Raw genomic sequence first — 115,343 nt, 5'->3', positions numbered from 1 at the left:
AGTGGTAAGCTATATATATCGAATGTATCGAATTCGGCGAAACGATCGGTCTCTGGCTCAATCCGTTCATCGAATACTTCTAAATCACAAGAACGTAATGTTTTCCCAGCATCTACTTCTACCACGTTGTGAAACATGATTCGATACTGTGTATAAATGTTATATTTCATACGGCTATGTTGTAGACCATAGGTCGAGAAACTACATGTAACGTCTTGTTCATGTAAAAAGACAAAGCCATATGCACTTCCTTCTAATGTAACTTCTTTCAAGAATTTTTGGATTTTAATTGCCACCGTCAAATTCTCCCTTCCCCTGACAAATTTCTCTTTGTCTATCATAATCGATAACGATATGTTTTGAAAGGGTAAAAAGTTATAAGGATAGAACAATTTTTTGAACGAATGAAAAAATGCATATGTTGAAATTTTGGGAAGAATGGTATAGTAAGAACAAATAAGTAGCAAAGCTTATATTCTTTCCTTTAAAGAAAAATGGTAAAGTTAAGCGAGGAAAGATCTAATAGTGGAGGACATAATCGATGAAAAAGAAAAAAGAATTCGCAGTTATTGGTTTAGGTCGCTTCGGTGGAAGTATTTGTCGTGAACTTAGTAACTTGGGAATGGAAGTAATGGCAATTGATACAGATGAGGATCGTGTGAATGAATTTGCAAATATTGCTTCTCATGCTGTAATTGCTGATTCTACAGATGAAATGGTACTAAAAAGCCTCGGAATACGTAATTTTGATCATGTTATTGTTGCGATTGGCGATAACTTACAAGCGAGTATTTTGACGACGCTTATTCTAAAAGAACTAGGTGTAAAAAATATTACCGTAAAAGCGCAAAATGATCACCATGAGAAAGTATTACGCAAAATTGGTGCGGATCAAATCGTTCATCCAGAACGTGATATGGGGGTACGTATTGCGAACAATATCGCATCAAATAGTGTACTTGATTATCTGGAATTATCAGATGAACATAGTATCGTTGAAATTATAGCGAATGATAAGTTAATAGGACATACTATTATTGATTTAGATATTCGTGCAAAATATGGCATTAACATCGTTGCGATTAAACGTGGGAAAGAAATTATTGTGTCGCCTCGTGCCAATGAAATTATTAAAGAAGAAGATATATTGATTGTAATCGGAGCGGATGTAGATCTTGACCGTTACGAAAATTACTTATCGAGATAAGATGAAGGGGGCCCACCTATTGAAGTAGGTGGGCCCCCTTGTAAGCACGATTGTTCGATATAATGTATAATATGTAAGGGCTGGAAAAATATAAATAAGAGGAGAGAAGATAGACAAGCATGAATCAACAAGAACTTTTAGCGATACTTGAACAATATAGTCAATATGCACTCTTTATTAGTATTCTTTTAAACATAGCTGTAGCGTTAGTGGGTGTCTTGCCGAGCGTGTTCATTACGGCTGCGAATCTCGTGTTCTTTGGCCCTGTCGTTGGATTTATCATATCGATTATTGGAGAAGTAGTCGGTGCAATCATCGCTTTTGGATTATACCGTAAAGGATTGCAAAAAGCATCCCGTAAGCAATTAGAAAAGTATCCGAAAATTTTAAAGTTGCTTGATGCGAAAGGAAAAGATGCATTTAACCTTATTGTTGTATTACGAACGTTACCATTTATGCCATCTGGCCTTGTAACATTAGCAGCATCAATTGGACAAGTATCTATGCCAATCTATGCATCTGCAACACTTATCGGGAAAATTCCCGGTCTATTAATTGAAGCGGTTTCAGTATACCAAGTTGTTCAATTCAATTGGATTGGGAAAGCTATTTTGATAGTTATTGGGATATATTGGCTGTATCTTGTGCTACACTTTTTATATAAAAAGAGGAGGAAAAAGTGTGACGAGACGAAGGGGAATTCCACCACATAGACGAAAAATTGTTCTAATAAAGCGTACGATAGTAGTATGTATAGGGTTATTTTTATTATTTGGAATAGGGAAGTTTATGAGTGGCTTATTTTCTCAGTCTGACAGCCCAGAAGCAGTTGCAACAAAAGAAGAACAGACAGAGACATCAAAAGAAGAAACAAAAGAAAAAGCAGTAACACCTGGAGAAGAACCGGAAATTACGTTAACATTCTCCGGTGATACAATGTTTGATTGGGGATTACGTCCTGTTATTGCGAAGCACGGGGCAGATTATCCATTTCAACATGTGAAGAGCGAAGTTGAGAAGGCGGATTATTCGTTTGTTAATTTAGAGTCTACTTTTACAACAAGATCCGAAAAATTCAACGGGCAATTATTTTGGATTAAGAGCGATCCATCTACATTGCAAGCGGTGAAGAATACCGGGTTTGATTTAGTAAATCTAGGGCATAATCATTCGCTGGATTATTTGGAAGAAGGATTAGTAGATTCGATAACACATGTAGAGGAAGCAGGATTTGATTACATAGGTGCAGGTCGTAATGAAGAAGAGGCATATAAGCCGAAGGAAGTGGAGATAAAAGGGAAGAAGTTTAAGTTCTTCACATTTGTCCGCTTCTATCCAGATTACCGCTGGGTCGCAACAAAAGATAAGCCAGGTGTACCAAACGGTTACGATTTAGATTTACTTATTGAGAAAATTAATGAACAAAAAGGCGATGCCGATTATGTTATTGTTTACATGCACTGGGGGATTGAGAAAACGAATACACCAGCTCCGTATCAAAAAGAGTATGTAAAACGAATGGTCGAAGAAGCAGGAGTAGATGCAATTGTCGGTAGCCATCCGCACTGGTTACAAGGATTTGAGTATTATAATGGCGTTCCAGTTGCCTACTCGTTAGGGAATTTCTTATTCCCTGATTATGTAAAAGGACATTCGGCAGAAACAGGTGTATTAACGTTAAAGGCCAAGGGTGACAAAATTGACATGTCCTTTAATCCATATATGATTCGAAACAATCAAATTTCACCTGTAGAAGGAAAAGAGCGAACAAAGATGTTGAAGTATTTACAATCTGTCTCTCCGAAAGTAACAATTGATGAGGACGGGAATGTTACAGCGAAAGAAGGTACTTAACGCATTACTGGAAGTATAGAAAAAGGAGTTATCTTATCTGTCAGATATGACAATAAGATAACTCCTTTTTTTGTTATGATGCGTGAGATTTTCGATTGTTTCTTATTTCAAGGAAGATACAGATAGCTGTTAAGAGGTGCATAATCATTCCGACAATGGGAATCCATGCGATGGACGACGTAATAATGCCAATCGTATTCGCTCCATTTGGTAGTTTCTCTTGTCTGCATAATATAACAATTACAATATGAAGTACTAACATGAAAAGTAACGGTGTCCAAATTAGGCTAAGGACGATAGATCCGCCTATAACGGGTATACCAAGAAAGGCTTCTAACCCCATCGAAATCCATTTCAGCAAATGAACCTTATCTTTCATCTTCTCACCTCTACTGATATATAGGTATGTCAACATAGACAACCTTTTATTTCATCGTATGTTCCCCTTGGTAGAGATATTCTTTTATTAGATGAAAGAGAGTGTCTTTCGTCTTTTGGTCTGCAAATGGATAAAAAGCCCCCTCATATAAAATACCACTGTCACTTACTTTTACTTTATGCTCCTTGAAATTACCTTCTAGATGGTGAAAAGTGAGAACATATTTCCAACTTTGAATGCCTTTAAATGATACGTTCTTGTAATGTCCTTCAAAAATAGTGTCTATCATCTTTAACGCAGCCGTCTTGTCATGGAGGTGGATAGAATGTTTATGTTTGAAAATAGGGCCGAAGAAGTCTCGTTCATACAATTCGATGATATGAATATCATCTATTTTTATTTCTTCTGTCTTTGGCTTGAAGTAGTCTACTACATCATGATGTGGCAAATAGTGTGTACATCCTGTAAAAAAGAAAATACAAATTAATAATAATCGTTTCATTATTTATCCCTCATTTGCACAATTCATTTTGTAGTTTGTGACATATTCTTTAAGAAATACACTTTTTTGATTTGAAAATATTCAGAAAAATGATATTCTATATGAATATAAAGAATGTAGAGATTCTTTAGTTTGTTCAGAAAACTTTTCTGAACAAGAATAATTAATGGGAGAAGGAATGTGTAGATGAAGTTATTAAAACGGCTAGAAAGTGGCATTGTGATAGCAGATGGTGCAATGGGGACACTATTGTATTCACACGGCTTACAAAGTAGTTTTGAAGAGTTAAACATGACCGACGGGGGATTAATTACGGATATTCACCGAGCGTATATTGAAGCTGGTGCAGAAGTGATTCAGACGAACACGTACGGGGCGAATGAAGCGAAGCTACGTCTTCACGGTCTTGAAGATGATGTTGTAGCAATTAATAAGGCAGCGGTACAACATGCGAAACGCGCTGCAAATAATGACACAATTATTCTCGGTACAATTGGTGGAATGAAGCATATCGGTTCTGTCCATGTAACAAATATGGAACGAGAATATATGCTGCTTCAACAATCAACAGCATTATTAGAAGAAGGTGTTGATGGCCTTCTATTAGAAACGTTTTATGATGAGGAAGAATTATATGAAGCAGTGAAAATACTTCGTAATCATACGAAATTGCCAATCGTCGCACAACTTGCGCTTCATGAGGTTGGAGTTATGCAAAGCGGGCGACCAGTAGAAGAGGCATTAAAGCAGTTACAGTTATTAGGTGCGGATGTTATTGGACTGAACTGTCATTTAGGACCACTTCATATGATTGAATCATTGAAAACAGTTCCATTACCAAACGATACATTCTTATCTGCTTTCCCAAATGCAGGATTACCGAAGTATGCGGATGGACGTTACATGTATGAAGGAACGGATGCATACTTTGAACAAATGGCAACATTGTTTGTTGAGCAAGGCGTGCGTTTATTAGGTGGGTGTTGTGGAACGACACCAGCACATATTAAAGCAATGAAACGTGCTCTTACAAATGTACAGCCTGTCACAAAGAAAGATGTTGCAGTACGAACAATGAAAATTGAAGTAAAGCCAGCAGCTCCAAGAAAAACACAATCACTTGCAGAGAAAGCAAAGCGTGAAACAACAATTGTTGTGGAGTTAGATCCACCGAAAACTCTTGATACACGACGTTTCTTTGAAGGAGCAAAAGCATTGTCGAAAGCAGGAGCAGATGCGATTACACTTGCGGATAATTCATTGGCATCACCACGTGTTTGCAATACAGCACTGGCATCGATGCTCCTTAATAGTGGCATTAATGTACTTGCGCATTTAACGTGTCGTGACCGCAATATTATTGGCTTACAGTCACACTTATTAGGGTTAGAAACGCTTCGTATTCATGAAGTGTTAGCGTTAACCGGTGATCCAGCACGAGTTGGTGATTTTCCAGGAGCAACGTCTGTGTATGATTTATCCTCATTTGAATTAATTCGTCTTATGAAGGAGATGAATGAAGGACGTTCTTATGTCGGCAAAACAATTGGTCAAAAAACGAACTTCTCTGTCGGAGCAGCGTTTAATCCGAATGTGCGTAAGTTAGATGCGGCAGTTAAAAGGTTAGAGAAGAAAATTGACGCAGGAGCAGATTACTTCTTAACGCAACCTGTCTATGATATTAACCTCATTCGTAATATGTATGAGGCAACAAAGCATATTGAACAGCCAATTTTCCTTGGTATTATGCCGTTAATTAGTAAGCGAAATGCTGATTTCTTACATTTTGAAGTACCTGGTATTACGGTTCCGGATGCGGTACGCGAAGCAATGGGGGCGGCAGAGTCACCAGAGGCAGCGGTACAAGAAGGATTACGCTTCGCAAAAGAGCTACTTGATGAGGCGTTAACATACTTTAACGGTATTTATCTTGTGACACCATTTTTACGATATGAAGTAACTGAAGAACTAGTAACATATGTCGTTAATCATCCGAAACGAAAAGCAGAAATATATGTATAGAGGTGTCATGATATGAGAATAGAAGAAGCGTTAAGAGAGAGAATTCTTATTTTAGACGGTGCGATGGGAACAATGATTCAAGCACTGGATTTAACAGCAGAAGACTTCGGTGGGGAAGAGTATGAAGGGTGTAATGAATATTTAGTTCATACACGCCCAGATGCAATCAAGGATATTCATCGTAAATATGTTGATGCAGGAGCGGATATTATCGAGACGAATACATTCGGGGCAACGAATATCGTACTTGCAGATTACAACCTTCAACATTTAGATGAAGAACTGAATGAACGAGCGGCACAATTAGCGAATGACGCAATCAAGGAATCTGGCAAACTAGCGTACGTTGCGGGTGCGATGGGGCCGACAACGAAAGCGATTAGTGTAACGGGCGGTGTAACCTTCGAAGAATTAATTGAGGCATATCATCGTCAAGCAAGAGGGCTACTACGTGGTGGTGTAGACGTCTTACTTGTGGAGACATGTCAAGATATGCGTAACGTAAAAGCTGCATCAATCGGTATTGAGCAGGCATTTGAAGAACTGAGTATACGTGTTCCAATTATGATTTCTGGTACGATTGAGCCGATGGGTACGACATTAGCTGGACAAACGATTGATGCGTTTTACGTTTCAATTGGGCATGCGAAACCATTATCTATTGGGTTGAATTGTGCAACTGGACCTGAATTCATGCGTGATCATATCCGTACATTGTCTGATTTAGCTGAAACGTATGTCACATGTTATCCGAATGCTGGTTTACCAGATGAAGATGGTCATTATCATGAATCACCAGAGTCGTTAGCGAAGAAGTTACAAGAGTTCGCGGAACAAGGCTGGTTAAATGTTGTTGGTGGATGTTGTGGTACAACGCCTGCACATATTACGGCAATGAGAGAAGCAGTTGATGGCATGCAGCCACGTCAAGTGAAGCAAGTGACGAATCATATGGTAAGTGGATTAGAATCGCTTCATTATGACGACTCTATGAGACCATTATTTGTTGGAGAACGTACAAATGTTATCGGTTCACGTGCGTTCAAACGTTTAATTGCAGATGGAAAGTTTGAAGAGGCTTCTGAGATTGCAAGAGCGCAAGTGAAACGAAATGCACACGTCATTGATGTTTGTCTTGCCGACCCAGACCGTGATGAAATCGAAGATATGGAACGATTTTTGGAGAAAGCAACGAAAGTATTGAAAGTACCATTAATGATTGATTCGACAGATGAAGAAGTAATCGCAAGAGCCTTAACCTATTCACAAGGGAAAGCAATCATTAACTCGATTAACTTAGAAGACGGCGAAGAACGATTTGAAAAAGTTGTTCCACTTGCGAAAAAATTCGGTGCAGCATTAGTTGTTGGAACGATTGACGAAGACGGAATGGCGGTATCGGCAGATCGGAAAATTGAAGTTGCAAAACGAAGCTATGACTTACTAACGAAAAAATACGGTATTCGTGCATCTGATATTATTTTTGACGCGCTCGTATTCCCTGTTGGTACAGGGGATGAGCAGTATATCGGTTCGGCATATGAAACAATTGAAGGTATTCGTCGTATTAAAGAAGAATTACCGGAATGTTTAACAATACTTGGTGTAAGTAATATTTCTTTCGGATTGCCACCTGCTGGTCGAGAAGTATTAAACTCCGTTTTCTTATATCATGCGACAAAAGCAGGTCTTGACTATGCAATTGTTAATACAGAGAAGCTAGAGCGTTATGCATCGATTCCACAAGATGAAATTGATTTAACGGATAAGCTCCTATTTGAAACGAATGACGACACGCTTGCAGCTTTTACTGCGTATTTCCGTGGGGTGAAGAAAGAAGAAAAAGTAGTTGTCGAGAATTTAAGTTTAGAGGAGAGGCTTGCTCGTTATATCGTGGAAGGAACGAAAAATGGTTTGCATAATGATTTAGCGGAGGCGCTTGAGCGTGGGGATATCCCACTTGATATTATTAACGGTCCATTGATGAATGGAATGGATGAAGTCGGTCGTCTTTTCAACGATAATCAATTAATCGTTGCAGAAGTACTACAGAGCGCAGAATCGATGAAAGCGGCAGTAGGATATTTAGAGCCGCATATGGAAACGACAGAAGCAACGAAAAAAGGAAAGGTTATGCTTGCAACGGTAAAAGGCGATGTGCACGATATCGGGAAGAACTTAGTTGAAATTATTTTAACGAATAATGGCTTTGAAATTGTGAACTTAGGAATTAACATTCGTCCAGATGAACTCGTTCAACAAGTGAAGAAACATAAGCCAGATATTATCGGACTATCAGGATTACTCGTGAAGTCAGCACAACAGATGGTATTAACAGCACAGGATTTACGTGCTGCAAATATTTCAACACCAATTATGGTGGGGGGAGCAGCATTAACACGTAAATTTACAGATAACCGTATTACTCCTGCATATGATGGAATGGTCTTATATGCAAAAGATGCGATGAATGGTCTTGATTTAGCGAACCGCCTTGCGAATATGGAAGAGCGTAAGAAATTAGAAGAAGAGCAAGAGCGTAAAAAAGAAGTTGCAGCAGACGTACAAGTAGAGAAGGTAGAAGTAGCTAATATCCCAGCCCGTTCAGATATTGGGACAGCTCCTGTATTCGTACCGTCAACATTGAAGCGAACAGTATTAAGGAATATTCCGATTGCTCATTTAGCGCCGTTCATGAACCGTCAAATGTTAATTGGACATCATTTAGGGTTAAAAGGAAGGCTTGATCGCCTTCTAGAAGAAGGAGATAGCCGTGCACATGAATTGAATGACTTAGTAGACAGTTTACTGCAAGAAGCGGGGGAGATTTTAAAGCCACGTGCGGTGTATCAATTTTTCCCTGCACAGTCAGATGGAGAGGATATTATCATCTATGACCCGAACGATCACAGTAAGGTCATTGAGCGCTTTACATTCCCGCGCCAAAAGAAAGCACCGTATTTATCATTAGGTGACTTCTTACGCCCTGTAGGTGATGAAATGGATTACGTAGGCTTCTTTGCGGTAACAGCTGGTCACGGTGTCCGTGAAGTCGCAGAGGAGTATAAAGAGCAAGGAGAGTATTTAAAGAGTCATGCAATCCAGTCAATTGCATTAGAGTTAGCAGAAGGATTAGCAGAGCGTACACATATGCTTATGCGTGATGTCTGGGGATTCCCAGATCCAGTAACAACAACGATGCACGACCGTTTCCGAGCGGCGTATCAAGGTATTCGTGTATCGTATGGATATCCAGCTTGTCCAGAATTAAGCGATCAAGCGAAGCTATTTAGCTTAATTCAACCAGAAGAACTTGGCATTCAGTTAACAACAGGATTTATGATGGAGCCAGAAGCGTCTGTTACAGCCATGGTATTTGCACATCCAGGGGCGCGTTATTTTAACGTTTTGTAAGGGGGAGAAGGAATGGAGAGAGCATATCTCGAAAGTACTATCCAATGCTATAAAGGGTTAAAGCGTCAAGGAGAACGAGTACTTGCTCAATTAACAAACGAACAACTTCATTGGCGATACAACGAGGAATCAAATAGTATTGCCATCATCGCCAAGCATTTACATGGCAACATGTTATCACGTTGGACAGATTTTCTCACGACAGATGGAGAAAAGGAATGGCGTGACCGTGACAGGGAATTCGAAGGTGATTATTCTTCTAAAGAAGCGCTGTTAGAAGCGTGGGAAGAAGGATGGAAGGTGTGCTTTGATGCGTTAAATACAGTAAACAAGGACAATTTGTTTCAAATCGTCTATATACGAGAAGAGCCACAAAGTGTATTAGACGCCATCCAGAGACAATTAGTACATTACAGTACACATATTGGTCAAATTATCTATATCGGCAAAATGGTGAAAAATAAAGAGTGGCAGTGCTTATCGATTCCTAGGGGGAAATCAAGGGAATTCAATGAGCAGATGAAAAAGAAGTAGTATTTAATTAAATATGAGGATAAAAAATAGGTAACTTCCAAGTAATAAAGGAAGTTACCTATTTGCCATGGTGTATATTAAAGAAGCACATAAATTAACAAAATTGCTGAACCAATTTGAATAAGGCCAATACACAATCCGTATAGAGAGGCTTTCATACCATATGCGATAAGTTGATCAATTTTAATATGCATTCCTATACCGGCAAGGGCAATCAGTTCAAATGCACCACTAATAGACTTAGAAATATGAGATAGTGTTGGAGAGAGAACTCCTAAGCTAAAGAGCGTGCACATAAGAAAGAATCCAATAATATACCACGGAATATTCGTTTTTTTCTGTTTGACAGCTTGTTCGTGCGAGCCAGAACGCTGTTTCCAATAAGAGAAGCTAAGCACAACAACTACTAAGAAAAGAATGCGTATAACTTTGAACAGTAATGCCAGTTCTTTAATTGATTCGTCCATTAAGCTCCCACTTGCAACTACTTGCCCAACTGATTGAAGAATCCCGCCAAGTAATGCAGCTGATTGATTCGTTTCTCCGTTGTAAAGAACGGTTGCAACAAGGGGAAGAAGAAGCATTAATACTGTTCCAAGTAAATTTACAATCGTTATGGAGATACCCTTTTCTGTGTCATTTGCGCCAATAACAGGCGCAGTAGAAGCGATGGCAGACGAACCACATACACCATTGCCGCTAGCCATGAGAAGCTGAAAGTTCTCTGAGAATCCTAGTTTCTTTCCAATCCAAATAGCACTTACAATTGTCAGGAGAAGCTGCATGAGGATAAAGCCCACTCCATATACACCGAGCAAGAAGAGGGCTTGAATATGAATTGTTGTACCTAATAGAACGATTGAACAAGATAATAATGTTCCTTCTGCAAATTTCGTCCCGGCTGTAAATCGTTCATTTTTACAACATGTGTTCCCAGCAATAATACCAAGAAGAATGGCGATTGTTGCACTGCCAATACTCTGTATATACGTTCCTAAAAAGGTACTAAGAAGCGCAATGCATATACATATGGCAAGTCCAGGTAGGATATTAGTGATTTGTTGTTTGTTCATTGCCATTGGCTCCTTTCCTACCATTTTTTCTCTCTTTTTAGTATAATGACAGTAGAATAATAAGGAAAATGAATATATTTAATAAAAACGATTAGAAAAATTAATGGTTAGGGGGAGTATCGTGTTAGACGAGTTGAGAACATTTCTTGCGGTAGTAGAGCATAAAAATTTCACGAAAGCAGCCGAGAGCGTGAATTTATCACAGCCGAGTGTTAGTTTGCATGTAAAGCGATTAGAAGAATATTTTCATACGACGCTTATTGGACGTTCGCATAAGCAGAAGAAAATCGTTGTGACACCAACTGGCCAACTCGTTTATGAACGAGCAAAACACATCCTCCATCTTGTAGAAGAGTTGAAAAGCGATGTGAATAGTTATCATCATGTTGTAGAAGGTAGTTTACGAATTGGTGCTAGTTTTACCATCGGAGAATATTGTTTGCCTGCTTTTTTAGGAGAGTTTTCGAAGAAATATCCAGAGCTTACATTACATATTACAATTGATAATACGACTGGAATTTGTGAGCGGATGAAGAAGTATGAGCTAGACGTTGGTCTAGTAGAGGGGTTAGTTACGTCGTCACATTTCTCATATGAGCAGTTTGCGAAGGATGAGATGGTATTGGCAGTGCCGAATCATCACTCGTTAGCAGGGAGAACGTTTTCACTTGATCATGTGCAGAACGAAACGTGGATTAGTCGGGAAGATGGATCTGGTACACAAGAATATTTGAAGCTATTTTTAGCATCGAACTACATTGCACCGAAGAACATCATTACGTTTGGAAGTAATTACGCGGTGAAAGAAGCGGTTGCGAATGGACTCGGGATTACGCTTATTTCATCCGATGTGACGGAACGAGCAGAAGTAAATGGGGAATTAGCGACGATTTCGTTACCACAGCCGTATATCCGTCGTCTGTCTATGATTCTTTTAAAAGAAAGTTTGCCATCAAAAGCAACGGAAGTATTCATGGAAGAATTAAAAGCATATATGAAACAAAAAGAAGGTTAACGATATGTTAGAATAACGTTAACCTTCTTTAATCTTTATATTGGAATATTAAATAGTTGAAATAACTTCTTTCGTCCTAGTATAAAGCTGTTCGTTCGTTACGTGTGCACTGTATAATGCAACGTCTTCGGCATATTGTGCGAGTAATTGATACGTAGGTGTTCCGTGTGTTTTGTATAAGAGCGCTGACCCATACGGAGAGGATGCACGTTGTAAAATAGCTCCGTTTTCTTGTAATATATCAACCAATTTCTCACAACAATCTTCTCTTGTGAAGAGAAGGGTATATGTTGATGTTGGGCGTTCTGCATTTTCTGGGACACGAGTTTGTTTTGGTACCTCTGGAACGACTTTCTCCTTCGTATAGAACGAAACAAGGTCTTCAATAATTGCGCTAGATGTTGCATTTGCTCCTGCACCAGGACCTTGTAATGTTAAGAAGCCAAGTGTTTTTGCTTTAAAGCGAATGGCATTGTCTACGCCTTCTACACCGTAAAGAGGATGTGTATTATCTACGAAATGTAGTCCAACGCTTACTTGTAGGGCATCGTTAATAGACACAAACTGTTTTAAGCGGAAGCCGAGTGTTTCTGCAAGTAATAATTCATCTGTTTTCACTTTTGAGATGCCCTCGACAAATACATCTTCCCAGTGAGGTTGTGCACCGTACATTAAGTTACTTAATACCATTGCTTTGTAGAATGGATCGTATCCTTCTACATCATTCGTTGGATCTGGCTCTGCATAACCTTTTGCTTTTGCAATTTCCAAAGCATCTTCAAATGACGCTTTCTCTGAGCGCATGTAGCTTAAAATAAAGTTACTTGTTCCGTTTAAGATAGCTTCAATTTGTTCAATGTGGTTGAACTGAAGTAATTCTTTAATTGTGCGAATAAGTGGAATGCCCCCACCTACACTTGCTTCATAAGCAAAGAAAACGTTGTTTGCTTTCGCTATTTCTTCGATGTCTTTTCCATGTCTTGCAATTAAATCTTTGTTTGCAGAAATAACGTGGCAACCTGCGTTTAGTGCATCTTTAATATACGTTAATGTCGGTTCGATGCCGCCCATTGCTTCAATGACAACATCTGGTTTTTCTTTTGCGAGTAATTCATGAAAGTCTGTTGTTAACAATATATCCTTTGCAATACTTCGCTCTTTGTGAGGATCACGAATAAGAGCACCTGTAATTTTTACTGTTTGCTTTACCACATTTTGAATTGTATTTTGCTCGTTTGTAATGTTTGTGTATACCCCATATCCAATTGTTCCAAACCCTAATAACGCCACTTTAACTTCGCTCATTCTTGAACCTCCCACATACTTTGTTTGTTGTTTGCACATATGAAAAATGAATAGATAACTAGACGTATAATGCCATATTCAACCAGTTGGAAAAGATTGAAACTTGCAACTTTTTAGAAAAATAAAATTTTGATTATTACCATATCACGGCATTTTTTTATTTGTCAATTATTATTTTGAAGTGTTTTGTTTGCATTTAGTGGAAAGAAGTTGATGAAAAGGTGGAATTTTCTTTGTTTTTTATAAAATTAGAAAATTTTTGTTGCCAAGTTTCATTTTGTTATTGTATGATGTGTGTAATTGTAAAAATATTTTCTTATCCAGAGAGGTGTAGGGACTGGCCTGTAGATACCTCAGCAACCGTCAGCATATAGAGCTGAAAAGGTGCTAATTCCAGCAGATAAGAGGAAGTGACGTTATAGGAATGTCAAAAACCTTCTTCTTATGAAGAAGGTTTTTTTATTTTATTAAAGGAGATGAAGTGAGTGTATAGAGTGGACACGAAAGTAGCACAAATTGGGAATCGAAGCGAGGAAGTAACGGGTACAGTTAGTGCACCGATATACTTATCAACAGCATATCGTCATGCGGGAATTGGGCAATCAACGGGATTTGACTATATTCGAACGACGAATCCGACACGTCAATTAGTAGAGAAGGCAATTGCTGATTTAGAAGGCGGGGATGCAGGGTTTGCCTGTAGTTCCGGGATGGGAGCAATCTTAACGCTTCTGTCTCTTTTCAAAGCAGGGGATGAATTAATTGTCTCGGATGACTTATATGGCGGAACGTATCGTTTATTTGAAGAAGTATTTGCGAAATATGGACTGAAGTGTCATTACGTAGATACAAGCTCTGTGCAAGCAGTTCACGGGGCAATTAACGAATCGACGAAGGCAGTTTTTTTAGAAACACCAACAAATCCATTAATGGTAGAGTGTGATATTGAGGCAATTGCTTCGGTGGCGAAGCGTCACGGGTTATTATGTATTGTCGACAATACATTCTTAACACCTATCTTACAACGTCCAATCGAATTAGGAGCAGATATTGTTATTCATAGTGCAACGAAATACTTAGGTGGTCATAATGATGTGCTTGCTGGCTTAATTGTGACGAAGGGAGAAGAGCTATCAACGCAAGTGGCGAAGTACCATAATGCAGGCGGTGCGGTGTTAAGTCCGTTTGATTCCTGGTTGTTAATGAGAGGGATGAAGACATTGTCACTTCGTATGAAAAAGCATGAAGAGAATGCGAAAGCGTTAGTGGAATACTTAGAGGAATGTGACGAAGTAACAGATGTCTTATACCCTGGAAAAGGTGGAATGGTTTCGTTCCGCATTCAGCATGAGTCAATGGTGAATCCATTCTTGCAATCATTATCGTTAATCTGCTTTGCGGAAAGTCTAGGTGGACTTGAAAGTTTCATCACGTATCCAACAACGCAAACACATATGGATATTCCAGAAGAGATTCGACATGCGCGTGGGGTATGTAATCGATTATTACGTTTCTCTGTTGGTATTGAAGACGTAGAAGATATTAAGCAAGACTTAGCGCAAGCATTGAAAAAAGCGAGTGAGGTGGTCGTAAGGTGAGTGAATTTACATTTCAAACGAAGGTGTTGCACGGAAAGCATAGGATTGAGCCGACATATGGTGGTGTAAGTGTACCAATTCATCATACGTCAACGCATCACCAGTATGATATTGATGCGTTTGGAAAATATGATTATAATCGTGCTGGGAATCCGACGCGTGAAGCATTAGAGGATACGATTGCAGAATTAGAAGGTGGAACGAGGGGATTTGCTTTTTCATCAGGGATGGCTGCTATCTCTACCGCATTTCTTCTTTTGTCGGCAGGAGATCATGTCATTATTACGGAAGATGTGTATGGTGGGACGTACCGTTTTGTGACGGAAGTGTTAGGAAGAATGGGTATTTCGTATACGTATGTAGATATGACAGATATTGAAAAAGTACGCGAAGCTATTCAACCAAATACGAAAGTAATTTATATGGAGACACCGTCAAATCCAACGTTAAAGATTACAGATATTAGAGCTTTGACACAGCTAGCGAAAGAAGTAGGCGCTTTAACATTTTTAGATAATACATTTATGACACCACAACTACAACGTCCTCTTGAGTTAGGGGTAGATGTTGTGTTGCATAGTGCGACGAAGTTTCTCGGTGGACATAGTGATGTGCTTGCAGGGTTAGCAGTAGTGAACGATTCACAGTTAGCGTATCGTCTTGAATTTTTGCAAAAAGCATTCGGAGCGGTATTGGGAGTACAAGATGCATGGCTCGTGATGCGTGGTATTAAGACATTACATGTACGTATGGAGCAGTCAATGAAAGCGGCACTCCAACTAGCTTCTTACTTAGAGCATCATTCGAAGGTGAAGCGTGTCTATTATCCAGGCTTAGCCTCGCATGAAGGATACGAGATTCATCAAGAACAAGCATATGGACCTGGAGCAGTACTTTCATTTGAATTATGTGATGAAGATACCTTCCGTTTGTTTGTAGAAAAAATTAAAATCCCTGTATTTGCGGTAAGTCTTGGTGGAGTAGAGTCAATTTTGTCGTATCCAGCCAAGATGTCACATGCTGCAATGCCACAAGAAGAGAGAGAGAAGCGTGGTATTTCTAATACGTTACTACGATTCTCGGTAGGGCTTGAAAATATAGAAGATATATTGCAAGATTTCGAGCAAGCATTACGATAAGTTGGAGAGATACAACGTAAGAAAGAGTTGTCTCATTCATTTTGACAAATGAGGCAACTCTTTTCTATACAACTGACATAAAGTTTGTATTTTACTATAATAGAAGAAAAAGAACATAAGGCATGTTGTTTCGTACGTTGTAGGAAAGGGTGGACTTCATGGCATTATTGTCAAAAGAGCTAGCACAACAAATTGTCAATCGAACGATGAACGTCATTCATCATAACATTAATGTGATGGATGAAAAAGGCGTTATTATCGCCTCAGGTGAAAAGTCACGTATTGGAACAGCGCATGAAGGAGCGATATTGGCACTTCGACGTAGTAGCCGTATTGATATAGATGATAAGCAGTCAAAGCAATTACAAGGTGTGAAAGTAGGTACAAATCTGTTAATTGAATTCCAAGAGAAGGTACTAGGCATTATCGGAATAACAGGTGATCCACGTGAAGTATCACAATTTGGAGAATTAATGAAAATGACAGCTGAAATGATGATTGAACAAGCGTATTTCATTCATAAAATGGAATGGACAAATCGACTGAAAGAGGAATTTATTTTCTCTCTTATTTACGACCGTAATCCTTCATATAGACAAGTAGTAGAGTATAGTAACACATTAGGTATTCGATTAGATCACCCATGGGTTGCAAGTCTAATTGAAGTCCCTATAGAACAGATATCCTCAGATGAGCAGATGAAGCGGATGAATCTCGTTATGAATGAAGTAACAAACTGTTGTCCTCACACATTAACAGCTGTAGTGGATTCGAACTATATTGTGTTATTGGATGATGTAAAGCTACATGGCAATGTTGAGGAACGCCTTCTTTCTGTACAACATAACTGTGAGCAATTGCTTAATATAAGGGTACGTATTGCAAGTGGGAAACAGTCTACACATATGAAAAACGTGCATACATCCTATAAAATTGCACAAACAACGTTACAAATTGGAAAAATATTATATCCAGAAGAGCAAGTATATACATTTGAGCAGTTGAAAGTCCAGGCTTTGTTTTATGATATGCATACGACATGGAAGGAAGAAGCGCTAGACGAATCGTATGATTATCTTGTTAAACAAGATAAAAATGGAGAACTACGCAACACATTACACGCGTTTATAGAAGAAAATGGTGAGTTGAGTCAAGTGGCAACGAAGTTATTTATCCATCGCAATACACTCCGTTATCGCTTGAATCGTATTTATGAACTAACAGGGAAAGATCCGAAGAATATTCACGACCTATTTTGGTTGTACGGGGCTATGTTACGTCATACATTCCAAGTAGCCGAGTAAAAGCAGCTTATTGGCTGCTTTTTTCTTTTATTGTTGTTGTGCAAATGAACAACTTTTTTATATAAAACAAGAGAGAATCTTGTCTTTTTGCCTAATGATGAAAACGCTTTCTTCGTTCATACTGAAAGTAACAAAAAAAGAAAGGGGACAGAGGAAATGGGAATTGAAGTAAGTGCGTTAGGTGCCATTTGTGCGCTTGTTATTGCAATTGGACTTATTTTGAAGAAAGTACCACCGGCATATGGAATGATAGCGGGTGCATTGATTGGTGGAATTATCGGAGGAGTTACGCTAGTTGAGACGGTAACACTTATGATCGAAGGTGCAAAAGGAATTATTCCAGCTGTATTACGTATTATTGCAGCAGGTGTGTTAGCAGGTGTCTTAATTGAATCAGGCGCAGCAACAACATTAGCAGAAACAATTGTCAAGAAGGTAGGGGAAGCGAAAGCATTGCTATCTCTAACATTAGCAACAGCAATTTTAACATCTGTTGGCGTATTCGTGGACGTTGCAGTAATTACAGTAGCGCCAATTGCATTAGCAATTGCGCGTCGTGCAAATTTATCAAAAATGGCAATTTTATTAGCGATGATTGGTGGAGGAAAAGCTGGTAACATTATGTCACCAAATCCAAATACAATTGCCGCATCTGACGCATTCAATGTACCATTAACATCTGTTATGGCAGCAGGAATCATTCCGGCTATTTTCGGAATTGTTGTGACGTACATATTAGCGAAGAAGCTAGTGAACAAAGGAACAGCAGTAACGAAAGAAGAAGTGCAAGCGGTGAACACAGAATCATTACCTAGTTTCGGGACAGCGATAATTGCACCGCTAACTGCAATTATTTTGTTAGCATTACGACCAATATTTAATATTAATATCGATCCAATGATCGCCTTACCAATTGGTGGTATTGTCGGTGCAATTGCGATGGGCCGTGCGAAGAAGATTAATGATTATGCGGTATCAGGCTTAAATAAAATGTCAGGTGTAGCCATTATGCTACTCGGAACGGGTACACTTGCAGGAATTATTTCGAACTCTGGATTAAAAAATGTGATTATTGACGGTTTAACAAATTCAGGATTACCAGCTTACTTATTAGCGCCAATTAGTGGTGCAGCAATGTCATTAGCAACAGCATCAACAACAGCAGGTACGGCAGTTGCAAGTTCTGTATTTAGTGGAACGATTCTAGAATTAGGTGTAGCTTCGTTAGCAGGGGCGGCAATGATTCATGCAGGTGCAACAGTAATGGATCATATGCCACACGGTAGTTTCTTCCATGCGACAGCTGGCAGCCTGAACATGGGCATGAAAGAACGCCTAAAGTTAATTCCATATGAAACAGCGGTAGGATTAACTTTAGTTACAGTTTCAACACTTCTGTTTGGTGTATTTAAATTGTTTATATAGGGGGAGAGCAACATGAAAATTGTCATCGCACCAGATTCATTTAAAGAAAGTTTAACAGCAAAAGAAGTTGCACATGCGATTGAAAAAGGCTGGAAGCATGTATTTCCAGATGCCGAGTATGTTCAAGTGCCAATGGCAGACGGAGGAGAAGGGACAGTACAATCATTAGTAGATGCAACGAATGGATATATCGTGAAGGAATTTGTAACAGGTCCACTTGGTAATAAAGTAGAAGGGTATTTCGGTATAGTAGGAGACGGTAAAACAGCTGTTATTGAAATGGCGGCAGCTTCTGGGATTCATTACGTACCAGTAGCAAAGCGAAATCCACTTGTAACGACAACAAGAGGAACGGGAGAGTTAATTAGTCGTGCGTTAGATGAAGGGGTAGAACGTATTATTTTAGGATTAGGCGGAAGTGCAACGAATGATGGCGGAGCTGGTATGGCTCAAGCATTAGGCGCGAAGTTATTAAATAGAGTTGGAGAAGAATTACCTGTTGGTGGTGGTGCACTTGCACAACTAGCTAAAATTGATGTGGGCGAAATGGATGAGCGCTTACAAAATGTTTCTTTCATCGTGGCATGTGATGTAGATAATCCACTTACAGGAAATAGAGGGGCATCAGCAATTTTCGGGCCACAAAAAGGTGCTACAAGTGAAATGGTAGCAGCACTAGATTCCAACCTTGCTCATTATGCGCATGTTATTCGAGAAGATTTAGGAAAGAATGTTGAAGTAGTACCTGGAGCAGGTGCAGCAGGAGGGCTAGGTGCAGGTGTACTTGCCTTCTTGAATGCCGAACTAAAAAGCGGTGTTGATATTGTTATTGAGGCAACGAACTTAAAAGAAAAAGTAAAAGGTGCAGATTACGTTATTACAGGCGAAGGACGCATTGATGGACAGACAATTTACGGAAAAACACCGATTGGCGTTGCAAAAACGGCGAAGTTATACGACATTCCAGTTATCGGCCTTGCAGGGTGTTTACGCGAAGATTGCGCAGTTGTATATGAGCATGGAATTGATATTGTTTTCCCAATTGTTCCAGCAGCAATTACGCTAGAAGAAGCATTGCGACAAGGCGAACAAAATTTAGAACGTACAGCACGTAATGTTGCGCAGATTATTAAAATGAGTAGTAGAGGGAAGTAATATATATAGGAAAAAGCAAATTGCTGAGCGATTTGCTTTTTCTGTATTAGAATAAAGGACATTTCATACACGTAACGGAGAGTGGCGACTCCTGCGGGAAAAGCGAGGAAAGTGGGAACCCGCAAGGCTTGCCGAGGAGGCTCGCTCTCGCCCGCGGAAAGTGTCCACTCGGAGTGTAGTGTGTAGAGATTATCCCATCTTTCGAGTAAAGAACTAATTATAAGTTATTATATAGAGAAGCGAGGAGGGCTCCTATTATATATGCAAAAGAATGAAAGAAAAGGCACTAGGAATTTTTCCTAGTGCCTTTTACACATATCTTACACTTCCATAATGATTGGTAAAATCATCGGTTTGCGCTTTGTTTTTTCGTATAGGAACGGTGCTAATGTGTCTGTAATTTCATTCTTAATTTCAGACCATTGTGTCGTACGACGTTCCATTGTTTTGTTTAAGTGAACAGAAATTAACTGTTGTGCTTCGTTAATTAAATCGCCACTTTCACGCATATAGACAAATCCACGAGAGATAATGTCTGGGCCAGCAGCAATTTTGAATTCTTTCATGTCGATGCTTACCACAACGATAACAAGACCTTCTTCAGAAAGAATACGACGGTCACGCAATACGATGTTACCAATATCACCGATACCGCTACCATCAATATATACGTTACCAGAAGGAATCTTACCAACTACTTGTGCTTCGTTTGCACGTAAGCCAAGTACTTCACCATTGTCCATAATGAAGCAATCTTCTGGTAATACACCACAATCTTGAGCAAGTTGTGCGTGCATACGTTGCATACGGTATTCACCGTGGATTGGCATAAAGAACTTCGGCTTAATTAAGCGAAGCATTAACTTTTGCTCTTGTTGTCCACCGTGACCACTTGTATGAATGTCGCTTAATGAACCGTGGATAACATCTGCGCCAGCACGGTATAATTTATCAATTGTACGGCTTACGCTTAATGTGTTACCTGGGATTGGTGAAGATGAGAACACAACTGTGTCACCAGGGATAATCTGGATTTGACGGTGCGTTCCATTAGCGATACGAGATAATGCAGCCATTGGCTCACCTTGGCTACCTGTACATAAGATAACTACTTCATTAGCAGGTAAGCGGTTAATTTGTGATGGTTCGATAAACGTATCTTTCGGGCATTTAATGTATCCTAAATCATGACCGATTTCAATTGCAGCTTCCATACTACGTCCGAATACTGCAATTTTTCGATTCGTTTTCACAGCAGATTCAACAACTTGTTGTAAGCGATGAATGTTCGATGCAAACGTTGCGAAAATAATACGTCCGTCTACTTTACGGAAAATTTCGTCAATGCTTTCTCCAACACGACGCTCTGACATTGTGAAGTGAGGTACTTCACTGTTTGTGCTGTCAGATAGTAAGCATAACACGCCTTCTTTTCCGATTTCTGCCATCTTCGTTAAGTTAGCAGGCTCTCCAACCGGTGTGAAATCGAATTTAAAGTCTCCAGTATGTACAACTTGTCCTTGTGGAGTCTTTACAACAACGCCATATGAATCAGGGATACTATGTGTTGTACGGAAGAACGTAACCGACGTTTTACGGAACTTGATAACATCGTCTTCTTTAATTTCGATTAACTTTGTTTTACGTAGTAAGCCATGCTCTTCTAATTTATTCTTAATTAAACCGAGCGCTAATTTGCCACCATAAATAGGAATGTTAATTTGACGAAGTAAGTAAGGAATTCCTCCAATATGATCTTCGTGTCCATGTGTAACAAACAATCCCTTAATTTTCTCTTCGTTACGAACTAAATAAGTGTAATCTGGGATTACATAGTCGATTCCTAGAAGCTCATCTTCTGGAAACTTGATTCCGGCATCAATTAATATAATTTCATCTTGGAATTGTACTGCGTATGTATTCTTACCGATTTCACCTAGTCCACCTAGTGCGAATACAGCAGTTTGGTCATTTTTTAAAAATTTCATAGACTATTCGATCTCCGTCACTTTGAAATTTTCACTTTGTTGTTCGTATTCTAAATGAGCACCGGAAAGTTGTTGAACCAATTCAATATTGTAATTGAATTTTGATAATTTTTTACGAACGTCACGTTCAGAAATTGCTTCGATATAAAGAGTTTTTGTACATTCTCTTACCGGAGCTTCTTTTGCGTCCTGTTGATAAAACACTTTGAAAATCATTAAAATCTCTCCTTCTTAAATATAGCATCTGTTTCATATTATATAGGATATTGCTATGTATTTCATTCCTTTTCAAAAAGAAAATAGGAAATTTTATCTTTATTATAACGTAAGTCGTAGTAGACTTGTTTTATCATATCTTAAATAAAAAAATTAAGCAATTTTCTTTTTCCGCAAAAGTTCTATCCATTGCTTTTTCATGAGTCGTTTTAGCTGTTTAAACATTAGTGTATACCCCCTGACGCCCAGATTAAACCAGTTTCGGCATCTTTTTTTGTTAGTATTCGTTTTCACGATAAAAACTATGAATAGCAGAAGAAAAAGTTTTTTACGAGAACGTTTACCACATAGCGTCTATCTTTTTGGAAACTAGGTGCAAGCATAGGGCGGGTGTGTCTTTTTGACATACGCTAGTTATGAATCGTTTGTTTTCAAAGATAGGGGGAGACTAAGATGAACAAAAGACTATTGCAAATAGTGGATGAAAATAGGGAAGAAGTTATTAGAAGAAGGGCAGAAATGAAAAAAAAGAACGATATTGAGTATCATCGTAAGCTGGCAGAGTATTTACATGCGAATATGCCAGTGGAGAAAAAGAAAATTAAATAAAAAAGAAGCTGAATTTCTCAAGGGAAATTCAGCTTCTTTTTTATCTCTCTAAAGGAGCGGCATCTTCTGGCTGTGTGAATGGATTGTCTTTGTTGATGTGATCATAGAACATCACGCCGTTTAAATGATCAATCTCATGCTGGAAGCAAATTGCAGCTAATCCTTTTAGACGTACTTTAATTTGTTCACCTTCTAGTGTTGTACCTGTTACGGTAATGCGCGCATAACGAGGCACGTATCCTGGTACGTCGCGATCAACAGACAAGCATCCTTCTCCGCCTGATAGATATGTGCGTTCTACAGAGTGGCTAACAATTTTCGGATTGAACAGGGCATAGCTATGTAGCGAGTCATCTTGGTTTGTTAAGTGCACAGCAATCATTCGTTTTGATACATTGATCTGCGGAGCTGCTAAACCAATCCCTGGACGCAAACTATACGTTGCTGCCATTTCTGGATTTTGGCTATTTTGTACAAAGTCAATCATACTTTGTAAAGTTTCTTTGTCTTCTGCTGATGCAGGTAGCGGTACTTCTTTTGCAACATCACGAAGTGTTTGGTGTCCTTCGCGAATAACATCTTTCATTGTTAACATACAAATCCTCCTGACGAAAGGTAATGTAGAGAATATTATACCACTTTTTATAGGATAGTTGGATTGTTTTAAAAAGAAAAGCAGAGAAGATACTTCTCTGCTTTTTTTCATGAGTGTTATTTCTTACATATGCACCTTAGCAAAACTTAGATGCGCCTACAATGATAAGAAGGATGAATAACACAACGATTAATGCAAATCCACGTCCGTATCCATATCCTCCACCACAGTAGCCGTAAGATGGATAGCCACAAGAAGAACCATACCCATATCCGTGCATAGGAAAAAACCCCCTTCGTCATCTTCCGCTTTGTAGCGGTTACTTATAAAGTATGTGGAGCGCGGAAAACGGTATAGTCAGCAGCCTATATGTATAAATTTAGAAATTTAAGCGAAAGGCTACAGTATAATGATTTATTTCAAGTAGAAACATGTTATACCATTTTTGGCTTAAGTATGTGTAGACCAAGTGTGATGAAGTAGAGAAAGGAGATGAATATATGTTTCGATTCTTCGTTGTTTGTCTTGCAGTTCTCATTCAAAGTGGTTGCGGGAATATTCTTGTACAGGAAGAACAAGTGCAAAAGCAACTTGAACGATTTGAAAGCGTAGATGCAAATATGTATGAACCGCAACAAGAGCTACTAAAACTGGAGGGGGAGGAGAAGCAAGTATATGAACAACTGGTAACACTTCGTCTTGATAATCAAGCAGAGATGAAGTCATTGGCGGATGAAGCAAATGAATTATTAGAACAACGAAAGAAACTGTTGGAGAAAGAAAAACGAGCGGTGAAGGAATCGAAGGAAGCATTTCAACAAGTCGAGCCCTTGATACATGGTATGAGTGATGAAGGAATACAAAGGGAATGGGAGAAGATGAAAGAGGTGATGACTCACCGATATACATCATATGAAGAATTGTATAATGAATATGATGTTGCCTTGAAAGAAGGAGGGGAGTTGTACCGAGTATTTCTTCAATCGCCATTTAGTACGGTATCTGTTGAGAATCAAATAAAAAAAATTGATGAACAATATAAGCGAGTTGCGGAGCGTAATCATTCCTTTAATAATTGGACAGATGAATACCATAAAGAACGAGATGTGCTATACGAAAAGATAGCAGGAAATCCAAATAAAACGAAATGAAAAAATGAATAATATAGAAGCATAAGGGAAGGGAAGAATAGAAGGTTATTTCGTCAAACTTCTACTATGTTTTTCGTTATTTGTATATAATAGATAGTGCAAAACGAACAATTTTGTTATGTAACAGATTGTTCTGTTGTGTTAATACAGTTTAGGATTAGTGTTTTGTAATTATTTCCTTGAATTATGTCCTTTTTTCCATTAGAAAGAAGATATAAAAGGATTGACGAGTGAATGGGCTTAGTGTAAACTATTGCTCAGAATGAAGTTGTATTAATGATTTGTTAATAAAACATTGATACAGTTTCACAAAGTAGACATAATGTTAAACGCTAGACGCGTAGCTTGTATACACAGCGTAGAAAATTATATACAATTTTCTTATAGGAAGAACCGCTGTGTACACTGTGGATGAAAACGTTTTAAAAAAGCGACTATCATCGGCTATGTGGTGATAGCGCTATAATTTTTGTGTATTACTATTTACCAAATGAATAGTGAAAAACTTGTTAATTGACAAGATTACGAGGTGAAAGAGATGAAAGGTACAAAAGCTCTTATTGATGGCGTTCAGCAACTAAAAGCAGTTGAAGAGCAGTTCCAGACAGTACAAATTTTAAATGAAGAAGGCGAAGTTGTTAATCCTGACTTAATGCCTGACTTAACAGACGAGCAATTAAAAGAATTAATGAGCCGTATGGTTTACACTCGTGTGTTAGACCAACGTTCTATTTCATTAAACCGTCAAGGTCGCTTAGGTTTCTATGCGCCAACGGCTGGTCAAGAAGCTTCTCAGTTAGCATCTCATTATGCTTTAGAGAAAGAAGACTTCATCTTACCAGGTTACCGTGACGTTCCACAAATGATCTGGCATGGTGTGCCATTATGGCAAGCATTCTTATGGTCTCGTGGACATTTCCAAGGTGGACAAATGCCTGAAGGCGTAAACGTATTCCCACCACAAATCATCATCGGTGCACAATACATTCAATGTGCTGGTGTTGCATTAGGTATGAAGAAACGCGGCGTGAAAGCTGTAGCAATCACTTACACTGGTGACGGCGGAGCTTCTCAAGGTGACGTATACGAAGGTATGAACTTCGCAGGTGCTTACCAAGCTCCAGCAATCTTCGTAGTACAAAACAACCGTTTCGCAATCTCTACTCCAGTAGAAAAGCAATCTGCTGCTAAGACAATCGCTCAAAAAGCAGTAGCTGCTGGTATCCCTGGTATCCAAGTAGACGGTATGGATCCATTAGCAGTTTACGCTGCAACTCGCACTGCTCGTGAGCGTGCAATCAACGGTGAAGGTCCAACGTTAATCGAAACATTAACATTCCGTTACGGACCACACACAATGGCTGGAGATGATCCAACTCGTTACCGTACGAAAGATCTTGAAAACGAGTGGGAGAAGAAAGATCCAATCGTTCGCTTCCGTAAGTTCTTAGAAGCTAAAGGCATCTGGAACGAAGAAGAAGAAAACAAAGTAATCGAGCAAGCTAAAGAAGAGATCAAAGAAGGAATTAAGATCGCTGACGGCGCTCCAAAACAACAAGTAACAGACTTAATGAACATCATGTTCGAAAAAATGCCGTTCAACTTAGCTGAACAGTTCGAAATCTACAAAGAGAAGGAGTCGAAGTAAGCCATGGCTCAAATGACAATGATCCAAGCAATTAACGATGCCCTGCGCATTGAGTTAAAAAACGATCCAAACGTAGTATTATTTGGAGAAGACGTAGGTAACAACGGTGGTGTATTCCGTGCTACTGAAGGCCTTCAAGCTGAGTTTGGCGAAGATCGTGTATTTGATACACCACTTGCAGAATCAGGTATTGGTGGTTTAGCTGTAGGTTTAGGCTTACAAGGCTACCGTCCAGTTCCAGAAATCCAATTCTTCGCGTTCATCTTCGAAGCAATGGATTCAGTATGTGGTCAATTATCACGTATTCGTTACCGTTCAGGCGGACGCTTCACTGCGCCAGTAACAATCCGTTCACCATTCGGTGGTGGAGTTCATACTCCAGAAATGCACGCAGATAACATCGAAGGTTTATTTGCACAAACTCCAGGTATGAAGGTAGTAATTCCTTCAACTCCTTACGATGCAAAAGGTTTATTAATCGCTTCTATCCGCGATAACGATCCAGTTCTATTCTTAGAGCACATGAAATTATACCGTTCATTCCGTGAAGAGGTACCTGAAGGAGAATACACAATCGAATTAGGTAAAGCTGACGTGAAACGTGAAGGTACTGACCTTTCTATCGTAACTTACGGTGCAATGGTACATGCTTCATTAAAAGCTGCAGAAGAGTTAGAGAAAGAAGGACACTCTGTAGAAGTTATCGACTTACGTACTGTAAGCCCAATCGATATCGAAACAATCGTTGCATCTGTTGAGAAGACAGGCCGTGCAATCGTTGTTCAAGAAGCACAAAAACAAGCTGGTATCGCAGCAAACGTTGTAGCTGAAATCAGCGACCGTTGCATTCTTTCATTAGAAGCTCCAGTATTACGTGTAGCTGCTCCTGACACAATCTTCCCGTTCCCAGCTGCTGAGAGCGTATGGTTACCAAACCACAAAGATATTGTTGAAACAGCTAAGAAAGTAATCGAATTCTAATATATAAATAGTTCTGGTCTAAAAGAAATCGTTCGGTTGATTTCTTTTAGACTTCTTACTTACAAAAACATATCACTTCAGAGGTCATACATATAGAAACTGAAGTGTACGAAATAGGAGGCAACCACTGTGTCATTCGAATTTAAATTACCAGATATCGGTGAAGGTATTCATGAAGGTGAAATCGTAAAATGGTTTGTTAAACCAGGCGATGAAGTAGGCGAAGACGATGTACTATGTGAAGTACAAAACGATAAAGCTGTAGTAGAAATCCCATCTCCAGTTAAAGGTACTGTTTTAGAAGTACTAGTTGATGAGGGTGTAGTAGCAACTGTAGGTCAAACATTAATCAAGTTTGATGCTCCAGGTTACGAAGACTTAGTATTCAAGGGTGACGACCACGGCGACGATCACGCTGAAGAAGCGAAAGAAGAGCCTAAAGCAGAAGCTCCAGCAGCAGCGGCAGCAGTAGCAGTTGATGAGAACAAACGTGTTATCTCAATGCCATCTGTACGTAAATATGCTCGTCATAAAGGTGTAGATATCCGTGCGGTACAAGGTTCAGGTAAAAATGGACGTGTTCTTAAAGCTGATATCGATGCATTCTTAAACGGTGGTGCAGCAGTAGCAGTTGAAGCTCCAGTAGCAGCAGAAGTTGCAACAGAAGCTCCAAAAGCTGAAAAAGCAGCTCCACAACCAATCCCAGCTGGTGAGTACCCAGAAACTCGTGAGAAGATGAGCGGAATCCGTAAAGCTATCTCTAAAGCAATGGTTAACTCTAAACATACAGCTCCACACGTTACATTAATGGACGAAATCGATGTAACTGACTTAGTAGCACACCGTAAGCAATTCAAAGAGTATGCTGCAAACAAAGGTATTAAGTTAACTTACTTACCATACATCGTTAAAGCGTTAACTTCTGCATTACGTCAATACCCAGCATTAAATGCTTCTATCGACGATGCAACTGAAGAAATCATCCAAAAGCACTACTTCAACATTGGTATCGCTGCTGACACTGATAAAGGTTTATTAGTACCAGTTGTAAAAGATGCTGACCGTAAGTCTGTATTAACGATTTCTCAAGAAATTAACGAATTAGCTGGTAAAGCTCGTGAAGGTCGCTTAGCTCCTGCAGAAATGAAGGGCGGATCTTGCACAATCACTAACATCGGTTCTGTAGGTGGACAATGGTTCACTCCAGTTATCAACCACCCTGAAGTTGCTATTTTAGGCGTAGGTCGTATCGCTGATAAGCCAGTTGTGAAGAACGGCGAAATCGTAGTAGCTCCAGTTCTTGCATTATCATTAAGCTTTGACCACCGTTTAATCGATGGCGCAACAGCTCAAAATGCATTAAACCACGTGAAACGTTTATTAAACGATCCACAATTATTAGTAATGGAGGCGTAATCCAATGGTAGTAGGAGATTTTCCAATTGATTTAGATACAGTCGTTGTCGGCGCAGGTCCTGGTGGATATGTAGCAGCAATCCGTGCTGCACAATTAGGACAAAAAGTAGCAATCATCGAGAAGGGTGCTCTTGGTGGCGTATGCTTAAACGTTGGATGTATTCCTTCAAAAGCATTAATCGCTGCTGGTCACCGTTACGAAACAGCTAAACACTCAGAAGATATGGGTATTAAAGCTGATAACGTAACAGTTGACTTCTCAAAAGTTCAAGCTTGGAAAGATAGCGTAGTTAAGAAATTAACTGGCGGTGTTGGAAGCTTATTAAAAGGTAACAAAGTAGAAATCATCACAGGTGAAGCTTACTTCGTAGATGGTAACTCTATGCGTGTTATCAACGAAGATTCAGCTCAAACTTACACGTTCAAGAACGCAATTGTTGCAACTGGTTCAACTCCAATCGAGATCCCAGGCTTCAAATTTTCTAAACGCGTAATCAATTCTACTGGTGCTTTAGCATTAACAGAAATTCCTAAGAAATTAGTTGTAATCGGTGGCGGTTACATCGGTATGGAATTAGGAACTGCTTATGCTAACTTCGGTACAGAAGTAACAGTTGTAGAAGCTGGTGACGAAATCTTAGCTGGTTTCGAAAAATCAATGTCTACAGTTGTTAAAAAAGAATTGAAGAAAAAAGGTAACGTAGAAATCTTCACGAAATCATTTGCTAAAGGCGTAGAAGAAACAGAAACAGGTGTTACTGTTAAGTTCGAAACAAATGGCGAAATGAAATCAATCGAAGCTGACTATGTATTAGTAACAGTAGGCCGTCGTCCTAATACACAAGAATTAGGATTAGAGCAAGCTGGTGTTAAATTAACAGACCGTGGCTTAGTTGAAATCGACAAACAATGCCGTACTTCTGTTTCTAACATCTTTGCAATCGGTGATATCGTTGCAGGACCTCCATTAGCGCACAAAGCTTCTTATGAAGCGAAAATCGCTGCTGAAGTAATCAGCGGAGAGCCAGCAGAAATCGACTACTTAGCAATTCCTGCAGTATGCTTCACAGATCCTGAATTAGCATCTGTTGGATACTTCAAGAAAGAAGCGGAAGATAAAGGAATCGCAGTAACTGTTGCGAAATTCCCATTCGCTGCTAACGGTCGTGCGTTATCATTAAACGCAACTGAAGGATTCGTACAACTTGTATGCCGTAAAGAAGATGGCTTAATCATCGGTGCTCAAGTTGCTGGTGCTGGTGCATCTGATATCATCTCTGAGTTAGGTCTTGCTATCGAAGCAGGTATGACTGCTGAGGATATCGCTCACACAATCCATGCTCATCCAACATTAGGTGAGATTTCAATGGAAGCTGCTGAAGTAGCAATCGGAAGCCCAATCCACACAATGTAATAAAATGATAAAACCACAGAGGACTTGTTCTTCTGTGGTTTTTTATGTTTAAAAGTCATTAGTATAGGCTCGAATAACAAATAAAATTTCAGTAACTTGTACTGAAATACTTATATTGCTCGTACAATAAACTACAGACGTGCAAAAGGGGATGAAGAAAATGAAGCATCTTCTTGTTAGTAGCTTACAAGGTATTATTTGGAGTGGGTATTCAGTAATTGTTTGGCTTTCTCAAAAGGACAAGGTGTATGCAAAAGGTATGTTATTTATCATATTTCTATATGTTTCTTACCTTGTGACAAAACGCTTTTTCCCTCATAAGAGACAAGCTTTCATTGTAACGTGTATGAACATAGGAGGATATTTCCTCCTACAACTAATCGTGACGCCATTGTTTCATCTTTTTTCTTAAAGATACGCATTTCGTAGGCGTAACTTTTTACATACAACCGAGATGAGAGTAAGATGGTCCAAAAGGAGAAATCCAGCATGTACGAGACGAAGCGATTGCAGTTACGTTCACTAGTATTAAGTGATGCAGCACAGGTAGAAGCATTAGCGGGTGATTATGAAATTGCGAAGACGACATTAAATATTCCGCATCCATATCCAGAAGGTGGCGCGATAACATGGATTACTTCTATATTGGAAGATCCTAATGAAGGAAAAACAAGAAGAACATTTGCTATTACGTTAGATAATATGTTGATTGGTACAATTAGTTTATTGATTGCAGAAGTTCACAATCGTGCGGAATTAGCATATTGGCTTGGGACAGAATATTGGAGCCAAGGGTATATGACAGAAGTAGCCCAACTAATGATCCAGATTGGATTTGAAGAACATCAGCTTCATCGTATTTACGCTGCTTCGTTTACCGAAAACCCGGGTTCATGGAAAATTATGAAGAAACTCGATATGACCTATGAAGGTACGATGCGTCATCATGTTATGAAGTGGGGAAAGCCTGTTGATTTAGTGTATTACGGTATATTAAAAGAAGAATACGAAACGAAAAAACAGGGTGCATTATAATACACCCTGTTTTCCTTTTATCGCACTAAAGCACCTAAATATTCAGTCGGTAACGCTTTTTCACGTAATGTTTCGTCAAAAGAAACGCGATATGCTTTGCTAGCAGGTCGTGAGCTAATAATACGATGAATGTCTCGATCAATGAAGTGGATAGCTACACCGTCGTCGATTGCAAAACCAGCTTGAAGCCCGTTGGATGTAATAAATTGCCGATAGGCGTTTTGTCGGTAAGATTCACCATCATAATGTGGACATACACTTCCTTTTAAGAATCCTAAAGATGTAATAGGTGCGGGTCCATCTCCAAATGAATCCGTTAACCCTTCTTCGAACCAACACATCGCTCCAGCACTAATACCAGCAAGAATAATCCCTTGCTCCCATGCTTTACGTAAAATTGCATCGAGGCCCCATTCTTTCCATAGAAGCAATAAGTTCTTCGTATTACCACCACCTACGTAAATAATATCTTTGTCCAAGATGAAGCCCTCTAAATCCCTCGTTGGTGGTTTAAATAATGAGAGGTGAGATGGTATACACTTCTGTTCATTGAAGAACGTATAAAAACGGTCGATATAATTTTGTGCATCTCCGCTTGCGGTCGGGATGAAACAAATCTTTGGATTTTCTTTTTTTGACTGATTCAGTATGTACGAATCTAATAACGGATTTTCTGGTTCCATCGAGAACCCGCCACCGCCAAGAGCAATAATTTGGCGCATACAATCACCTCTTATCGTTTATAGAAATACATAATTCGTCCATTAAATAAGTGAAGTTGTCCCTGTAATTTCTTCGCAAGGAAGCGACAAAATTCATTTGCTTTTCCTTTATCACCGAACGTAGCATTTTCTGGTAGGGAAAGGAAGATGATGTGTTCGTCATTTTCTTCTTTTACCCCAACGTAGAAGTGGTTGTACCTGTCTTCGTTTGACACGAGTTCTAGTAACGTATGGTCATTGTGCGTACGTTCGTTCATAACATACGGGAAGGCCGCTTCACCGTAATTCCAATTCACTTGATCACCTGTTTTCGCTGTGATGTTTTTATAATAATGGAATAGGTCTTTAATTTCTGCGAGTGTAATGGTTTGTTGTGTCGATTTTGGCATAAGTTTGATAAATGCATGCTGTGTCATTTCGTTTTTCCCCCTATATTGACATCATATCTATTTTATTGTATCATTTATTTAAATTTTTTGACAATGACAACATACTTCTTTTGTCAAGACACCATACAATGTTGAAAAATACTCACTAAATTAAAGAGGGGGAGTGTTTGGATGTACGATAAATTGTATGACGAGACAGAGAACGTGAAAGTGAAATTTGTGGGTTTTATGACAGATGATGTTCGATATGATTTTGGAATTGTGTACACAAATGCCTTTTTCGGGAAACCGTTAGTTGTGTGTATGCAAACAGGAAGGTCAGCCGTGCTTTGCCAAGAAGATGTGGAGAATGTGGAGCACTTACAGCAACTATTCAAAATTGATTCTGATAAAGAAGCGGTAGATTTATCCGAGTATTTCAAGTATTTATTACCACATGCTGTTGGTGGGCCAGAGGCGGAGTAAGGGAAACCCGTTAGAAGATATTTCTTCTAACGGGTTTTTCTTATTTGTTTAATATTTTTGTTTCCGTACAAGTTAATAACATAGGAAATGAATCGTCGTACTTCTTTTGCACGATCGATTTTTGAATTATAGTATGACGTAGGAGCGGAGTTTGTCCGAATACGAACAGCTTCTTGGATAAGTAGTTGGAAAGCAATTTCTGTACGTTGTTCCAGATAGCTTGCGGCGTTTAGCTTTGATGCAATTGTTTGTGTATCCATCGTGTAGGCGATACGACATAAGGTGAGAACAGCAAACTCTACCCATTCATCTAATAAGAAAATAAGTTTTTTCTTTGCTTTTTCTTTCCAGTAGGTGTGAAGGTTGTATAGCATAGCCGATAGGAGTTGTTCGTCTGCCATTTCTATAGATAGGTTTTGAATTGGTAATCCGTATGCGGTGAGACCGTGATGTTGGAGTGTATACCATGTAACAAAATTTAAATCGTGGTAGCCTTTTGTATGAAGTTTTGTACCAATAAAGTAAAGATAAGGTGATATTTCCTCCTGTCCTTTTCCGATATCAGCTTGTCTAATGTACATTCCTTCTATGCGTTTTGCTAAGGAATATTTTTTACCAAGTTGTTTATGAAGAGTGGAAAGAGTATCCCAATCCTCTTCTTTGAAATCGTCACGTATGATAGCAAGAAGATCGATATCGCTTTTTTCTTCATCATATGCTCCAAGGGCGACAGAGTTATATATGTATACTCCAACAATTTTATCGCCGTAATAATAGCAAAGTTCTCGGGCGTATTCATCAAGTAATAGTTGCACAGAAGCAGGAATACGAATATGCATGTTATACACCTCTTCGATTCTGAATTTTACAACAAATAAAGTATATCATATTCAGGACTAGTATGTAGTTCAAAGGATGCTATCAAATCAAAAAGTTGCCTTAAGGAAACTTTGTTAGTTTAGTAGAAAATACTTGCATATATCAAATAAGTTTGGCATAATCCTAATTAATAAAAGATTTTTCGTTTAGGAGGGAAAGTTGTTGAAGCGAGTTAGAGTATTTTTAACAGTAGTATTATTAAGTGTAGCGGCCTTATTAGTTGGATGTACGTCAGAGAGTGCAACGGAGAGCAAAGATAAGTTAACAATTACAACGACAACTGGTATGGTTGCAGATATTGTAAAGAACATTGGTGGGGAACACGTGGATGTGGAATATTTAATGGGGCCTGGTGTAGACCCTCATTTATATAAAGCTTCACAAGGGGATATTAAAAAAATCGAAAATGCAGATGTAGTTTTTTACTCAGGATTATATTTAGAAGGTAAGATGGTCGATATTTTCGAGAAATTAGAGAAGAAAAAGCCAGTATTCTCTGTAACGGAAAAAATCTCAACGAGTAAGTTACAAAAAGACCCAGAAGCTCCAGATGCATACGATCCACACGTGTGGTTCGATGTATCACTTTGGATGGAAGCAGCGGAAGAAACGAAGAATCGTCTTATTGAAGTAGACGAAAAGAATAAAGAAACGTACGAAGCAAATGCAACGAAATATTTAAAGGAATTGGAAGAAGTGCATGCATACGCAAAAGAACAACTTGCGACAATTCCGAAAGAGCAACGTGTTCTTGTAACGGCACATGATGCATTCGGATATTTAGAGGCGGCTTACGGTGTAGAAGTACAAGGATTACAAGGAATGTCAACAGCTTCTGAATATGGATTGAAGGATGTACAAAATATTATTGATTTACTAACATCAAGAAAGATTAAGGCGGTCTTTGTTGAATCGTCTATCCCAACAAAGTCCATTGAATCTGTTGTAGAAGGTGCAAAAGCAAAAGGTCATACAGTTGAAATTGGCGGAGAATTATTCTCGGATGCGATGGGCGAGGACGGAACCCCAGCAGGAACGTATATCGGAATGGTTCGTCATAACGTAGATACAATTGTAAAGGCATTAAAATAATAGAGAGCAATAATTGGAGGTTAGTAGAATGGCAATACCATTATCGGTTCAAGATTTAACAATTGCATACCAAAAGAAACCGGTCCTTAAAAATGTATCACTGCAAATTCCAGAAGGAAAACTAATTGGAATCATTGGACCGAATGGTGCAGGGAAATCAACATTTATTAAAGGCGTACAAGGATTAATTCCAGTTGCGGCTGGTACGGTTGAAATATACGGAAAACCGTTCAAGAAACAACGTTCATTAGTTGGGTATGTACCACAGCGTGAATCGGTGGACTGGGATTTCCCGACGGACGTATTAGATGTTGTATTAATGGGTACGTATGGTCGTTTAGGATGGATTCGTCGTCCAAGTAAGAAAGAGAAAGCATGGGCATTAGAGTGCTTGGAGAAAGTTGGCATGAGAGAGTACGCAGATCGTCAAATTAGTCAACTTTCCGGTGGTCAGCAACAACGTGTGTTTTTAGCGCGTGCCTTAGCACAAGATGCAACAATTTATTTCATGGATGAGCCGTTTGCAGGTGTAGATGTGGCAACAGAGAAAGCAATTATCGCATTGTTAAATAACTTAATTGCAGAAGGAAAGACTGTGCTTGTTGTGCACCATGACTTACAAACAGTAAGTGAATACTTTGATTGGGTTGTCATGTTAAATCGTCGCCACATTGCTTCGGGTCCAACAGAGAAAGTGTTTACGCATGAGAATTTACAAAAAACGTATGGAGGAAAGCTTCAGTTCTTGCAGCAGTCTTCCATGTTAGCAGCAGGTGAAGAGTAATGACATTTCTAGATCCAAATACATTGTGGGTATTACTAGCATGTATGCTTTTAGGAATTAGTAGCGGAGTTATTGGTTGTTTTGCCTTCTTACGTAATCGCTCATTAATCGGTGATGCACTTGCTCATGCAGCTTTGCCGGGCGTATGTATAATGTTCTTACTAACGCAAATAAAGTCAATAGGGCTATTCTTAATTGGTGCTGCAATTATTGGTTTACTTGCTTCATATTGTATAACGGCCATTTCAAGGCATACACGTATTAAAGAAGATGCATCGATTGCGATTATTTTATCTGTCTTCTTCGGTGCAGGAATTATGTTATTAACATACATTCAACATTCGAACAGCGGGAACCAAAGCGGACTCGACAAGTTCTTATTTGGGCAAGCGGCATCACTCGTTTTAAGTGATGTATATACGATGATTGCAATTAGTGCTGTGTTATTGCTAACAACTACATTGTTATTTAAAGAATTTACGTTGCTTTCATTTGACAGTAATTTCGGTAGAGGACTCGGTTTCCCGATGAAGGGATTAGATGGCATCCTCATGCTCATGATTCTTCTATGTGTTGTAACAGGCTTACAAGCAGTCGGAGTTGTCTTAATGTCAGCAATGTTAATTACACCGGCAGTAACAGCCCGTTATTGGACAGATAAAATTAGTACAATGGTTATTCTGGCTGGCGTCTTCGGTGCGTTAAGTGGTGTGCTTGGAACGTATTTCAGTACACAAGTGAATAATTTACCAACTGGCCCGATGATTGTATTAGCTGCTACAACATTCTTCTTATTTTCGGTTATATTCTCACCGAAACGTGGTGTGGTGATACGTCTTGTTACACATATGAAGGTACGTAAAAAAGTATTGCAAGAAGATGTGTTGCAAGTACTATATGAGAGTATGGAATACGAATTAAAAGAAGGTTATTCAATCGACGAATTGGCGAAGCGTAGTGGAAAGTCAATAACAAAGGTTCAGCGTGCAATTGAGATGTTGAAGAGTCATTTATTCGTTCATGTTGATCAGACTGGTATACAATTTACAAAAACAGGTCTACAGAAAGCACATGAAATTGTGTTAAATGAACGCGTATGGGATGTCTATTATATGAACGAATTAGATTATCAAGGGTTTAATATCGATAAGGGTCAAGAAAATATTATCACACAGTTGAATCATACGGAGCGCCAAACAATGTTTAAGCGTCTTGAGGACTACGAGATGATGCCGAACTTGCTAGCGTTTCAAGCGAACGTCTTGTCGGATAAGAAGAGAAGTGAGGTGTCGCTATGAGTAGTACATTTTGGATTATCTTAACCGGAGCACTTGTGGCGGCTTCATGCGGTTTCCTCGGTTGTTTTCTTATCTTACGTAAGATGGCAATGCTAGGCGATGCGATTTCCCACTCTATCTTACCAGGGATCGTATTAGCATTTTTAATTAGTGGCAGTCGTGATAGTATCGTCATGTTGATTGGTGCGATGATTTTTGGATTATTAACAGTATTTATTATTCAATTGCTACACACAAACGGTGTAAAAGCCGATGCGGCAATTGGTGTTACTTTTACTGCGTTGTTCTCAGTCGGTGTTGTGCTCGTCTCCCTTTTCACTGACAAAGTGGACTTAGATTTAGATTGTGTCTTATACGGTGAAATTGCGTATGTTGCATGGGATACAGTGAATGTGTTTGGTATAAATGGTGTACCAAAGGCAGTATGGTTAGTTGGAAGTGTATTCCTCATTTCCTTAGTAGTTATTGGCTTATTCTACAAGCAATTTAAGTTATGTGCATTTGATCCAGCACTTGCAGCGGCAGTTGGTATACCGGTATTGCTGTTCCATTACTTATTAATGGGCTTAGTATCGATGACAACAGTAGCGGCGTTTGAGAGTGTAGGTGCAATTCTTGTAGTTGCGATGCTTGTTGTACCAAGTGCGACAGCATACTTATTAACGGATAAGTTATCTAGAATGTTAGTACTAAGTGTCATTATTGGGGCATTAAGCTCTGTTATGGGATATTTCATAGCAACGCTTATCGACAGTTCCATTGCAGGAGCGATGACAGTAGCAGCTGGTATACTATTCGCTTTAGCTTTCTTTTTCTCACCCAAACATGGTGTTATTGCGAAGAAGGTGGCACAGCGTAAATTACGCCAGCATGCAAATGTATAAAGAAGAGGCAAACTATCAACTAGGTAGTTTGCCTTTTTTGATGAAAAATAGTCATAAAAATTTATTTATGCCATACTATATATCAGTTGACGGATTCAATTGTATGACATAAAATGAAAATAAGAATACAACAAAAAACGGTTATGGAGGAGTTTAACAATGGGAACAATCGTATGTCAAGTATGTAATGGGATTATTGATCATTACGAAGACGAGAAAGTAACTGTACTTTACGGTAATTGTAAAGAATGTTGTAATAAGAAAAAATAAAAGCGTTTTCATTTATAAAATATAAAAAGGAGGCTTCTCAAAGCTTCCTTTTGTTTTTGTCTAATAAAAAAGACGAGTATAAAATCACAATGATTTCACACTCATCTTTCCTTCTTTTATAAGCTTATTCTATCATTTACGATTGCTTAATTACTTTGATTGTCTTAAATGTTGGATCTTCTAATCCTTGTACAGGTAATCCAGCTTTAATATTCTTTGTGATGTATGCAATGTTATCTTCTGTAATTACTTCTCCAGGGATGAAAATCGGTATTCCTGGTGGATATACCATGATGAATTCTGCACTAATTCTTCCAACAGATTCATCGAATGGAACAACTTCTGTTTCCGCATAGAATGCTTCACGTGGAGATAGTGCTAATTTTGGAATTACTGGAATGTTGACTTGAACATCTACTTTTTCTGTTACGCTTCCGCGGTGTTGCATTGCTAGTTCACGTAATGCATGTATAAGGGCATTTGCCGTTTCTTCGCTATCACCTAACGTTACAAGACAAAGGATATTATATAAATCAGATAATTCAACTTCGATGTTGTAGTTTTGGCGTAACCATAATTCTACATCATGTCCTGTAATTCCTAAGTCTTTAACAGAGATAATGAGTTTCGTAGGATCGAAGTCAAATGTTGCATCTGTACCTACTAATTCTTTCCCTGCGCAATATAAGCCGTCAATATCATTAATTTGCTTACGAACATGCTGTGCTAATTGAATTGTTTCTTCTAGCAGTCCATGTCCTTTTGTAGCAAGGTACCTTCTAGATGTATCTAATGACGCCAATAATATATAAGACGTCGAAGTCGTTGTTAACATACTAAGAATAGATTTGATTCGTTGTACATTTACGAGCCCTTCTTTCACATTTAAGATAGAGCTCTGTGTAAGAGAACCACCTAATTTGTGAACGCTTGTAGCTGCCATATCAGCGCCAGCTTGCATTGCTGATAATGGGAGATCATCGTGGAAACCGATGTGAACGCCGTGTGCCTCATCTACTAAAACAGGAATGTTATATGAATGGGCAAGCTTGACAATGCTCTTTAAGTCTGCGCAGAAGCCGAAGTATGTTGGATTAATAACAAGTAATCCCTTCGCATCTGGATGTTCTTCAATTGCTTGTTGAACATTTGCTAATGTAATCCCATGGGAAATACCAAGCGTATCATCAATTGCAGGATGAATGAAGATTGGCGTAGCTCCTGAGAATACGATAGCAGACATGACAGACTTATGAACGTTACGTGGAACAAGGATCTTATCACCTGGCCCACACACACTCATCACCATTGTTATGATAGCACCGCTTGTGCCTTGTACAGAAAAGAATGTATGATCTGCACCAAACGCTTCAGCAGCAAGAGCTTGAGCTTCTTTAATAACTCCTCTTGGGTGATGTAGATCATCTAATGGTTCAATATTAATTAAATCAATAGACAACGCGTTATGACCTATAAATTCACGGAAGGTTGGATCCATGCCATACCCCTTTTTATGGCCTGGAATGTGAAATTGAATAGGATTTCTTTTACTATGTTCTAGTAAATGTGAAAACAATGGTGTTTGACATTGTGACAATTTAACTCTCACCTCATAATTATTAGAATATTATTGAAAACAAAAAGTATTATAGCATTTTTAATTTTGAATGTATACGCATTATTTCCATAATGCTGTAAAATGAGAAAAAAGAGATATATAAGACGAAAGGGGACGAAGATGTTGGAGACACGCTTAACGAAATTATTAGGAATTAAATATCCGATTGTGCAGGGTGGCTTAGCTTATTTAGCATATTCAGAGTTAGCAAGTGCGGTGAGTAATGCTGGAGGATTAGGACAAATTACTGCGATGAGTTTGCAGAGTGAAGTGGCATTGCGTGAAGAAATAAAAAAGGTAAGAGAGATGACTGATAAGCCGTTTGGCGTGAATTTTGCTATTGGTCAACATAATCGTCCGTTTCAGCATATGTTAGAAGTAGCGGTAGAGGAAAAGGTTCCTGTTATTTCGATGACAGGTGGGAATCCGGCCCCAATCTTTGATGAGCTAAAAGGTGTCGATGTGAAGAAAATCGTTTTAGTTGCAGCAAGGAAGCAAGCGATGAAGGCGGAATCATTAGGCGCAGATGCGGTAATGGTTGTTGGACAAGAGGGAGGTGGGCATCTTGGTCGAAGTGATGTCGGCACGATGGTTCTTGTCCCACAAGTAGTAGAAGCTGTATCAATTCCAGTTGTTGCTTCTGGTGGAATTGGTGACGGGAAAGGGTTAATGGCGGCACTTGCGCTCGGGGCGGAAGGTATTGAGATGGGAACTCGCTTTATTGCGACGCGAGAGTGTGTGCACGCTCATCATAAATATAAAGAAGCGCTTGTACAAGGAACAGAAGATGATACAATAGTAATCAAGCGTAGTCTTGGTGCTCCGGCACGTGCAATTCATAATACTTGGACCGACGAAATTATACAAATCGAAACACGTGAAGGAACATATGAAGCAGTGAAAGATTATATTAGTGGTGAAGCTAATAAACGTTACATATATGAGGGAAGTGACGATGGATTCGCATGGGCTGGGCAAGTAATGGGTAGAATTAAAGATATCCCAACTGTATCTGAGTTGTTCGAGCGTATGATGTCTGAATCGGAACAAATTAAACAAAAATGGTGTGGTAGGTGAGAACATGGATTATCAATACCCAATGGCAATGGATTGGAGTACAGAAGAAATTATTGATGCGGTTGCTTTCTACGAGTGTGTGGAGCAAGCATATGAAAAAGGCGTGAAACGAAGCGAGTTAATGGCAAAGTATCGTCGATTCAAAGAAATCGTACCAAGCAAAGCAGAAGAAAAAACATTATGCTCAGAATTTGATCGAGTGAGTGGGTACTCTTGTTATCGAGTGGTGCAACAGGCAAAATCATTAGAAGATAATGACCTTGTCAAAATGTAAGCGAATGGAGATATCTCTATTCGCTTTTTTCTTGTTCATTTGGTAAAATCAAACATCTAAAAGAGAGGGGGAGAGGATATGATTTCATTTTCAACGAACGAAGGGAAATTTAGTTTCCGTGTAGCTGGAGTTTGTATTCATGAGGACAAGTTGCTAGTTCATCGCTCATCGAAAGATACATATTGGACGTTACCAGGTGGACGATTAGAAATGGGAGAGAGTACAGAAGAAGGGCTAAAGCGTGAAATGATAGAGGAAATTGGAGAAGTTGTGTGTGTAGATGGTCTCTATGCAATTGCGGAGAATTTTTTTCGATATGAGGGAGAAAATCTACATGAGCTTGGTTTCTACTATCATATAACTTTGCCAACAAACAGCATGTTACTACAACAAGAAGCGTTCAAAGGAATAGAAAAAGATACGAGTCTCCATTATAAATGGATGCCTCTCACATCGTTAGATGAAATTACGCTTTATCCACGTGTACTTGCAGAGAAGATTAAGCGAGGAGATATGGTATTTAGTCATATGGTGAACCGAGAAGGGTAGAGGATTGCTTTATAATTCCAAAAGGAATTGCTATTTCTGTTCAATTTTATCTTTCTCTTGTATTAAAAAAGGCGTAAAAACAACTATTTGTTGGTGGTCGTTTTTACGCCTTTGGATGATGTGTGATATTAGGAAGAAATCTTCTTACGTCTTGTGAAATAATCAAACATCATTACTTGTGCGATAACTAAAAAAGCTGCTGTATATATGTGTATATCGTTTTCTGTTATATGTCCTGTCGTAAAATGAACGAGTGATATTACTGTTAAAAGAATAAGAGGTACTAGCCATAGAAGTAAAAGGATTGTCTGTTTGTTCATTGTCACACCTCATTTTTGTAAGCGTTTTATAAATTATACCACAATAAGCGAAATAGTGCGATAATTTAAAGGGGATATGACAAATAAGCCTGCACGATGATGTACATCATCGTGCAGGCTTAAATCGTTATGACATAAGTTGTGAACGGAGATTAGTCAGTAATTCATCGCTACTAATACGAGCAATGCCACCACCGCGAGCAGATGTTTTGTTTCCACCGCCTTTTCCGTCGATAAGTGGTAATACTTCTTTTACAAGGTCATTCATACTGTGGTCAACTTGTTTTCCACATGCACATAACAGTTGCAGGCGCTCACCGTCTTCAATGACGAAGAGGACAACTGCCTCTTCTTCTGTACTGGTAATATTCATTGCTAGTTGTTGTATTTCTTGCATCGTACGTTGTTGGAACGCTACGGAAATGATATTTGTATGATGAGAGTGTATAAGCTCTTGCGCTTCTACTTCAAGTAATTTCCCTTGTGCAATTTGTAGTGCTTTCTCTAGTTCTCGTTGTGATTGCACAAGTGTTTCAATTTTCACGGGAACATCTTGTTCGTTACATTTCAGCACATGAGCTGACTGTGCTAGCAATGATTGTTTTTTATTCATTTCATGTAAAGCACGGTGACCACAAACGAACGTTAAACGTACTTTTTGTTTATGGCGTTCCCACGTTACTACTTTAATTTGACCAATTTCTCCTGTTTGGAGAGGGTGTGTACCACCACACCCGTTATAATCGAAGTTATCAATAATTACGACACGGATGTTTTCTTGTACAGTCGGTAATTTACGTAGTGGGAGTGTCGCTACTTCTTCTGCATCAATGAAACGAGGTTCAATTGTACGATTTTCAAAGATAATTTGATTTGCTAATAATTCAGCACTTCTCACAACTTCTTCATCAAGCTTTTCAATATTTAAATCAATTGTTACGAATTCTTTTCCAAGATGGAAGCCAATTGTTTCAATATGATGTAATTCTTCAAATGCTGCTGATAAGATGTGTTGTCCAGCGTGTTGTTGCATATAATCGAAACGCCTTGTCCAATCGATTGTTCCTTTTACTCCAGTTTCTCTCGCAAGAGGGGAAGAGAGGTAATGACGAATTTCTCCGTTTACTTCTTCTACACGTTCTACCAACGATTCATTTAATCGACCTTTGTCACATGGTTGTCCACCACCAGTTGGATAGAAAGCTGTTCTGTCTAAGACGACGTATAAGCCGTTCTCATCATTGTCTGCTTTTACTACTTTCGCAGAAAACATTCTTGTATAGGCATTCTCATAATATAGCTTCTCGGTCATCGTTTATCCCCTTATCGTCCTAATTTATAAAGTGGAAGTAACGTTTTATATGTTTCTTCGATTTTTTTGATCCATTGCTCTTCCGTTAACATCACCGCTTCTTCATGTGGGATATGGATACCGCATAGTAATTCAGCTTTCTTTACTTTTTGAAGGCGTGTGAACATTGCTTGAAGTTCATCTTTGCTTAACTCACTATGTAATGTTGCTCCTGGTTTCATATGATCCATCGACCAAACGAAGTGAGCTGGGATATGTTCATGAATTGTCTCTAATTCTTGTTCGAATTGTTTGCCGTATTCTTCTTTTAACGAGCACTCATAAATAAGCGCGAACCACACGAATACGTGACTTTCCCATAAGCCTACTTGGAAGTGTGGTAACATCTTGTAGCCACGTTTGTTCGCGGCGAATGCAATCCACGTGTCTTTCGGTGGGTTTACTGTACGACGCGCATGCTTTGCAATATGCGGAAAGAATTCTTCTCCTGTTAGTTCTGTTAACTTAGGAGCGAAAATGTCTCCTAGTTTTGAAAAGGACGGACGAATATGTGTAATAATTTCATGCATACGCTCGTCTAGTCCGTCTACAGAAAATGTTGCGAATGCTTCTTCTTTAAATGTGATAGTAGTCATGTCTAAAGCTCCTTGTTCATAATATCTATGTCCTATCATACCAAAAAAAACGACATTAATCGAATGGACGTTTCGGCTTGCATCGACATAGGTTCGTTCACGCTTGCATAAAAAAATTTATAGATAAAAACAGAAAATTGTTGCATAGAATATTTATCCATCATAATATAGTATAAAAAATCAGAAAATTTAGTTAACTTTAGGACGAACGAATAAAAGGGACGAAGGGAGAAATGAAGGATGAGACAGGTGATTAATGCGTTAAAGAGAAAGGATGCAGAATTACGAATTCCGGTATTGAGATTAGAGTTAGATTATGAATTGGCAACATTGTATGATGCGATGCAAATTAGCGACGTGTCAGCGATGGAAGTATCGAAACAAAAGTTGGAAGTATTACGTCAAGAAATGTTGCGCCTAGAAGCATGATAGTAGTGTATGTGTCAGTGTAAGATTGGTGCGAACCTTTTTACATAAAGGTTCGTCTTTTCCTGTGTCCCTTCGTCCGGGTCATCTATAAATAGTAATATTTTGTACGTTCATTTTCTATGGTACAATAAAAGCATGTCTACAAACGGAGTGAGTATATGATGGAAAATGTAACGGTGATGAGAGAGCAAGCGATGCAATGGATCAAAGAAGCGAGTGCGTATATTCATGATTCATTCCAATCCGCATTAACAATTGATACGAAGTCAAATGCTTCTGATTTAGTAACAAATATTGATCAAGAAGTCGAGAAGTTATTTATTAATCGAATTCGTGTGGCATATCCAGAACATGCTATCGTTGGAGAAGAAGGATTTGGTGATGAAATTGAAAGAACGGATGGATACGTGTGGGTTATCGATCCGATTGATGGAACGATGAACTTCATCCATCAACAGCGCAATTTTGCTATTTCATTAGCGTTGTACATCGATGGAAAAGGTGTATTTGGGATTGTCTATGATGTTGCTGCTAATGATATGTACTACGCTATTTCAGGTGAAGGTGCGTATATGAATGGTACAAAAATAGCACGGGTAGAAGAAGGTTACTTAGAACAAGCTGTTGTGTCTGTCAACGCAACGTGGTTAACAGAGAATCGCCGATTAGACCATGAAAAGATTGCACAGTTAGTAAGACGAGCACGTGGTACACGATCTTACGGATGCGCGGCGCTTGAAATGATGTATGTTGTAACAGGAAAATTAGATGCATATATGACGCCGCGTCTAGCTCCTTGGGATTTTGCAGCAGGAGCAATTATGGCAAATGAAGTAGGCGTTATTGCGACGACCTTAAAAGGAGAACCGTTAAGCATCTTGCATAAGAGCGGCCTATTAATTGCAAGACGTGGTGTGCATGAAGATATGTTAACGAACTATATTGTATGTAAAGAATAGAAAAGCAAGCTTTCTCAACGATTACTGTTGAGAAGAGCTTGCTTTTCTTTGTTTGCTTTTTTGTATGAAGCCATACCCTACTACTGCTAATGAAGCTACTGCTGATAAAGTAGCTAGAAGCATATTCTTTTCTGCAAGCATAATGCCAACTAATGACATGAAGATAACGGCAAGTGCTGCAAGTGCTAAAAAGCGTACTTGAATGTGTTGCATTATATCCCCTCCATAGAAATATTGTACAAAATACCTACAAATTCGTAAATGAAAGCGCCTTATGTACTTTTTTCTTTACAAGATAGGAACTTTTTTAATACAATATGAAAATGCATATGCTATAATAGATAAGTTATGAAAAAAAGATAATTCGGCAAGAAGCCTAGGAGTGAATAAATAAGTGAAAACAAGAGATGATATTCGAAATATAGCAATTATCGCTCACGTTGACCATGGTAAAACAACGTTAGTCGATCAATTATTACACCAGTCAGGTACGTTCCGTTCAAACGAACACGTAGAAGAGCGTGCAATGGACTCAAATGATTTAGAAAGAGAGCGCGGTATTACAATCTTAGCGAAAAATACTGCAATCAACTACAAAGACAAGCGTATTAACATTATGGATACGCCAGGTCACGCTGACTTCGGTGGAGAAGTAGAGCGTATCATGCGTATGGTAGACGGTGTGTTACTAGTTGTTGATGCATACGAAGGATGTATGCCACAAACACGTTTCGTACTGAAAAAAGCATTAGAGCAAAAGTTAACACCAATCGTTGTTGTTAACAAAATCGACCGTGATTCAGCTCGTCCTGAGTACGTAGTAGATGAAGTATTAGACTTATTCATCGAACTAGGTGCAGACGAAGAGCAATTAGAATTCCCAGTTGTATATGCTTCTGCAATTAACGGTACAGCAAGCTTAGATCCAAATCCAGCTAATCAAGATGAGAACATGGAATCATTATATGAGACAATCATTGAACACATTCCTGCTCCAATCGATAACAGTGAAGAGCCTCTTCAATTCCAAGTAACATTACTTGACTATAACGACTACGTTGGTCGTATCGGTATTGGCCGTATCTTCCGTGGTACGATGAAAGTTGGTCAATCTGTATCATTAATGAAGTTAGACGGTACAGTGAAGAACTTCCGTGTAACAAAAATGTTCGGTTTCATCGGCTTAAAGCGTGTTGAAATTGAAGAAGCAAAAGCTGGTGACTTAGTTGCCGTATCTGGTATGGAAGACATTAACGTTGGTGAAACGGTATGTCCAGTTGAAACACCAGAAGCACTTCCAATCCTACGTATCGATGAGCCAACACTTCAAATGACATTTGTAGTTAATAACTCACCATTTGCTGGTCGTGAAGGTAAATGGATTACATCACGTAAAATTGAAGAGCGTTTATTCGCTGAGCTTCAAACAGACGTTAGTTTACGTGTGGAAAATACTGACTCTCCAGACGCTTGGGTTGTTTCGGGTCGTGGAGAATTACATTTATCTATCTTAATCGAGAACATGCGTCGTGAAGGTTACGAGCTACAAGTATCGAAACCAGAAGTTATCATTAAAGAGGTTGATGGCGTACGTTGTGAGCCAGTAGAGCGCGTTCAAATCGATGTTCCAGAAGAGTACACAGGTGCTATCATGGAGTCAATTGGTGCTCGTAAAGGTGAAATGTTAGATATGATCAACAACGGTAGCGGACAAGTACGTCTAGTATTCATGGTACCTGCACGTGGCTTAATCGGTTATACAACAGAATTCTTAACACAAACTCGTGGTTTTGGTATCATCAACCATACATTCGATTCTTACCAACCAATGCAACCAGGTCAAGTTGGAGGACGTCGTCAAGGTGTTCTTGTTTCAATGGAAACAGGTAAATCATCAACTTATGGTATTATGCAAGTTGAAGACCGTGGTGTAATCTTCGTAGAACCTGGTACAGAAGTATACGAAGGTATGATTGTTGGAGAGCATACTCGCGAGAATGACTTAACGGTTAACATCGTGAAGATGAAACAACAAACTAACGTGCGTTCAGCAACGAAAGATCAAACAAGCTCTATTAAGAAGCCTCGTCTAATGACGTTAGAGGAATCTTTAGAATACTTGAATGACGACGAGTACTGTGAAGTAACGCCAGAATCTATTCGTCTTCGTAAGAAGTTATTAGATAAGAACGAGCGTGAAAGAGCAGCGAAGAAAAAGAAATTAGCAGAAACTAATAACTAATTCTTTTGTTATGAGAAAAGACCAAATCATTCGGTGATTTGGTCTTTTTTGTTTGTCACTGTAAGATAAAGGTCATTTTTTTTGTGGGATTTCATACATGAAACGGACAGTGATGACTCCTATGGGAAATGTTCACTTGGAACAGGGGATATATGTGTCATTCACGTTTTTGTAACGAATCCTTTTTATTTGACAGAATATGAATATGTTACGACAATGGAAGTAGTAAGAGAAACAAGGGGATGAATAAGATGGAAATGGAGAGAATGTCATTCTTCGCGAAATTATATGGAGTTGGTGGAGAGAGTGACGCCCATATGTGGTATTTGTACATAACAATTGTTGCACTGTGTATCCTTGTATATAATTTAGGGTTTGCAAAAAAATTATCACTAGGAAAAAATATAATCATTTACATAATGTTAGCATTAGGTTGTACATTATTAACATTTTTAGGTGTGTTTTTACCAGTAGCAGAAGGATTAGTAGTCGCAGCGCTTGTACTTGGGATGTATAAGTTCCGTCTACATCGCTCGAAGTCTGAGAAGAAAGAGGTCGTATAGATGAAGTCGGTTCAAGATGCATTATATAATTGGTTAACTATTAAAGTTGTTGCAGATGCACGTCCAGATGACAAAGCTGCCCAAGAAACGTATGAATTATTTGATTCAATCTTGAAAGAAGAGCATAACATTCATGAAGTGGAAATTGAAGTGAATGAAGAGATGTACTTAGTGACATACGTCAAAGGAGAAGAGCGCAAAAATACGCGCTTTCCAGCCGAATTAATCGATTGTTACCTTGATAGTATGCATCGTGAACCAGAGAAGTTTGTGAACTACGAATGAAGAATAAAAAGCCGCTGTTAGGAATTGAATCTTAACAGCGGCTTTTATTATTTGTAGATAGCTTCATCTTTGGCACTTAATTGGATAACGAACAGTAAAAGAGGGAGGAATAATAAGCTTAAATAACCTAATGTTAAAGCATTTTGTGTTTTCTCTGAAATGTATTGTTTTGTTCCGCAATTAGAGTAGTTTTTTCCTTCTTTTGAGAAACCGAGCGATACGATTTCTTTAAGTCGCCATTTATAGTTACACTTCGTACAACGGGCCATCATTATTTCTCCTTTTTCGTATTTTTTATAGAAGATGAATGTTTTTTTCCTTACATTTGTTACGTACATCGTCTGGCCAAACAGAAGATTGTACTTCACCGATATGTGCTTTTCGCAAGAAAAACATACACGTTCTTGATTGGCCAATACCGCCACCAATTGTAAGAGGTAATGTGTTTTCTAGAATCCCACGGTGGAAATCATAGTCACGTTTGAAATCTTCGGCAGATTTTGTTAATTGTTCATCTAATGATTTGGCATCTACACGAATGCCCATTGAAGAAAGCTCAAATGCTGATTGTAATGTTGGGTGCCACACAAGAATATCTCCGTTCAAGTGCCAGTCATCATAATCAGCAGCACGGCCGTCATGTTTCTCTCCTGAGGCTAGTGCATCTCCGATACCAATTACAAAGACTGCACCGTGTTCCTTCACGATTGCGTCTTCGCGTTCTTTTGGTGTTAGTTCCGGGTACTTATTTTCTAGCTCTTGTGCAGTAATGAAAATAATATCATCCGGTAAATACTTACCGAAAAATGGATATCTTGTATATAAATGATCTTCTAATTCTTTGAAGATGCTATAAATAGTTCGAACGGTTTCTTGTAAGTAGTCAATTGTACGCCATTCAGGTGCAATAACCTTCTCCCAGTCCCATTGATCGACATAAATAGAATGTGTTTCGTCTAGTTCTTCGTCACGTCGAATCGCATTCATATTTGTATATAACCCTTCGCCAATAGAAAATCCGTATTCGTATAGAGCAGAGCGTTTCCACTTTGCGAGAGAGTGAATAACTTCTAATTCTTCCCCTGAGTGTAGAATATCGAAAGAAATAGGGCGCTCTACACCGTTTAGATGGTCATTTAAACCAGACTTCTTCGTCACGAATAATGGTGCAGATACACGTAGTAATGCTAGGCGATTTGCCAATTGTTCTTCTACTTTTGTCTTAACTTCCTTAATTGCAACTTGTGTCTCTTTAATGCTAAGTAATGTTTGGTACATCCTTTATTCCTCCTTGAGTGTGTTGGATAGGTAAGAAGCCAATAAAAAAAGCCATTCTTCTCCTTTAATAAGGGACGAAAGGCTTGGCTCCGCGGTACCACCCACATTAGCAATCGAAATTGCTCACTCTATCAGTACGGAGCGAGATGCTCGATACTGTTCTTCTTGTAACGGCGAAGTCCCGTCTAAGTCTACTCTCGGCATTATGACGATTTCAATTAGCAACTCCAGGATGTTTTTCATAATAAGCTTCGTATTAGGCTCACACCGTCCCTAACTCGCTATAACTACATCTTATTATTACTCTTCCTTTCAAAGTGTTTAAATGTTCTGAAATTATATTAATTTATATTTTAACGAAAAATAAGCAGTTGTCAATATTTTTTTATTAGATGGTTTATTATCGAAACAGATACTGGATTTGTCGGAAATGAAGTATTTTTCATACACATAATGGAGAATGATAACTCTTGTAAGAATAGTGTAGGGGTTGACTCAGCCATGTGAAAATGGTCACTTGGAATAGGTATGTTATATACGACTGTTTTCTTTTAGTGATGAATTTACTAGGTGCATATGGGATGAATTTACATTGCTATTTCGTATGGAAAGCCGTATGATGTGAAGGTAATTATATATGTAAGCGTTTTAACTTATAGGTCAGACGACTGACGAAAAGGGGATTTAAAGAATGAAAGAACGATTTGGATTTTTTTTAGTAGGTTTGTTTTTCTTAACACTTGGGGTATCAGTTATTATTAAAGCGAATGTAGGGGCTTCTCCTTGGGATGCGTTAGCTGTCGGGCAGGCGAATATGTTTGGCATTACCATTGGAACGAGTGTTTTTATAAACGGGATTATTTTAATTATCATTAATGCAATTTTATTAAAGAAGAAGCCTGAAATATTGGCTGGAGTAACAATCTTTGTGATTGGGATGATTATGGATATATGGTTAGTACATGTATTAGATACATTCAATCCGACAACATTATTAGCTCAATATACAGCATTGTTTGTAGGGATCTTCTTATATGGCTTAGGTATTGCGATTTATTTACAAGCAAACTTCCCAGCTGGACCGATGGACAGTGTTATGGTAGCTGTTTCAACACGATTTAATTTAAGTCTTCGCACAGCTCGTTTTATTACAGACGGATCAGCGTTATTATTAGCGGTTGCATTCAAAGGTGCAATCGGACTTGGTACAATTATTGTGACGATACTTCTTGCGTTAGTTGTACAAATGTTGCATCCAGTATTTGCTCGCTTAATGAAACGATTAACGGTAGCATAAACAAAGGTCACTCCGTTGAGTGACCTTTGTTTATGTGGCGTAACATATATCCAAGTGTTAGTGCATAGATGACGTGGCTTATGCTCCAATAGGAGAAAGCAGATATATCATCTATGCGAGCAACTTCCTTTGTGGCAAGAATGCTTAATGGGAAATAGAGAAGGATAGTCGGAAGAACAGCAACGCATGTAATGAGCATGATACGATAAGTATTTCTCTTCACAATTAGGTACTGTATCCCTACACTAAGAAGGAGAGAAACAATTAAATGCAGCGAAAATTCAATCCATGGCGGTAATAGGTAGCTATTTAGAACAGGAATGAAGTCCACGTTCATTAGTAGTGTATATACTTTCTTCCCACTTACTTTCTCTAGTATGTATAAAATAATTCCTAAGATGATACCACTCCAAAAGCCTGCTGTTAAGCTAAGGGAGTATTGTTTACCAGTCATCTTCGACTTTTTTATCACGGTATAGTTTGAATGAGCCTGTTGCAATACGCTCCTCTGTACGTTTTGTAATACGCTCTTGGCAAGATTCACACATATATGTATGAATCGGACGGTTGCGTAATCGCTTCGCCACTGGCAATTCATCATCGATATTTGTGATATAATCACATAAAACACATTTTACTCTCATTTTTCACACCTCAACGGTTTATTATATACTTTCTTTCTATAATAGCAAAAAGAATGAGATTTGAGAACGTTGATGAATGAGGACGAAAAGGATATTTTTACAAGGATAGAAAAACACGATAAAATAATAGAAACGAAGATAGGGGTGTTGCATATGGCAAATGAAGTAGAGAAGCGATTAACAGCACCACTTGTACGAGCTCTTCAAGAAGAGCGACTTGTACTTGTGGCGACGACAGACTTTGAGACTGGTGGTCCAAATGTGAGCGCAATTTCATGGATATATGCATTAGATGAGAAGGTGATTCGCTTTGCTGTTGACAATCGTTCTCGGATTGTGGAGAATATTCGCCATCTAGGGAAAGTAGTAATTAATGTTATTGCGAATGAATCAACGTACTCTATTAGTGGGACAGCGATTATTAAAGAAGATAGAATGGCAGGCGTTCCTTTGAAATTAGCATTAGTGGAAGTAACGGTCCAAGAAGTGCGTGATGCGATGTTTTATGGAGCGAAGATTGTAACAGAGCCAGCCTATGAAAAAACCTATGATTTACGTGCAGCGAAGAAATTAGATAATCAAGTGTTAGAAGTGATGAAGAAGTAAAGAAGTAAGCGGATGGCAGAGGCCATTCGCTTGTTTTTTTGTTCTCGTAAAAAAAGCTACTAACTTTGTACGTCAAGTCATATATATTAACATCGGTTCGTCCTTGTATATGAAACGAGGAACTCTTGCTTGGCACGTAGGAGAAGGAAAATAGGTGGTCAGGAGGAAGCGAATTGAATAAAATTTATGTGCTTGATACGAATGTATTACTACAAGATCCACTTGCTATTTTTTCGTTCCACGACAATGACGTTGTTATTCCAGCGGTCGTATTAGAAGAAATTGATTCAAAGAAACGATATATGGATGAAATAGGTAGGAATGCACGTTATGTGTCAAAGTTAATTGATAGTTTTAGAGAACGTGGTAGGCTATATGAAAGTGTACCGTTAGATAATGGAGGAACGTTTCGTATCGAGCTTAATCATCGTTCCTTTCAACAATTACAAGAAATCTTCATTGAAAAGACAAATGATAATCGAATTTTAGCTGTTGCTAAAAATCTTTCGCTAGAAGAAGAAGCGAAAGAAGGTGGCAAACAAGTTATTTTAGTAAGTAAAGATGTATTAGTTCGGGTGAAAGCAGATGCAATTGATTTGCAAGCAGAGGATTATTTAAGTGATCGCGTTATCGAGATGGAGGACATTTATACAGGTTTCGTAGAGTGTTACATAGAGACGGAGGTATTAAATCGTTTTTATGAAGTTGGAGAGTTACCAGTTTTGGATATTACAAAACAGCATCTTTATCCAAATCAATTTATGTTACTCCGTGATTTGCTAGGGGGATCTAGTTCGGCTATTGGCATGGTTGATGCAACAGGGAAAAAAGTGAAGAAGTTAGTATTTCCAAATGAAGCTGTATGGGGAATTAAAGCGCGTAATGTACAACAAGTAATGGGACTAGAATTACTACTCCGTCAAGATGTTCCTCTCGTTACATTGATTGGGAAGGCCGGTACAGGTAAGACTTTATTAACACTGGCAGCTGGGTTATTGGGCACGGAGGATTTAAGACGTTATAAGAAACTTCTTATTGCACGCCCAATTGTTCCAGTTGGAAAAGATATTGGTTATTTGCCAGGTGAGAAAGAAGAGAAACTTCGTCCATGGATGCAACCAATTTATGATAATCTAGAATACTTGTTTAATACGAAGAAACCAGGCGAACTTGATGCGATTTTGGCAGGGATTGGTTCGATTGAAGTCGAGGCGTTAACCTATATACGCGGAAGAAGTATCCCAGAGCAATTTATTATTATTGATGAGGCACAAAATTTAACACGTCATGAAGTAAAGACAATTTTGACAAGGGTAGGGGAGCGGAGTAAAATTGTCCTACTAGGTGACCCGGATCAAATTGATCATCCTTATTTAGATTCATATAATAACGGTTTAATGTACGTCGTCGAGAAGTTTAAAAATCAAAAAATAAGTGGACACATTAAATTTGTAAAAGGAGAACGCTCGAACTTAGCGCAATTAGCTGCTGACCTATTATAAAAAAACAATCCTTCACTTTTAGAGGATTGTTTCTTTTTATGTTTATATGATAGTTAAAGTACGCACATGTGTAATGACTGGGCGATTGTGCATATGAATATGAACAGGTCCATCCCCACGTAACGCTTTCCCATCTTTCGAGAATCCTAGAATGACTTCTTTTGCTTCTTCTAATGAAAGAGAATGGGTTTCTGTTGCCGTTATGATATGTAAGGTTGTTGCATTGTCTTTCGGTTCTGCACGATGTAAGAAATGGTGTAGTGGCATCCCGTAAGAAGCTGTTGTTAACTTTTCTTTTTCTACTTTACGAATAGGTTGATTAGAGTCATTTGTTTCTAATTCTTTGTTCCAAAAACTAGCCATTTCTTTTACATAGTTATCTTCCATCGTCTCTGTAGGAGAAGTAAAGCACGTTAGTAAATCTACTTTGCGATCATCTAGAATCCAAACAGTTGGATCGAGTGTGATGGGGAAGGATACATTTCCGTTTATTAGAATTATTTGTTCCATACTATTCGTCTCCTTTGTTTCTTCTATCCTATATACATATAATTATACGGATTCTTTCGGCAATTGCGATGAAAACGGCTTAGACAAACTTTTTTAGTTGCAATTTATACAAACTATCGATAATATAAAAAGATAGGATAGAGTGAGGTAGTATGTAGGAATGGAGGGAAGCACATTGACGGCTGAGACTACGGTAAACCACGAAGAAAAGGCATATGCACTTTTAAAAGCTGATGCAGAGAAAATTTTGAAGTTAATTAAAGTGCAAATGGATCATTTAACAATGCCACAATGTCCGTTATATGAAGAGGTGTTAGACACGCAAATGTTCGGTCTATCACGTGAGATTGACTTCGCTGTTCGTTTGGGCTTAATTGATAGTGAAGTGGGCAAAGGGATATTAGGTGAATTAGAACGTGAGCTTTCACTTCTACATGAGGCATTTACGAATAACAAAAAATAATTTTTCTACAAGTGTGTTGAAAAACATCTTATAATAAAAGAAGAACTCAAACTTATCCGTTTAAGTTTGGGTTTTTTTATTTCTCATTACACACTCTAAAAAAGAGAGTGATAGTAGCAGGATTATAGCAGAAAATATGGAACTTACATATATGTAAGGAATGTTTTTAGTAAGGAAGAGGATATATGATAAAACGATATTTAAAATCACTAGATTATAGCCTTATTATCGCGATAACACTTCTTTGTACGATTGGTGCTGTGATGGTGTACAGCGCAAGTAGTATCGTGGCTGTTATGCGTTATAAGAGCGCTAATTTACCAAGCGATTACTTTTTTCAGGAGCAAGTGAACGCAATGATACTAGGTGCATTTATGTTCCTTCTCTTTTCCATGTTACCGTATCAAATATTTCGTAAGAGGCTTTTCTTCATTGCGAATATAGTAATTAGTATTGGCTTACTGTTGCTTGTTATGTTAATGGGGGAAGAGGCGAACGGCGCCAAAAGTTGGCTTCGTATTGGTGGATTTAAGTTTCAACCAGCAGAATTTATAAAAATAGGTGTTATTATTTTCTTAGCGGCTTTATACGGTCGTAATCAAACGATTATTAACCGTTTCTGGAAAGGGATTGTACCGCCTTTCATGTATGTGCTGGTTATTTTTGTTTTAATCAATATGCAGCCGGATTTAGGAACATCGCTATTAATTTTAGGAACGGCTTGTGCAATGGTCTTTGCTTCTGGAATCGATTTGAAGAAGATTGTGACGATTGCTCTAATGGTAGGGATTCCAGTAGGAACGTTTCTTTATTTCGCATATGATAAGATTTTAAGCCCGCATCAACTTAATCGTTTTAAAGTAACGAGTAATCCATTCGATTATGCACAAGATACGGGATATCAATTAGTGCACGGATTTATTTCGATTACACGAGGTGGTTTCTTTGGTGTTGGTTTAGGAGAAAGTACGCAAAAGTATGGACATCTTCCAGAGCCACATACTGACTTTATTATGGCAATAATTGCGGAAGAGTTAGGCTTTATCGGTGTATCGGTTATTTTATTAGGTTTAGCTTTTGTTGTATTCCGAGGATTGATGATTGCGAGGAAATGTCCAGATGCATTTGGCTCGCTGTTAGCAATCGGTATTTCATCGATGGTTGCGATTCAAACGACGGTTAATATTGGTGGCTTAACAGGCTTAATGCCATTAACAGGTGTACCGCTACCATTTATTAGTTACGGTGGTACATCGATTGTATTATTATTTATTTCAATGGGGATATTAATGAATATTCATCGTTTTTCGAAAGCAAGATTGGCAAAAAAAGTGAATAAAAATTCACCTTTAGAAGTTGTAAAGTAATGACGAGATAAAAAAAATATAGTATGATAAAAATGACCCTGTATTAGGTTCTGGTTTACACAGAGCAAATGCAAGGGTCATTTTTATAATATACATAGGATCATGATCCGAAAGAAATAGGGGGTAAGAATAGATGACATTGCAACGCAACATTAACAAAATATTAGTTGCGAACCGTGGAGAGATTGCGATTCGTGTATTCCGTGCTTGTACAGAATTAGATATTCGTACAGTCGCAATTTATTCGAAAGAAGATGCTGGTTCGTATCATCGTTATAAAGCCGATGAAGCATATCTTGTAGGAGAAGGTAAAAAGCCAATTGATGCCTATTTAGATATTGAAGGTATTATTAAAATCGCGAAAGCAAATGCCGTCGATGCAATTCACCCAGGTTACGGTTTCCTTTCTGAGAACATTGAATTTGCGAAACGATGCCAAGAAGAAGGCATTATCTTTATTGGTCCAGCATGTGAGCATTTAGACATGTTTGGGGATAAAGTAAAAGCAAAGGAACAAGCAATCCTTGCTGGTTTACCAGTTATTCCAGGTAGCAATGGTCCAGTATCATCGTTAGCAGATGTAGAAGCATTTGGAGAAACAAATGGTTATCCAATGATGATTAAAGCATCGCTAGGTGGTGGTGGACGTGGTATGCGTATCGTTCGCAACAAAGCATCTCTGAAAGATGCATATGAGCGCGCAAAATCAGAAGCGAAAGCTGCTTTCGGAAATGATGAAGTATATGTAGAGAAGTTTGTAGAAAATCCGAAGCACATTGAAGTGCAGATTATCGGTGACCATAACGGAAATATTGTTCATCTATATGAGCGAGATTGCTCTGTTCAGCGTCGTCATCAAAAAGTAGTTGAAGTAGCTCCAAGTATGTGTGTTTCAGAGGAACTCCGTCAAGAAATTTGCGATGCAGCTGTACGATTAATGAAGAATGTGTCGTATATTAACGCTGGTACAGTCGAGTTTCTCGTAGCAGGTAATGATTTTTACTTCATCGAAGTCAACCCTCGTGTTCAAGTAGAGCATACGATTACAGAAATGATCACAGGTATTGATATTGTGCAATCACAAATTTTAATTGCCGAAGGACATGCTCTGCATAGCGATGTTGTTAGCATTCCGAAGCAAGAAGATATTCAAGTACGTGGTTATGCAATTCAATGTCGTGTTACAACAGAAGATCCATTAAATAATTTTATGCCAGACTCCGGTAAAATCATGGCGTATCGCTCTGGTGGCGGATTTGGCGTTCGTTTAGATACAGGGAATAGTTTCCAAGGTGCGATCATCACACCTTATTACGATTCCTTATTAGTAAAAGTAACAACATGGGCATTAACGTTTGAACAAACTGCAAATAAAATGGTCCGAAATTTACAAGAATTCCGTATTCGCGGAATCAAAACAAATTTAGCTTTCCTAATGAATGTTATTAGGCATGAGAAGTTTATGACAGGCGAGTACGATACATCCTTTATTGATACGACACCAGAGCTATTCGTATTCCCGAAACGAAAAGACCGTGGAACGAAGATGCTTTCATATATTGGAAATGTAACAATTAATGGTTTCCCTGGTATCGGTGTCAAGCAAAAGCCTGTATTTGACAAACCTCGTATTCCAACAGTGAACGCGTTACAACCAATTCCATCAGGAACGAAACAAATTTTAGAGGAGCAAGGAGCAGAAGGACTTGTTAAGTGGATTAAGGCGCAGGAAGAAGTACTGTTAACAGATACAACGTTCCGCGATGCACACCAATCCTTGTTAGCAACTCGTATTCGTACGAATGATCTAAAGAATATTGCTGAGCCAACAGCTAGACTTCTTCCTAATATGTTTTCTGCGGAGATGTGGGGAGGAGCTACATTTGATGTAGCATATCGCTTCTTAAAAGAAGATCCGTGGGAGCGTTTATTAACCTTACGTGAAAAAATGCCAAACGTTCTGTTCCAGATGTTACTTCGTGCATCGAACGCAGTTGGATATAAGAATTACCCTGATAATGTCATCCAAAAATTTGTGAGAACGTCAGCGGAGGCGGGAATTGATGTATTCCGTATTTTCGATAGTTTGAACTGGATTGATGGTATGAAAGTGGCAATTAATTCGGTTCGTGAAAGCGGGAAAGTAGCGGAAGCGGCAATTTGTTACACAGGTGATATTTTAAATCCAAATCGTCCGAAATATAACCTTGCCTATTACACAAATATGGCAAAAGAGTTAGAAGCAGCTGGGGCGCATATTCTAGGTATTAAAGATATGGCTGGTTTATTAAAGCCAGAAGCGGCGTATCAATTAGTTTCCGCACTAAAAGATGCGGTATCTATCCCAATTCACCTTCATACCCATGATACGAGCGGGAACGGTATTTTCACATATGCGAAAGCAATTGAAGCGGGCGTTGATATTGTGGATGTGGCGATGAGTTCGATGTCAGGATTAACATCGCAACCAAGCGCAAGCACATTATACTATGCACTAGAACATTCAGATCGTAAGCCGAATGTTGATGTACAGTCATTAGAGAAACTTTCTTACTATTGGGAAGATATTCGTAAGTTCTACGGAGAATTCGAAAGTGGCATGAATGCACCGCACACAGAAGTATATCAACACGAAATGCCGGGTGGACAATATTCTAACCTTCAGCAGCAAGCGAAAGGTGTAGGGCTAGGTGACCGCTTTGAAGAAGTAAAAGACATGTACCGTCGTGTGAACGAATTGTTCGGCGATATCGTGAAAGTAACACCATCTTCGAAAGTAGTAGGGGATATGGCGTTATTTATGGTACAAAACAATTTAACAGAAGACGATATTTTTGAACGTGGTGAAGTGCTAGACTTCCCAGACTCAGTAGTAGAAATGTTCGAAGGATACCTTGGTCAGCCACATGGCGGTTTCCCGAAAGAACTACAACGTATCATCTTAAAAGGAAAGCAACCATTAACAGTACGTCCGGGAGAATTATTAGATCCAGTAGACTTCAAAGGACTGTCAGAAGAACTGTTCCATTCGTTAAAGCGTCAAGTAACGAGCTTTGATACACTTGCATATGCGTTGTATCCGAAAGTGTTTATGGATTATACGAAGACAGAGCAAGAATTCGGCAACATTTCGGTTCTTGATACGCCGACATTCTTCTATGGTATGCGTCTTGGCGAAGAGATTGAAGTGGAAATCGAACGAGGTAAGACATTAATCGTAAAATTAGTATCGATTGGTGAACCGCAGGCGAATGGTACGCGTGTGATTTACTTCGAATTCAATGGTCAGCCGCGTGAAGTTATTATTAAGGACGAGAGTGTGAAATCAACTGTCGTAAGTAAAGTAAAAGCAGATCTGTCAAATGCAAATCATATTGGTGCAACGATGCCAGGAACCGTTATTAAAGTGCTTGTTAATAAAGGAGAAAAGGTACAAAAAGGTGACCATCTTGCAATTACGGAAGCGATGAAGATGGAAACAACTGTTCAAGCGCCATTCGCTGGTACGATTAAAGATATTTATATCCAGAACGGAGAAGCGATTCAACCAGGTGATTTATTAATTGAAATAGAGAAATAAGAACAAGTAATAAGCAGTAGAGGGGACCTCTACTGCTTATTTGTATTGATTTTTTATGAATGGTAGTTAGTTGGCTGTTTCATACTAATTACAAGAACGCTTTTTTTAACATAGTTCCATAAAAATAGATAGAAGAGCTAATTAAAAAAGAGACATGAAAAGATGTATATACATCTTTTTGTCGAAAAATCATTGTTTTTATCAGATAGGCTGGTACAATAAGTAAATAGACTTCAATGGTTAAAATTGAAAGATAATGAAAGATAATGAAGAGTAAGTCCTTACATAGGTAAGGAGAGAAAGAGGGATGAGATGAATCTTAAACAGAAGATGACCTGGACGTGGATTTTGCAGATTGGTTTATTTATTAGTTTGGCTATTGTATTAGAGCCAATGAGCTTTTTTTATGCTTCAATTGTGTATTTTTGTTTATATATGCTATTTATGTTTGTTTCGAATCGAGTAGCATTTGTTATCTTCATTACGGGTAGTTTATTACTTGCTTTTTATTTTTTAGCGAAGGCTTTTATAGATGATTGGTCGACAAATATACAGTTTGAGATGTTATCTTTTCATTTTCTTGTGGCAATGAATGGCTTTGTTATTTATATGTCAGCGTACTATTTCAAGAAAATTACTAAAGAAAATGAGCGTTTAACTGGAAAAGTAAACGAGCTTGAACGATATTTCATGGATACTGAATTGTTAACAAAGCAAGAATTTCAGCAACGTGCAGAGCTAGTTATTACATCAATGAGACGCCGTAATGAACAAGGTTACCTTTTGAGGTTAAATGTTGGACGTCTAGGTGATTTTATCCGTGATAGTGCGATGTTAACCTTAGCAGATATTTCGCTACATACTGTACGTGGACAATATGATTTAGTGGGGAAATGGGATAATAATACGTTAGTCATTTTGTTACAGAATACAAATGAAGAAGGATTAGAGATAGTATTAAATAGATGGAGAGAGAATGCGGAAGAGTATTTAGAGGAAGATATGCTAAAGCACATTCGTTTTGAATATACAGAACAAAGCAACATACGTATGGATATTGAACCGATTCTTCCGCAAGCAGAGAAGAAGGTGTTCATGTGAGAACGATATGGTTAGTTATTCTCTTTGTATTATTTTGTATTGGAATTTATTTTGTTGGTGTAAATACAGCTCTACATACCTTCTTATTAATTAGTTCTTTTCTATTTATTTTAATGTTGTTATATTATTCGCTTTTAACAGTGAACGGATTGTATTTCCGTGCAAAGAAGAAAAAACGTCAGCCGCTTGATGTGTACCCGAGTGTTGATATTTTCATTCCGGCTCATAATGAAGGAGTTGTTATTCAACATACATTAGCCGCGATGGTAAAGCTTAAATATCCAGGGAAGTTAACGATATATTTACTAAATGACAATTCACAAGATAATACAGGCGAAATCGCTGAGATGTTCGCCAGTATGTATAAAAATGTGAAGCACATTAAAGTACCTCCAGGGGAACCACGTGGTAAATCACGGGTATTAAACTATGCATTTTCTATTTCGGACGGTGATTATTTCTGCGTATATGATGCAGATAATCAACCGGAAGAGCATGCATTAACAATGCTTGTAGAAGAGGCGGAGCAAGTGAAAGATGCGGCAGGAGCAGTTGGTTATGTACGTACAGTTAATGAAGAACAAAATTGGCTTACGCGAATGATTTCATTGGAGTTTCAAGTATTTCAGCTATCGATGCAATCAGGAAGGTGGTTGTTATTTAAGACTGGATCACTCACAGGTACGAATATGTTACTCCGTCGAAGTGTATTAGAAGAGGTTGGAGGATATGATCCATATGCAATTGCAGAGGATGCGGAATTAACACTTCGTATTACACAAAAAGGGTTGTATCTCCCGATTGTTCCAGAGTCTATTACGTGGGAGCAAGAACCTGAATCACTAAAAGTACTCATTAAACAACGTACAAGATGGTTACAAGGAAATCTCTATATTTTAGAGAAAATATGTAGTGATATACGGACGTTTTTTAAAGGAAAGATGGCTGTTCATTCTCTTCAGCAAGTACTAGTATATATGATATTTTGGGCGTTTCTTGTTATTTCGCACGTATGGTTTATCGCAGGGCTCTTCGGTTTCCTACAGATTTCACATACATTGCCACTCCTGTTTATGTGGTATGTTGCATATTTCGTCTATACGGCTCAATTATTCAGTGCACAAATGATTGAACGGACGACCACGCCGCTCAATGTGTTTATTGCGTTCATTATGTACTTTACATATGCACAGCTATTTACGTATTTATTCGTGCGAAGCCTAATCTTGTATGTGCGAGCAAAAAGAAAAAATCAAACAATTGGTTGGGATAAGACGACACGTTTTTCACAAAAAAAGCCTTAGAACATATCGTTCTAAGGCTTACTCGTTATGCTGATTTGTTTGGTGATACGGCGTCTTTCTTTGTTGACTTGCTTCTTGTCGACAACATGATGAAGTACGAAAGAAGGGCAAATAGGCAAGAAATAAATAGTGCATGAAGTAGAGCGATAAATAAATTAATGTTTGTAAATACACTTAGTATTCCTGTTGTTGCTTGTAGTGTAATAAGAGTGAATGCGATAATCCAGCCCCAATACATGACACGTTGTGTTTTGTAATGACGTACTGCATGAATTGTTGCGATTGCAATCCAGATAAATAGAAGGATTGCAACGGTACGGTGACTCATTTGTACCCATTCTTGAATTTGTGTCGGAAGACCTATGTTCTTATTTGAGCAAAACGGGAAGTCTGGACAAGCCATACTAGCATTCTTATGTCGCACAAGAGCACCTGTATATACGACGAAGTATGTATAAATAGAAATACCATATATGTGGAACTTCATCATTTTGCCAATCTTAAGCGATTGGGCATCAAATTTCTTATCAATTTCAAATAAGAGTAGCATTAAAAGTACGACGGATGTAAAGGAAATTAGGGATACTCCGAAGTGAAGTGCCAGTACGAAGGATGATTGTCCCCATATAACAGCGGCAGCTCCAAATAATGCTTGTGCAAACAGGAAGAAGAAGGATATGGCCGCAAGCGCCTTCACTTCACGAACATGACCGAATTTACGCCAGCATAAGTAAGCTAATACTGTTACAAGAATAGATGCAAGACCAGCGACAACACGATGACTTAATTCGATAATTGTTTCAACAGGTATATCCTCAGGAATAAGTTGGCCATGACATAGTGGCCATGATCTACCGCAACCATCTCCTGAATCGGTTTTTGTTACTAATGCTCCCCCAAGCAAGACAAACAACAGAACAAGTGTTGTTGCCACAGATAAAATTTTTAAAGAACGTTGCAATTTCTCCACCCATTTCTATAGAAAATAAATTTTTATACGATAACACTAAATTATTACGTATAGAACGCTAATACTTTGTTCATGCTACTCTATCATATATAAAAACTTTGAAAATATCAAAGAATAGGAGGTCGAAATATAGCAAAGAAAAGCATATTACTAGACAGAGGAGAGTTTTTTATAGTAAAAATGAAAAAGGAGTGCTCTCGAGTATGAACATTCCTTTTATAATCAAGGCTTAAAAAGTGCGATAATCTACAAAATGTTTTATTATTATAAGTAAGAAGGTTCACGCTAGTTAGTGTATTTGAAGTTTTTTTACAAATGTAACAAAAAATTCACTTTTGTGTCACACTTTCTACATATTTTATGTTTTAATAAATGGTGGAAGGTAGTATACATCTAGCTTAATATTACTATATTCATATTACTAAAATGTTTATGGGATGAGCAGTTTTGGGAGAATTGAGAGAGAAAGGGGACAGAGTGTTGAGCGGGATGACTGGTCAATTAGAAGAACGTATGCCACAAACATCATTGTGGAAAGACATTTTTGCTACTACGAAAATCGGCATTGTTAATTCGAATGCATTGACAACGTTTACAGGTTTTTGGCTAGCGCTATTTTATAACGGTATAGCGCCTTCAACGTCAATTAGTACGTTAGTGCTTACATTAGTAGGTTCTTCTCTAATCATTGCTGGTTCATGTGCTATTAATAACTATATTGATAGAGACATTGATCATTTGATGGAGAGAACGAGATTTAGGCCATCTGTAACGGGGAAATTTAAACCTAACACAGTATTAACAATGGGATTTGTATTATTATTAGTGGGGATGTTGTTACTGGCACAAACGACATTAGTAGCGACGCTTATCGGGGGGATAGGGGCGTTTACATATATCGTATTGTACTCACTATGGACAAAGAGACACTATACAATTAACACAGTTGTAGGTAGTGTATCAGGTGCAGTTCCTCCGCTAATTGGATGGGCAGCGGTTGATCCTGACTTACATATTGTTGCTTGGTTGTTATTTTTTATTATGTTTATTTGGCAACCGCCTCATTTCTTAGCACTTGCGATGAAGCGTTGCGAAGAATATAGAGCAGCAGGAATTCCAATGCTTCCAGTTATACATGGATTTGCAATGACGAAGCGTCAAATTATGGTTTGGATTCTTTGTTTATTACCACTACCATTCTATTTATCTTCATTAGGAGTTACGTTTGTAGTTATTGGAACTCTCCTAAACATCGGGTGGTTAGTTTTAGGTTTATATGGTTACAAGAAGGAAGATGATATTAAGTGGTCGGTGAAGATGTTTGTGTATTCACTAAACTATTTAACGATTCTCTTCATTTCGATGATTGTTGTGACATTGTTCTAAACAAGCGTTATTTGTAACAAAAAAGAGGGGGAATTTTCACAATCGGGATTACTTTATTTCACATAAAGATTAATCTAATCAACAAAGAAAGCGGGGTTGGATTTATTTATGAAACATTGGCGACTGGTTTCGCTTGTTTTCTTCATAGCACTATTCTTAGGAGGGTGTGGGGAGAAATCTCAATCAACATTACTTCCACAAGGTGAAGTAGCGAAAATGCAATATGACTTGCTTATGTTAAGTACGTGGATCATGGTAGGGGTAGTTGCAGTTGTAACAATTATTTTCCTTTACGTAGTGGTGAAATTCCGCCGTAAAAAAGGTCAAGAAGATGTGATTCCTGAACAAGTAGAAGGAAATCATAAACTAGAAATTATTTGGACAGTTATTCCAATTATCTTGTTAATTATCTTGGCAGTTCCAACAGTACGAGACACGTTTACATTAGCTGACACAAGACCAATCGATGGTGAAGAAATTCCAGAAGATACAGTAGTTGTTAGCGCTGTAGCAAAGTTATACTGGTGGGAATTTGAGTATCAAACTCCAGATGGAAAGAATGTTGTAACAGCGCAAGACCTAGTCATTCCAACTGGTGAGAGAGTGTACATTAAGTTAAAAGGCGGAGATATTAAGCACTCATTCTGGGTTCCATCATTAGCAGGTAAAATGGATACGAATACAGATAATGAGAACAAAATGTATCTTCAAGCTGATAATGTAGGTACATATCGAGGTTTCTGTGCGGAGTTCTGCGGACCGTCACACGCATTAATGCAGTTCCAGGTTAAAGCAGTAGAACCAGCTGAATTTGATCAATGGTTCGAAAAAATGAAAACAACGAAGAGTGTAGCAACGACAGACCTTGCGAAACAAGGGGAAGAAATCTTCAACAAGAGCTGTATTGGATGTCACGCAGTTGATGCAAACGGACCAGCAACTGGTGTTGCTCCTAACTTATCAAATTTTGGAGATCGTGATAAAGTTGCGGGTATTCTAGATAATACACATGATAACGTGGAAAAATGGCTGAAAGATCCAGATTCAATTAAACCAGGTAATAAAATGTCTGGTACGTATGGTGATTTATCAGATCATGAAATTAACGCGTTAGCAGAGTATTTAAAAGGCTTAAAACTGGAGTAATGGGGAAATGTACAAACCTTAAGGGGAGGTAGAATTGTGAGCTCTTATGCACAAAAAAGAGGAGTCGGAGCAGTGATCTGGGATTACCTCACTACTGTCGACCACAAGAAAATAGCAATTTTATATTTAATTGCTGGTGGATTGTTCTTTTTAATTGGTGGCTTAGAAGCGATGTTCATTCGTATTCAGCTAGCAGTTCCAGAGAATACGTTTTTAATTGGGGAAATGTATAACCAAGTATTAACGATGCACGGAACGACAATGATCTTCCTTGCGGCGATGCCGTTGGTATTCGCAGTAATGAATGCAGTAGTTCCATTGCAAATTGGAGCGCGTGACGTAGCGTTTCCATTCTTGAATTCATTAGGTTTTTGGTTATTCTTATTCGGGGGATTACTACTGAATTTAAGTTGGTTCTTAGGCGGTGCACCTGATGCAGGTTGGACTTCATATGCATCATTATCACTTGCATCTGAAACACACGGTATTGATTTCTATGTACTAGGTCTGCAAATCTCAGGTGCCGGTACACTTATTGGGGGTATCAACTTCCTTGTAACGATTATTAACATGCGTGCACCAGGTATGACGTACATGCGTATGCCACTGTTTACATGGACAACATTCGTTACATCAGCGTTAATTTTATTCGCATTCCCTCCATTAACAGTTGGATTATTCTTAATGATGTTTGATCGTCTATTTGGAGCAAACTTCTTTGATCCAGCTCTTGGTGGTAATACGATTATTTGGGAGCATTTATTCTGGATCTTCGGTCATCCAGAAGTATATATTTTAATTTTACCGGCATTCGGTATATTCTCAGAAATTATTACAACATTTAGTAAGAAGCGTCTATTCGGTTATTCGTCAATGGTATTTGCGACAGTATTAATCGGATTCTTAGGATTCATGGTATGGGCTCACCATATGTTCACAGTTGGTTTAGGCCCAGTAGCAAACGCGATTTTCGCAGTTGCAACAATGGCGATTGCGGTACCAACAGGTATCAAAATCTTTAACTGGCTCTTAACGATGTGGGGCGGAAGTATTAAATTTACAACACCTATGCTTTGGGCAACGGCTTTCATTCCGTCGTTCGTAATGGGTGGAGTAACTGGTATTATGCAGGCAGCAGCACCAGCTGACTACCAGTTACATGATAGCTACTTCATCGTAGCTCACTTCCACTACGTAATTGTTGGTGGAGTAGTATTTGGTCTATTTGCAGGTGCAACATTCTGGTGGCCAAAAATGTTTGGTAAAATGTTAGATGAAACGTTAGGGAAGATTACATTCTGGTTATTCTTCATTGGTTTCCACTTAACATTCTTTATTCAGCATTTCTTAGGTTTAATGGGTATGCCGCGTCGTTACTTCACATACCTAGAAGGTCAAGGATTAGAAACTGGAAACATGATTAGTTCAGTCGGAGCTATCTTCATGGCTGTAGCGGTTGTTGTTCTATTAATTAACGTTGTGAAAACAACAGTTAGTGGCAAGCGTGTTGGAAACGATCCATGGGTTGACGGTCGTACGCTAGAATGGGGTATTCCATCTCCAGCGCCAGAATACAACTTTAAGCAATTACCATTTGTACGTGGTTACGATGCGCTGTGGGTAGAGAAGATGGAAGGTCGTAACGGACTAACACCAGCAGAACCTGTTGGCGATATCCACATGCCAAATGCGACAATTATGCCATTTGTTATTTCTTTAGGTTTATTCATTGCATCATTCGGCTTCATGTATATGGAGGCTGGTGCAAACAAGTTCTGGGTTGTTGTAGCGGTTGTAGGTATGGCAATTACATTAGGTACAATGTTCTTACGTTCAGTAATTGATGATCATGGTTATCATATTCATAAAGAAGATTTAGAAGATGATAAGGGGGTTGGAGCATAATGCATGCAGATGTAAATGAAAGATTAACAGCTGAAACGATTCCGGCGCATCCGGAAACGGCAACCCTTGAAGGTAAAAATAAGTTTCTAGGTTTCTGGCTTTTCTTAGGTGCGGAAACAGTATTATTCGCATCGTTATTTGGAACGTATCTGGCTCTTCGTGATGCTACAGCAGGTGGACCAACGTCACAAGAGATGTTTGGTTTAGAGCTTGTTTTTGCAGCAACAATGCTTCTATTAACAAGTAGTTTAACGAGTGTGTACGCAATGTACCATATGAAGAATGGTAATTTCAAAGGAATGCAAATTTGGTTAGGTATTACAGTTCTTCTTGGTTTAGCGTTCTTAGTGTTAGAGATTTATGAGTTTTATCATTATGTAACAGCATTTGGTTTTGGATTTAAGACGAGTGCATATAGTTCGGCCTTCTATACATTAGTAGGATGTCACGGACTTCACGTAACATTCGGTTTAGGTTGGATTATTACATTAATGATTCGCAATGCAAAGCGTGGACTTACACTTTACAATGCACCTAAATTTTATGTAGCTAGTCTTTACTGGCATTTCATTGACGTAGTATGGGTGTTTATTTTCACTGTAGTATACTTAATGGGAATGGTGGGATAAACAGATGGCAACAGAAAATTCACATGTAGAGTTAACGTATCGTCGAAAGAAAAGCAAAGAGGAAATGAAGCATCAAGTTATTACCTTTGCGACTATGATTTTCTTAACGTTAGTAGCATTCGCTGCAGTAATGTTTCAAGACAAGTTAAATCCGATTTTTGTCGTACCATTTATCCTTGTGTTAGCATCGATACAAGTAGTATTCCAATTATATTATTTCATGCATATGAAGCATAAAGGACATGATACAATTGCATTCTTCTTGTACTCAGGATTAATTATTGGGTTCATCACGATTTTAGCGTTTGTAACAATTATATGGATTTAATGTTAGGGGGAGTGGTTGGTATCCAATCACTCTCTTTTTCTTATTTTGTGGAGTAAACTCCTAAGAGGAGGAATTAGCATGTTAGATATGTTATCGATGTTTGGGTTTGAAGCGTTATGGAGCCCATATTTTCTAATGTTAATGATTTTTGTATTAATTGCGTATTACTTAGTAATTACGTTGTTTCGAGAGAATTTCAAAAATAGTTCAAAAGTGAGCATAAAGCAACAGCTCCTCTTCGTTTCTGGTATTGTGTTGTTGTATGTCATAAAGGGGGGACCTGTCGATTTACTAGGACATCTTCTATTTAGTGCACATATGACACAAATGGCATTACTGTTCTTAGCTGTTCCGCCGCTCTTAATGCTTGGATTACCAGAGTGGTTCCTGCGATGGTTGGTCTCCTTTAAAACAGTCCATTACACACTTGTATTCTTCGGGAAGCCGTTAATCGCGTTATTTGTATTTAACGGATTGTTCTCTTTTTACCATCTTCCACTTATTTTTGATACGGTGAAAACAGATGCTTTGTATCATGGAATAGCAATGGGGATTTTGTTCTTTACATCTATTATGATGTGGTGGCCAATTGTAAGCCCATTTGAAGACAAGTACAAAATTTCACCGGTAAAGAAAATTGGTTATATTTTTGCGAATGGCGTTCTTATTACACCGGCGTGTGCGCTTATTATTTTTGCTAGTGCGCCGTTATATGCGACATTCACTGATTCAAAAGCGTGGGCAGATGCCTTGCAGCTATGTGTTCCGCTTGATGTATTGCAAACATTAGATTTAGCAGGTCCGTATTTCTTTGATTGGATGCCTCCACTTGAAGATCAACAATTAGGCGGCGTTGTCATGAAGATTATTCAAGAGATCGTATATGGTACAACAATTGGATACGTGTTCTTTGGATGGGTGCGTAGAGAGAAAGTAAGAGAGAAAGAACAAGTACTTCCTCCATATGTAGCACAAAATGAGTCCATTTAATGAAGGGAAGAGAGAAAGATGAATATTGAAATATTACCAACGATTAGCACGACTTTCATCGTATTAAGTGCGATTACAGTTGCAATCGGTTGGGTTCAAATTGCACAGCGCAAAATAGAAGCGCATAAGAAAACAATGATGTTAGCCGCAGTATTTGCGATAATATTCTTCACAATTTATATGTCACGTACTGTTTTCATTGGAAATACAAGTTTCGGGGGACCAGATGAGTTGAAAATCTATTACACGATTTTCCTTATTTTCCATGTGACATTAGCAACAACAGGAGCTGTTCTTGGTCTTCTAACACTATATACCGGATACCAGGACAAGTTAAAGATTCATCGTAAATTAGGACCTGTTACAAGTATCGTTTGGTTTGGTACAGCAATTACAGGTGTTGCTGTATATGTATTGTTATACGTATTATACAAAGGTGGAGAAACAACATCGTTAATTAAAGCGATATTAGGAACATAATAGTTCAAGAGAAAGAGACAATTTTAGTGAAAGCTAAAGTTGTCTCTTTTGTGTTCTTCACTAAAAAGACGGGGAATTTAACATTGCACTTCGAGTGGATGCTTTCCTCGCTTTTTCCGGAGGAGCTGTTACTCTTCGTTTCGTGTATGAAAGATTTATTCTCCTTAAAACCAATTATATGTTATGATAAAAGACTTCTTTTTACTAACGATAAACCGTTTGGGAAAGATATATTTTTGTTAGAATTGGAGGTGCACGTTAGATGCAAATAATGAAGTTTCATGTTTCAGACAGTGAAGAGGTTCTTTCTTTGTTCTATGATACTGTTCATATTGTAAATGCTAATGATTATTCAAAAGAACAGTTAGATGTGTGGGCGCCTATTTCAGAAAAGGATAATAAAATGGATATTTGGGGTACTTCTTTAACGCAAAATATTACATATGTAGCTAAAAAAGATGGGAGAATTGTCGGGTTCGGTGATTTAACATCCTCTGGTTATTTGGACCGCCTGTATGTTCATAAAGACTATCAGCGTCAAGGTATTGCATCCGCGTTAATTCATAAATTGGAGCGTGAAGCAAAGCGGCTTCACTTGCCTGAAGTTCATACGCATGCAAGCATTACAGCAAAGCTGTTCTTTTTATCTAAAGGATATACAATAGTTTGTGAGCAAACGGTTCATCGACAAGGTATTGCATTAATAAACTATAAAATGAGGAAACAGTTCGTATAAGAATAGAGACAATCCTTAATGAAGTGCAAATTATACTACATGAACCATTTTGTTCATATAATGTGCTATAAGGAGGGGATGGAATGTCATTTAAAAGCATGCTTACGTACGGGACGCTTACGATTGAAAATGTGACAATCTCCGATATTATTGTAGCGATTATGGATGATTTCAAATCTGATATGAGATTACTCTCAAAAGTACAACATTATATTGTTCCATCGCAAAGTAGGCGTGGAGTGAAAAGTGGAGTTGTATTGAAAAAGGAAAAAGAAGGAATGGTCATTAATCTGTATATTTGTTTATTTTCCTATAAATCAATCTTATCATTGTGCGAGCGTGTGCAAGCAAGGGTAACGAGAGAGATAGAATGGTTGACAGGTATTACTGTAAATAAAGTAAATGTATACGTGGAGAAAATGTTGCTGAAACAAGCACAACCATTATGGACGGAGAATGTGGGGTTGTATGTGGATTAATCGATAAAAAAGAGTACCTTTCAAGAAGTGGATAGGTACTCTTTCTTTACTATTTAGGCATTGCTACTAAATGTTCTTTTACTTTCTTTAAAATGCCTTCGCATTTTGACACGATGTTCTCTGGAAACTCTTCATCATATTCCACACCGTGTGGATAGTAGTGTTTTCCAAGGATTGGTTTCATTAATTGGATTACTGCATAACGTCCACCGATATCACCTTCAACAGCCACACCTTGAACACGTAAGTAGTATACATCTTTTAATACTTCAATTTTGTAATCGTATGTAAGGCGCTCATAATCCCAGCCACCAGCACGAACGAAACCGTTTTCTTCCATAATATCATCTAATAACGATAATTCGCGTACTTCTTCTTCTAACCCTGTATGTTCAAATCTCATGAAACATATCCCCCTTTGTGTTTCATTACATCATAATTACATGATAATTATATATGAAAACGACAGAATACAAAAGAAAAATACATTTTTATGGACGAGAAGGCAGAATATTTAGTGTTGTGTTGGCAATATTGAAAGATATATGATGAAACAAGGGAATAATGGGTAGAAAGGAGAGATGAAAGTGAGAGCTTTATTAAAGCTATGTATCGTAATTGGGGTTATTTTCGTAGGGTATTATTATGGGCCAAGCATTATGTCACGTTTGTCTGAAGAAATCGATAAAGCTGAGCAAAAGCAAGTACAGCCAGAGAAGCCAGTTGTTGAGAATGAAGAGATGAAGCGGGCAGATGCAAGTACATTACATACAGCAATTGGACTTACGAAAGAAGAGGTAATCCAGCAGTTTGGTCAACCTTCTGCTACGTATCCGTCTGCATATGAGTATGAGTGGTGGACTTACCAAGGGAACGAGTATTACATACAACTAGGTTTACTGGGAAATAAAGTTGTAACGGGCTATGCACTAGGGAATCATGCTCGTATGGCACCATTTGCGAGCGGAAAAACGTACGAAGAGTTAAATGCCATGTATTCATTCCAGAAGAAGGTACAGTTTTCTCATCGTGGGAATAAGTATGGTGTAGAATTAACGGATGCTGATGTGATAGAACGACCAATTATCGAAAAAGATGGCGTGTGGATTCAATTATATATTGATCGTCCTACGGGGAAATTATCAAGTGTTCGGTATATGGATGCCGAAACCTTCATTAAAATGCGTTCATATGCATTTACGTATACAGGTAAATTACCAACACCAAAAACATTGTCGGCGGAAGAACAGAAACGAGTAGATGATGGGGATGCGAAACAAATTTTGGACGTGACAAATATGATTCGCAAACGCCATCAATTAAGTGTTTTGAAATGGAATGACAAAGCATCTCATGTTGCCTATTTACATAGTAAAGACATGAAAGATAATACATTCTTTGCGCATGAATCACCAACTACTGGTGAACTGAAAGACAGGTTGCAACGTGGAAATGTATCCTATCGTTCGGCAGGAGAGAATATTGCTTACAATTATACAGATGGTATTGCAGCGGTCGAAGCGTGGATGAATAGTGAAGGTCACCGGAAAAATATGGTGCAACCTGCATTCAAAAGCTTAGGGGTTGGTGTTGATCAAAAATATTATACGCAAAACTTCATTCAGTAAAGATATAGAAATTGGGCGCACACTTTTCTTGTCCATCCCTTAAACTGTAGTAGGCATACTATGGGGAGGTGGAAGGATGTGTGCGAAAAGGAAAGACCTTCATCCATCTGTGCAGGCATTTAAAGAATTTGTTCGGAAACATCCACAGCTCATTGTAGACGTACGAGAAGGTAGAAGAACGTGGCAAACATTATATGAAGAGTGGTATTTGATTGGCGATGATGACTTAGCTTGGGCAAAGTTCAGTAGTAGGGACGAGGAAGAGGCAGAGAAAGAGGCAAAAGAGGAGAACAAAACACTCGGACAAATTATGTCGTTCTTTCAAAACTTAGATATGGATCAAGTGCAAGGGCAGTTGAACAACTTTAATCATATGCTAGGTAATTTACAGCAACTAGTTGGTATTTTCACCGGTTCTTCACCTACAAATAATGAGACGAAAAAAGCAGCAAAGCCAAATCCATTCTCGTTTCAAAAAGATTAGGGAGTAGACGGAGTTATAGATAAGAAGGAGGCCATAGCATGAGGCGAGAGGTCTATGAGTTCCTTCAATCACGAGAAGATTTACAGAAATTTATTCGAGAACAGCCCATTTGGTATCGAAAGCTCACTCGAAATCCAACAGATTTAGAAGCGTTCGAATTAGCTATGCTGCATCATTATAAGAAAACTATTCCAGATCGTGTAGAGAAATTTCAAAATCAAGTGCAAATGGCATCGTTGATGATTGATGTATTTCAAGTGATGAGGCAGGGACAATCATAAAGAATGCAAAATCCTGTTAAAAAGACGGGATTTTTCTTTTGTTATTTATATAAATGACAGTGGTTAAACACGGTAAATTTAATAGGGGGATAAAGATGAGAAGCAAAGTATTTCCCAAGGAAAGTTAGTCGGAGTATGTGATATGCGCAGGGAAACAATCAATACAATTGGAAAGCTGAGGTAGGTCAAAAGGTGGTTTTCGCAACCTATTGCTTCTGGTACAATGTAGTGTAGTAGATGAAGAAGAGGAGACGGGGATCATGACCGAAATTTGTTTAGTAAGACATGGACAAACAGATTGGAATTTTCAAGAGATTATTCAAGGGCACGAAGATATTCCACTTAATGAAGTTGGGAAACAGCAAGCGAGACAAAGTGCCGAGTTTCTAAGTGAACAACAGTGGGATATCGTAATGAGTAGTCCACTAGGTCGTGCTTATGAAACAGCGAAAACGATTGCCGATGCAGTAGGAATAGACAAGATTATATTAGATGAGCGCTTCATTGAGCGAAACTTTGGAGAAGCATCTGGGAAGCCAATTCCAGACGTACGTCATCTGATTGCAGAAGGTACAGTTGAAGGCTTAGAAACAGAAGAAGAAATTGTAGCAAGGTGTTTCCAAGGATTACAAGATGTTGCGGCGACATATGCAGGGAAGCGTATTGTTCTTGTCGCACATTCACATGCGATTAAGGCAATCTTGCATGCAATTGCTCCGCAAGAAATTACATTCTCTACCCGACTTGCAAATGCAGGTGCTAACTTCATTCAACATGTAGATGGAGAGTGGGAAGTAGTAAGATATAACGTTGCCGAGCATATTCGTATTATGCAAGCATAGGCGTTAATTTATTGAATCAGAAAGCATAAGTATGTATTTCTCTTCAAGTGTGATAAGATAGTACAATGGAGGTGTGAGGATGACAATGTTTGCAACGTCAGAAACAGTTCAAATTATCGATGATGCAGAAAACCTCGCTCACATGATTATCTGTTCAGAGCTAGGAGAGCAATATCGCTATTTTTATCATATATTAAAGAATGACCGAGAAGCACAGCAAGTTATTTCAGAGTTTGTGAAGGCAAAGGATCAGTTTGAGGATGTCCAGCGCTTTGGCAAATATCATCCGGACTATGCTAAGATTCGTAAAGAAATGAGAGACCGTAAGCTTGTTCTTGATATGAATGAGAATATTACGAACTTCAAGAAGGTAGAGCGTGCACTTCAGAAGTTATTAGATGAAGTGAGTGTCATTATCGCTCATGAAGTATCGACATTCATTAAAGTGCCAACTGGTAATCCATTCTTTGAACAATCTTGTAGTAGTGGTGGTGGATGTGCGACAGGTGGATCTTGTGGGTGTAAAACCCGTTAAGAGGCTAGAGATACTAGCTTCTTTTTTCATGGATGATTAGATTTTCTTTAGGGAGAAAGAAGGAAAAATTGAAAGTATGCCTAAATATATGATATGCTAAAAAACAAGATAGATAGGCAGAGGAGAAAGGTATGTTCGGACAACGACAAGCAATTATCGTTTATTTGCATTCGCTGAAGCATGTCAAGCTTTTGCGCAAATTTGGCAATGTTCATTATACATCTAGGCGTTTAAAGTATGTTGTTCTGTATTGTAATATGGAAGATGTGGAAATGATGATGGAGAAGTTAAATAAGTTAAACTATGTGAAACGTGTTGATCCATCATATAAGCCCTTCTTAAAGACAGAATACGAGAATTCAAAGCCAGATCGTGCGAAAGAGTATGATTATAAAGTAGGCATTTAAAGAAAAAGGTATCTCTTCATAAGAGGAGATACCTTTTTTTTGTCAGTCTTGCTGTAATAGCTTAAAGACAGATTTGATAAATACATTTACGCCAATTGGAAGGGCGTCTTCATCAATGGAGAAGCGTGGATGATGGTGAGGGTATGTAATCCCAAGCTCTTTATTTCCTGCACCAACGAAGAAGAATGTTCCTTTTGCTTTTTGTAAGTAAGCAGAGAAGTCTTCACCGCCCATGCTAGGTTGTAAACGGGAGACTGCTTCTTCTCCGATTGTTTCCTTCGCACAAGCTTCGACGATAGCTGTCGTCGTTTCTTCATTAATAACAGGACGATATCCATATTCGTATGAGAATTCATATGTTGCGCCGTATGCAGATGTAATCGCTTGGATAATTTGTTCCATCCGTTTTTCTGTTGCTTGGCTCAACTCACGTGAGAATGTACGAACTGTACCGTTTAGATAAGCGTGGTCTGGAATAATATTATGTGCTGTACCAGCATGGAATTGTGTTACGGATAATACGACTTTGTCTAATGGATTTGTTTGGCGTGATACGATTTGTTGTAAGCTTGTAATAAGTTGTGCGCCAATTGCAATGCTATCCACTGTTTCGTGTGGAGCAGCAGCGTGACCGCCTTTTCCTTTAATTTTGATAGTAAATTCATCTGGAGAGGCCATTGCTGGTCCGTAAATAACGCCGACTTTACCAACTTCTAACGAAGACCATAAATGTGCTCCAATTACATAGTCTACACCGTCCATAACGCCAGCATTGACCATTTCCTCAGCACCGCCTGGGAATAATTCTTCTGCATGCTGGAAGAAGAAACGTACTTCACCGTCAATTTCATCGTGTCTTGTTGATAATGATTTTGCTACGCCTAATAACATCGACGTATGCCCATCGTGACCACAAGCGTGCATCACACCTTCGTTTTTTGAAATGAAATCAAATGTATTTTCTTCTTTAATTGGCAATGCATCAATATCTGCGCGAAGAGCAATCGTTTTGCCTGGACGATTGCCGATTAAACGTGCCATGACGCTATGTTTTGTTGGACGTGATACGTCTAAATGTGGGAATGTGCATAATGTATCATAAATATATTGCGACGTTTTCTCTTCGTGGAATGAAAGCTCTGGATTCATATGTAAATGACGTCGCCAAGAAACTAACTCTTCTTTTGATACTACTGTCATATAAGTTTCCACCTTTCTATCTTTAAAATAGTTGTTTCTTCCTCATTATAATATATCTGGTTGTTTAAAGGTTGAATTTTCTGATAAAAATAAACGGATAGTGAGATGAAATAAGGTGAAAATAGTGTAAGGTTGCGTAAGAAAAATGAATAGTTCTTTGTTAAGAAGGACTGTAAAATTAGTAAGTACTTAATATTTTTGTAAGTAGGTGATTAAATGGGGGCACATGCATACCCTATCAAAAAAGCGATTATTACGTTTCCTGTTATAGCGCTAGCATTACTCATTCCTTTTTTAATTTTTCAATATCGTAAATATGGATATATTAATAAATTGCGTTCTGTTATTTTGTACTCGTTGTTATTTTATTCCATTGTTGCGTTTTATTTAGTCATTTTACCATTACCAAAGGTGATTGATACATGTAGTATTCAACGAGCTGGGACTGTACATTATCAACTTCAACCGTTTACTTTTGTACAGCAAGTTTTTTTAGAAACAAACTTCTCTTGGAGTAACCCAGCGACATATTTAGGATTATTGAAAGAGCGAGCATTTTTACAAGCTGCATTTAATTCGATTTTGTTACTTCCTCTTGGGGTATATCTTCGTTATTATTTCGGAAGAGGTTTCATGCAAACAGTATTCATTACATTTCTTGCTTCATTATTTTTTGAAGTAACACAAGCGACGGCATTATATGGTACGTATACGTGTCCATATCGATTGTTTGATGTAGATGATCTTCTATTAAATACGTTTGGCGGAGCAGTTGGTTACTGGATTGCGCCAGTATTTACGTATTTCTTACCTGAAGCGAATCAACTAGACGCAAAAGTGAATTTAGCTACAAAGCCAGTTGGATATGTTCGCCGTCTTATTTCATTTTGGATTGATTGGGTATTTGTTGGTGTTATTACGCTCTTTATAGAAGCAATGTTCTTTGTAGAATCGATGACGATTATAGGAAATAGTTCGGCAATGATTGCATTAAGTGTGGCGATTTTCTTATACTTTATCGTTTTACCAACACGGACGGAAGGATATACATTCGGAAAATGGTTATTACGTGCGCGTATTCAAGGGAAGAACGGTAATATCACGTTCAAGGAACTACTTATTCGCTACGGATTACTCTATTATGGTGTAGGTGGGGTGAATTACGTGTTATCGAGCGGAATTTTATCCAATACAGGTGATAATCTTATTAAGATTGTATTAACTCTTGTATTTGTTTTAGGTCTTGGGCTGTTTGTTCTACACGTATTTCTTCATTTATTCAAACGTGATAAACGTTTATTCTATGAAAAGATAAGTGGAACGTATCAAGTCATTGCGGAGAAAAAAAGTGAAGAATAGTCAGAGGAAAATACCCGCTTATCTATTGATAAGCGGGTATTTTTGAAAAAAGAATAATATTTTATACATAGAACGAAGAGTGGTGACTCCTGCGGAAAAAGCGAGGAGGTTCACTCTCGCCCGTGGAAAGCGTCCACTTAGAGTGGATGTGTAGGACATTTAGAGTGATTTACTGTAACGGTGGAATTAAGTGATTCAATCGCAAAATACCAATTAAGTAAGCGTAATATAGTTCTTTCTCCGGGAAGATAGAAGATGGTTTCACTTCGAATGAAATAATGTTCTTATCTAACTCTTTTGCTAACTCTTCAAATAATGCAACACGTTGGCTCGTCCGATCTTCTAGTAACGCAATTCCTTCACGGCAAACATATAAAGGTTGGAATTTACCTGTTGTCGTTGGGTGCAAAATGATAACAAACGATGCTGTTTTTCTGCCGTTTTGTACCGTCTCTAATGATAATAAGTGAGCAAGGCGATGTTTGTTCGTACGTGCAAGTTCTAGTAATTCGTATAAATCAGAATAGCCTTCTCCTAGTTCGATAAAACGTTGAATCATGCTACAATCCCTCTCTTTTACAAAGTTTCTATCCTTACTGTATCATAAAATAGAAAAGAAAAGCATAAAAAAACCCTACCGTTTTACCGGTAGGGTCCTCCTTGTACTAGTATTCACTAGCAAGAAGGCAAAGGGAGAGGAGAAACCGGAGGAAGAACTTATGGGGAAACGTAAGTCTTCTCCGCGGTTGGCAACAACATCACCTCTGATGTTGTTACTCCTATCTTGTCCATTTTCGGTAAGTGTATACATAGCTCAAAATAAAAAGTTGGGAACGGTTTTGCTTTTTTCTGATTTATGGTAGGATAAGGATGATTTTTTAATTCAAGGTTAAAGGTAGTGAATACGAATGAGAGTAGTATCAGGAGAATGTAAAGGAAGACCATTAAAGGCAGTTCCAGGTGTATCCACTCGCCCAACGACAGATAAAGTAAAAGAGGCGATTTTTAATATTATTGGTCCGTATTATAATGGTGGACTAGCATTAGATTTATTCGGAGGAAGCGGTGGCTTAGGGCTTGAAGCGTTAAGTCGCGGCATGGATAAAGCGATTTTCGTTGACCGTGAAGGAAAAGCAATCGCAACGATTAAGAAAAATGTAGAAGCATGTCGCATGGAAGACCGAGTAGAAATTTATCGTAACGATGCAGAACGTGCGTTAAAAGCATTAATTAAACGAGAAGTATCATTTGATTTAATTTTATTAGATCCACCTTACAATAATCAAAAGATTATTAGCTTAATTAGTGTGATTGAGCAAAATGGGTTGTTGAAGGAAGACGGTACAATTATGACTGAGCATGCGGTTGAAGTGCAATTACCAGACGAAATTGGTAAGCTAAAGAAAGTAAGGTATGAAGATTATGGAATTACTGCTATTTCAATTTATGAATTTGCCTTAGAAGAGGAGGAATAGTCGTGGCAACAGTGGCGATTTGCTCAGGGAGCTTTGATCCAATCACGTTAGGACATGTAGATATTATTAAACGTGGTGCAAGAGTATTCGATGAGGTATATGTTGTTGTATTTAACAACTCTTCGAAAAATCCATTATTTACGGTAGAAGAGCGTGTAGCACTAATTCAAGAAGTAACGAAAGATATTCCGAATGTGAAAGTAGATTCACATAGTGGATTATTAGTCGATTATGCGCGTGAAAAGAAAGCAACAGCAATCTTACGTGGCTTACGCGCAGTATCTGATTTTGAATATGAGATGCAAATTGCAGCGATGAACCGTAAATTAGAAGAAAGCATCGATACATTTTTTGTGATGACAAATAATCAATACTCGTTTTTAAGTTCGAGTATCGTGAAGGAAGTGGCCAAGCACCATGGAAATGTATCAGAACTTGTGCCACCAGAGATAGAGAAAGCGTTGAAAGAGAAATTTGCAATGCGTGTATAATGTACATAGAGGAAGCCTGTTTTAGTATATGGAACAGGCTTCCTTACGTTTTTTTCGGAAGTACGTGGTTCCGAAGTAACATGATTGTATAAAGGAAGAGCATACTAATTGTAATAATTGGTCCATACGATAGGGTAGTATCGTATAAGGTAGCGAAGAATGGCGTGGAAGGCGAAGTAATAACAGGGAGCTCTTCGACTACAGGGATAAGTTGGTTCCAGTTCATATATAGTGGCTTCCAAAGCAAATATGTAAGTGAAGCAGCAAATACAGCTTGTAGAATGCGTGCGATGAAATATGGTTTGAAGCGAATATCTGTGTCCGCTAAAATACTTGCTACTTGCGCTTGTACAGATAGACCACCGAAACCGAGAATGAAGCTCGTAATAATTGCTTGTTGAAGCAATGGAGTATTTGTGGTAACGCTTGCTAGTTGACTCCCTAATGTAATTTCAAATATGCCAGATAAAAGTGGGAAAGCAAGTGCGGTTGAAAAAGAGAGAAGTTGTAATATATATTGGATCCAAAATGTAAAAAAAGGAATAATCCCAATTTGCGTTAACATTCTATTGAGTACGGAGAATAAGATAATAAAACCACCAATCATGAGTAGTGTGTGGACGGATGAAGTAACCGCATCGCCTAAAATTTTTCCCAGTGGTCTCGTTTCCTCGATACGTTTCGTATGTAAGATGTGAAAGGCCGTTCGAAGGGAGAAAGACGATTTCTGTTTCGGTATTTGTTCTTCTTTTCTCCCATGAAATCGCATGACAAGTCCAACGCACATATTACTCACATAATGGCTGGCAGCTAGTACGATTCCTAATTGTGCATTATGAAAGAATCCCACGCTAATAGCTCCAAATATAAAGAGTGGATTAGACGAGTTGGTGAATGAAACGAGACGTTCTGCCTCAACACGTGTTAATTGACTTTGTTTTCGTAAGGTTGCACTTAACTTTGCCCCGGAAGGAAATCCAGAAGCCATCCCCATTGCCCAGACGAATCCCCCAATTCCAGGGACGCGGAATAACGGACGCATGAGTGGTTCTAGTAGCACTCCGATAAAGCTAACGATACCGAAACTAATAAGTAATTCGGATAAAATGAAAAAAGGAAGTAATGACGGAAAGACAATCCCCCACCATATATGTAGTCCTCTGATCGATGATTCTAGTGTAGCCTGTGGATTTATGATAAGTGATAATGATAGAATAGTAATAATTGCTGTAAGAAGAAGTGTTAGTAATTTTGACTTATTCAACGCAATAGCCTCCTGAAAATGTGTTATGAATCTCGTCTATCTTAAGTATACGAGCATATAGTGCTTGTTTAGACCAAACAATAACAAAGAAGGTGAGAGGTTTGAGACCAAAGATTGGTTTGGCACTCGGTTCAGGAAGTGCGCGTGGTTTCGCTCATGCGGGAGTGTTGAAAGTATTAAAAGAAGAAAATATTCCAATCGATATGATTGCGGGAAGTAGTATAGGTGCATTAGCAGGTACATTGTATGGAGCTGGTAGTGATGTAGAGCGCTTATATCGTCTAGCGCAATTGTTCAAGCGAAAATATTATACTGATTTTATCGTGCCAAAGATGGGTCTTATTGCTGGCAATCGTATAAAAGAATTTATGAAATTGATGACGTTTGGGAAAACATTAGAAGAGTTAGATATCCCGGTAGCAGTTGTTGCGACAGATCTTTCGACAGGAGAGAAAGTTATTTTTACAGAAGGAGAAATTGCTTCGGCAGTTCGGGCCAGTATTTCAATTCCAGGGATTTTCGTTCCAGAGAAAATTGGTGATCGATTATTTGTCGACGGTGGCCTTGTCGAGCGTGTTCCAGTATCTGTAGCAAGAGGGCTAGGAGCGGATATTGTTATTGGTGTCGATGTGTCTGTTATTAAGCGGAATCAGCCAATTGTATCAATTTATGATGTTATTATGCAAAGTATTGATATTATGCAAAACGAAGGGTTCCGTCAGCATGAAATAGCATGTGATTGTATGATACGTCCGAAAGTAAATCAATTCAACGCGCGTACATTTACACAATTAGATGAGATTATTGAAGCTGGGGAAGTAGCAGCAAGAGAACATATAGAAGAGATTAAAGCATTAATTGCAAATTGGAAGGAGTCAAAGTAGGATGCGAAAACAGTCAACATGGATAAAGATATCATTACTTGTGCTCATCCTTGTGGCGGCAGGTACATTTATTACACTACCGTACTATGTTTCAACACCAGGTTCTGCACAAGAATTGAAGCCCTTTGTGAAAGTAGAAGGTGGCGATGAAGATGACGGAGAATTAATGCTTGTGACAATTTCGATGGGGAAAGCGAACGTATTCCGCTACCTTTCAACATTTATGAATAAATATCATCACCTTTATACAGAGGAAGAAGTTCTTGGGAAAGGTGGTTCTCATCAAGAATATAGTTTCCGTCAGTCTCATATGATGAAGACGTCTCAAAATGCAGCAATGGAAGTTGCTTATACGAAAGCTGGAAAAAAGGTAGAGTATGTACATAATGGTGCTCTCGTTTTTCATGTGATGGAAGATATGCCAGCATCAGATAAACTACAACTAGGGGATTATATCAAAAAAGTAGACGAGAAGGAAATGAAAACAGCACAGGCATTTATCGATTACGTTGGTCAGAAGAAAGCTGGAGATACGGTTACGATTACATATGAGCGAGAGGGAAAAGAAGACACGGTTGTATTAACGTTACAGACATTAAAAGATGATCCGAAGCGAGCTGGTATTGGTGTATCCATTGGAGATGACCGTACGTTACAAGTAGATCCGGCGATTAAGATTGATGCAAAAGAAATTGGTGGGCCATCAGCGGGATTAATGTTCACGTTAGAAATTTATAATCAATTAGTTCCAGAAGATATTACAAAAGGTCATCGTATTGCTGGGACAGGAACGATTAATGATAAAGGAGAGGTCGGACCAATTGGTGGTGCAGATCAGAAGGTACTAGCTGCCGAAGAGGCAGGAGCGACTGTATTTTTTGCGCCAGCAATGAAAATAGATGGTAAATCTAATTATGATGAAGCAGTAGCAGCAGCGAAAGATACAGGAGCGAAGATTGAAGTTGTACCTGTTCACACACTAGATGATGCACTGAACTATTTAGCTGGATTACAGGCAAAATAAAATAGAAAAAGCGTTCTTTTCTAATGAGAGAACGCTTTTTCTATTTCGTTATAACGGATTGGATGTAGTGTTAATTCGCGTTTTAACATGGCAGAACGTATCGGTTCTGGATGAATGCTTGTGTAGACTGCACTCGCTTTCTTATCCAACTCTAAGAGTGGATGGGAAAATGCTTTTGTGTTTGCGAGTAGTGGTAATTCAATTTTCTTTTTCATAAGAGAAAGGTATCGTTGTCCTTGTTGGTTCATTCCTAAAATACGTATATAAGGAACTAGTTTCTCTTGATGTGCTTGTGCCATTTGTTTTTTCGTTGTGTTTGTTAAGATATGTAAGCATAAGCGTTGTAATCTTGTCCATGTGTAACGTTTCGTTTTGATTGCTTCCATGAAGGAGGTAAAAGAAGATGCTTCTGTAATATGTGCAAGTAATCGATTTTCTAATCCCTCTTCAGCTTCATAAATAGAAGCTAATTCTTCTTTTGTTCTCGTTAGTAGTGCATATTTTAAGGAAGAAAAGTAGTGTTCCCAGTGGTGAATTATCCCATGGGAAGAAATGTATGAATCTAATAAGTTTGCTGTTGCAGTCGGAATAACTTGTTCAATAGATGAAAGAGAAAGATCGTTTGTTAGTAATGTCTTTCGTACGCTTGTTGCACTAGCGATGTTATGTTGGAACGTTTCGTCATGATAGTTCGAACCGTGACGTTGAATTGTTCGAGGCACAATAGAACTCTGTTGTTGCCTAATAGCTTCTATGTAGTGCATACCTAGAATGTTATTTGGGAGTGATACGTCGACTCCATTTGTGGAAAGTTGTTCCAAGGCAAAAGATAGCGCCGTTGGATAACTAATTCCTTCTTTCATTTTTGCTTTAATTATTTGTTGTAAGGTATGTTGGTGCGTTGCTTTCTTTTCTAATAATGTATGAAATTCTTCGATGCTACCACTTTCACTTCCGAAACAAATATCTTGGACAAACAGGGCGTGCAATAATGAAATGGCACCGTTCGCAAATACGTCTGCTTGTTGGGTGGCAAATGCATATGGGAGTTCAATAACAAGATCGACTCCGGCAGCTAAGGCCATCTTCGTTCGCTCTTCTTTCGGAAGTAGTGCAGGCTCACCGCGTTGTAAGAAGTTTCCGCTCATGACCGCAACAACAACGTCTGCGCCTGTTAATTTTCGTGTTTCATGTAAATGATACAAATGTCCATTATGAAATGGGTTATATTCAACAATAATTCCTGTAGCTTGCACGACAAATCTCCTTTTTTTTTTAGAAATAACGTGTTATATTGGATGTATTGCAAAATAATTATACTGTAAAGAAAAAATATTGACAAACAGAACTGACAAAGCTATAATTTTCTTTGTTGCCTTAAGGGGTGATATACATGAAATGGTCAATCCATCAATTACAAAAATTAAAACACAAGGGATTAACGTTGGATGAAACAATTGATATGGCAGGTTTGAAAGAGATTAATAAAGAAATTATTAGTGTCTCACCTGTACATGTACAAGCACGAGTTGATTTCAGCTCTTCACAAATTGTTTTCCATCTACACGTAACGGGATCATTGGTATTACCGTGTTCACGTACGTTAGTAGAAGTTACACTTCCGTTTGATATTCAAACAACTGAAACATTCTTATTGGATGAAGATTGGTTAGATGGCGATGGAGACTTCCATGCGCTTGAAGGAGATACCCTTGATTTACTTCCAATTTTGGAAGAGAACATACTTGTAGAGATTCCGATGCAAGTCTTCGCTGAAGATGTAGCGGAGGATGCGCCAAGCGCGCCAAGTAAAGGTCAAGATTGGCAAGTAATCGAAGAAGTGGAGAAGACGGAGAAAGTTGATCCACGTCTAGCAGGTCTTGCGAAATTCTTTGACAAAAAGGATTAATGCGAAGTATCCGGCTTATCCGGCCTTCATATGAAACTACACTCTTTTAAGGAGGTGTTAATAATGGCTGTACCATTTAGAAGAACTTCTAAAACTGCAAAAAGAAAACGTCGTACTCACTTCAAGCTTTCTGTACCAGGCATGGTAGCTTGCCCTAACTGTGGAGAAATGAAACTTTCTCACCGTGTATGTAAAGAATGCGGTACTTACAAAGGCAAAGAAGTAGTAAGCAACTAATAAAAAAGAAAGTAGCATCGCTACTTTCTTTTTTTTTGTGTTTTTTTAGATATAGGTGTATGAAAAATAGGAGGAAAGTGTCGATTGATTCACGTTTTACTTTCTGAAAATGTTGCTTCTATCGTTCTTTTTCCATGCATATGTTTGTAGAGAAGTAAACTAGTGTTTTGTGAATACCAATCTGTGATAGTAGATACCAATTTGTTTAACAAATGTTTAGCGTTAGCGCTTTTCTATTAGAGGAGGGATAGAATTGGCAACAACACGTCAAGATGCATGGACGGAAGATGAAGATTTATTGTTGGCCGAAGTTGTATTAAGGCATATTAGAGAAGGGGGAACGCAGCTTTCAGCATTTAAAGAGGTAGGACGTAATCTTTCACGTACAGCCGCGGCTTGTGGATTTAGATGGAATTCATATGTTAGAAAATTGCATAAAGCGAATATCGAGGAAGCGAAGCAACACCGGAAAGAAATTGGGCAGAAGATGGAATATGTACCGAAGCAATTAACTAGGCAAGAGGAACAGAGCAGTATACAACAAGGTGGCTCGCGTGAAAGTGTTTTAGAGCATGCGATAGAGATATTACAGTCTGTTAGAAGAGGAGAATACGGACAGCAACAATTTCAGCACTTGCAAGAAGAGAACGAGAGGTTGCGTCAAGAGAAAGATGAATTAACAGACAGGTTAATGAAGTTGGAAGAGGAGTATGTTGCTTTCTTTGAGTACGTAGATAAGAAGCGGAATGTGATGTCTTATGATGTAGGTGTGCGTACTTCGAGGAACAAAGGTGCACTAGAAAAAGTAGAGAAGTAAGGTAGCTACTTCATGTAGCTATCTTTTTTTTGTCATATAGAATAAAGAGGATGTGTGTAATCATCCTCTTTTCGTTGGTACTATGTTAATTCAAAATTTGTTGCAGAATCTCTGTCTTCCCCTGTGTATAGAGGTGGTGTCCATACGTAAAATTCGTCTTCCCCTTCTACTTTTGAGAATCCTTGTTTTAGCCAAAATTCATCTGATTTTGCTCGTGAAATAGCTTTAATAGGCATATTTAATTTTTTTGCGAATTGGACAAGAGTTGATCCAAGTCCTTTGCGATGAAAGTCCGAAAGCACTTCTAATTTGTAAAGCTCTACGTGTGTATGGTATGACATCAAAGTCGTAGAGAGAGGAGTATTAATCTCATACAAGCTCATACGGGCAATTAATGAGTCTCCGAAAAAAATACCGTAAAAAGGAGATTCACTATCATTATCGATTAAATTAGCACGTAAATCTTCATACATACATAATTCTTGAACGCCGTTGCCATTAAAGTTCTTAAATTCTTCTAACGTTTTATAATTGATTAATAAGCGCTCCACTTTTGGAGTGAACATACTATCACCCTCCACATTATTTAGAATAGTCACATTATTATTATAACTTATTTTCTTTAAGAAAAGAATGTTAATGTTTTGAGGATTGATTATGTTTCTTGATGATGCAAGAGTTTGGTTGATTTGCTACAATGGGAAAAGAAATGAGGTAGGACAGATGCGAATAGGGATTATTGGTGCAGGAGCAATAGGGATGCTAGTGGGCGCTTATGTAAAGGAAAAGGATATAGAGGTTACATTCTATACAAGGCGAGAACAGCAAGCAAAAGCATTGCGTCAAAAAGGATTAACATGTATAAAGAAAAAGAAAATACATCATTATTCTGTAGATGCTGTTTCGTTAGAGGAAGGATTAGGGCAGTTTGTAGATATATTGTTTGTAGCGGTGAAACAATATCATTTATCGAATATCCAAGAGTATTTGTTGAAAGCGAGATGCGAAACAATTGTATTCTTGCAAAATGGGATGGGACATGTATCATTTATAGAAAGTCTTCCGCAAACAAATATTGGGGTTGGTATTGTGGAACACGGTGCTCTTAAACACGATGATACAACTGTTGAACATACGGGGATTGGAATGATGAAACTAGGTACAATAAAAGGAGATATATCTTCTTTAGCGTATTATACCCATGAATCCTTCCCAGTCGTGTATGAGGATAGTTGGAAAGAAATTATGGGAAAGAAATTAATGGTTAATGCTGTTATTAATCCACTTACTGCATTATATAATATTGAAAATGGTGGACTTCTTCTGAATGTCGATTACCATGTTGTGATGAAGCAGTTATTTAATGAAGTGTTTGATGTAATAGGTAGTGGCGAAAGAGAAGAAGAGTGGCGACACATTTGTATGATATGCGAACAAACAAAAAGGAACCGTTCATCGATGTTACGGGATATTGACAATGGACGCCAGACAGAAATTGATGCTATTTTAGGATATATTGTGAATGAAGCAGGAAATAAGAATATTTCTATACCAGTAACGATGTGTATGTATCATTCGATAAAAGGGTTAGAAAGACAAATGAATGTTCATTCTGATGTTAAGAGAAAAGAGGTTTTTCAAGATGCAAATAAGTGAGTACTCATTACCGATTGCGAATAAATTGGTTAATGATTATGTTCATCATACAAAAGATATGTCATGTTGTTATGACTATTCGATTCATGAGAAAGAGTACGTGAAAAAGCGCTTCGATGACTTACAAGGTAGAGTATTTCCGAGAAGTCAGTTAAGTGATTATTTATCTATATTCCATTCACAATTCCCGATTGGAGAGAAAACGAGAGAAAATATTCGCAAATTAGCAAATGATAATACATATGTAGTAATTGGAGGTCAACAAGCTGGATTGTTAACAGGTCCTCTTTATAGCATTCACAAAATAACGTCTATCATTCAACTTGCAAAGAAATATGAACAAGAGCTAGGGGTAGACGTTGTTCCAGTATTCTGGATTGCGGGGGAGGATCATGACCTGCAAGAAATTAACCATGTACATGTAGAAGCTAGTGGTCATGTTAAGAAGAAAATTTTCTATCAGCGTGAAGAAAGAACAATTGCTTCAGAGACAGTATTAAACGAAGAGCAATGTAGGAAGTGGATTGATGAGGTCGTGAAGACTTACGGAGAAACAATGTATACGAAGGAAGTACGTGCGTTGTTACAAGAAGCGGTACGAGATTCACATACATATGTAGATTTCTTTGCGCACCTTGTATGCCGTCTTTTCAAAAAAGAAGGATTAGTACTAATTGATTCAGGTGATGCTGGCTTAAGGGAAATTGAAGCACCTTATTTTAGTAAGATGGTGCATGCTCATGAACAAGTGGCGGAAGCCTTCGTGAGGCAACAGCAACACTTAATAACGGAAGGGTATCAACCAATTATTCAGGCAAAAGATACTAGCATGCACCTATTTATTCAGCAGGACGGGGAACGTCATTTGTTGGAGAAAGTAGGCGAAGATTTATTCCAAACAAAAGACGGAAAGATGACATTTACGTATACGCAGTTATCGAGTATAGCGGAACAATCTCCACATCTACTTAGTAACAATGTTGTAACGAGACCGCTTATGCAAGAATATTTATTCCCAACACTAGCATTTGTTGCTGGACACGGCGAAGTAGCGTATTGGGGAGAATTGAAGCAAGTGTTTGAGGCGCATAAGATGAAAATGCCACCAATTATGCCAAGGCAAATGATTACGATTATAGAGCCGTCTGTGCAAAAAGCATTGATAGCTACTGGTCTAGAGCTAGAGGAAGTATTGCGACGTGGTGTAGAACCATTTCGTGTAAGTTGGTTGCAACAGCAATCGTCTTATGATATAGAATCGGAATTTGTAGAAGCCGAAAGCCAATTGAATCTTATCCACGAGAAATTACGTGAAGTGGCAACTTCGGTGAATCCAGCGTTAGAGGGATTAGCGGAAAAGAACTACAAAAAAATCACAGAACAAGTAGCATTCTTGCAACGAACAATTGAAAAAGAAATATTACTACGCCACGATGTGGAAATGAAAAAATTTGACCAAATCGACCGTTCTATTTGGCCGTTAGGAATACCGCAAGAGCGTGTGTGGAATATTTTCTATTATCTTAATAAATATGGTGTATCTTTTATTGATCAACTTGTAACAGTATCATTAGAATGGAATCATAAGCAGAAAGTATTAGAAATATAAAAAGAAGTAATGCTTATATAGCATTTCTTTCCTGTGTTCCTCCTGCATATTTTGAGGAGGACTAGGAAGGAAGATGTGTTTTTTAGGAAGGAATTTTCAGCATATACAGATAAATAGCGATGTGTTCATAATTCTGCATAGGAGTATGCAGGATTTTCTTTGTTTTGCCGAGAATAATTAGGAAAGGCGGGTAGTATTGCCCCTGTGTTTATGGTAAAGTTGAAGAGAATGAAAATGCGGATTTTATCGAAAAATAGAGAAAATTGATTAAGATGAAGTAGGTGCAACAATGTTTAAACATATAACAGTATTATTACGTGAAACAGTAGATGGATTAAATATTAATCCAGATGGCGTGTATGTCGATTGTACATTAGGTGGAGCTGGACATAGCTCTTATTTATTATCACAGCTTTCCTCAAAAGGTAGGCTAATTGCATTTGACCAAGACGACATGGCTATCGCACATGCGAAGGAAAAGTTAGCGCAATATGAAGGACAATTTACAATTATAAAAAGTAACTTCCGATACTTAAAAGAAAAATTAGCTGAAATCGGTGTGCATGAAGTAGATGGTGTTTTATTTGATTTAGGAGTTTCTTCTCCACAACTTGATACACCAGAGCGAGGATTTAGTTACCATAATGATGCACCTCTTGATATGCGTATGGATCAAGATGCAACATTAAGTGCATATGATGTTGTGAATACATGGAGATATGAAGACTTAGTGCGTATCTTCTTCCAATATGGGGAAGAGAAATTCTCGAAACAAATTGCAAGAAAAATTGAAGCGAGACGCGAATTAGGTCCAATTGAAACGACGGCGGAACTCGTTGAATTAATTAAAGAAGGTATTCCGGCACCAGCACGAAGAACAGGCGGACATCCGGCAAAGCGTGTATTCCAAGCGATTCGAATTGCAGTAAACGATGAGTTGAAAGTATTCGAAGAAGCGATTGAAGCAGCCATTGATGTAACAAAGCAAGGTGGTCGAGTAAGTGTTATTACGTTCCATTCATTAGAAGACCGTATTTGTAAATCAGTATTTAAAAAGAACAGTACGTTACCACCATTGCCACCAGGACTTCCAATTATTCCAGATGAATTCAAGCCGAAGTTGAAGCTTATTACGAGAAAGCCAATCTTACCTTCAGAAGAGGAGTTAGGAGAAAATAATCGTTCTCGTTCTGCAAAGCTACGAATCGCAGAAAAACAATGATGTGTAGAGAGGAGAGGTGAACTGTGGGGAATGTAGCGAGAAAGATACAGGAAAATCAGCAGAAACAGCATCAAGTCACGACACAAACAGTTACGCGAGCGATACGAATCACGCTAGGAGAGAAATTTCTTTTTGGTTTACTAATAGTGGGGAGTGTAGTTGCTAGTACATTCTTTATCTCTAACAAATACGAGTTGTATAAAGTGAATGGTGAACTCACGAATATTGAAGCAGAAGTGAAAAATCAAGAAAAAGTAAATAAAGAATTAAAAATGGAAGTAGAAGCATTAACAAGATCTGAGGATGTTATTAAGAAAGCGAAAGAAAAAGGATTAAAGCTAGATCCGAATAACATTAAAAATCTTGAATAGTAAGGCGAGTGTGAGGGAATATGTTTAGAAAAAGCCCATACATGAACAAAGGAGCAGGATTATTGCATATGATATTTGCACTGCTCTTTTTCATTATGATTGCAACATTTTTGTATATTCAAATAACGGGAACAGCAAAAGGCACCGATGTCCAAGCATATGTAGATGAAGAAGGGTTACATCAGCGAAAAGGAACGTTACCTGGTATACGCGGAACTATTTATTCCAGTGATAAGGTGACGATTGCAGAAGATGTCCCTGCGTATGATTTATATGCAGTGTTAACGAATGAATACTCGAAGAATTCGAAGGAACCACGTCATGTTGTAGATAAGAAAATGACTGCGACGAAACTAGCGCCGATTCTCGGAATGAGTGAAACAGACATTTTGGAGCAATTAAACAAAGATGCGAAACAAGTAGAGTTTGGCAAGAAGGGTCGCGAGCTTTCGTTTGCGAAGAAGAATGAAATTGAAGCGCTGAAGCTTCCGGGGATTTTCTTACGAGAAGGAATAAAACGTTATTATCCAGAAGGCCAATTCGCTTCCCATAGTATTGGATATACAGCGAAGATAGAAGAAGGTCCACAAGCAGGAGAAGTAGTTGGTCAAATGGGACTGGAGAAGAGCCTTGAAGAATTTCTTCGCAAAGAAGATGGAAAAGTAGCGTATAAGACCGACAGAGAAGGTGTTATTTTACCATCTGTTCAAAAAGATATCACCCCACCAAAGAATGGGAATGATGTGTATTTAACAATTGATTCTCGTATTCAACATTTAGTAGAAGAAGCGCTGACGGAAGCGGAGAAAAAGTACAAGCCAAAGAGCATGACGGCTATTGTAGTAGATCCGAAGACAGGTAAGATATTAGGGATGAGTAATAGACCTAGTTTCGATCCGAACTTACGAAATATTACGGATTACGTGAATCATCCTATTGCAGCTCAAATCGAAGCAGGTTCAACGATGAAAATATTCCCGTTAGCTGCTGCAATTGATAGTGGCAAATATAATGGGGATGCAACGTTCCAATCTGGTAAATACGCTACTCAAGGAGGCACTATTGGAGACCATAATAATGGAAACGGTTGGGGATTCATTACGTATAATGAAGGATTCCAACGTTCTTCTAACGTAGCAATGGCGCATTTAGGAGAAAAAGTTATCGGTCCAGATCTCATGAAAGATTATTACGATCGTTTCGGCCTCTTTAAGCCAACAGGTATTGATTTACCAGGGGAAGCATCTGGTAAACTTAATTTTAATAGTGAAATTGAGCGAGTGACAACGTTATTTGGTCAAGGTTCAACCGTTACTCCTATTCAGATGATCCAAGGAGCAACGGCGATTGCGAATGATGGGAAGATGATGAAGCCATATATCATTGAGAAAATTGAAAACCCAGATACGCATGAAATTATCGAAGAACACAAACCGACTGAAGTTGGTACACCGATTTCGAAGGAAGCAGCAAAAGAAACACGCGAGATAATGGAAACGGTTGTGACAGCGAAGCACGGTACGGGACGTATGTATGCCATGGAAGGTTATTCGATTGCTGGAAAAACAGGGACAGCCCAAATTGTTAATCCTAATACAGGGAAATATATGGTAGGTCATGGTAATTACTTGTTGTCATTCATTGGAATGGTACCGACAGATGAACCAGAGATCCTTGTATATGTAAACGTTGTTCAGCCGAGTCTGGAAGGTGACGAATATGAAGCTCAACCAGTATCTGAAATTTTCAAGCATATTACAACAGGTGCATTACAATACAAGAATATAAAGCCAGTAGAGAACAAGATTGATAAGCTTGTAGATGATCATAGTGTAACTGTCCCGAATGTAAGTGATTTAAGTGTAGAAGAAGCACAAAAACAATTGACGGATAAAGGACTGAAAGTAGTTACATTAGGTAATGGTGATTCAGTTGGAGATCAAAGTCCAAAAGCAGAAGAGAAGGTTATTGCGAATAACAGAGTATTATTGCTCACAAATGGTGAGGTTACAATGCCTGACTTAGTTGGCTGGTCTATTAACGACGTAATGAAGCTATGCCAATTACTAGGTATTAAGCTGAATATAAAAGGTACCGGTTATGTTGTTCAACAAAGCATTGCAGCAGGTGAAGTTATTGCGCAAGATAGTATTTTAGAGGCGCAGTTTGCATCGCCGAACCAAGGGGGATAATCCCCCTTTTTTGTTGTCTAGGTCTTGACGATACAAGCTTTCGTATGTTCTAATCATGAAGGTACAAGCATATATTTGAACCGAGATGAAGGAGGTTCCTATATATGAGGGTATCAAATGTGACCGTACGTAAGAGGTTGATGTTCGTATTAATTACAGGTATTCTAGTATTCTTTGTGATCGATTTTCGCCTAGGGTATGTTCAATTCTTCTTAGGAGATTCATTGACTACGAAGGCAAAAGATTCGTGGAGTCGTAACGTTCCTTTTCAGCCAGAGCGTGGTAGGATTTTAGACCGTAATGGTGTGGAATTAGCAAAGAATGAAAGTGCTCCAACTATTTACGTTGTACCGAGGCAAATTGAAAATAAGCAAGAAGTAGCAGATAAATTAGCGAAAATATTGGAAGTACCTAGCGATAAAATATATAGGCATCTTGTGAAAAATTCTTATCTAGAAAGTCTTAATCCAGAAGGAAGAAAGATTTCCCATGAAAAAGCAAAAGAAATCCGTAGTTTGGATCTAAAAGGTGTACATATCGCAGAAGATTCCAAGCGGTATTATCCATTTGGTAGTTATTTGTCCCATGTGTTAGGGTTTGCTGGTATTGATAACCAAGGTTTAAATGGTTTGGAATTGTCGTATGATGCTTTGTTAAAAGGGGAAGAGGGACATGTAAAGTTTTTCGTTGATGCGAAAAATCAGAAAATGCCCGATATGGCAGATGACTATACAAAGCCTCGTAATGGATATGATTTAATATTGGCTACTGACACACGTGTGCAAACAGTTTTAGAGCGAGAATTAAATAATGCTGTTGCACAGTATAACCCAGATAATATTGTTGCGGTTGCAATGAATCCGAAAACTGGTGAAATACTAGGTATGTCAAGTCGTCCCACGTTTGATCCCGCAAATTACAAACAAGTCGATCCAATCATTTATAATCGAAATCTCCCAGTATGGAGTACATATGAGCCGGGTTCAACCTTTAAGATTATGACGTTAGCCGCAGCATTAAATGAAGGGAAAGTTGACCTTTTGAAAGAAACCTTCAATGATGATGGCGGTGTAGAAGTGGCGGGAACAACCCTCCATTGCTGGAAACGTGGAGGACACGGTCATCAAACGTTTTTAGAAGTAGTGGAGAACTCATGCAACCCTGGATTTATCGAATTAGGAAATCGTTTAGGGAAAGAGAAATTGTTCCAATATATTTATGACTTCGGATTTGGAAAGAAAACAGGAATTGATCTTCAAGGTGAAGGTACAGGTATTTTGTTTAATCCGAATAAGATTGGCCCACTTGAGCAAGCAACGACGGCGTTTGGTCAAGGAGTATCTGTAACAGCTATTCAACAAGTTGCGGCCGTAGCAGCTGCGGTGAATGGTGGTACATTGTATCAACCATATATTGTGAAAGCAGTTCAAGATCCAACAACGGGGAAGATAGTAGATGAAAAGCAACCTGTTTCGAAACGACAAGTTATTTCAGAAGAAACGAGCAAACAGGTACGCCAGGCGCTAGAGAGTGTTGTAGCAAGAGGAAGTGGAAAAGGCGCGTATGTAGAAGGATACCGAGTTGGTGGGAAGACAGGAACAGCTCAAAAAGTAAAAGATGGACGGTATATGGAAGGTAGCTATATCGTATCGTTTATGGGAATTGCGCCAATGGATGATCCTGAACTTGTTGTGTATTTAGCAATCGATCATCCAAAAGGAGTTACCCAGTTCGGTGGTGTAGTAGCTGCTCCGATTGTTGGTAATATTATGAAGGATGCATTACCAGCACTAGGTATTGAAAAGCGTCAAGGTGGCATTGAAAAAGAGCTGACATGGCCAGAGCAACCACCGCAAGAAGTACCAGATTTAAAAGGACTTACAATTGAACAATTGCATCAGCAGTTAGAACACTTTAAACTAGATGTTAGTGGAAAAGGAAATAAGGTCATTACGCAATCACCAGAAGCTGGTGAAAAAGTAAAAGAAGGCTCCACTATTCGTATTTATTTAGGTGATGAATAACGAGCTAAACATAGTAGAAAGTAGCGAGGTAAAAGACGATGAAATTACATTCATTAGTAGCGGTTTTACGCAATTTTCCAATCATTCCAGTAGAAGACCCAGATATTACGTCTATTGAGGTAGATTCACGCCAAGTGAAAGAAGGAAGTTTGTTCATTTGTATCGATGGATTTACGGTAGATGGACATGATTTTATTGAGCAAGCAATTAAGAATGGGGCAGCAGCTATTGTGGTAGAAAAAGACGTAGCTGCTTCTGTTCCGGTTGTAAAGGTGAAAGACACAACGAGAGCATTAGCGGTGTTAGCAGATGCATTCTACGAACAACCAACACATCAGTTACATCTTATTGGAATCACAGGAACAAATGGCAAAACATCTGTTTCGCACTTAATCGATCAAATGATGACTGATTGTAAGAAGAAAACAGGTGTTATAGGGACTGTTGGTATCAAAATTGGTGACGAAGTACAACAAGCGAAGAATACGACACCAGATGCAATTACACTTCAAAAGACATTCCATTACATGTTGGAAAAAGAAGTGGAAACAGCAATTATGGAAGTTTCTTCTCATGCACTTCATTTAGGTCGTGTGCATGGATGTGATTATGATGTAGCGGTCTTCACGAACTTAACACAAGATCATTTAGACTATCACGGAACGATGGAAGAATATAAGAAAGCAAAAGGTTTGTTGTTTGCTCAGTTAGGGAATCACTTTAATCATGAGCGTCCAAAGTTTGCTGTCTTAAACAATGATGATGCTGTGACGAAGGAATATATGATGTATACGCAAGCAACAGTTGTTACATACGGTATTGACACGAAGAGTGATGTGATGGCAACGAATATCCGCATGACAAATGCCGGTACAACGTTCACACTAGTAGTAAACAATGAATCTGTCGATGTAACGATGAGATTAGTTGGTAAGTTCAGCGTATATAACGTGTTAGCAGCAACAGCAGCTTGTTTAGTATCAGGCATTTCACTTGCATCAATTGTTGAGTCTATCAAATGTATTAAAGGTGTCGCTGGTCGCTTTGAAGTGGTTGATGCAGGACAAGATTTTACTGTTATCGTTGACTACGCACATACGCCAGATAGTTTAGAGAACGTCTTAAAGACAGTAAATCAATTTGCGGAAGGCGATGTATATTGTATTGTTGGATGTGGTGGTGACCGTGATAAGACGAAGCGTCCGTTGATGGCAGATATCGCAACACAACTATCAACATACCCAATCTTTACATCGGATAATCCTCGTAGTGAAAATCCAGCAGCTATTCTAGAAGATATGAAAGCTGGTGTGGAAGAGGAAAAAGGATACGAAACAATTATTGATCGTAAAGAAGCAATTTTCCGTGCTATTAAGCAAGCGAAGAAGGATGATGTTGTTATTATTGCAGGGAAAGGTCATGAAACATACCAAATTATCGGCAATAATGTACTAGACTTCGATGATCGCCTTGTGGCAAAGGAAGCAATTGAAACGAAGGAATAATAAAATGTTCAAGTAGCCAAGAAACGAAAAAGGACATCTAATAATTTTCGTGAAAGGACATCAAGAGAAAGGGGGGCTACTATGCTTGAACAAGTAGCTTTATATACATTATTAGTAGCATTTTTAATCACTGTTTTATTATCACCATTTTTCATCCCGTTTTTACGCCGACTAAAGTTTGGCCAAAGTATTAGGGAAGAAGGACCGAAATCACATCAGAAGAAATCAGGTACACCAACAATGGGTGGATTAATGATTTTAACAGCTCTATTGTTAGCGACATTTATCGTTTCTACGAAAGTATCTGAGCTTAGCGTTAAGACGTATTTATTACTATTTGTAACACTTGGATTTGGTTTATTAGGATTTTTAGATGATTATATCAAGGTAGTGATGAAGCGTAACCTTGGATTAACGTCTAAACAAAAATTATTAGGCCAAATTGTTATTGCGGGGATTTTCTTTATTATTTACAAGCAAATGGGCTTCCCAACAGAGGTTCATATTCCAGGAGCGGATATAGCAATTGAGCTTGGGTGGTTCTACTTTGTTTTCCTTATTTTCTGGCTTGTAGGGTTCTCAAACGCTGTGAATTTAACAGATGGCCTAGATGGTTTAGTATCTGGTACAGCCGCAATTGCTTTTGGAGCGCTTAGTATCTTAGCTTGGTACAAAGGAAACTTCGATGTAGCGATTTTCTGTGTAGCGGTTGTAGGAGCAGTATTAGGATTCTTAGTATTTAACGCACACCCAGCGAAAGTATTCATGGGTGATACAGGCTCCTTAGCTCTTGGTGGTGCATTAGCTACAGTAGCAGTATTTTTACAATTAGAAATCTTATTAATTATCATCGGTGGTGTGTTCGTAATTGAAACACTATCTGTTATTATTCAAGTTGCTTCATTTAAGACAACAGGAAAACGTGTCTTTAAGATGAGTCCATTGCACCATCACTACGAACTAGTTGGATGGTCAGAATGGCGAGTTGTAACAACATTTTGGTTTGTAGGCCTGCTATTTGCAGTGCTTGGAATTTATATCGAGGTGTGGGTGTAAGGTGAAGAGGATAGAGGATTATACAAATAAACAAGTACTTGTACTTGGGTTGGCAAAGAGCGGATACGGTGCTAGCACTGTATTACATGAATTAGGGGCAATTGTTACTGTTAATGATAAGCAATCGCTAGAAGGCAATGAATTAGCAGAACAGCTAAAAGAAAAAGGAATAACAATCATTTCCGGTCACCATCCTATTGAAATTTTGGATGAAGGAATTGAACTAGTGGTAAAGAACCCAGGTATTCCTTATAGCAATCCGATGTTAGTAGCGGCAGCTGAGCGTAATATTCCGATTATTACAGAAGTAGAATTAGCGTACCGTATTTCTGAAGCTCCAATGATTGGTATTACTGGTTCGAATGGAAAAACAACGACAACGACACTTGTATTCAACATGTTAGAAGAGGCGAAGAAAAAGCCGTTAATTGCTGGGAATATTGGCACGGTAGCATGCGAAGTAGCATGTGATGCGAAAGAAGACAATGTAATTGTAACAGAGCTTTCTTCATTCCAGTTAATGGGGGCGCAAATGTTCCAACCGAAAATTAGTATATTATTAAATATTTTTGAAGCGCATTTAGATTATCACGGTTCGTTAGATGAATATGCTGCGGCAAAGGGGAACGTCTTCCGTCAGCAACTAGCAGATGATTTTGCTGTCTATAATATTGATGATGAACGTGTTGCAATGCTTGCAAAAAATAGCAATGCGACGCTTGTTCCGTTTTCTACACAACGCGTTGTAGAAGATGGGGCATATATTTATGAGGGTGCGCTGTATTTCAAAGAAGAGAAAGTAATTGCTATCGCTGATATTGTTTTACCAGGTAAGCACAACCTTCAGAACATTTTAGCGGCGATTTGTACGGTTAAATTAATGGGTGTTGATAACGAGGCAATTGCACGTATATTAACAACGTTTGCTGGTGTAAAGCACCGTACACAATACGTAACGACAATTCAAGGTCGTAAGTTCTATAACGATTCAAAAGCAACGAATACATTAGCGACACAAGCGGCACTTTCTGCATTCGCACAGCCAGTTATTTTACTTGCAGGTGGATTAGATCGTGGTAATGGATTTGATGACCTACTACCGTACTTAAGCGGCGTAAAGGGAATGATTACGTATGGTCAAACAGCAAGCAAGCTAGAAGCGCTAGGAAGTGCGGCGGGAATACAACATGTACAAGTAGTCGATACTGTAGAAACAGCTGTTGAAGCGGCGTATCAGTTATCGGCAGATGGTGATGTAATTTTACTTTCACCAGCCTGTGCAAGTTGGGATCAATTTAAAACTTTTGAAGAGAGAGGCGACATGTTTATACAAGCTGTGCATAAGCTAGTATAGAGAAGTAGAGCGACTGTTCAAGGGTGATTCATAGATTAACACCTGTGCATAAAAAGCAACAAATCCCCTACTGATGAAAGGTTTACTTTATCTTATTGGCATAGAGGTGTTGCGATGAAGAAAGCTACTCCTGATTTTATTCTAATTGCCGTCACGTTACTGTTATTAACGGTCGGTATGATTATGGTCTACAGTGCAAGTGCTATTTGGGCAGATGTAAAACTAGGAGATTCCTTTTTCTTTGCAAAGAGACAGTTGTTATTTGCTGGATTAGGAATCGTTGCGATGTTTATTATTATGAACGTGGATTATTGGATTTGGAGAAAATATGCGAAGACCATTTTATTAGTGTGTTTCTTTCTTCTTGTAATCGTCTTAATTCCCGGGATTGGGATGGAGCGTGGAGGAGCAAGGAGTTGGATTGGTGTTGGGGCTTTCTCTATTCAACCTTCTGAGTTCATGAAATTTGCGATGATTTCATTCATCTCGAAATACCTGGCGGAAAATCAAAAGAAAATAACATCGTTCAAGAAGGGCTTACTACCTTCATTGAGCCTTATTTTCTTTGCATTTGGTTTAATTATGCTGCAACCGGATTTAGGAACAGGAACAGTTATGGTTGGCACGTGTATCGTCATTATTTTCGTGGCAGGAGCACGTATTATGCATTTTGCAGTATTTGGAGCAGTTGGTATAGCAGGATTCATCGCATTAGTTATTTCTGCACCGTATCGAATGAAACGGATTACCTCTTTTTTAGATCCGTGGAGTGATCCATTAGGCTCTGGTTTCCAAATTATTCAGTCGTTACTTGCGATTGGACCGGGTGGATTGTTCGGTGTTGGATTAGGGGACAGTAGACAAAAGTATCTTTATTTACCAGAGCCACAGACAGACTTTATTTTTGCTATCTTGGCAGAAGAGTTAGGATTTATCGGTGGGACGTTTGTTTTATTATTATTCTCACTTCTGTTGTGGCGTGGGATTCGTATTGCATTAGGAGCCCCAGACTTGTACGGAACATTCTTAGCGGTTGGGATTATTGCTATGATCGCCATTCAAGTAATGATTAATATTGGTGTTGTAACAGGATTGATGCCTGTTACGGGCATTACATTACCATTTCTCAGTTATGGTGGTTCATCGCTCACCTTAATGCTAGTTGCGGTAGGGGTATTATTGAATATTAGTAAGCACTCACGATATTAAGAAAAACCCTACTCACATTTAGAGTAGGGTTTTTTCGATAAATCATGAAAAAAATGTAGAAATTTTAGCGAGTTACGTTAAACTAGAAAGATAGGCACAAAAGAGGTACACGAAACATATAGTTGTTACAACAAAATAGTTGCATTGTGTATGCTCATATTAGGTGAAGAGATATTTTAATGAGGTGAATGGAATGAAAGTATTAGTAAGTGGTGGAGGTACTGGAGGTCATATTTATCCAGCATTAGCCCTTATCCGTGAAATAAAAAAACATAATGATCAAGCTGAATTTTTATATATTGGAACAGAAAAAGGATTGGAAAACGATATCGTTCGTAAAGCAGACATTCCGTTCAAATCAATTGAAATTACAGGTTTTAAACGTAAGCTCTCATTTGAAAATGTAAAAACAGTTATGCGCTTCTTTAAAGGGGTTAGCGATAGTAAGAAGTACATTAAAGAGTTCAAACCAGATGTAGTGATTGGAACAGGTGGATACGTATGTGGCCCTGTGGTGTACGCTGCAGCTAAGTTAGGCATTCCAACAATTGTTCATGAGCAAAATAGTGTTCCTGGTGTAACGAACAAATTTTTAAGTAGATATGTAGACAAAGTAGCAATTTGCTTTGAACAGGCAGCGACTTTCTTCCCGACAGAAAAAGTTGTGTTAACAGGAAATCCACGTGCATCGGAAGTTCTGCATCACGATGGAATAAAAGGGAAAGAATCAGTCGGCCTACATCCTACGAAAAAAGCTGTATTAGTAGTAGGTGGTAGTCGTGGTGCGCGTGCAATTAATGAAGCAGTGCTTGAAATATTAGGAGAAATCGGGAATAAAGATTACGAATTATTATATGTAACAGGAGAAGTGCATTACGATAGTGTCATGGAAGAAGTGAAGAAAAGCGGGAATCCATCAAACGTCGTTATTAAGCCATTTGTGTACAATATGCCGGAAGTATTAGCAGGAATGGATCTAGTTGTAGCACGAGCAGGTGCAACAACGTTAGCAGAATTAACAGCGCTTGGGAAAGCCAGTATTTTAATTCCGAGTCCTTACGTAACAAATAATCATCAAGAAAAGAATGCCTCATCATTAAAAGAAAATGGAGCAGCGTTAGTACGTAAGGAACAAGAACTAACTGGAGCGAGCTTGTTACAGGATATGGACAACATTTTATTGCAAGATGACGTTTTAGAGAAGATGAAACAAGCATCAGAAGAATTAGGTATTCAAGATGCAGCAATGCGTCTATACAAAGAAATGCAAGCATTGACTGGGAAATAGAAGTGCGAGCTAGAGGAAATTAGGTTTGAGAAGGTATTCAAGGGATTTTTTAGTAATGTCGAGGAAGTACGGAGAAGAGCTTATTAGAAAGCAATAGAACGGTAGACGTTGAGCTGTTTATTGTTCCAAATAGCATAAAATCAGTAAAGAAAACACCATAATTCTCAACAAATATAAGCTAGAAGGGTGTTCAGAGAGTAGATAATTTACTTTTCCTAGCTAATGGAATGAAAGGTGTTGTTATCAAGTTGGTCGTGCAAGAGTTTCCGAGCTTCATCGTAATTTCATTGGACATGTATTAGGAAACTACAGAATATATACGATATGCAGTGCATCCATACAGAAAACTAGATGCATTCGAGATTGAAACGTGAACAGAAGTTGAAATTATTGGCAAAAAATAAACGTATATATCTGTCAAGGAATAAGATATATGCTATAATGAATAAGACTTATGTAAGGTGAGGAACGGCATGATTTTCCATGCCGTTTCTTGTACGTTTCATTGCGAGAAAGCCTACGTGGAGAAAACAAAATAATTGTAATGAATGCGGAGGCGACATGATGGAAAAAGAAAAAGTAATTGATTTGGGGGAGAGAATCCCTAGGTTGAAGCAAGAGTTGAGAAGGAAATCAAATTATCGACTTGTTTTTTATATTTTCTTCTTTTTCTTTGTGATGATAGCAGTTTTGTACTTCCAAATAGCTTTTGGGAATATTTCCAAAATAGAAGTGGAAGGTAATAAGTATGTAACGAAAGAAGAAGTTATTCAATTATCCGGTCTTAAGAATGAAACAAGCTATTGGAAGATTTCTGAAGAAGCAGTAGAAGCGGAAATAAAAAAGCATGGTGAAATTCAATCGGCTAAGGTAACGAAAAAATTCCCTAATAACATATACATAAAGGTCGAAGAATATGGAACAGTTGGATATTTAATGAAAGGATCTAGTTATCATCCAGTCTTAGAAAATGGCAAGGTGTTAGATGTTTCGATTGAAGGTGAGTTTCCTGTACAAGCACCGTTATTATATGATTTTAGAGAAAAAGAAGAAGCCTTAGAAGGAGAAACTCAAAATCCCGGCTTACAATTTGAAGAACTGCAAGAGTTAGCAGCCGAAATGGCAATATTACCAGAAAGTATTAGAAAATCGATTTCGGAGATTTATTACACACCAAAAGAAAAGGATGCCCTTTCTATTACGCTATTTATGAGTGAGGGATTTGAAGTACATGTTACAATTAACGATTTTGCGAATAAGATGCTTCTGTATCCAGCGATTGCCGAAGATAAGAAACACCTTAAAGGAATTATCAACTTAGAGAAAGGTGCTTATTACGCTCCGTATGAAACAGCTGAATAATCCCATTTACATAGTTGTTAGACATTTCGAGATAGGATAATAGGTCTAAAGTCTTGAAGTAAATTCCTTAAAAATACTCTTTATATTGGTATTATTTTTCAATATAGTTTTTCACGTAAGTTTATCTTTTCTATACGAGTATCTTAGTGTAGACTTATATACAGACAGTAATAGTTTTATCTTTATTATTTAGATGTTATGTGTCGTTATATTCTATAAAAATTACTAGTATGAAAAGAAAATGTGAAAAAACCGTAATAGAAATAGAGGGAAATAGTAGAATACGTTGAATATTCTACCTATACATATTCCTTTAGCATAATTGTTGTTTATTATGTATAAAACAAAGGGTGATATTTTAAAAGGAGGTGCCAAAGAATGAACAGCAATGAAATTTTTGTCAGTTTAGACATCGGTACATCCAATGTAAAGGTAATCATTGGTGAGATGGTAAATGAGAATTTAAACATTATCGGTGTAGGAAATGTGAAGTCAGATGGACTCCGTAAAGGTTCAATCGTCGACATAGATGAAACTGTACAATCAATACGTAAAGCAATTGAAGAAGCACAGAGAATGGTAGGAATCAAAATCGATCGAGTAATTGTTGGAATTAGTTCGAACGGTGTCCAACTTGTGCCATGTAAAGGAGTAGTTGCAGTTTCCAATGAAAACCGTGAAATTGGAAATAACGATGTTCAACGTGTTATCGAGGCATCACAATTAGTAGCTATTCCACCTGAGCGTGAAATCATTGATGTTGTGCCAACAGAATTTATTGTAGATGGTCTAGATGAAATTAAAGATCCACGTGGCATGATTGGTGTCCGCTTAGAAATGGAAGGAATTCTAGTAACTGGTGCCAAAACATTAATGCATAATTTATTGCGCTGTGTAGAGCGTGCTGGTTTAGAAATAACAGATATTTGTTTACAGCCGTTAGCAGCTGGTTCTCTTGCGTTATCCAAAGACGAGATAAACAGAGGCGTTGTATTAGTGGATATCGGAGGAGGCTCTACCACATTATCAATCTTTAAAGAAGGCATGTTAAAAACAACAAATGTTCTTCCGATTGGTGGGCAGCATATTACACGAGATATTTCTATCGGTTTACAGACATCATCAGATGATGCCGAGAAGATTAAAGTGAAGTATGGGCATGCTTTCTATGATACAGCATCAGAAGAAGAGTTATTCAGCGTTCCGATTATGGGAAGTGATCAACATGAGCAATATACACAAGTAGATCTTTCTGAGATAACAGAGGCGCGTCTAGAAGAAATATTAGACTTTGTGAAACTTGAGTTAAGACGCTTAGGAGTAAGAGACCTACCAGGAGGTTTTGTACTAACTGGTGGTGTTATGAAAATGCCTGGAGTGCTTGAATTAGCACAGCATGTATTAAAACATAATGTAAGAATTGCATATCCTGACTATATTGGGGTGCGCGAGCCGCAGTATACGACTGGGGTAGGATTAATTAAATATGCGTACAAGAAATCTAAGTTACGAGGCAAAGTACATACAACTAACGTACAAGAGGACGTAACAGAAAGACCGATACATCAGAAGCCAAAAGCAAAACCAAAACAAGTAAGTAAACCAAGAGCAAAAGACGACGAAAAAATGGGTAAGAAAATGAAAAAATTCTTCCGTTATTTATGGGAGTAATAGTCGAATAGCTTTTGAAATTCGATTTCGTAGGAGGATTTAGATAATGTTAGATTTTGATATGAATTTAGACCAATTGGCAAATATTAAAGTTATCGGTGTCGGTGGAGGCGGAAACAACGCTGTTAACCGTATGATTGAGCATGGTGTACAAGGTGTTGATTTCATCGCTGTTAATACAGATGCACAAGCGTTAAATTTATCACAAGCAGAAGTAAGAATGCAAATTGGTGGAAAGTTAACGCGTGGACTTGGAGCAGGAGCAAATCCAGAAGTTGGTAAGAAAGCTGCTGAAGAAAGCAAAGAGCAAATCCAAGAAGCACTTCGTGGTGCGGACATGGTATTCGTAACTGCAGGTATGGGTGGTGGAACAGGTACTGGTGCGGCACCTGTTATCGCACAAATTGCGAAAGAACTAGGTGCATTAACAGTAGGTGTTGTAACGCGTCCATTTACGTTCGAAGGAAGAAAACGTGCGACACAAGCTGCTAGTGGAATTGCTGCATTTAAAGAAAATGTAGATACATTAATTGTTATTCCAAATGATCGTCTTCTTGAAATTGTAGACCGTAATACGCCAATGCTTGAAGCATTCCGTGAAGCGGATAATGTATTACGTCAAGGTGTACAAGGTATTTCGGATTTAATCGCTGTTCCTGGATTAATCAACCTTGATTTCGCAGATGTAAAGACAATTATGTCTAACAAAGGTTCTGCATTAATGGGTATTGGTATTGCGACAGGCGAGAATCGTGCAGCGGAAGCAGCGAAGAAAGCAATTTCGTCTCCACTTCTAGAAACGTCAATTGACGGTGCACAAGGCGTACTGATGAACATTACAGGTGGAACAAACTTAAGTTTATACGAAGTACAAGAGGCTGCGGATATTGTAGCATCAGCTTCTGATTTAGAAGTGAACATGATCTTTGGTTCTGTTATTAACGAGAACTTAAAAGATGAGATTGTTGTAACAGTAATTGCTACTGGCTTCGATGATAGTATTTCAATGGAACCACCAAAGCCATTACGTCCAGCTATTTCAAAGCCAGCACCAGCTGCGCGTGAAACAGCTCGTGAGACAGCTCGCGAAATAAAGCGTGAGGAAGAAATGGTAGAAACACATCGTTCTACAAATGTAGAAGATTTAGATATCCCAGCATTCTTACGTAACCGTAAGCGTCGCTAATATAAGGTAAGTAAGCCGCAGAGATTTTCTCTGCGGCTTTATTTTATATGTGAAAAGAAAGGTGCATGACATATTTGTGATGCACCTTTTATATTAGGGGGCATTAGAAACAAGAATCGTCAAAATAAGTAAAAATAAGCATACAAGAAGTGACAGACTTCCACTTCCTAACTAAGCTATACTAGTTTCATCGTATAGCTTTCGATGAACAACAAGTAGATTTTTCTAAACTGTTTGTTCACGTCTCATTTAGTATTCTCTTTTTCTACGAAGGACTAGAATGAGAATATGCTAGCTTGTTCTGTACGAAAAGGAAATATATGCACCTAAGTAAGGCTTCCTATGTATAGTCTGTGAGTAAGGAAGTGGTTATGGTTGGTTGTGTATGCAGATATTGTTTGGCTCTTGAATCTATGTATTGATTTTATTTTGTTATCGTTAACAGCTATTTTGTTAAAAAGAAAGTGTAAATGGTACCGTGTATTAGTAGGAGCATTTATTGGTTCGTGGATTGTTATTTTTCTTTTTACACCGTTAGCGCCAGTTATGTCTCATCCTATTGGGAAGGTATTGTTTTCATTTGCGATGGTGCTGGCGACTTTTGGGTTTGGAACGATACGTACGTTTATTCAAACAACGCTTATGTTTTATTTTGTTACCTTTATGGTTGGTGGTGGGCTTATTGGACTCCATTATTTCTTGCACTATGATACAGCTATTTTAGATGGGGTAATAACAACTGTTTCACCAGGGATAGGAGATCCAATTAGTTGGTTGTTTGTTTTCGTTGCATTTCCATGTATCGTTTATTTCTCAAGGAAGAGAGTGGAACATCTAGAAATTACAAAAATCCATTTTGAACAAATTGTTAGTGTCGAAATTGTATTGCAAGGGAAAAAGTGGGGAATGAAAGGGCTGATCGATAGTGGTAATGCGCTATGTGATCCCATCACTCAAACACCGGTTATGATTATCGATTTAACAAAAATTCATGATTTTCTTCCGATTTGGTTATATGAAAAGTCGAAGGATGTTCATGATATTGATTTCACTGCAATCGATGAGGATGAAGCATTATTAAGTCGAGTTCGTATCATTCCGTATCGAGGGGTAGGGCAGCATCGGAATTTCATGTTGGCTATTCGTCCAGATGAGGTAACGATTACGAGTAGAGAGGATCGAATTGTTGTGAAGAAAGTACTGATAGGTCTTAATCATACGACTTTATCGGCAAATAATGAATACGAATGTATTTTACATCCAAAGATGATGCTTACATCTCAAGTGTTTAGTGCGTAAGGCAAATAGATGATGAATGGAGATGAGGGTGTGAAAAAATTAAAGATACGTTTTTTATATCTATGGTATAAAGTATTAAAGAAATTAAAAATTAAGACCGAAGAAATTTATTATATTGGAGGAAGTGAGGCACTTCCACCCCCACTTACGAAAGAAGAAGAAGAAGTGTTACTTCAAAAACTCCCGAACGGAGATGAAACGGCAAGATCGTTATTAATTGAACGAAATTTACGACTTGTTGTATACATTGCACGGAAATTTGAGAATACCGGAATTAATATCGAAGATTTAATTAGTATTGGCACAATTGGTTTAATTAAGGCAGTTAATACATTTAATCCGGAAAAGAAGATTAAATTAGCAACGTATGCTTCACGCTGTATTGAAAATGAAATTTTAATGCATTTACGACGAAATAATAAGAATCGTTCAGAAGTATCATTTGATGAACCACTTAATATTGATTGGGATGGGAATGAGCTGTTGTTGTCAGATGTGCTTGGAACGGAAGATGATATTATTACGAAAGATTTAGAAGCGAATGTGAACCGTACGTTATTACTAAAAGCGCTTCATCAATTGAATGAGCGTGAGAAGCAAATCATGGAGCTGCGATTTGGATTAGATGGAAAGGAAGAGCGTACACAAAAAGACGTAGCGGATATGTTAGGGATTTCGCAATCGTATATTTCGCGCTTAGAGAAACGAATTATTAAGCGATTGCGAAAAGAATTTAATAAGATGGTTTAGAAGTGTTTAAGTGGAAAAGTGAATAATCTGTAAACAATACTTTGTGCATAAAAATTCCTCCTAAGGAGATACTTTACTTTGTACAGCATCTCCAAATTTAGGAGGGAAGACATTGACACGTAACAAAGTAGAGATTTGCGGAGTAGATACATCAAAACTTCCAGTACTAAAAAACGATGAAATGCGAAAATTGTTTCAGCAATTGCAAAGTGGAGAGATTGCCGCAAGAGAGAAGCTTGTAAATGGAAACTTACGGTTAGTGCTAAGCGTCATACAACGATTCAACAATAGAGGAGAGTTTGTTGATGACTTATTTCAAGTCGGGTGTATTGGACTAATGAAGTCCATTGATAATTTTGATTTAAGTCAAAATGTTAAATTTTCAACGTATGCTGTACCGATGATTATTGGAGAGATTCGCCGTTATTTACGTGATAATAACCCGATACGTGTATCGAGGTCATTGCGTGATATTGCGTATAAAGCGTTACAAGTAAGAGAACAATTAATTGCGGACAACTCAAAAGAGCCGACCCCAGTTGAAATTGCAGCTGTACTGGGCGTTACGCATGAGGAAATCGTTTTTGCGTTAGATGCTATTCAAGACCCAGTGTCACTATTTGAACCAATTTATAATGATGGCGGGGATCCTATTTTTGTGATGGACCAGCTAAGTGACGAAAAGCAAAAAGATGAACAGTGGGTAGAAGAATTGGCATTAAAAGAAGGATTAAAGCGCCTAAATGATCGTGAAAAGATGATTATTCGAAAACGTTTCTTCCAAGGAAAAACACAGATGGAAGTAGCGGAGGAAATTGGGATTTCACAAGCGCAAGTGTCACGTTTAGAGAAGTCGGCGATTAAACAAATGAATAAAAACATTCAGGGATAAAACTGTTTATGGACAGCTTTGTCCTTTTTCTTTTTTATAGACATGAACAACTTGTACGTATTCATATAGTGGACATAGGACGGACATTTCAACGCAAGGGAGAGAAAATAGATGAGTAGAATTTCAGATTTTCAAACGAAGGATGTTGTGAATGTAGCTGATGGAAAGAAGTTGGGGAACATCGGAGATATCGATATTGATTTAACCTCAGGCAAGATTACAGCGGTTATGATTGTACGACCTGGGAAAATGTTAGGAATATTCGGGAAAGAAGAAGAATTATCCATACCTTGGGAGCATGTAGTAAAAATTGGGGAAGATGTTATTTTAGTACGTTTACAACAAACATTTGAACTAAACCCATCAGAGATAATTATTAAAAATTAGTCTTATAGATACCTACAATCAAGTGAAAAATATGTTAGAATATAAGAAACTGTGTCTATAAACAGGGGAGGAGCTTGTAATGAACAAAGAACCTTTTATTAAGAACAATGATGAATTACTCCATTTAGATTCGTGGCAGCATCTTTCTTCTCCTCTTGTTGTTGGATTTACAACGAAGGATACATCGTATGGTAGTAGTATAGAGGCATACGCATCATTCAATTTAGGTGTACACGTGAATGATAAACATGAGCATGTGATGATGAACCGTACAAAGTTAGGAGAAACGCTTTCCTATCCGATACATAAATGGGTATGTGCTGAACAAGTACATGAAGCAACAGTTGCAAAAGTAACAACAGATGATAAAGGAAAAGGAATTTATGTATATGAAGAAGGAATAAGAGGAACCGATGGCATATATACAAGGGAAAAGGATGTATTATTGACCTCTTGTTATGCAGATTGCGTACCACTTTATTTCTATGCACCGAAACACGATGCAATTGGACTCGCACATGCAGGATGGAAAGGCACAGTGAAGAACATTGCTGGAGAAATGATTCAAGTGTGGACAGAAGACGAGCATATTCCATTAGAGGATATACATGTAGCAATTGGACCATGTATTCATGCTTGTTGTTATATTGTAGATGATAGGGTAATTAATGCTGTTAAAGAAATTCTCCCTGCTAATCAACATGCATCTGTATATGAACAAGTGAGCGATGGACAATATCGCATTGATTTACAAGAGGTAAATCGTCTATTGTTTGTTAATATGGGAATACCGAAAGAACAGATTACATTATCTTCCTATTGTACAAGTTGTGAGGACAAATTATTCTTCTCACATCGACGAGACAAAGGTAAGACAGGTAGAATGCTAAGTTTCATCGGGTTTAAGGGGGAAGGAATGTGAGCATTGCTAAAAATGTAGAAAACGTTCAGGTACGTGTGAATGAAGCGTGTGATAGAAGTAATCGTAGCGTACATGGCGTAACAATTATTGCTGTTACGAAGAACGTAGATACCGAAACAGCTGAAGCATTGTTAAACGAAGGATTGACTCATTTAGGGGAAAATAGAAATGAGCCATTTTTAACGAAGCATGCAGCTATCGGTGAAAAAGCTTCGTGGCATTTTATCGGTTCTCTTCAGACGAGGAAGGTAAAGCAGATCATTAATAAAATTGATTATCTTCACTCATTAGACCGTATGTCTTTAGCTGAAGAAATTGAAAAGCGTGCTGAACACGTAGTGAAATGTTTCGTACAGGTAAAGACTTCTTCTGAGGAATCAAAGCAAGGATTAGAGGCGACGGAGGTTGTTAATTTCGTACGAAACCTAATTCATTTGGAGAAAGTTGAAGTAGTAGGCTTAATGACAATGGCGCCTTATACGGAGGACGAAGAAGAGATTCGCACTTGTTTCCGTCAATTAAAGAATTTGCAAGAGGAATTGCAACGTTTGGAATTACCTCATGTGCCGTGTACGGAGCTATCAATGGGGATGTCGAATGATTTTGAGATTGCCGTTGAAGAAGGAGCAACGTTTATTCGATTAGGAACCATTTTAGTAGAGGAATAGGATTAAACCACTAGCTATTATTTTATTTCATGGGCAAAGGTGATGAAGGTAGACAACTACACTCGCCATATGTCATTGGTTCGGTTTTAGATGCTAGACTATATTATATTTTATAAGGAGGGACATACTATGGGATTTTTTAAGAAGTATTTTGGATTAGAAGAAGAATATGAGGAAGAATATTATGATGATGAGCCCAATGTAAAAGAAGAAAGGCATGAGAGGCAAGACAGACAAGATCGACAAGATCGATACGAAGAGCCAAAGCGTCCGCAACGAGGTGCAAATCAAAATGTTGTGAGTATTCAAAGTGTGCAAAATGGAAAGCACCCTGCTAAAGTAGTATTACTAGAGCCACGTGCATACTCAGAAGTACAACAAATTGCGGATCATTTACTTAGTAAACGTGCCGTTGTCATTAATCTTCAACAAGTAGATTACGAGCATGCAAAGCGTATTGTTGATTTCTTAAGTGGTACGACATATGCAATCGGCGGCGATATTAAGAAAATTGGTTCTAGCACATTCTTATGTACGTCTGATAACGTTGATATTTCTGGGCAAATCTCAGACTTGAATATTGATTTCGAAAACAGTCAAAAGAGGTGGTAGACATATATGTTACTTGTACTAGAGATTTTACAAACCATTCTTAGCATCTATAGTTATTTTATTATTGGATATATTTTAATGTCATTCTTCCCTGGAGCAAGAGATTCTGCTTTAGGCACGTTTTTAGGGACGATGTGCGAGCCGTTTTTAGAACCGTTCCGCCGAATTATCCCGCCACTTGGAATGATTGACCTTTCGCCACTTGTAGCTATTTTAGTACTTCGCTTTGCAGGGGAAGGGCTTTGGTCATTATTCCGTCTGTTAAATCTTATTTAATATAGATGGGACAATCATATGAGTATTTATGAACATTTTCGGAAAGAAGAACGTACATTTATTGACCATGTATTAGAGTGGAAGCAACAAGTAGAATACTCGTATACTTCGAAATTAACGGATTTCTTAGACCCGAGAGAGCAATATATTGTTCGTAGTTTAGTTGGAGGAAATGATGAGATAAATGTGTCTTTCTTCGGCGGGCATGATACGAGCGAGAGAAAACGTGCATTGTTGGTTCCAGCATATGTAGAACCGATGGAAGATGATTTTTCTCTTTTATTACTTGAAGTGAAATATGCTTCTAAGTTCCATACGATTACACATCCCCAACTGTTAGGTGCACTAATGGGGATAGGTCTTAAACGTCAAAAATACGGTGACATCATTATTTCAAACGATGCCGTACAACTTGTCGTCTCGAAAGAAGTTGCGTCGTTCGTTGAAATGAACGTGACATCGGTAGGGCGTGCGAAGGTAGCAATTGAGTCGATACCTTTCTCTACCATCCATACTGTGAAAGAAGTGTGGCAAGAAGGAAGAGGAACGATAACATCGTTTCGCTTAGATGTGGTGCTTGCAGAAATTTTCCACTTATCTCGCCAAAAAGTTCAAATGCTCATTAAGGGCGGGGCTGTGAAAGTGAACCATAAAATCGTTGAACAGCCGTCGTTTGAATGTGGAGAAGATGACTTATTTTCTGTACGTGGATACGGAAGGTGTAAAATGTTGTCAATTGAAGGGCAAACGAAGCGAGATAAGTGGAAAATTACGTATGGATTGCAAAAAAATTAAATTTATTAGCAGGAATACCTCTCTTTTTGTCGAATAAGAGCAAAATAGGAATCATACGTATATTAAATATAAGAATTTGGAGGTGGCGTTTGTGCCATTAACACCGTTAGACATTCATAACAAGGAATTCGCTCGTGGATTCCGTGGATATGCTGAAGATGAAGTAAATGATTTTTTAGACCAAGTAATTAAAGATTATGAGTTAGTCATCCGTGAGAAGAAAGAGTTAGAAGCGAAGGTAACTGACTTAACAGACCGTTTAAGTCATTTCTCGAACATTGAAGATACATTAAACAAATCGATTCTAATTGCACAAGAAACAGCAGAAGAAGTAAAAGGAAATGCTGTGAAAGAATCAAAATTAATTATTCGTGAAGCAGAGAAGAATGCAGACCGTATTGTGAATGAAGCATTAGCGAAGTCACGTAAAGTCGCGATTGAAATTGAAGACTTAAAGAAACAATCAAAAGTATTCCGTACGCGTTTCAAAATGCTAATTGAAGCACAACTAGAAATGCTTCAAAATGATGACTGGGACAACTTAATGGAACTTAATAAAGAGTTGTTAGAGCAAGGACAAGAATAAACTATCCAAAATGACTTGACGTTTTTTTTAATCTTACATATAATTCAATAACATATACTACTGAATGATGAAGATAGGGACGAGTAGTTTTATCGATACTTAATTAGCGAATCGAGGATGGTGTGAGCTCGAGATAAGAAGATAAGATGAAAATCACCCTGGAGTTCCATGCTGAAATGAGGAGTAGGCGTTGGCGTTTCATTCGCGTTAAGAATGTCAGAGTGGATATATACTATACATATAGTTATGTCTAACTAGGGTGGTAACACGGGAAGACCTTCTCGTCCCTTCTTGGGATGAGGGGTCTTTTTTTCGTTCACTCTGGCAAAGCTGATGATGTAGATAACTTAGGAGGAGTAGACAATGGAATACAAAGATACCTTATTAATGCCACAAACAGAATTTCCAATGCGCGGTAATTTACCAAAGCGTGAGCCAGATATGCAAGCGAAATGGGAAGAAATGAATATTTATGAGAAAGTACAAGAGAGAACGAAAGATCGTCCATTATTTGTACTACACGATGGACCTCCATATGCAAACGGTGATATCCATATCGGTCACTCGTTAAATAAAGTATTAAAAGACTTTATCGTACGCTACAAGTCAATGTCAGGCTTCTGTGCACCGTATGTACCAGGTTGGGATACACATGGTTTACCAATCGAGCAAGCTTTAACAAACAATAAAAAAGTAAATCGCAAAGAATTATCCGTTGCGGAATTCCGTAGTCTTTGCGAAGAGTATGCACTTAGCCAAGTTGATCGTCAACGTGAGCAATTTAAGCGTCTAGGCGCACGTGGTGACTGGGACAACCCATACATCACGTTAGATGCAGCGTATGAAGCACGCCAAATTAAAGTATTTGGTGAAATGGCGAAACGAGGCTTAATCTACAAAGGGAAAAAGCCAGTATACTGGTCTCCATCAAGTGAATCAGCACTTGCAGAAGCTGAAATCGAGTACCAAGATAAGCGCTCAGCATCTATTTATGTAGCATTTGGAATTAAAGATACAAAAGGTGTGTTAGAGGGCGATGAGAAGTTCATCATCTGGACAACTACTCCTTGGACAATGCCAGCGAACTTAGGTATCTCTGTTCACCCTGAATTAGAATATAGCGTTGTCAACGTAGATGGCAACAAGTATATCGTAGCTTCTGCATTAGTAGAAGAAGTAACGAAAGTTCTTGAGTGGGAGAATGTAGAAGTAGTAAGAATACACAAAGGTGCTGACTTCGAATACGTAGTTGCTGAGCATCCGTTATATGGTCGTGATTCATTAGTGATGTTAGGTGAACACGTAACGACAGATGCAGGTACAGGTTGCGTTCATACTGCACCGGGACACGGTGAAGATGACTTCATCGTTGGTCAAAAGTACGGTTTAGACGTATTATGTCCTGTTGATGACAAAGGTCATATGACAAGCGAAGCGCCTGGATTTGAAGGATTATTCTACGATAATGCAAACAAACCGATTGTTGAGCAATTAGAAGCAAAAGGTGCATTACTGAAGTTATCATTCTTCAAGCACTCGTATCCACATGATTGGAGAACGAAGAAGCCGGTTATCTTCCGTGCAACAGCACAATGGTTTGCGTCAATTGCAGCAATTCGTGAAGATTTATTAAAAGCTGTTCAAGATACGAATTGGTTACCAGCATGGGGAGAAACTCGTCTATTCAACATGGTTCGTGATCGTGGTGACTGGTGTATTTCTCGTCAACGTGTATGGGGAGTACCAATTCCGGTATTCTACGCAGAGAACGGTGAAGAAATCATTACAGACGAAACAATTGAGCACGTAGCAAACTTATTCAGAGAGCATGGTTCAAACGTTTGGTTTGAGCGTGAAGCAAAAGACTTATTACCAGAAGGATTCACACATGAAGCAAGTCCAAACGGCGTCTTCACGAAAGAACAAGATATTATGGACGTTTGGTTCGATTCGGGTTCTTCTCACCAAGCAGTATGTGACGAGCGTGATCACTTACAATACCCTGCAGACTTATACTTAGAAGGTTCTGACCAATACCGTGGTTGGTTCAACTCTTCGTTATCAACTGCAGTAGCATTAACAGGTAAAGCGCCTTATAAAGCAGTTGTTTCTCACGGATTCACATTAGATGGTGAAGGTCGTAAGATGAGTAAGTCTATTGGTAACACGATTGACCCAGTTAAAGTATGTAACCAATTGGGTGCGGATATTTTACGTTTATGGGTTGCATCTGTTGACTACCAAGCAGATCAACGTATTTCAGATGATATCTTAAAACAAGTTGCAGAAGCATACCGTAAGATTCGTAACACATTCCGTTTCTTATTAGGTAACTTACATGACTTCGATGTAACGAAAGATGCAGTAGCAGTGGAGAACTTACGCGAAGTAGATCGTTACATGTTAGTGAAGTTAAATGGATTAAATGATCGTGTAACAGCGTCATACGAAGCATATGATTTCTCAACAATCTACACAGCAGTGAATAACTTCTGTTCAGTAGATTTAAGTGCATTCTACTTAGACTTTGCGAAAGACGTATTATATATCGAAGCTGCAAACAATGCAGATCGTCGTGCAATCCAAACAGTGTACTATGAAGTGTTAGTAACATTAACGAAATTAATGGCACCAATTTTACCTCATACAGCAGACGAGGTTTGGGCGTTCGTTCAAGGTGCAGAAGAAGCTTCTGTACAATTAACAGATATGCCGGGAACAGTAGAAGTAAAGGATGCAGAAGCGCTTCTTAAGAAGTGGGATGCTTTCATGGACTTACGTGATGACGTGTTAAAAGCATTAGAAGTAGCTCGTAACGAGAAAGTCATCGGTAAATCATTAAATGCAAGCTTAACGATGTACCCAACTGCAGAAACGAAAGCACTTCT

The 115,343-nt window shown here is 38.3% G+C and carries 118 protein-coding genes, 1 riboswitch and 2 other annotated features (2 of these 121 running past the window's edge); of the genes, 89 read left to right on the top strand and 29 right to left on the bottom strand.

The features are described from left to right. A protein-coding gene (locus IEV41_RS08175; RefSeq protein WP_188387899.1) for a hypothetical protein crosses the window boundary here: on the bottom strand, nt 1-296 show its 5' portion. It extends 172 nt beyond the left edge of the window; the window shows 296 of its 468 coding nt (coding positions 1-296); it begins with the start codon at nt 294-296; the stop codon falls past the left edge of the window. A gap of 245 nt (nt 297-541) precedes the next feature. Between IEV41_RS08175 and IEV41_RS08170 the strand changes: the two genes are divergently transcribed. The 3 genes from IEV41_RS08170 to IEV41_RS08160 all read left to right on the top strand — a co-directional run bounded on the left by IEV41_RS08170 (nt 542) and on the right by IEV41_RS08160 (nt 3,061). Next, nucleotides 542-1,207: a potassium channel family protein gene (locus IEV41_RS08170; protein WP_188387898.1), complete on the top strand. Its 666-nt coding sequence runs from the start codon at nt 542-544 to the stop codon at nt 1,205-1,207. Nucleotides 1,208-1,326: 119 nt separating this feature from the next. Beyond that, nucleotides 1,327-1,920 carry a TVP38/TMEM64 family protein gene (locus IEV41_RS08165; RefSeq protein WP_188387897.1) on the top strand — a complete coding sequence of 198 codons (594 nt, stop codon included), beginning with the start codon at nt 1,327-1,329 and terminating at the stop codon, nt 1,918-1,920. Between the two features lie 76 nt (nt 1,921-1,996). Next, nucleotides 1,997-3,061, top strand: coding sequence for a CapA family protein (locus tag IEV41_RS08160; protein WP_188388729.1), 1,065 nt, complete (start codon nt 1,997-1,999; stop codon nt 3,059-3,061). Nucleotides 3,062-3,134: 73 nt separating this feature from the next. On the opposite strand, the gene IEV41_RS08155 is transcribed toward IEV41_RS08160, so the two are convergent. After that, nucleotides 3,135-3,440 (bottom strand): hypothetical protein, encoded by a 306-nt coding sequence (locus IEV41_RS08155; RefSeq protein WP_188387896.1) that lies wholly within the window; start codon nt 3,438-3,440, stop codon nt 3,135-3,137. A 46-nt stretch (nt 3,441-3,486) separates the two neighbouring features. Further along, entirely contained in the window at nt 3,487-3,942 is a 456-nt protein-coding gene (locus tag IEV41_RS08150) for a hypothetical protein (protein ID WP_188387895.1), read from the bottom strand. Nucleotides 3,943-4,128: 186 nt separating this feature from the next. On the opposite strand from IEV41_RS08150, the gene IEV41_RS08145 reads away from it, so the two are divergent. From IEV41_RS08145 to IEV41_RS08135, 3 genes are read left to right on the top strand one after another with little or no spacing between them, the layout of a single operon-like run. Then, entirely contained in the window at nt 4,129-5,964 is a 1,836-nt protein-coding gene (locus IEV41_RS08145) for a bifunctional homocysteine S-methyltransferase/methylenetetrahydrofolate reductase (RefSeq protein ID WP_188387894.1), read from the top strand. A 12-nt stretch (nt 5,965-5,976) separates the two neighbouring features. Further along, on the top strand, nt 5,977-9,378 hold the full coding sequence (metH, locus tag IEV41_RS08140; protein ID WP_188387893.1) for a methionine synthase: 3,402 nt from the start codon (nt 5,977-5,979) through the stop codon (nt 9,376-9,378). Nucleotides 9,379-9,390: 12 nt separating this feature from the next. Then, nucleotides 9,391-9,912: a DUF1572 family protein gene (locus IEV41_RS08135; RefSeq protein WP_188387892.1), complete on the top strand. Its 522-nt coding sequence runs from the start codon at nt 9,391-9,393 to the stop codon at nt 9,910-9,912. 77 nt (nt 9,913-9,989) lie between these two features. On the opposite strand, the gene IEV41_RS08130 is transcribed toward IEV41_RS08135, so the two are convergent. After that, nucleotides 9,990-10,985 (bottom strand): YeiH family protein, encoded by a 996-nt coding sequence (locus IEV41_RS08130; protein WP_188387891.1) that lies wholly within the window; start codon nt 10,983-10,985, stop codon nt 9,990-9,992. A 121-nt stretch (nt 10,986-11,106) separates the two neighbouring features. Between IEV41_RS08130 and IEV41_RS08125 the strand changes: the two genes are divergently transcribed. Beyond that, entirely contained in the window at nt 11,107-12,000 is an 894-nt protein-coding gene (locus IEV41_RS08125; protein ID WP_188387890.1) for a LysR family transcriptional regulator, read from the top strand. 48 nt (nt 12,001-12,048) lie between these two features. Here the strand turns inward: IEV41_RS08125 and IEV41_RS08120 are convergent, their stop codons facing one another. Further along, nucleotides 12,049-13,305, bottom strand: coding sequence for a homoserine dehydrogenase (locus tag IEV41_RS08120; RefSeq protein WP_188387889.1), 1,257 nt, complete (start codon nt 13,303-13,305; stop codon nt 12,049-12,051). A gap of 313 nt (nt 13,306-13,618) precedes the next feature. Beyond that, nucleotides 13,619-13,712, top strand: a riboswitch (SAM riboswitch). A gap of 78 nt (nt 13,713-13,790) precedes the next feature. On the opposite strand from IEV41_RS08120, the gene IEV41_RS08115 reads away from it, so the two are divergent. The 5 genes from IEV41_RS08115 (at nt 13,791) to IEV41_RS08095 (ending at nt 19,926) form a co-directional block, all read left to right on the top strand. Then, nucleotides 13,791-14,903, top strand: a complete 1,113-nt coding sequence (locus IEV41_RS08115) for a methionine biosynthesis PLP-dependent protein (protein WP_188387888.1) — start codon at nt 13,791-13,793, stop codon at nt 14,901-14,903. Further along, a complete protein-coding gene (gene metC / locus IEV41_RS08110) occupies nt 14,900-16,042 on the top strand; it encodes a cystathionine beta-lyase (RefSeq protein ID WP_188387887.1) in 1,143 nt (380 codons plus the stop codon). Before IEV41_RS08115 ends, metC begins: the two co-directional genes overlap by 4 nt. Nucleotides 16,043-16,200: 158 nt before the next feature. Then, the gene (locus IEV41_RS08105; RefSeq protein ID WP_188387886.1) at nt 16,201-17,346 is read left to right on the top strand and encodes a sugar diacid recognition domain-containing protein; all 1,146 of its coding nucleotides are present in this window, start codon (nt 16,201-16,203) and stop codon (nt 17,344-17,346) included. A gap of 156 nt (nt 17,347-17,502) precedes the next feature. Then, a complete protein-coding gene (locus IEV41_RS08100; RefSeq protein ID WP_188387885.1) occupies nt 17,503-18,771 on the top strand; it encodes a GntP family permease in 1,269 nt (422 codons plus the stop codon). A 12-nt stretch (nt 18,772-18,783) separates the two neighbouring features. Further along, the gene (locus IEV41_RS08095) at nt 18,784-19,926 is read left to right on the top strand and encodes a glycerate kinase (RefSeq protein WP_188387884.1); all 1,143 of its coding nucleotides are present in this window, start codon (nt 18,784-18,786) and stop codon (nt 19,924-19,926) included. 320 nt (nt 19,927-20,246) lie between these two features. Here IEV41_RS08095 and rnjA read toward each other — a convergent pair whose 3' ends face one another. Then, the gene (rnjA, locus tag IEV41_RS08090) at nt 20,247-21,914 is read right to left on the bottom strand and encodes a ribonuclease J1 (RefSeq protein ID WP_188387883.1); all 1,668 of its coding nucleotides are present in this window, start codon (nt 21,912-21,914) and stop codon (nt 20,247-20,249) included. Between the two features lie 3 nt (nt 21,915-21,917). Continuing rightward, complete coding sequence (locus tag IEV41_RS08085; RefSeq protein ID WP_188387882.1) at nt 21,918-22,130, bottom strand: DNA-dependent RNA polymerase subunit epsilon; 213 nt, start codon at nt 22,128-22,130, stop codon at nt 21,918-21,920. A gap of 453 nt (nt 22,131-22,583) precedes the next feature. Here IEV41_RS08085 and IEV41_RS08080 point away from each other — a divergent pair, with 453 nt between their 5' ends. Then, the gene (locus IEV41_RS08080; protein WP_188387881.1) at nt 22,584-22,739 is read left to right on the top strand and encodes a hypothetical protein; all 156 of its coding nucleotides are present in this window, start codon (nt 22,584-22,586) and stop codon (nt 22,737-22,739) included. Nucleotides 22,740-22,779: 40 nt separating this feature from the next. Here the strand turns inward: IEV41_RS08080 and def are convergent, their stop codons facing one another. Both def and IEV41_RS08070 read right to left on the bottom strand, forming a co-directional pair. After that, a complete protein-coding gene (gene def / locus IEV41_RS08075; RefSeq protein ID WP_188387880.1) occupies nt 22,780-23,334 on the bottom strand; it encodes a peptide deformylase in 555 nt (184 codons plus the stop codon). Between the two features lie 136 nt (nt 23,335-23,470). After that, entirely contained in the window at nt 23,471-23,614 is a 144-nt protein-coding gene (locus IEV41_RS08070; RefSeq protein WP_188387879.1) for a YjcZ family sporulation protein, read from the bottom strand. 220 nt (nt 23,615-23,834) lie between these two features. Between IEV41_RS08070 and IEV41_RS08065 the strand changes: the two genes are divergently transcribed. From IEV41_RS08065 to IEV41_RS08040, 6 genes are all read left to right on the top strand, one after another. Continuing rightward, on the top strand, nt 23,835-24,485 hold the full coding sequence (locus tag IEV41_RS08065) for a YkyA family protein (RefSeq protein ID WP_188387878.1): 651 nt from the start codon (nt 23,835-23,837) through the stop codon (nt 24,483-24,485). 538 nt (nt 24,486-25,023) lie between these two features. Further along, the gene (pdhA, locus tag IEV41_RS08060; RefSeq protein WP_188387877.1) at nt 25,024-26,133 is read left to right on the top strand and encodes a pyruvate dehydrogenase (acetyl-transferring) E1 component subunit alpha; all 1,110 of its coding nucleotides are present in this window, start codon (nt 25,024-25,026) and stop codon (nt 26,131-26,133) included. Nucleotides 26,134-26,136: 3 nt separating this feature from the next. After that, nucleotides 26,137-27,114, top strand: a complete 978-nt coding sequence (locus IEV41_RS08055; protein ID WP_188387876.1) for an alpha-ketoacid dehydrogenase subunit beta — start codon at nt 26,137-26,139, stop codon at nt 27,112-27,114. A 129-nt stretch (nt 27,115-27,243) separates the two neighbouring features. Next, nucleotides 27,244-28,530: a dihydrolipoamide acetyltransferase family protein gene (locus IEV41_RS08050; RefSeq protein ID WP_188387875.1), complete on the top strand. Its 1,287-nt coding sequence runs from the start codon at nt 27,244-27,246 to the stop codon at nt 28,528-28,530. A gap of 4 nt (nt 28,531-28,534) precedes the next feature. Beyond that, nucleotides 28,535-29,944 carry a dihydrolipoyl dehydrogenase gene (gene lpdA, locus IEV41_RS08045; RefSeq protein ID WP_188387874.1) on the top strand — a complete coding sequence of 470 codons (1,410 nt, stop codon included), beginning with the start codon at nt 28,535-28,537 and terminating at the stop codon, nt 29,942-29,944. 489 nt (nt 29,945-30,433) lie between these two features. Beyond that, nucleotides 30,434-30,979 carry a GNAT family N-acetyltransferase gene (locus tag IEV41_RS08040; RefSeq protein WP_188387873.1) on the top strand — a complete coding sequence of 182 codons (546 nt, stop codon included), beginning with the start codon at nt 30,434-30,436 and terminating at the stop codon, nt 30,977-30,979. 17 nt (nt 30,980-30,996) lie between these two features. Here the strand turns inward: IEV41_RS08040 and IEV41_RS08035 are convergent, their stop codons facing one another. Both IEV41_RS08035 and IEV41_RS08030 read right to left on the bottom strand, forming a co-directional pair. After that, complete coding sequence (locus tag IEV41_RS08035; RefSeq protein ID WP_188387872.1) at nt 30,997-31,701, bottom strand: Type 1 glutamine amidotransferase-like domain-containing protein; 705 nt, start codon at nt 31,699-31,701, stop codon at nt 30,997-30,999. An 11-nt stretch (nt 31,702-31,712) separates the two neighbouring features. Next, a complete protein-coding gene (locus tag IEV41_RS08030) occupies nt 31,713-32,117 on the bottom strand; it encodes a DUF1885 family protein (RefSeq protein WP_188387871.1) in 405 nt (134 codons plus the stop codon). Between the two features lie 144 nt (nt 32,118-32,261). Here IEV41_RS08030 and IEV41_RS08025 point away from each other — a divergent pair, with 144 nt between their 5' ends. After that, nucleotides 32,262-32,555 (top strand): DUF3055 domain-containing protein, encoded by a 294-nt coding sequence (locus IEV41_RS08025; RefSeq protein ID WP_188387870.1) that lies wholly within the window; start codon nt 32,262-32,264, stop codon nt 32,553-32,555. A gap of 26 nt (nt 32,556-32,581) precedes the next feature. Here the strand turns inward: IEV41_RS08025 and IEV41_RS08020 are convergent, their stop codons facing one another. After that, nucleotides 32,582-33,394 carry a nucleotidyltransferase domain-containing protein gene (locus IEV41_RS08020; RefSeq protein WP_188387869.1) on the bottom strand — a complete coding sequence of 271 codons (813 nt, stop codon included), beginning with the start codon at nt 33,392-33,394 and terminating at the stop codon, nt 32,582-32,584. 202 nt (nt 33,395-33,596) lie between these two features. On the opposite strand from IEV41_RS08020, the gene IEV41_RS08015 reads away from it, so the two are divergent. From IEV41_RS08015 to IEV41_RS07995, 5 genes are all read left to right on the top strand, one after another. After that, a complete protein-coding gene (locus tag IEV41_RS08015; RefSeq protein ID WP_229722175.1) occupies nt 33,597-34,526 on the top strand; it encodes a metal ABC transporter solute-binding protein, Zn/Mn family in 930 nt (309 codons plus the stop codon). Between the two features lie 28 nt (nt 34,527-34,554). After that, complete coding sequence (locus IEV41_RS08010; protein ID WP_188387867.1) at nt 34,555-35,310, top strand: metal ABC transporter ATP-binding protein; 756 nt, start codon at nt 34,555-34,557, stop codon at nt 35,308-35,310. Beyond that, nucleotides 35,310-36,608 carry a metal ABC transporter permease gene (locus tag IEV41_RS08005; protein ID WP_188387866.1) on the top strand — a complete coding sequence of 433 codons (1,299 nt, stop codon included), beginning with the start codon at nt 35,310-35,312 and terminating at the stop codon, nt 36,606-36,608. The genes IEV41_RS08010 and IEV41_RS08005 overlap by 1 nt, the downstream gene beginning before the upstream one ends. After that, the gene (locus IEV41_RS08000) at nt 36,605-37,492 is read left to right on the top strand and encodes a metal ABC transporter permease (RefSeq protein ID WP_188387865.1); all 888 of its coding nucleotides are present in this window, start codon (nt 36,605-36,607) and stop codon (nt 37,490-37,492) included. The genes IEV41_RS08005 and IEV41_RS08000 overlap by 4 nt, the downstream gene beginning before the upstream one ends. Before the next feature lie 159 nt (nt 37,493-37,651). Further along, nucleotides 37,652-37,762, top strand: a complete 111-nt coding sequence (locus IEV41_RS07995) for a GapA-binding peptide SR1P (protein ID WP_188387864.1) — start codon at nt 37,652-37,654, stop codon at nt 37,760-37,762. A gap of 136 nt (nt 37,763-37,898) precedes the next feature. On the opposite strand, the gene IEV41_RS07990 is transcribed toward IEV41_RS07995, so the two are convergent. Next, nucleotides 37,899-39,359, bottom strand: coding sequence for an aminotransferase class I/II-fold pyridoxal phosphate-dependent enzyme (locus tag IEV41_RS07990; RefSeq protein WP_188387863.1), 1,461 nt, complete (start codon nt 39,357-39,359; stop codon nt 37,899-37,901). A 141-nt stretch (nt 39,360-39,500) separates the two neighbouring features. Between IEV41_RS07990 and IEV41_RS07985 the strand changes: the two genes are divergently transcribed. The 3 genes from IEV41_RS07985 to IEV41_RS07975 all read left to right on the top strand — a co-directional run bounded on the left by IEV41_RS07985 (nt 39,501) and on the right by IEV41_RS07975 (nt 41,280). Continuing rightward, entirely contained in the window at nt 39,501-40,457 is a 957-nt protein-coding gene (locus IEV41_RS07985) for an NAD(P)H-dependent flavin oxidoreductase (protein ID WP_188387862.1), read from the top strand. A 4-nt stretch (nt 40,458-40,461) separates the two neighbouring features. After that, nucleotides 40,462-40,731: a UPF0223 family protein gene (locus tag IEV41_RS07980; protein ID WP_188387861.1), complete on the top strand. Its 270-nt coding sequence runs from the start codon at nt 40,462-40,464 to the stop codon at nt 40,729-40,731. 78 nt (nt 40,732-40,809) lie between these two features. Then, nucleotides 40,810-41,280, top strand: coding sequence for an NUDIX hydrolase (locus IEV41_RS07975; RefSeq protein WP_188387860.1), 471 nt, complete (start codon nt 40,810-40,812; stop codon nt 41,278-41,280). 128 nt (nt 41,281-41,408) lie between these two features. On the opposite strand, the gene IEV41_RS07970 is transcribed toward IEV41_RS07975, so the two are convergent. The 3 genes from IEV41_RS07970 to IEV41_RS07960 form a co-directional block, all read right to left on the bottom strand. After that, nucleotides 41,409-41,600 carry a hypothetical protein gene (locus IEV41_RS07970; protein ID WP_188387859.1) on the bottom strand — a complete coding sequence of 64 codons (192 nt, stop codon included), beginning with the start codon at nt 41,598-41,600 and terminating at the stop codon, nt 41,409-41,411. A 127-nt stretch (nt 41,601-41,727) separates the two neighbouring features. Continuing rightward, nucleotides 41,728-42,912 carry an alanyl-tRNA editing protein gene (locus tag IEV41_RS07965; RefSeq protein ID WP_188387858.1) on the bottom strand — a complete coding sequence of 395 codons (1,185 nt, stop codon included), beginning with the start codon at nt 42,910-42,912 and terminating at the stop codon, nt 41,728-41,730. Nucleotides 42,913-42,923: 11 nt separating this feature from the next. Further along, nucleotides 42,924-43,547 carry a YktB family protein gene (locus tag IEV41_RS07960; protein ID WP_188387857.1) on the bottom strand — a complete coding sequence of 208 codons (624 nt, stop codon included), beginning with the start codon at nt 43,545-43,547 and terminating at the stop codon, nt 42,924-42,926. A gap of 240 nt (nt 43,548-43,787) precedes the next feature. On the opposite strand from IEV41_RS07960, the gene IEV41_RS07955 reads away from it, so the two are divergent. Together IEV41_RS07955 and IEV41_RS07950 are read left to right on the top strand one after the other, a co-directional pair. Beyond that, complete coding sequence (locus IEV41_RS07955) at nt 43,788-43,976, top strand: YkzI domain-containing protein (RefSeq protein ID WP_188387856.1); 189 nt, start codon at nt 43,788-43,790, stop codon at nt 43,974-43,976. A gap of 161 nt (nt 43,977-44,137) precedes the next feature. Further along, complete coding sequence (locus tag IEV41_RS07950; protein WP_188388728.1) at nt 44,138-44,935, top strand: inositol monophosphatase family protein; 798 nt, start codon at nt 44,138-44,140, stop codon at nt 44,933-44,935. A gap of 21 nt (nt 44,936-44,956) precedes the next feature. On the opposite strand, the gene IEV41_RS07945 is transcribed toward IEV41_RS07950, so the two are convergent. After that, entirely contained in the window at nt 44,957-45,148 is a 192-nt protein-coding gene (locus tag IEV41_RS07945) for a DUF5325 family protein (protein WP_188387855.1), read from the bottom strand. 181 nt (nt 45,149-45,329) lie between these two features. Between IEV41_RS07945 and typA the strand changes: the two genes are divergently transcribed. The 3 genes from typA (at nt 45,330) to IEV41_RS07930 (ending at nt 48,025) form a co-directional block, all read left to right on the top strand. Next, the gene (typA, locus tag IEV41_RS07940; RefSeq protein ID WP_188387854.1) at nt 45,330-47,177 is read left to right on the top strand and encodes a translational GTPase TypA; all 1,848 of its coding nucleotides are present in this window, start codon (nt 45,330-45,332) and stop codon (nt 47,175-47,177) included. Between the two features lie 251 nt (nt 47,178-47,428). Beyond that, complete coding sequence (locus tag IEV41_RS07935; protein ID WP_188387853.1) at nt 47,429-47,740, top strand: YlaH-like family protein; 312 nt, start codon at nt 47,429-47,431, stop codon at nt 47,738-47,740. Continuing rightward, complete coding sequence (locus IEV41_RS07930) at nt 47,741-48,025, top strand: hypothetical protein (RefSeq protein ID WP_188387852.1); 285 nt, start codon at nt 47,741-47,743, stop codon at nt 48,023-48,025. Between the two features lie 47 nt (nt 48,026-48,072). On the opposite strand, the gene IEV41_RS07925 is transcribed toward IEV41_RS07930, so the two are convergent. Together IEV41_RS07925 and asnA are read right to left on the bottom strand one after the other, a co-directional pair. Then, complete coding sequence (locus IEV41_RS07925; RefSeq protein WP_229722173.1) at nt 48,073-48,297, bottom strand: hypothetical protein; 225 nt, start codon at nt 48,295-48,297, stop codon at nt 48,073-48,075. Between the two features lie 22 nt (nt 48,298-48,319). Continuing rightward, nucleotides 48,320-49,303 (bottom strand): aspartate--ammonia ligase, encoded by a 984-nt coding sequence (gene asnA / locus IEV41_RS07920; RefSeq protein WP_188387851.1) that lies wholly within the window; start codon nt 49,301-49,303, stop codon nt 48,320-48,322. A gap of 67 nt (nt 49,304-49,370) precedes the next feature. Beyond that, nucleotides 49,371-49,628 (bottom strand) — a binding site (T-box leader). A 366-nt stretch (nt 49,629-49,994) separates the two neighbouring features. Here asnA and IEV41_RS07915 point away from each other — a divergent pair. Continuing rightward, nucleotides 49,995-50,600 carry a YczE/YyaS/YitT family protein gene (locus IEV41_RS07915; protein WP_188387850.1) on the top strand — a complete coding sequence of 202 codons (606 nt, stop codon included), beginning with the start codon at nt 49,995-49,997 and terminating at the stop codon, nt 50,598-50,600. Nucleotides 50,601-50,607: 7 nt separating this feature from the next. Here the strand turns inward: IEV41_RS07915 and IEV41_RS07910 are convergent, their stop codons facing one another. Both IEV41_RS07910 and IEV41_RS07905 read right to left on the bottom strand, forming a co-directional pair. Continuing rightward, nucleotides 50,608-51,054, bottom strand: a complete 447-nt coding sequence (locus tag IEV41_RS07910) for a hypothetical protein (RefSeq protein ID WP_188387849.1) — start codon at nt 51,052-51,054, stop codon at nt 50,608-50,610. Continuing rightward, nucleotides 51,044-51,244: a YlaI family protein gene (locus IEV41_RS07905; protein ID WP_188387848.1), complete on the bottom strand. Its 201-nt coding sequence runs from the start codon at nt 51,242-51,244 to the stop codon at nt 51,044-51,046. The genes IEV41_RS07910 and IEV41_RS07905 overlap by 11 nt, the downstream gene beginning before the upstream one ends. A 153-nt stretch (nt 51,245-51,397) precedes the next feature. Between IEV41_RS07905 and IEV41_RS07900 the strand changes: the two genes are divergently transcribed. Continuing rightward, nucleotides 51,398-51,850 carry a pyridoxamine 5'-phosphate oxidase family protein gene (locus IEV41_RS07900; RefSeq protein WP_188387847.1) on the top strand — a complete coding sequence of 151 codons (453 nt, stop codon included), beginning with the start codon at nt 51,398-51,400 and terminating at the stop codon, nt 51,848-51,850. Nucleotides 51,851-52,023: 173 nt separating this feature from the next. Continuing rightward, nucleotides 52,024-53,352, top strand: a complete 1,329-nt coding sequence (locus tag IEV41_RS07895) for a PhoH family protein (RefSeq protein WP_188387846.1) — start codon at nt 52,024-52,026, stop codon at nt 53,350-53,352. Nucleotides 53,353-53,394: 42 nt separating this feature from the next. On the opposite strand, the gene IEV41_RS07890 is transcribed toward IEV41_RS07895, so the two are convergent. Continuing rightward, on the bottom strand, nt 53,395-53,862 hold the full coding sequence (locus IEV41_RS07890) for a peptidyl-prolyl cis-trans isomerase (RefSeq protein WP_188387845.1): 468 nt from the start codon (nt 53,860-53,862) through the stop codon (nt 53,395-53,397). A 160-nt stretch (nt 53,863-54,022) separates the two neighbouring features. Between IEV41_RS07890 and IEV41_RS07885 the strand changes: the two genes are divergently transcribed. The 5 genes from IEV41_RS07885 (at nt 54,023) to IEV41_RS07865 (ending at nt 61,677) form a co-directional block, all read left to right on the top strand. Further along, nucleotides 54,023-54,325 carry an Fpa/YlaN family protein gene (locus IEV41_RS07885; protein WP_373284173.1) on the top strand — a complete coding sequence of 101 codons (303 nt, stop codon included), beginning with the start codon at nt 54,023-54,025 and terminating at the stop codon, nt 54,323-54,325. Nucleotides 54,326-54,510: 185 nt separating this feature from the next. Beyond that, on the top strand, nt 54,511-55,692 hold the full coding sequence (gene ftsW / locus IEV41_RS07880; protein ID WP_188387843.1) for a putative lipid II flippase FtsW: 1,182 nt from the start codon (nt 54,511-54,513) through the stop codon (nt 55,690-55,692). Between the two features lie 133 nt (nt 55,693-55,825). Further along, entirely contained in the window at nt 55,826-59,272 is a 3,447-nt protein-coding gene (gene pyc / locus IEV41_RS07875) for a pyruvate carboxylase (protein WP_188387842.1), read from the top strand. A gap of 312 nt (nt 59,273-59,584) precedes the next feature. After that, the gene (locus IEV41_RS07870; RefSeq protein WP_188387841.1) at nt 59,585-60,373 is read left to right on the top strand and encodes a dGTP triphosphohydrolase; all 789 of its coding nucleotides are present in this window, start codon (nt 59,585-59,587) and stop codon (nt 60,371-60,373) included. Beyond that, nucleotides 60,370-61,677 carry a glycosyltransferase family 2 protein gene (locus tag IEV41_RS07865; protein WP_188387840.1) on the top strand — a complete coding sequence of 436 codons (1,308 nt, stop codon included), beginning with the start codon at nt 60,370-60,372 and terminating at the stop codon, nt 61,675-61,677. Before IEV41_RS07870 ends, IEV41_RS07865 begins: the two co-directional genes overlap by 4 nt. Nucleotides 61,678-61,702: 25 nt before the next feature. Here IEV41_RS07865 and IEV41_RS07860 read toward each other — a convergent pair whose 3' ends face one another. Continuing rightward, a complete protein-coding gene (locus tag IEV41_RS07860) occupies nt 61,703-62,638 on the bottom strand; it encodes a COX15/CtaA family protein (RefSeq protein WP_188387839.1) in 936 nt (311 codons plus the stop codon). A 522-nt stretch (nt 62,639-63,160) separates the two neighbouring features. Here IEV41_RS07860 and cyoE point away from each other — a divergent pair. The 9 genes from cyoE to IEV41_RS07815 all read left to right on the top strand — a co-directional run bounded on the left by cyoE (nt 63,161) and on the right by IEV41_RS07815 (nt 70,726). Then, nucleotides 63,161-64,033 (top strand): heme o synthase, encoded by an 873-nt coding sequence (cyoE, locus tag IEV41_RS07855; protein WP_373284204.1) that lies wholly within the window; start codon nt 63,161-63,163, stop codon nt 64,031-64,033. A 108-nt stretch (nt 64,034-64,141) separates the two neighbouring features. Beyond that, nucleotides 64,142-65,179, top strand: coding sequence for a cytochrome c oxidase subunit II (gene coxB, locus IEV41_RS07850; RefSeq protein WP_188387838.1), 1,038 nt, complete (start codon nt 64,142-64,144; stop codon nt 65,177-65,179). A gap of 36 nt (nt 65,180-65,215) precedes the next feature. Further along, nucleotides 65,216-67,084: a cytochrome c oxidase subunit I gene (gene ctaD / locus IEV41_RS07845; RefSeq protein WP_205181467.1), complete on the top strand. Its 1,869-nt coding sequence runs from the start codon at nt 65,216-65,218 to the stop codon at nt 67,082-67,084. After that, entirely contained in the window at nt 67,084-67,713 is a 630-nt protein-coding gene (locus tag IEV41_RS07840; RefSeq protein ID WP_188387837.1) for a cytochrome (ubi)quinol oxidase subunit III, read from the top strand. The genes ctaD and IEV41_RS07840 overlap by 1 nt, the downstream gene beginning before the upstream one ends. 4 nt (nt 67,714-67,717) lie before the next feature. Further along, the gene (gene ctaF, locus IEV41_RS07835) at nt 67,718-68,041 is read left to right on the top strand and encodes a cytochrome c oxidase subunit IVB (protein ID WP_188387836.1); all 324 of its coding nucleotides are present in this window, start codon (nt 67,718-67,720) and stop codon (nt 68,039-68,041) included. A 78-nt stretch (nt 68,042-68,119) separates the two neighbouring features. Continuing rightward, nucleotides 68,120-69,031 carry a cytochrome c oxidase assembly factor CtaG gene (gene ctaG / locus IEV41_RS07830; protein WP_188387835.1) on the top strand — a complete coding sequence of 304 codons (912 nt, stop codon included), beginning with the start codon at nt 68,120-68,122 and terminating at the stop codon, nt 69,029-69,031. A gap of 18 nt (nt 69,032-69,049) precedes the next feature. Continuing rightward, the gene (locus IEV41_RS07825) at nt 69,050-69,511 is read left to right on the top strand and encodes a DUF420 domain-containing protein (RefSeq protein ID WP_188387834.1); all 462 of its coding nucleotides are present in this window, start codon (nt 69,050-69,052) and stop codon (nt 69,509-69,511) included. 262 nt (nt 69,512-69,773) lie between these two features. After that, a complete protein-coding gene (locus IEV41_RS07820; RefSeq protein ID WP_188387833.1) occupies nt 69,774-70,247 on the top strand; it encodes a GNAT family N-acetyltransferase in 474 nt (157 codons plus the stop codon). Nucleotides 70,248-70,330: 83 nt separating this feature from the next. Next, entirely contained in the window at nt 70,331-70,726 is a 396-nt protein-coding gene (locus IEV41_RS07815) for an Asp23/Gls24 family envelope stress response protein (protein ID WP_188387832.1), read from the top strand. A 49-nt stretch (nt 70,727-70,775) separates the two neighbouring features. Here IEV41_RS07815 and IEV41_RS07810 read toward each other — a convergent pair whose 3' ends face one another. Then, nucleotides 70,776-71,129, bottom strand: coding sequence for a YugN family protein (locus IEV41_RS07810; RefSeq protein ID WP_188387831.1), 354 nt, complete (start codon nt 71,127-71,129; stop codon nt 70,776-70,778). A 184-nt stretch (nt 71,130-71,313) separates the two neighbouring features. On the opposite strand from IEV41_RS07810, the gene IEV41_RS07805 reads away from it, so the two are divergent. The 6 genes from IEV41_RS07805 (at nt 71,314) to IEV41_RS07780 (ending at nt 74,903) form a co-directional block, all read left to right on the top strand. Continuing rightward, nucleotides 71,314-72,354, top strand: a complete 1,041-nt coding sequence (locus IEV41_RS07805; RefSeq protein WP_188387830.1) for a CAP domain-containing protein — start codon at nt 71,314-71,316, stop codon at nt 72,352-72,354. 76 nt (nt 72,355-72,430) lie between these two features. Further along, nucleotides 72,431-72,838: a YlbD family protein gene (ylbD, locus tag IEV41_RS07800; RefSeq protein WP_188387829.1), complete on the top strand. Its 408-nt coding sequence runs from the start codon at nt 72,431-72,433 to the stop codon at nt 72,836-72,838. Between the two features lie 38 nt (nt 72,839-72,876). Continuing rightward, nucleotides 72,877-73,119, top strand: coding sequence for a YlbE-like family protein (locus tag IEV41_RS07795; protein WP_188387828.1), 243 nt, complete (start codon nt 72,877-72,879; stop codon nt 73,117-73,119). Nucleotides 73,120-73,379: 260 nt separating this feature from the next. Next, nucleotides 73,380-73,961 (top strand): histidine phosphatase family protein, encoded by a 582-nt coding sequence (locus IEV41_RS07790; protein WP_188387827.1) that lies wholly within the window; start codon nt 73,380-73,382, stop codon nt 73,959-73,961. A gap of 85 nt (nt 73,962-74,046) precedes the next feature. Beyond that, on the top strand, nt 74,047-74,496 hold the full coding sequence (locus IEV41_RS07785; protein ID WP_188388724.1) for a YlbF/YmcA family competence regulator: 450 nt from the start codon (nt 74,047-74,049) through the stop codon (nt 74,494-74,496). A 131-nt stretch (nt 74,497-74,627) separates the two neighbouring features. After that, nucleotides 74,628-74,903, top strand: a complete 276-nt coding sequence (locus IEV41_RS07780; RefSeq protein WP_188387826.1) for a YlbG family protein — start codon at nt 74,628-74,630, stop codon at nt 74,901-74,903. A 42-nt stretch (nt 74,904-74,945) separates the two neighbouring features. Here the strand turns inward: IEV41_RS07780 and IEV41_RS07775 are convergent, their stop codons facing one another. Beyond that, a complete protein-coding gene (locus IEV41_RS07775) occupies nt 74,946-76,103 on the bottom strand; it encodes a M20 family metallopeptidase (protein ID WP_188387825.1) in 1,158 nt (385 codons plus the stop codon). 216 nt (nt 76,104-76,319) lie between these two features. On the opposite strand from IEV41_RS07775, the gene IEV41_RS07770 reads away from it, so the two are divergent. Continuing rightward, complete coding sequence (locus IEV41_RS07770) at nt 76,320-77,462, top strand: VanZ family protein (protein WP_188387824.1); 1,143 nt, start codon at nt 76,320-76,322, stop codon at nt 77,460-77,462. Between the two features lie 169 nt (nt 77,463-77,631). On the opposite strand, the gene IEV41_RS07765 is transcribed toward IEV41_RS07770, so the two are convergent. Beyond that, complete coding sequence (locus IEV41_RS07765) at nt 77,632-78,021, bottom strand: DUF7147 family protein (RefSeq protein WP_188387823.1); 390 nt, start codon at nt 78,019-78,021, stop codon at nt 77,632-77,634. Between the two features lie 349 nt (nt 78,022-78,370). On the opposite strand from IEV41_RS07765, the gene rsmD reads away from it, so the two are divergent. Together rsmD and coaD are read left to right on the top strand one after the other, a co-directional pair. Further along, nucleotides 78,371-78,937, top strand: a complete 567-nt coding sequence (rsmD, locus tag IEV41_RS07760) for a 16S rRNA (guanine(966)-N(2))-methyltransferase RsmD (RefSeq protein WP_188387822.1) — start codon at nt 78,371-78,373, stop codon at nt 78,935-78,937. 2 nt (nt 78,938-78,939) lie between these two features. Next, nucleotides 78,940-79,428 (top strand): pantetheine-phosphate adenylyltransferase, encoded by a 489-nt coding sequence (gene coaD, locus IEV41_RS07755; RefSeq protein ID WP_188387821.1) that lies wholly within the window; start codon nt 78,940-78,942, stop codon nt 79,426-79,428. 43 nt (nt 79,429-79,471) lie between these two features. Here coaD and spoVV read toward each other — a convergent pair whose 3' ends face one another. Then, nucleotides 79,472-80,692 carry a dipicolinic acid transporter SpoVV gene (gene spoVV / locus IEV41_RS07750; RefSeq protein WP_188387820.1) on the bottom strand — a complete coding sequence of 407 codons (1,221 nt, stop codon included), beginning with the start codon at nt 80,690-80,692 and terminating at the stop codon, nt 79,472-79,474. A gap of 92 nt (nt 80,693-80,784) precedes the next feature. On the opposite strand from spoVV, the gene IEV41_RS07745 reads away from it, so the two are divergent. Both IEV41_RS07745 and IEV41_RS07740 read left to right on the top strand, forming a co-directional pair. Next, on the top strand, nt 80,785-81,576 hold the full coding sequence (locus IEV41_RS07745) for a patatin-like phospholipase family protein (protein ID WP_188387819.1): 792 nt from the start codon (nt 80,785-80,787) through the stop codon (nt 81,574-81,576). A gap of 1 nt (nt 81,577) precedes the next feature. Continuing rightward, nucleotides 81,578-82,600, top strand: coding sequence for a SepM family pheromone-processing serine protease (locus IEV41_RS07740; protein ID WP_188387818.1), 1,023 nt, complete (start codon nt 81,578-81,580; stop codon nt 82,598-82,600). A gap of 20 nt (nt 82,601-82,620) precedes the next feature. Here the strand turns inward: IEV41_RS07740 and IEV41_RS07735 are convergent, their stop codons facing one another. Then, nucleotides 82,621-83,856 (bottom strand): nucleotidyltransferase, encoded by a 1,236-nt coding sequence (locus IEV41_RS07735; protein WP_188387817.1) that lies wholly within the window; start codon nt 83,854-83,856, stop codon nt 82,621-82,623. A 137-nt stretch (nt 83,857-83,993) separates the two neighbouring features. Between IEV41_RS07735 and IEV41_RS07730 the strand changes: the two genes are divergently transcribed. From IEV41_RS07730 to IEV41_RS07720, 3 genes are all read left to right on the top strand, one after another. Beyond that, complete coding sequence (locus tag IEV41_RS07730; RefSeq protein ID WP_188387816.1) at nt 83,994-84,509, top strand: YceD family protein; 516 nt, start codon at nt 83,994-83,996, stop codon at nt 84,507-84,509. 63 nt (nt 84,510-84,572) lie between these two features. Then, nucleotides 84,573-84,746, top strand: coding sequence for a 50S ribosomal protein L32 (gene rpmF / locus IEV41_RS07725; RefSeq protein WP_188387815.1), 174 nt, complete (start codon nt 84,573-84,575; stop codon nt 84,744-84,746). A 253-nt stretch (nt 84,747-84,999) separates the two neighbouring features. Next, a complete protein-coding gene (locus tag IEV41_RS07720; RefSeq protein WP_188387814.1) occupies nt 85,000-85,563 on the top strand; it encodes an RsfA family transcriptional regulator in 564 nt (187 codons plus the stop codon). A gap of 80 nt (nt 85,564-85,643) precedes the next feature. On the opposite strand, the gene IEV41_RS07715 is transcribed toward IEV41_RS07720, so the two are convergent. Next, nucleotides 85,644-86,129, bottom strand: coding sequence for an N-acetyltransferase (locus IEV41_RS07715; protein WP_188387813.1), 486 nt, complete (start codon nt 86,127-86,129; stop codon nt 85,644-85,646). Nucleotides 86,130-86,286: 157 nt separating this feature from the next. Between IEV41_RS07715 and IEV41_RS07710 the strand changes: the two genes are divergently transcribed. From IEV41_RS07710 to ileS, 25 genes are all read left to right on the top strand, one after another. Then, nucleotides 86,287-87,219 (top strand): 2-dehydropantoate 2-reductase, encoded by a 933-nt coding sequence (locus tag IEV41_RS07710; RefSeq protein ID WP_188387812.1) that lies wholly within the window; start codon nt 86,287-86,289, stop codon nt 87,217-87,219. Continuing rightward, nucleotides 87,206-88,828 (top strand): bacillithiol biosynthesis cysteine-adding enzyme BshC, encoded by a 1,623-nt coding sequence (gene bshC, locus IEV41_RS07705; RefSeq protein WP_188387811.1) that lies wholly within the window; start codon nt 87,206-87,208, stop codon nt 88,826-88,828. Before IEV41_RS07710 ends, bshC begins: the two co-directional genes overlap by 14 nt. A gap of 289 nt (nt 88,829-89,117) precedes the next feature. Beyond that, complete coding sequence (rsmH, locus tag IEV41_RS07700; RefSeq protein WP_188387810.1) at nt 89,118-90,050, top strand: 16S rRNA (cytosine(1402)-N(4))-methyltransferase RsmH; 933 nt, start codon at nt 89,118-89,120, stop codon at nt 90,048-90,050. 23 nt (nt 90,051-90,073) lie between these two features. Continuing rightward, the gene (gene ftsL, locus IEV41_RS07695; protein ID WP_188387809.1) at nt 90,074-90,421 is read left to right on the top strand and encodes a cell division protein FtsL; all 348 of its coding nucleotides are present in this window, start codon (nt 90,074-90,076) and stop codon (nt 90,419-90,421) included. Between the two features lie 20 nt (nt 90,422-90,441). Then, on the top strand, nt 90,442-92,613 hold the full coding sequence (locus tag IEV41_RS07690) for a penicillin-binding protein (RefSeq protein ID WP_229722171.1): 2,172 nt from the start codon (nt 90,442-90,444) through the stop codon (nt 92,611-92,613). A gap of 104 nt (nt 92,614-92,717) precedes the next feature. Then, nucleotides 92,718-94,637, top strand: a complete 1,920-nt coding sequence (locus tag IEV41_RS07685; protein WP_188387807.1) for a stage V sporulation protein D — start codon at nt 92,718-92,720, stop codon at nt 94,635-94,637. Nucleotides 94,638-94,675: 38 nt separating this feature from the next. Then, the gene (locus tag IEV41_RS07680; protein ID WP_188387806.1) at nt 94,676-96,142 is read left to right on the top strand and encodes a UDP-N-acetylmuramoyl-L-alanyl-D-glutamate--2,6-diaminopimelate ligase; all 1,467 of its coding nucleotides are present in this window, start codon (nt 94,676-94,678) and stop codon (nt 96,140-96,142) included. A gap of 81 nt (nt 96,143-96,223) precedes the next feature. Beyond that, a complete protein-coding gene (mraY, locus tag IEV41_RS07675; protein WP_188387805.1) occupies nt 96,224-97,198 on the top strand; it encodes a phospho-N-acetylmuramoyl-pentapeptide-transferase in 975 nt (324 codons plus the stop codon). A 1-nt stretch (nt 97,199) separates the two neighbouring features. Next, a complete protein-coding gene (gene murD, locus IEV41_RS07670) occupies nt 97,200-98,552 on the top strand; it encodes a UDP-N-acetylmuramoyl-L-alanine--D-glutamate ligase (RefSeq protein WP_188387804.1) in 1,353 nt (450 codons plus the stop codon). A 114-nt stretch (nt 98,553-98,666) separates the two neighbouring features. Beyond that, on the top strand, nt 98,667-99,761 hold the full coding sequence (gene spoVE / locus IEV41_RS07665; RefSeq protein ID WP_188387803.1) for a stage V sporulation protein E: 1,095 nt from the start codon (nt 98,667-98,669) through the stop codon (nt 99,759-99,761). Between the two features lie 193 nt (nt 99,762-99,954). Beyond that, nucleotides 99,955-101,049, top strand: a complete 1,095-nt coding sequence (gene murG, locus IEV41_RS07660; protein WP_188387802.1) for an undecaprenyldiphospho-muramoylpentapeptide beta-N-acetylglucosaminyltransferase — start codon at nt 99,955-99,957, stop codon at nt 101,047-101,049. 564 nt (nt 101,050-101,613) lie between these two features. After that, complete coding sequence (locus IEV41_RS07655) at nt 101,614-102,411, top strand: cell division protein FtsQ/DivIB (RefSeq protein WP_188387801.1); 798 nt, start codon at nt 101,614-101,616, stop codon at nt 102,409-102,411. A gap of 378 nt (nt 102,412-102,789) precedes the next feature. Further along, nucleotides 102,790-104,082, top strand: a complete 1,293-nt coding sequence (ftsA, locus tag IEV41_RS07650) for a cell division protein FtsA (RefSeq protein ID WP_188387800.1) — start codon at nt 102,790-102,792, stop codon at nt 104,080-104,082. A 46-nt stretch (nt 104,083-104,128) separates the two neighbouring features. Beyond that, nucleotides 104,129-105,268: a cell division protein FtsZ gene (ftsZ, locus tag IEV41_RS07645; protein WP_188387799.1), complete on the top strand. Its 1,140-nt coding sequence runs from the start codon at nt 104,129-104,131 to the stop codon at nt 105,266-105,268. 375 nt (nt 105,269-105,643) lie between these two features. Continuing rightward, nucleotides 105,644-106,567 carry a sigma-E processing peptidase SpoIIGA gene (spoIIGA, locus tag IEV41_RS07640; protein WP_188387798.1) on the top strand — a complete coding sequence of 308 codons (924 nt, stop codon included), beginning with the start codon at nt 105,644-105,646 and terminating at the stop codon, nt 106,565-106,567. Between the two features lie 30 nt (nt 106,568-106,597). Continuing rightward, complete coding sequence (sigE, locus tag IEV41_RS07635; RefSeq protein WP_188387797.1) at nt 106,598-107,317, top strand: RNA polymerase sporulation sigma factor SigE; 720 nt, start codon at nt 106,598-106,600, stop codon at nt 107,315-107,317. Between the two features lie 112 nt (nt 107,318-107,429). Further along, nucleotides 107,430-108,209, top strand: a complete 780-nt coding sequence (gene sigG / locus IEV41_RS07630; RefSeq protein WP_188387796.1) for an RNA polymerase sporulation sigma factor SigG — start codon at nt 107,430-107,432, stop codon at nt 108,207-108,209. A 111-nt stretch (nt 108,210-108,320) separates the two neighbouring features. Then, nucleotides 108,321-108,596 carry a YlmC/YmxH family sporulation protein gene (locus IEV41_RS07625; RefSeq protein ID WP_188387795.1) on the top strand — a complete coding sequence of 92 codons (276 nt, stop codon included), beginning with the start codon at nt 108,321-108,323 and terminating at the stop codon, nt 108,594-108,596. 79 nt (nt 108,597-108,675) lie between these two features. Further along, entirely contained in the window at nt 108,676-109,518 is an 843-nt protein-coding gene (pgeF, locus tag IEV41_RS07620) for a peptidoglycan editing factor PgeF (protein ID WP_188387794.1), read from the top strand. Further along, complete coding sequence (locus IEV41_RS07615; RefSeq protein WP_188387793.1) at nt 109,515-110,186, top strand: YggS family pyridoxal phosphate-dependent enzyme; 672 nt, start codon at nt 109,515-109,517, stop codon at nt 110,184-110,186. The genes pgeF and IEV41_RS07615 overlap by 4 nt, the downstream gene beginning before the upstream one ends. A gap of 129 nt (nt 110,187-110,315) precedes the next feature. Beyond that, a complete protein-coding gene (locus IEV41_RS07610; RefSeq protein ID WP_188387792.1) occupies nt 110,316-110,798 on the top strand; it encodes a cell division protein SepF in 483 nt (160 codons plus the stop codon). 6 nt (nt 110,799-110,804) lie between these two features. After that, nucleotides 110,805-111,074, top strand: a complete 270-nt coding sequence (locus IEV41_RS07605) for a YggT family protein (protein ID WP_188387791.1) — start codon at nt 110,805-110,807, stop codon at nt 111,072-111,074. Nucleotides 111,075-111,092: 18 nt separating this feature from the next. Continuing rightward, nucleotides 111,093-111,869, top strand: coding sequence for a YlmH family RNA-binding protein (locus IEV41_RS07600; RefSeq protein ID WP_188387790.1), 777 nt, complete (start codon nt 111,093-111,095; stop codon nt 111,867-111,869). Between the two features lie 91 nt (nt 111,870-111,960). Continuing rightward, nucleotides 111,961-112,455: a DivIVA domain-containing protein gene (locus tag IEV41_RS07595; RefSeq protein WP_188387789.1), complete on the top strand. Its 495-nt coding sequence runs from the start codon at nt 111,961-111,963 to the stop codon at nt 112,453-112,455. A gap of 61 nt (nt 112,456-112,516) precedes the next feature. Continuing rightward, nucleotides 112,517-112,747, top strand: a binding site (T-box leader). Between the two features lie 71 nt (nt 112,748-112,818). Continuing rightward, on the top strand, nt 112,819-115,343 hold the 5' portion of the coding sequence (gene ileS / locus IEV41_RS07590; protein ID WP_188387788.1) for an isoleucine--tRNA ligase. 232 nt of this gene lie beyond the right edge of the window; the window shows 2,525 of its 2,757 coding nt (coding positions 1-2,525); the start codon lies at nt 112,819-112,821; the stop codon falls past the right edge of the window.

The sequence above is a fragment of the Priestia taiwanensis genome, assembly GCF_014638355.1.
GTDB classification, from domain to species: domain Bacteria; phylum Bacillota; class Bacilli; order Bacillales; family Bacillaceae_G; genus Priestia_D; species Priestia_D taiwanensis.
The sequence above is the reverse complement of the archived record's forward strand: the minus strand, read 5'-3'. Positions and strand labels throughout refer to the sequence as shown.

Coding starts and splice junctions, on each gene's coding strand:
- IEV41_RS07910 (WP_188387849.1), bottom strand. CDS start 51,054: ATGACTGGTAAACAATACTCCCTTAGCTTAACAGCAGGCTTTTGGAGT.
- IEV41_RS07770 (WP_188387824.1), top strand. CDS start 76,320: ATGGGGGCACATGCATACCCTATCAAAAAAGCGATTATTACGTTTCCT.
- ftsZ (WP_188387799.1), top strand. CDS start 104,129: ATGTTAGATTTTGATATGAATTTAGACCAATTGGCAAATATTAAAGTT.
- IEV41_RS08000 (WP_188387865.1), top strand. CDS start 36,605: ATGAGTAGTACATTTTGGATTATCTTAACCGGAGCACTTGTGGCGGCT.
- IEV41_RS07610 (WP_188387792.1), top strand. CDS start 110,316: ATGGGATTTTTTAAGAAGTATTTTGGATTAGAAGAAGAATATGAGGAA.
- IEV41_RS07780 (WP_188387826.1), top strand. CDS start 74,628: ATGTTCGGACAACGACAAGCAATTATCGTTTATTTGCATTCGCTGAAG.
- IEV41_RS08145 (WP_188387894.1), top strand. CDS start 4,129: ATGAAGTTATTAAAACGGCTAGAAAGTGGCATTGTGATAGCAGATGGT.
- IEV41_RS07890 (WP_188387845.1), bottom strand. CDS start 53,862: ATGGAACAAATAATTCTAATAAACGGAAATGTATCCTTCCCCATCACA.
- IEV41_RS08150 (WP_188387895.1), bottom strand. CDS start 3,942: ATGAAACGATTATTATTAATTTGTATTTTCTTTTTTACAGGATGTACA.
- IEV41_RS08040 (WP_188387873.1), top strand. CDS start 30,434: ATGTACGAGACGAAGCGATTGCAGTTACGTTCACTAGTATTAAGTGAT.
- IEV41_RS08005 (WP_188387866.1), top strand. CDS start 35,310: ATGACATTTCTAGATCCAAATACATTGTGGGTATTACTAGCATGTATG.
- murG (WP_188387802.1), top strand. CDS start 99,955: ATGAAAGTATTAGTAAGTGGTGGAGGTACTGGAGGTCATATTTATCCA.
- rsmD (WP_188387822.1), top strand. CDS start 78,371: ATGAGAGTAGTATCAGGAGAATGTAAAGGAAGACCATTAAAGGCAGTT.
- IEV41_RS07685 (WP_188387807.1), top strand. CDS start 92,718: ATGAGGGTATCAAATGTGACCGTACGTAAGAGGTTGATGTTCGTATTA.
- pyc (WP_188387842.1), top strand. CDS start 55,826: ATGACATTGCAACGCAACATTAACAAAATATTAGTTGCGAACCGTGGA.
- IEV41_RS07980 (WP_188387861.1), top strand. CDS start 40,462: ATGGATTATCAATACCCAATGGCAATGGATTGGAGTACAGAAGAAATT.
- IEV41_RS07740 (WP_188387818.1), top strand. CDS start 81,578: ATGCGAAAACAGTCAACATGGATAAAGATATCATTACTTGTGCTCATC.
- coxB (WP_188387838.1), top strand. CDS start 64,142: ATGAAACATTGGCGACTGGTTTCGCTTGTTTTCTTCATAGCACTATTC.
- IEV41_RS07955 (WP_188387856.1), top strand. CDS start 43,788: ATGAGACAGGTGATTAATGCGTTAAAGAGAAAGGATGCAGAATTACGA.
- IEV41_RS07825 (WP_188387834.1), top strand. CDS start 69,050: ATGAATATTGAAATATTACCAACGATTAGCACGACTTTCATCGTATTA.
- metH (WP_188387893.1), top strand. CDS start 5,977: ATGAGAATAGAAGAAGCGTTAAGAGAGAGAATTCTTATTTTAGACGGT.
- IEV41_RS07870 (WP_188387841.1), top strand. CDS start 59,585: ATGAATCTTAAACAGAAGATGACCTGGACGTGGATTTTGCAGATTGGT.
- IEV41_RS08170 (WP_188387898.1), top strand. CDS start 542: ATGAAAAAGAAAAAAGAATTCGCAGTTATTGGTTTAGGTCGCTTCGGT.
- spoVE (WP_188387803.1), top strand. CDS start 98,667: ATGAAGAAAGCTACTCCTGATTTTATTCTAATTGCCGTCACGTTACTG.
- IEV41_RS07710 (WP_188387812.1), top strand. CDS start 86,287: ATGCGAATAGGGATTATTGGTGCAGGAGCAATAGGGATGCTAGTGGGC.
- IEV41_RS07950 (WP_188388728.1), top strand. CDS start 44,138: ATGGAAAATGTAACGGTGATGAGAGAGCAAGCGATGCAATGGATCAAA.
- pdhA (WP_188387877.1), top strand. CDS start 25,024: ATGAAAGGTACAAAAGCTCTTATTGATGGCGTTCAGCAACTAAAAGCA.
- IEV41_RS08035 (WP_188387872.1), bottom strand. CDS start 31,701: ATGCGCCAAATTATTGCTCTTGGCGGTGGCGGGTTCTCGATGGAACCA.
- IEV41_RS07945 (WP_188387855.1), bottom strand. CDS start 45,148: ATGCAACACATTCAAGTACGCTTTTTAGCACTTGCAGCACTTGCCGTT.
- IEV41_RS07840 (WP_188387837.1), top strand. CDS start 67,084: ATGCATGCAGATGTAAATGAAAGATTAACAGCTGAAACGATTCCGGCG.
- IEV41_RS07970 (WP_188387859.1), bottom strand. CDS start 41,600: ATGAACAAACAGACAATCCTTTTACTTCTATGGCTAGTACCTCTTATT.
- IEV41_RS08165 (WP_188387897.1), top strand. CDS start 1,327: ATGAATCAACAAGAACTTTTAGCGATACTTGAACAATATAGTCAATAT.
- rsmH (WP_188387810.1), top strand. CDS start 89,118: ATGTTTAAACATATAACAGTATTATTACGTGAAACAGTAGATGGATTA.
- def (WP_188387880.1), bottom strand. CDS start 23,334: ATGTTAACAATGAAAGATGTTATTCGCGAAGGACACCAAACACTTCGT.
- ylbD (WP_188387829.1), top strand. CDS start 72,431: ATGTGTGCGAAAAGGAAAGACCTTCATCCATCTGTGCAGGCATTTAAA.
- IEV41_RS07900 (WP_188387847.1), top strand. CDS start 51,398: ATGGCAAATGAAGTAGAGAAGCGATTAACAGCACCACTTGTACGAGCT.
- IEV41_RS07885 (WP_373284173.1), top strand. CDS start 54,023: ATGGAGGGAAGCACATTGACGGCTGAGACTACGGTAAACCACGAAGAA.
- IEV41_RS07810 (WP_188387831.1), bottom strand. CDS start 71,129: ATGAGATTTGAACATACAGGGTTAGAAGAAGAAGTACGCGAATTATCG.
- IEV41_RS07600 (WP_188387790.1), top strand. CDS start 111,093: ATGAGTATTTATGAACATTTTCGGAAAGAAGAACGTACATTTATTGAC.
- ctaG (WP_188387835.1), top strand. CDS start 68,120: ATGTTAGATATGTTATCGATGTTTGGGTTTGAAGCGTTATGGAGCCCA.
- IEV41_RS07925 (WP_229722173.1), bottom strand. CDS start 48,297: ATGATGGCCCGTTGTACGAAGTGTAACTATAAATGGCGACTTAAAGAA.
- IEV41_RS08085 (WP_188387882.1), bottom strand. CDS start 22,130: ATGATTTTCAAAGTGTTTTATCAACAGGACGCAAAAGAAGCTCCGGTA.
- ftsW (WP_188387843.1), top strand. CDS start 54,511: ATGATAAAACGATATTTAAAATCACTAGATTATAGCCTTATTATCGCG.
- IEV41_RS07820 (WP_188387833.1), top strand. CDS start 69,774: ATGCAAATAATGAAGTTTCATGTTTCAGACAGTGAAGAGGTTCTTTCT.
- IEV41_RS08095 (WP_188387884.1), top strand. CDS start 18,784: ATGAAAATTGTCATCGCACCAGATTCATTTAAAGAAAGTTTAACAGCA.
- IEV41_RS08020 (WP_188387869.1), bottom strand. CDS start 33,394: ATGCATATTCGTATTCCTGCTTCTGTGCAACTATTACTTGATGAATAC.
- IEV41_RS07930 (WP_188387852.1), top strand. CDS start 47,741: ATGAAGTCGGTTCAAGATGCATTATATAATTGGTTAACTATTAAAGTT.
- IEV41_RS07790 (WP_188387827.1), top strand. CDS start 73,380: ATGACCGAAATTTGTTTAGTAAGACATGGACAAACAGATTGGAATTTT.
- IEV41_RS07795 (WP_188387828.1), top strand. CDS start 72,877: ATGAGGCGAGAGGTCTATGAGTTCCTTCAATCACGAGAAGATTTACAG.
- IEV41_RS07935 (WP_188387853.1), top strand. CDS start 47,429: ATGGAAATGGAGAGAATGTCATTCTTCGCGAAATTATATGGAGTTGGT.
- IEV41_RS08130 (WP_188387891.1), bottom strand. CDS start 10,985: ATGAACAAACAACAAATCACTAATATCCTACCTGGACTTGCCATATGT.
- IEV41_RS07765 (WP_188387823.1), bottom strand. CDS start 78,021: ATGATTCAACGTTTTATCGAACTAGGAGAAGGCTATTCTGATTTATAC.
- mraY (WP_188387805.1), top strand. CDS start 96,224: ATGCTTGAACAAGTAGCTTTATATACATTATTAGTAGCATTTTTAATC.
- IEV41_RS08025 (WP_188387870.1), top strand. CDS start 32,262: ATGTACGATAAATTGTATGACGAGACAGAGAACGTGAAAGTGAAATTT.
- lpdA (WP_188387874.1), top strand. CDS start 28,535: ATGGTAGTAGGAGATTTTCCAATTGATTTAGATACAGTCGTTGTCGGC.
- IEV41_RS07915 (WP_188387850.1), top strand. CDS start 49,995: ATGAAAGAACGATTTGGATTTTTTTTAGTAGGTTTGTTTTTCTTAACA.
- IEV41_RS07995 (WP_188387864.1), top strand. CDS start 37,652: ATGGGAACAATCGTATGTCAAGTATGTAATGGGATTATTGATCATTAC.
- IEV41_RS07775 (WP_188387825.1), bottom strand. CDS start 76,103: ATGACAGTAGTATCAAAAGAAGAGTTAGTTTCTTGGCGACGTCATTTA.
- IEV41_RS08065 (WP_188387878.1), top strand. CDS start 23,835: ATGTTTCGATTCTTCGTTGTTTGTCTTGCAGTTCTCATTCAAAGTGGT.
- IEV41_RS08120 (WP_188387889.1), bottom strand. CDS start 13,305: ATGAGCGAAGTTAAAGTGGCGTTATTAGGGTTTGGAACAATTGGATAT.
- rnjA (WP_188387883.1), bottom strand. CDS start 21,914: ATGAAATTTTTAAAAAATGACCAAACTGCTGTATTCGCACTAGGTGGA.
- asnA (WP_188387851.1), bottom strand. CDS start 49,303: ATGTACCAAACATTACTTAGCATTAAAGAGACACAAGTTGCAATTAAG.
- IEV41_RS07975 (WP_188387860.1), top strand. CDS start 40,810: ATGATTTCATTTTCAACGAACGAAGGGAAATTTAGTTTCCGTGTAGCT.
- ftsA (WP_188387800.1), top strand. CDS start 102,790: ATGAACAGCAATGAAATTTTTGTCAGTTTAGACATCGGTACATCCAAT.
- IEV41_RS07625 (WP_188387795.1), top strand. CDS start 108,321: ATGAGTAGAATTTCAGATTTTCAAACGAAGGATGTTGTGAATGTAGCT.
- bshC (WP_188387811.1), top strand. CDS start 87,206: ATGCAAATAAGTGAGTACTCATTACCGATTGCGAATAAATTGGTTAAT.
- IEV41_RS07680 (WP_188387806.1), top strand. CDS start 94,676: ATGAAATTACATTCATTAGTAGCGGTTTTACGCAATTTTCCAATCATT.
- IEV41_RS07960 (WP_188387857.1), bottom strand. CDS start 43,547: ATGACTACTATCACATTTAAAGAAGAAGCATTCGCAACATTTTCTGTA.
- IEV41_RS07655 (WP_188387801.1), top strand. CDS start 101,614: ATGGAAAAAGAAAAAGTAATTGATTTGGGGGAGAGAATCCCTAGGTTG.
- IEV41_RS08010 (WP_188387867.1), top strand. CDS start 34,555: ATGGCAATACCATTATCGGTTCAAGATTTAACAATTGCATACCAAAAG.
- IEV41_RS08070 (WP_188387879.1), bottom strand. CDS start 23,614: ATGCACGGATATGGGTATGGTTCTTCTTGTGGCTATCCATCTTACGGC.
- IEV41_RS07985 (WP_188387862.1), top strand. CDS start 39,501: ATGTTGGAGACACGCTTAACGAAATTATTAGGAATTAAATATCCGATT.
- IEV41_RS08100 (WP_188387885.1), top strand. CDS start 17,503: ATGGGAATTGAAGTAAGTGCGTTAGGTGCCATTTGTGCGCTTGTTATT.
- ctaF (WP_188387836.1), top strand. CDS start 67,718: ATGGCAACAGAAAATTCACATGTAGAGTTAACGTATCGTCGAAAGAAA.
- IEV41_RS07785 (WP_188388724.1), top strand. CDS start 74,047: ATGTTTGCAACGTCAGAAACAGTTCAAATTATCGATGATGCAGAAAAC.
- IEV41_RS07690 (WP_229722171.1), top strand. CDS start 90,442: ATGTTTAGAAAAAGCCCATACATGAACAAAGGAGCAGGATTATTGCAT.
- rpmF (WP_188387815.1), top strand. CDS start 84,573: ATGGCTGTACCATTTAGAAGAACTTCTAAAACTGCAAAAAGAAAACGT.
- pgeF (WP_188387794.1), top strand. CDS start 108,676: ATGAACAAAGAACCTTTTATTAAGAACAATGATGAATTACTCCATTTA.
- IEV41_RS08105 (WP_188387886.1), top strand. CDS start 16,201: ATGGCATTATTGTCAAAAGAGCTAGCACAACAAATTGTCAATCGAACG.
- IEV41_RS08055 (WP_188387876.1), top strand. CDS start 26,137: ATGGCTCAAATGACAATGATCCAAGCAATTAACGATGCCCTGCGCATT.
- IEV41_RS07905 (WP_188387848.1), bottom strand. CDS start 51,244: ATGAGAGTAAAATGTGTTTTATGTGATTATATCACAAATATCGATGAT.
- IEV41_RS07730 (WP_188387816.1), top strand. CDS start 83,994: ATGAAATGGTCAATCCATCAATTACAAAAATTAAAACACAAGGGATTA.
- IEV41_RS08135 (WP_188387892.1), top strand. CDS start 9,391: ATGGAGAGAGCATATCTCGAAAGTACTATCCAATGCTATAAAGGGTTA.
- IEV41_RS08160 (WP_188388729.1), top strand. CDS start 1,997: ATGAGTGGCTTATTTTCTCAGTCTGACAGCCCAGAAGCAGTTGCAACA.
- IEV41_RS07715 (WP_188387813.1), bottom strand. CDS start 86,129: ATGTTCACTCCAAAAGTGGAGCGCTTATTAATCAATTATAAAACGTTA.
- IEV41_RS08030 (WP_188387871.1), bottom strand. CDS start 32,117: ATGACACAGCATGCATTTATCAAACTTATGCCAAAATCGACACAACAA.
- IEV41_RS07965 (WP_188387858.1), bottom strand. CDS start 42,912: ATGACCGAGAAGCTATATTATGAGAATGCCTATACAAGAATGTTTTCT.
- cyoE (WP_373284204.1), top strand. CDS start 63,161: ATGCCACAAACATCATTGTGGAAAGACATTTTTGCTACTACGAAAATC.
- IEV41_RS07815 (WP_188387832.1), top strand. CDS start 70,331: ATGTCATTTAAAAGCATGCTTACGTACGGGACGCTTACGATTGAAAAT.
- IEV41_RS07605 (WP_188387791.1), top strand. CDS start 110,805: ATGTTACTTGTACTAGAGATTTTACAAACCATTCTTAGCATCTATAGT.
- IEV41_RS08080 (WP_188387881.1), top strand. CDS start 22,584: ATGAACAAAAGACTATTGCAAATAGTGGATGAAAATAGGGAAGAAGTT.
- IEV41_RS08155 (WP_188387896.1), bottom strand. CDS start 3,440: ATGAAAGATAAGGTTCATTTGCTGAAATGGATTTCGATGGGGTTAGAA.